The following is a 115,343-nucleotide window of genomic DNA, read 5'->3' on the forward strand; positions in this document are numbered from 1 at the left end:
CGCGCGCGTCGATGGGCTCTCCCTTCCACTGCTCCGGGGGCATGTACGCGGGCGTGCCCATGAGCGAGCCCGTGCGGGTGAGGTCCACCGGCCCGGCGGAGGGCGTGATGCCTTCGGGGAGCGTGTCCGGAGGCAGCGCCAGGGTGCCCTCCGGCAGCCGCGCCAGGCCGAAGTCCGTCACCCGCACGCGGCCCTGGCCGTCCACCAGGACGTTGTCCGGCTTGAAGTCGCGGTGGATGAGGTGCGCCGCGTGAGCCGCCGCCAGCCCCTGGCCCGCCTGCCGGTACGCGGCGAGCACCTCGCGCCACGAGCGCGGTGCCTCCTTCAGCCACTGGCGCAGCGTGCGGCCCTCGACGAACTCCATGGCCATGAAGAGCCGGCCATCCACCGTGCCCACGTCGAACACGGTGATGACCTGCGGATGGGACAGCCGCGCCACCGCCTGCGCCTCGCGCAGCAGCCGCTGCTCCAGCTCCACCGCGCCGTCGCCCTGGAGCGAGCGCACCAGCTTGAGCGCCACCTTGCGGTCGAGCTGCGGATCGTACGCGCTCAGCACCACGCCCATGCCGCCGGAGCCCACCCGGTCGATGACGACGTAGCGGCCCAGCACGGTGCCGCGCTGGAGCTCCGCGTCCTGGACGCGCGGACGGCCCGTGTCGGGGCGCTCCGGAGGCCGCACGTCCGGCAGCGTGGTGGGGTCACTGCCCCGGGCCGCCTCCGCCACCAGCGCGAGGCACGTGGAGCACGCATCCAGGTGCGCCTCCACCGCACGTGCCTCCTCTGCTCCGAGCGAGCGCGAGCAATACGCCAGCAGGGTGTTCTCGTCAGGGCAGTTCATGGCGGGTCCTGGCGCAGCAGGTGACGCACGCTCAGGTCCAGGCCGCTGAGCAGCGACCGGGCCAGGCTGTGCAGGTCCGGGTCCTCGACGTTCAGACGGCGGCGCAGCTCCGCGTGGGTCCGCTCCGCGAGCGTGTCGCGCGCGTCCTTGAGCCAGCGGGTCATGGTGGCGCGGCTCACCCCGTGCACCCGCCCGATGTCCTCCACGCCCACGTTCTGCACCAGGTGCAGCCGCAGGAGGGTGCGCTGGCGCGGCTCCAGCGACGCGAGCGCCGAGGCGATGGCCGCCTCGATGTCCGCGTGGTGCCGGTGCTTGAGCGCCGCGAAGGACGGATCCTCCGCGGGCAGCAGCGTGGGCAGCAGCGCCTCCGAGGGACGCGCGGCGCGCTCGCGCAGCTCGGTCATCGCCAGGCGCAGCGCGACGGTGCGCACCCACGCCTCCAGCGGCCCCCGGCCGTCGTACTCCGCCAGGCGCGGCGGTCCGTCCGCGCGCGGCAACAGCAACCGCTCGCGCAGCCGTTGCAGCGCTTCGTCCACCACGTCCTGCGCGAGCCCCCGTCGGCCCAGGGCCTGACGCGCGGCGGGGACGAGCAGGCGCTCGAAATGGGCGAGCGCCTCGGGCAGTCCCTTCGCGCAGGCACACGCGAGGAACAGGTCCTCCCCGTGGGACACCGGCGCGCCGCCAGAGGCCACCGACCGCGCCGCGAGGTGGGCGAGGAAGTCCTCGCGCGACAGCGCCACGCCAGGCCACGCGGCGCGGGCCCGGAGGTAGCTGGCGTCGGCGTCGGCGGACGGCTCCATGGGGCAGGGGAGTCTAGCCGGAAGCCGCCTACCCGATTCCGAGCTGGCGGCGCACCTCGGCCGCATAGTCGTTCACCTGCTGGACGTACAGGCCGGAGTCGTTCTCCGACGGCGGCGCGTAGCGGTTCACCAGCGCCGTCCAGTCGCCGCTGTCCAGCTCGGTGCGGTAGTGCGTCCCCAGCAGCTTGAAGTACGCCTCGATGCCCTGCTGGAGCGTGGGCCAGCCCGCGAAACTGCCGGCCGCGCCCGGGGACGTGAAGGCTTCGTACGCGCCCTCCTGGCCCACGAACTTGAGGTTGCCCGGGTTGTTGGCGCCGACGGACGCGCCCGCGGTGCCCCACTGCGACTCCTTCCACAGCATCGCGAGCGCCAGGTCGACGGGCACGTCGTACTTCCGGGCCATGCTCAGGATGAACTCGCCCTGACCCGCGAAGCCGGACTCCGCGAGCGACATGGCCCCCGGCGCCAGCCGCACGGACTCCAGCGCCTGGCCCTGCGCGGTGACGTCGTCGGTGGGGGCCAGGCCCGGGGGCGGGTGGACGGCGACGGAGTAGCCACCGTACTGGTGCTCGCCGAGGAAGCGCTGGAGCTCCGCGGGCGTCAGCTCCGTCACGGTGCTGGACGGATCATGCACGATGAAGTTGCCCTCGGGCGTCATGCCCGTGACGGCGATCCAGTGCCCGCCGCTGAAGCTGCCGGAGGTGAACGGCGGCTGCTCGTTCTGGAGCATGACGTGGCTCTCGCCGTTGACGGCGACGAGGTTGCCGGAGGCGAGCTGCTGCTCAATCCAGCCCACATCGGTCCCCGGATTGACCTCCGACGTGAGGCCGTTGCTCGCGGCCATGCGCTGGATGTCCGCGTACCCCACGCCCGCGGACGTGATGCCCACGCCCTGTCCCAGCTGGTTGATGAGCGCGCCGTCGGACATGCCCGTGCCGATGCCGTAGCCCTGGAGGATCATCGCCATCGTGGTGGGGCCGCAGTTGGACTGCTGGTTCCAGTCATCCTCGGTGCCTTCGGAGGACATCTGCTTGATGGACGGCACCGGGTAGCGCTCCCCCGGACGCGCCGGGCCCACCGGACTGCCCGGAGCGCCAGGCCCACCCGTGGACGGCGTCCCCGTCACCGCGCCGGGAGCGGCCGGGAGCTGGAGCGTCGCCCCAGCGATGATCAGGTCCGGGTTCGTCAGGCCGTTGAGCTGGACGATCTGGTTCGCGATGGCCTCCACCGGCCCCGGCACGCCCTGCTGCATCAGGTTCCAGGCGATGTCGCCCACGGTGTCACCCGGCTGGACGGTGTAGGCCGTCGTGGCCGGCGCGCGCTGGGCCATGGCCTCGCGCAGGGCCTCGCCCGCGTTGCCCAGGCGCTGGCGCAGCACGGCCTGCCGCAGGGCATCCCCCAGCTCCTCCCTGGATGGCCCCACGGTGCCACGCCGGAGCGTGTCCGCCGCGCTCTTGAGCTTCGAGCGCAGCACGGCCTCGCGCAGCTCCTCCACCGAAGGGCGGGGCATCGACGGGGTGACGGGCCGCCGCGGGTCGAAACCATCCGTGACGCGATGGGCGCCCGCGGAGGTGTGGGGCGCGCGCGGAGCAGGGTGCGCGACGGGAGCAGGGCGGAAGGAAGCAGGGGAGGAGGGGAGGGAGCGGATGGTCATTTCAAACTCCGGGGCCAGCGTTTGAAATGTTTGTCGATAAAACGCGAATTATTGTTTCGTCGCTCCGGGTCGATTGGGTGAAATGGAAAAGGCCAATGAAGTCAGTATGTTGGAGAAAAATGCAGGCCGAAATGAGCCACTAATCCGGCCCGGTCCGTCTCCCTGTCGGGACGGCTGAAACACTGTCTTGGATTGACGTCTGTCTTTGCCCTGGACCTGCCCGGAAGCCTCCTTCCCGACAGGGCGGCGGGCGGTCATGACGCTTCGCGCTGGCCTCCGGGGGGCGGTCGGGAGGAAGAATGGGGGACGTCGTCTCCCACCGAGAGGTCCTCCGCCATGCGCGTCATCAACTTCAACGCCGGCCCCGCCGGTCTGCCCCTGCCGGCCCTGGAGCAGGCCCGGGATGAGCTGCTCGACTTCCATGGCACCGGCATGTCCGTCATGGAGCACAGCCACCGGGGCAAGGACTACGAGGGCGTCCACGACGAGGCCGTCGCGCTGCTGACGGAGCTGTTGGGCATCCCCGCCACGCACCAGGTGCTGTTCCTCACCGGCGGCGCGTCCCAGCAGTTCGCGCAGGTGCCCATGAACTTCCTCACGCAGGGCGCCTCCGCCGACTACCTGATGACGGGCGTCTGGAGCGAGAAGGCCTTCGACGAGGCGAAGTACTTCGGCTCACCGCGCATCGCCGCGACCACCGTGCAGCCGGACAAGCGCTACCTGCGTGTGCCGAAGCAGGGAGAGCTCCAGCTCGACCCCCAGGCCGCCTATGTGCACCTGACGAGCAACAACACCATCTTCGGCTCGCAATGGCACAGCTTCCCGGACGTGGGCCGGGTGCCGCTGGTGGCGGACATGAGCTCGGACTTCCTCTGGAAGCCCACGGACGTGAGCCGCTTCGCGCTCATCTACGCGGGCGCGCAGAAGAACCTGGGCCCCTCCGGCGTCACGCTCATCATCGCGGCGAAGGACTTCATCGCGAAGGGACGCAAGGACATCCCCAAGTACTTCCGCTACGCGACGCACGCGGAGAACAACTCGCTCTACAACACGCCCCCCACGCTGGCCATCTACCTGGTGCGCAACGTGCTCCAGTGGGCCAAGGGGCTGGGCGGCCTGCCCGCGCTGGAGCGGCGCAACCGCGAGAAGGCGGACGCCCTGTACGGCGCCATCGACCGCAACGCGGGCTTCTACCGGGCCCCGGTGGAGCGCGAGTCCCGTTCAGTGATGAACGTCGTCTTCCACCTTCCCACCGAGGAACTGGATGCGGCCTTTGTGTCCGAGGCGAAGAAGGCCCACATGGTGGGGCTCAAGGGCCACCGCACGGCGGGCGGCATCCGCGTGTCGATGTACAACGCGGTTTCGCCGCAGGACGTCATGACGCTGACGTCCTTCATGGATCATTTCGTGAAGACGCACGGCTAGGCTTGCGTCGAACATCGCGCAGAAACCACCCGGAGGGTTTTTCCATGAAGAAGACGCTGACCGCCGTGCTGCTGTCGCTGACCCTCGCCGCGCCCGTCATGGCCAAGGACATCGCCGGCGTGAAGTACCCGGACACCGCCACCGTCGCCGGCAAGGAGCTGAAGCTCAACGGCGTCGGCCTGCGCAAGAAGGCCATCTTCAAGGTCTATACCGTGGGCCTCTACGTGGAGAACCCCACGCAGGACGCCACCGCGCTGCTCAACGCGGACGAGGTCAAGCGCGTGCGCATGTTCATGAAGCGCGACCTCAAGAAGGACCAGATCACCGAGGCCATCGAGAACGGCTTCAAGAAGAACGCCGGCGCCAACCTGCCCAAGCTCCAGGACCGCCTGAACACCTTCAAGAACGCCATCCCCGCGGAGGTGAAGGAGGGCCAGGAGCTCATCCTCACCTACGTCCCCGGCAAGGGGACCACCGTGCAGACGAGCGACGGCAAGTCCATCGACGTGGAGGGCAAGGACTTCGCGGACGCGCTCTTCTCCGTGTGGCTGGGCAAGGACCCCGTGGACAGCGGCCTCAAGGACGGGATGCTCGGCAAGGACGACTGACGCACCGGTCTGAGCCGTCTTGCTTCGCACGCCCCGGGCGTGTCCCTTCTTCACGCGGAGGGACGCTCCCCGGGGCGTCGTCGTTTCCAGGAAGCGCCATTGCTTCAATGGTGGACAGCGCGGGGCGCCCCTGTCACACGCCCGTGAGTTGCCGCTGGAATGCCCTGGCGCATCCGGCGTTGATGCGCGCCAAAACCGCACCCCACCCCTGTCCGTGCTGGAGAACGCTGTGAAGCGACTGGCCCTGTTCGCCGCCACCTGTGTCCTTGGCGCCGCCTGCAAGACGGCGGAGCCCACCCCCGAGCCGTCCCAGGCCTCCACCCCGGCCCCCGTGGCCAGCGCGGCCCCGTCGGAAGCGGCCACCCCCGCGCCCGCGCCACAGGCCGCCAACGTGCCCATGGCCGAGCGCCCCATGCCCCCCGGCCTGGACGCCGCGGTGATGGACCCGTCCGTGAACCCCTGTGACGACTTCTACCAGTACGCCTGTGGCGGCTGGCTGAAGACCACGGAGATCCCCGCCGAGCGCGCGCGCTGGAGCCGCGGCTTCGAGACGGTGGCCGAGCGCAACCAGGCCGTGCTGCGCGACATCCTCACGAAGGCCGCGGAAGGGCAGGGCGAGGCTTCCGCGGAGGAGAAGAAGCTGGGGGACTACTACGGCGCCTGCATGGACGAGGCGAAGCTGGAGCAGTCGCTGCCCACGCTGCGCACCTACCTGGCGAAGCTCAACGGCCTGAAGAGCCAGGAGGCCGTGGCCAAGGCGGTGGCGTGGCTGCACGCGCGCAACGTGAACGCGCTGTTCCGGGTGACGTCGGATCAGGACCAGAAGGACGCCACGCAGGTCATCGCGGTGGTGGACGCGGCGGGCCTGGGCCTGCCGGACCGCGACTACTACCTCAAGCCCGACGTGAAGATGCGCGAGGCGCGCAACGCCTACCAGGCGCACGTGCAGAAGGTCTTCGAGCTGTTGGGCGACGCGCCCTTCGTCGCCAGCCGCAAGGCCACGGGCATCCTCGCCATCGAGACGCGCCTGGCCACCGCGCGGCTGCCCAAGGACGAGACGCGCGAGCCGGAGAAGGTCTACCACCGGCTGGAGCGCCAGGGCCTGAAGAAGCTGGCCCCCGCCTTCCAGTGGGACACGTACTTCGCGGAGGTGGGGCTGCCCGCCGGTGAAGCGCTCAACGTGACGCAGCCGAAGTTCTTCTCGGAGGTGTCCGGGCTGGTGCGCCAGCAGCGCCCCACCGACATGGGCCCGTACCTCTCCTACCACCTGGTGAAGCGGGTGCAGACGGCGCTGCCCAAGGCGCTGCGCGACGAGTTCTTCCGCTTCGAGTCCACGGTGCTCACCGGCGCGAAGGCGGACCTGGCGCGCTGGAAGAAGTGCGTGGAGGCCACCGACGACGCGCTGCCGCACGCGCTGGCCAAGCCCTTCATCGCGCGCACCTTCGGCGCGGAGGGCAAGGCCACCACCCTGGACATGGTCCAGCAGATTGAACAGTCCTTCGAGCGCAACCTGGACACGCTCTCCTGGATGGACGCGGAGACGAAGGCCCAGGCGCTGGTGAAGGTGAAGAAGATCACCAACAAGATCGGCTACCCGGACCAGTGGCGCAGCTACGAGGGCCTGGACGTGAAGCGCGACTCGTACCTGGACAACCTCCTGGCGGCGGAGGCCTTCGAGCAGGCGCGCCAGCTGCGCAAGGTGGGCCAGCCGGTGGACCGCCAGGAGTGGTTCATGTCGCCGCCCACGGTGAACGCCTACTACAACGCGGCCACCAACGAGATCGTCTTCCCGGCGGGCATCCTCCAGCCGCCGTTCTTCGGGCGGGACGCGTCCGCGGCGGTGAACTTCGGCGCCATGGGCATGGTGGTGGGCCATGAAATCACCCACGGCTTCGACGACGAGGGCCGCCAGTTCGACGCGGACGGCAACCTGCGCACGTGGTGGACCCCGGCGTCGGACAAGGCCTTCCGCGAACGCGTGGCCTGCGTGAAGAACCAGTACGACCAGTACACGGCCGTGGACGACGTGAAGGTGAACGGCAAGCTCACCCTGGGCGAGAACGTCGCGGACCTGGGCGGCCTCAAGCTGGCGTACGCGGCCATGGAGTCCTACCTGGCCAAGTACCCGGACCAGGCGGCGAAGGCGAACGCCTACCGCTTCACCCCGGGGCAGCAGTTCTTCCTCGCGCACGCGCAATCGTGGTGCTCGAAGATTCGTAACGAGGCTGCGCGGCAGCGGGCGCTGACGGATTCGCACTCGCCGGCGTTCCTGCGCGTGAAGGGGCCGGACGTGAACCTGCCGCAGTTCCAGCAGGCCTTCTCCTGCCCCGCGGGGTCGAAGATGGTGGCCCCGGCTGCGAACCGCTGTGAGGTCTGGTAGGCCTTCGGGCCCTACCTGGAGGAGGATGGCATGAGCATCTGTTCGTGGCTGGTGTTGGGCGGTATCGCGGGCTGGCTGGCCAGCATCATCAAGGGCACCAACGCCCGGATGGGGATGTTCGCCAACATCTTCGCCGGCATCGTGGGCGCCATGCTGGGCGGCTGGGTGTTCAGCTTCTTCGGCGGCACCGGCGTGACGGGCTTCAACCTGTACTCGCTGCTGGTGGCCACGGTGGGCGCCGTCATCCTGCTGTCCATCCTGCAAGCCATCCGGAAATAGCGGGCCCTCCCGCGTCGCTGCCTAGAAGAGCGACAGCTGGGGGGAGTGGGAGGGCCGCGCGGGGCGCCGGAAGGTGTCCGGCGCGGCCTCCGTGACGGACGAGGCGCGCATGCCCACCTTGCGCGCCGCCGTCGCGAAGAGCTGGTGGATGGTCTGCGCGTAGAGCCCTTCGCCGCGCATGCGGTGCTTGAAGCGGCCGTCGGTGAGCTCCCCGCCGCGCGTCTCGCGGATGCGGTGCAGCACCCGGTCCGCGCGCAGGGGCAGCTTCGCGCGCAGGCGCTCCTCGAACACGGCCTGCACGGGCCCGGGCAACCGCAGGAGCGTGTAGTGCGCGCGCGTGGCGCCGGCCTCGCGCGCGGACGTGAGCACCCGAGCGATGTCCTCGTCGTTGAGGCCCGGGATGATGGGGGACACGGACACGGCCACGTCGATGCCGGCCTCCGTGAGCTTGCGGATGGTGGCCAGCCTGCGCTTGGGCGTGGCGACCACCGGCTCCATGGCGCGCGCCAGCTCCTCGTTGTGGAAGGGGAGGCTGATGCTCACGGTGAGCCGCGCCTCGCCCGCGAGCCGCTGGAGCACGTCCAGGTCGCGCTCAATCAGCACGCCCTTGGTGATGATGCCCACGGGGTTGCGGTACTCGGCGCAGACCTCCAGGCACTGGCGGGTGAGCCGGAGTGACGCCTCCAGCGGCTGGTAGCAGTCGGTGACGCCGCTGAAGACGACGGTCTCGCCCTTCCACGACGGCCGGTCGAAGGCCTCGCGCAGGAGCTCCGGGGCGTTGGGTTTGACGACGAGGCGGGTCTCGAAGTCGGTGCCCGCGCCGAAGTCCAGGTACTGGTGCGTGGGGCGCGCGTAGCAGTAGGCGCACGCGTGGAGGCAGCCCCGGTACGGGTTGACGCTCCAGGAGAAGCACACGTCCGGGCTGTCGTTGCGCGCGATGATGGAGCGGCTGTGATCCTCCCAGACCTCCAGGCGCGCGGGGGGAATCTCGTCCAGGTACTCCACCGCGGTGCTGGCCCAGGGGTTGGGCGGATTGTCGACGGGACGGGCCTTCACCCTCACAGGGTGTGACTGAAAGCCCGTTCAGTCAAGGCGTCGCTTGTGCCTTTACACCCTTAAGGGCGCGGCCAAAGCTGGCCGGCATGGCGAACTACACGGTCAAGCTGTCCAAGGCGCCCAAGGGGCATGAGATTCCACCGCTGCTCGCGGACCTTGGTGCCTGGGTGAGCAAGCAGCCGCATGGAACCCTGGGCTGGTTCGATGCGCTCGAAGCCGAGCCCATTCCGAAGGAGTGGAACCCGGAGCTGGCGGACCGGCTCCGTCGTGACGCCTTCGCGTTCCTCCATCTTCCAGATGGCTCGCTGCTCGCGCTCGTGAACCCCGGGGCCGGCGCTCCGTGGGCGGTGGCGCTGCTGGGGTCGGAGGGTGAGGCGCGCACGGTCGCGAACAGCCTGGAGGAGTTCCTGCTGCTGTGGTCCCAGGGGGAGACGGATCTCGACGACCTCGATGACGAGGAGGGCGCCTCTGACCGGAAGGCGCTGGCCGCGTGGCTGAAGGCGAAGAAGGTGAAGGCGCCGAAGGCGAAGGCCTTCGACTTCGCGGCCTGGCTGGACGGCGATGCCGTGCTCCCTCCCGCCGCGCCCTCCGTGGCGGCCCACACGTTCACGCCAACGGAGGTGATGAAGAAGCTCGGTCCGAAGGCGCAGCGGCTGGCGTCGGTCCTCGGGCGGCGCGCGGACGACCCCGAGGTCATCGCCTACGTGACCGAAGCGCTGGGCAAGAGGGTGCCCGCGTCCACGAGCGTGAACACCGATTCGGTGAACGTCGAGGCCGCGAAGCACGGCGTGGAGATCGTCTTCACCCACGACATCCTGAACGACGCGTTCCCGCTGGTTCCCAAGACGGCCAAGACGTTCATCCCCTACGTCGCCTCCGCGTGGGTGCGGTCGAAGATTGGCGAGGACGTCCTCGGTGTTCCGTGGAAGGTGAAGACGGAAGCGGAGATCACGAAGCGGCTCGGCGCGCCCACCGGCCGCCGCGCCAGCTTCATGAACGAGGACGAGCCCACCGTCGCCTACTGGGAGTTCGCGCTCGATACCGCGGGGCAGGTGTGGCTCGAGCTGGAGTTCGACGCATCCCTCTCCGTCACCGTCGCCGTGAAGGGCGCGGGCGAGCTGGCGCCGTATCCCGACGTCACGACTGGACTCTTCATCGGCTATGCCGCGACGCGAGGCCTGCTCGACGGCTCGCGCTTCCCGGCGCACCGCGCGTTGCTGGAAGCGGTCGCGGCACGCAAGGCGAAGGGCTCGGAGTTCGTGAAGCAGGCGCTTCCGCGCGGCCTCTGGGACGACCACCTGCGCGATGCGCCGGGCCTCCGTCTGATGGCGTATCGGTGGTTCCACAACATGAACGGCCTGTGGATCACCGCCGACCTCAAGAAGACGTTCGGAAAGCGCGCGGGGGCGTTCGGCCACGACGCGCCGAAGCTCGACGACGACACCTGGGACGCCGTCGACAAGGCGGCGCCGCTGCTCGACAAGCGCTTCGCGGCGTGGCTGGCGAAGTAGCAGGGCAGTCGTTCAGAGCGGGGTGTTCGCGCCGGTGCCGGGGACTCCAGGCTCCGCGGGCAAGGGCAGTCGCTTCGGCGCCAGGTGGTGGCGCTGTTTGAAGTGCTGCCATTGCTGGAGCAGGGGCAGTGCGTCCGGCGCATCGCCACGGGCGCGCAGCAGGGGATCCTGCGTCTGCTCGGACCGGGCCTCGGGCTTCTCTCCGTAGCGCTCGCGCAGCAGGTCGAACGCGCTGGAGGCCCAGTACGGGGGGCGCTCCTCGGCGAGGACGGTCTCCAGGACACGGGCCGCCGTGTCATCCACCTCGGCGCTGATGTGGCCGCGGAGCACCGTCAGCATCATGACCGACGTGCGGTCCAGGGACGGCGCGGTCACGAACGCGCGGGCCAGTTGCTCCCGATGCGAGGGGAACAGGTGCACCGGGGCAGGGCTCCTGGGGTCGTAGAACCAGAGGTCCGCATCGGCCGCGGGCTCCAATCCGTACAAGCCATCCCACCGTGTCGCGGGATGCTCGGCCGCGAGCACCTGCCAGTCCGTGAGCGCCGCCCGCACACCGGCCTCTCCCCGGCCCGCGGCCCGCGCCACGATGGCCTGCTCCTGCGTCACGCGGAATCGCGTCACCGCGCGCCGGTAGGCCTCGAGCTCGTCGGTGCTCTCCGGATAGCGCGTCCCGTACGACAGCGCGACGGTCCGCCAGAGTCCGCCCTCTCGCTTGAGGAACGCGATGACGGCATGGCCGGGCTCGTAATGGGGAGGTGCCGGGCAGATGTAGCTTCCGTTGAAGTAGACCTTGATCTGCTCATCCGGACGCGCCTGCCCGCGCCACACTTCGCGAATGCGCAGGTATGCGACCTCACTGTCATCCCACCGGTCGCGTTCCCGTTTCTCCTCGGGCGACTTCGGCGGAAGCAGCTCCATCACCTTCTCCACGTCCGCCCACACCACGAGTTCCGCCGTCTCCGTCAGCTCCGAGAGCGTCCACGGCGTGATGGGGAAGGCCTCGGCGCGGGGGAGGGGAATGAGCACCCCGGCCAGCAGCAGGGCCAGGAGCAGCCCTGGACGACGTGCGCCACGACGGGACCACGCTGCTGCCTCACGCATGGGGCTCCTCTCGCTTGACCCGGAGAGTCTTCCAGAATCGCGGGGCCCTGGAAATACGAAGGCCGATGGTTCCGGGAAGGAACCATCGGCCTGTGTCTCTTCAGAGCGGCGGAAGGGATTCGAACCCTCGACCCCGAGCTTGGGAAGCACGGCCCCAACACATCCAGGCGTTGTCAGCGATTCACAAGCCCTTACAACTGTTGGGGATTCCGGGCCGGGGTCCGTCCAACCATCCGAGCCGGTAGCAGGGAATCCCAAGGGGTTTGGTGCATCCTTGCTGCAAGGTCCAGCGCATGCGCGGCTCTGCGCGCTGCCGAGCGGGGCGGAGCGCCTGCTCACCGTGCGTGAGGTGGCCTTCTCCGGGGTGTGATGTCCTTCACTCATCTCCAGCGGAGATCAAGCCTCGACAATCCCGTCAATCGAGCCCTGGGTTAACACCCAACCCCTCAACTGTAGCTCAAAACGCTTGGGCCGAACCGCTGTCGCGCCTACTGCATGCCAAAGGCAGTTGTGCAGGATGAAAGAGCGACAACAGTCTAGCTAGGGCGCGACTGTCGCGAGAGGACGATGCGCGACTGCATGTCTCCGCTGCTCCGGCGCGGGCTGCGCTTTGCTAATTCCCTACGAAGAACAATCCTTTGGCGAATATGCCATACACGCTTCACGTCAGCATGGAGAGGCTATGTTTTGAAGTGCATGTACTGTCTCTTCGACCAGGAGGGATGGCTCTTTATTTCCATCAAGTAATAGATCTGCCAAGCTCATCAAGTCTGCATGAACATCACGCTCTGTTGAATGCTGATCGAGCCGGTCAATGTTTTCTGCGTCCAAGGGACGAACGAGACCGAGCCGCTCCGTTCGAACGGCCCGCTCAACATTTAAATAGATTAGTTTAAATTGAAGCGGAGCAATAGAAGAGCGCATTTGAGAAACCGCATCTTTATGTCGGAATCCATCGATAACCAATGGCGCAGAACGGTTCCACGGCGCCAACAGTTCTTCGATGAATCGCTCCCAGCCGATATCGGAGATCGTTGTTTCTCCGAGACGCTGCAGGCGCTCTCTTGTTTGGGGTATTCCCAGTTTCAATGCCTTGTCTCTAATGAGGTCGCCAAATGAAAGAAAAGGTGCGCCGATCTGCTGAGAGAGCCTGCGAGCAAATTCAGTTTTCCCACTGCCAATTCCCCCGGAGACACCAATGACAATGTTTTCCATTTATGGGAACCCCTGTTCGGGCAACTCTATTTTATACTTAGTGTTGTCGTGCTGCGGCGGTTCTTCATTGGAACAGTATTGATTCTCTTCTCTCTCATTGTGCTTGGGAATCGTTGAGTAAGTTCCTTCTGCCAGGCTTCGATTGCGTGACCTTGTGCAGTGTATGGTAGTTGTCCTAGTTTATTGATGTCGGCAGCGGAGTCGACCCGATGCTTGACGACTTTGAAGGGGTATACCTGCAGCGGTACTGTTCGAAGAGGTAGATTTTCATCGATGAACTGAAGGCGATCTACGAATCTCGCAATTTTATCGGAGATGTCGGTGGTGTCTCTTGCCGTAAACGTTGCGTATGCATAGAGATCTATGCCTGTTTCGGTCATCCTCTTGAATATGTCGAACTGTCGCTCAAACAGGTTGGGCTCGGCTTTGGTGTTGAATGAAAAGGAATCCTGGTCGAAGCCCTTAAAACAGCCTACACGACCGTAGTTTTTGAATGTTGCGACAATTTCTTGTTCTGTGGGAGAAAGAAACTTCCAGAAATAGTCGGTGCTTAGATTGTCGTCTGACCATAGGTAGACATCGCCTTCGATGCCCCGATCACGCATCGCCTGCATGGTCCATGGGATCCATTCAGGTGTCAGGTCGGGTTGGCCCCCTGTTAAGTCAATCATGCGAGCTCGATTGGGCTCTGGTTCTTGGAGATATAGGGAAATAAGCTCATCTGCGGATAGCCATGCCGCAGACTCTGAATTGGCTTCAAGGAGCCGAAACGGAACAAAGCAGTACCAGCATCGCCAATTGCATGCGGCATTTTGAAATACTTGCGCGCGAACTTCGCTTTCAATGGGAAGTCCGAGAGCCGCTGCTGCCGGATCGATTGGAAGCGGATTGGCTGGCCAAACGCCGGTCGAAGCTGCTAAGCGCCGAAAGTGGCGAATTCGCCCGAAGCCCTGGCAGTTTGGTGGAACTGTCAAGTCTTGCTCTTGATCGCTTCCCGCTAGACGGGCGATTAAAATACGCTTATCGGTCAGCGATATTGCCTTTTGCCTGAGTCTTTCAGAGTATTCGTCTGTTTTTATTAGGCTTGTCAAGGTGCCTCCGTTTGGATTTTCTTGAGTGGGGGCACCTTAATTGGATGTTCGGCTAGGTCCGGCATTCTGTCTTCTACGTACTTCATTATCAGATCAACGAGATAGTTTTGCTCGGGGTCCGAAAGCTGCTTGGTTGAGTCGATACCATGCCAGTACTCAATGCACTTTCTGCAGCAAGCGGCAACGCTGTGTTGTGCGTAATATAGAATGTTGCCGGAAAAAGGCGTCTGGCGCCCCTCACGCGGGTGTCCAGGCTTTGCGACGGAACCCTGAATTCTTATTTTGGCAGCAGCCTTCAACAGGATGCTTCCTTTTCGAAGGGCATGGTTGATGGCGTATTGATCGAGAGGCCTGTGCCAAAACTCATGCCTAATCAGTTCCTTCTTCATCGACTGGAAAGTGTACTGAGCGTCTGACAGATTTCGCGCCGTCACGCGTGACCACTTAACTAGAGCGGTTCCACAATCACGGCACGGCCCCCCTACGCGGTAGCCGTCCTCTCGTCGTTTCTTTTGTAAAAAACAATGTAACTCGTTCTCGCAGTCGGTTGCGGTGCATGAAATGGCAAGCGGTTTGAGTTTGATAGGGGGCATGGAATCTTAGGTTTCCGAAATGGCGCGCATTAGTAATTCGCGTTCCGTGCGGTCGAGTTGGTTCCAGTCGAGACGCCTGATTAGGAACTCATGTGTTTCCCTCCAAGGGTTCTGGTCTTTGCTTTGTAGGTTTGTTGCCGTCCCCCACCAATTTAGGTTTTGTTGAGAGAGTCGCCAAGCCATGTAGTTGGCGAGTGCGTCAATCGGAACATCATTTCTTTGCGCGACGCGTGGCAGAGCTGTTTTTAGATTTGGGATTGAGCCTTTGGCCTCCCTTACGCATTCGTCGACGAGTTCCTCTGCACGCGAGCCAAGAAGAACATCAGCAGCAAATTGTGTTGCTTCAATTTCTTCTTCCGAGTCTCTTCGATCATAGGGGCTAAGGCCTTGCTCGATGAATGCAAAGTCAAATTCGTCAACCGCTCCTGCGGCGTGGTAGGTCTCGTGGAGTAGGTCGTGAAGCCATCTCGATGTGGATGTGGTTGTTTGCTTTAAGGCAATGGCATTTCTGCCAGCGATGCGCCAGCATGCGGCGTGAAAGCCGCCACTTTCTTGGATTGGAAGTACCGGAATGCCTGAGTTCCAGAGGTAGTTCAGTGTTGATGTTAGATCGATGCGCCCTTGGCTTGACATCACTTCCTTGCGGAAATCGGAGGCAGACCTTGGAATTGTCTTCTGTTTCTGTACGGGAGTTGCCTTGAGGGCTAGTTCGGCGGCAAATCGAACATATGCTGAAAAAAAAGCAGTCTTCTCTTCTGCAGCGTTTGCCGGAAGCTTGAATTGCATGCCCATTGCGCTCGCTGGCAAGGGCAAAGGGGTAGCTCCAGTAAAAATCTCAGTCACTTTCCAGCCGAACATTCTACTGAGGATGCCTGCGGAACGTAGCACGGAGGCATCTCCTTCTTGGTTGATATCCTCTCCTGTGATTCGTCTACTGAGAAAGTCTCTGGCTATTCCTGAGTCTAGTAGCCTCTTCTCAAGGGCCGCCGATGAGACTTCTGTTGAGGGGAGGAAAACTTCTTTGCGAATGTTTAGCCCAAGTGCGCGCACTATTTCTTGAAGCCTGGAGAGGCTGGCGCTTGAGTAGTCAGTCGCCTCGTATCTCTGAATTTGCTGCTCAGAGATCTTGAGTCGTTCTGCAAGCTCACGTTGGGTGAGGCCTGCTGAGATCCGAGCCTCAATCAGGGCGCGAGGGAGTTCCTCTAAAGACGAAAGCTCAAGGACCTTTTTCTTGCCGCTTCGGAGCGCCTCGTAGTCAGCAATTTCTGCACGAAGGTCTTCGAGTTGTCCCTCAAGTGCGTCTCGCTGCGCCTTTAGTAGTTTGGGGTGAAGAGAGGGGTTCGGGGATATTTGTATATCCTTTAGGGATCGTTCGAATTCGGCAGCCTTTGTTTGGGTGATTCGGTACTCTCGTTCATTCTTGATCATGGCTGCCACCTTTCGAGATTTATTGTTATTATTCCTTTCGGAAATCCTTCGCGTGAGTTTTGGAAAAATGTAAGGAAGGGAGAACTGCCACTTGCCGGCGCGGACGCAGGGAAGAGTTCTCCTCCAAAAAGCGCCTTTTGCGAGGCTCTAGGTGAACGCAGGTCTAGAAAGACCGCATCCAATAGGTTGAAGTCGACGCCATTTTCTTCCCAGCAAGCATCGAAGTCCCTGGGGGATTTTTTCGACGTGACAAAACTGCCGTCGATGTAGATGCGTGTGCACCCGGCCATCTTCAGCAACTTCATAGCTTTTTCGAGCCCGCGGAGAAGGCTTCGACGATGCCCGGACCCTCCAAAGCGGATCTTAACTTCTTCCCACTCGGCCTCGTGGATGCCGGCCGGTAGATTTCCGTCTTCGTTGAAATTCGGTATCGCCACGACCCAACAATATTGTTGGGTCGTGACTCACTGCAAGTGCGTTCAGCCGATTTCGCCTTAAAGCTGTAGTCCGAGGGACTGTCCGTTGGTCAGTGGACCAACCAACAGGGAGGGCAGTCGCCAATCTCGTTGGGTCGCTGGCCTGCTTGTCGCCCCTTGGGCCGAACTTAAGTTGCGCGGGCGTGCAGCTTCTAGAACATCTCTGGGAGCATGGTAGCGACGCCCAGGCTGTGGTTCGGCGACACCTCTTCTCCATGGAAGTCGCTGCCGAAGGTGGGCACCAAGTCGAACTCCTCCGCGAGCGCCAGATACTTCTGCCGCAGGCCCGGGTTGTGGTCCTGGCTTAGGACCTTCAGTCTGGCCAGGCCCGCCTGGGCCAGCGCCTTGATCTACACACGCTCCATCTTGGAGGAGCCGGGGTGGGCGAGCGTCGCGGTGCCGCCCGCGTCGCGGATGAGGCGGATGGCCTCCGTGCCCTCCAGCTTGAAGCGCTCTACCCACGCGGCGCGGCCGGTGCCCAGGAACCGGTCGAACGCGGCCTTCATGTCCAGGCACCAGCCCTGGTTCACCAGCACCCGCGCCAAGTGCGGCCGCCCCAGCTGCGCGTCCCCGGGGCCACCTTCCTCCCTCAAGCAGGGGCGGAGCTGGGGCTGAAGGAGGAGAGCCCGCCTTTGCTGCGACGGTGGAGGAGCCGAGGAAGGAGCGCAGACCCCGTTTGGTCTGGGCCGGGCTGCTGCGCAGGACGTTCGCCCTGGATGTGTTCGCGTGCTTGAGGTGTTGAGGCAGGCGGCGGGTGTTGGCGTACGTGAAGGGAGCAGGAGGGGGTGAGAGCGATTCTGGAGCACCTGGGGTTGCCCACGGCGATTGCGCACCTGTCCTCCGCGCGAGGACCACCCCAGAGCGCATGGTGTTGAAGCTCAAGCCGCCACAGCCAGCCAAGAGAGCCAGGCACCTGCCGCGCCTTTCTTGGGAAAGCGGCTGGGCCGGGCAGACGTGTGTCTGCTGGAGATGAAAGGCTTCTGCGCCGACTCGGCGTGCGGCTTATTGGCTCCCCGTCAGTGTCCCTCTCCTCCCGCTCTGCTCCCGCCCGCTACGCCCAAGTGGGCTCCTGTCCTTCCTATGCTCCACGCTCGAATGCGAGCTGCTCGACCGTCGCACTCTTCGCTCGCAGGCAGAGGCCCGATGGCCCTCTTCGAATTCATCGAGGATTAGTACAACCCACACCGGCGGCACTCCGCACTCGACTACGAATCACCCGCCACTACGAAAAGCAGTACCGAGCTGCTGCCTGATGGCGAAAGCCCGGAGCGCTCTGCGGAACCGGGGCAACTTCAGGCCACCTAGCACCCCGTCGGGTGCCGTCAGGTACGCCTGCACCCTCAAGCCGCCCTCCACACTGAGCACAGGCGAAGACGTCTCGCGCGAACGTCCTGCTTGCGCAGTCCGGTTCCATCCAGTTGCTGGACCGCAGCATGTTGAGGCGCCTCTCACTCGGAGATGCGCCCCAGGAGCACGCTGTTTGGGGACTAGCTCGGGCTCAACGCGGCATCGCCCTCTGAACTGCTCTTTCCGGCACCGGACGGTTCCATGAGTCGTCGGGACTTCAAGGCGCAGGCCATCCTCCAGCGGGCCCTGTGGCGGGCCGGCACCGTCAGTGGCTGGAAGCTCATCTGCCGCCGCAAGGGGTGTGGCTACCAGGAGGAGGCGGACGTGGCCGAGGCGACGCGCTGCCCTCGCTGCGCTATGCGCCTCAGGACGAAGCCGCGCCGGTTGCGCTTCCACGACCTGCGCGGCACCTGCGCCTCGTTGCTCATCCAGTCCGTGGCGAGCTCGGCAGCCGTGGCAAGCGTCCTGCGGCACTCGGACCCCAAGCTCACCATGCGGCGCTACGCCCATATGGACCCGGCGGCCTACCTGCGCCAGGATGTCAACAAGCTGTCCTTCGCTCCTGCCTCCTGGCCGCAGCCGCCGGAGGTGCAGTAGGCGCGAGCCGGGGAGGGGAGCGGGTTCGGATTCGCGCCGTTTGCTGCCTCCTTGCTGCAAGGCGGCCCGAGGCCCCGGAAACACGAAGGCCGATGGTTCCGGGAAGGAACCATCGGCCTGTGTCTCATCAGAGCGGCGGAAGGGATTCGAACCCTCGACCCCGAGCTTGGGAAGCTCGTGCTCTACCAACTGAGCTACCACCGCGTGCGACGTGCGAAGCAGGGCCCAAAGTAGGTTCCGGGCCCTGCCTTGTCAACGGGAAGAAGCGTCCGGTGGCTGGCGAACATTTCCGCAGGCGGCGCAGTACCGGGCTTCAGGCGTACGCAGCGGTTTACCGCAGGCCGTGCACGGCGGGCCGTACTGGGCGATGCGGTGGTGCATCACCGCGTTCGGATGGCACCCGACGTAGCCCGTCAGCCGCTCGTAGGCCTGGCTGACGGAAGCGAAACGCGCCTCCATGGTGGGCTCCGTGGAGCGGAACGCCGCGCGGTAGAGGTTCGAGACTTCCTCGAACTCAACCTCGTCCAGCATGGGCATCTCCTGCTGGCATCGCCAACACCAGAGCGGTTTCATCTCTGAAGCCTAGAACGGAATGTTGTCGTCGTCGCCGGGAGGCGGAATGTCGCCCAGGTCGTCAAAACAGGGACGGCACAGGGGCTTGGCCACCGAGGTCTTCTTGGGTTCACCGCAGCCGTGGCAGAACTTCTCGGCGTAGGTCGGATCCCCGTACTTCTTCCAGGAGTTATAGCAGCCACGGCAGAGTGGCCTCTCCATGTTGAAGTCGAGGTCATCGCCACAACGGATGCAGTGCCCTGTGTCGGAGTCATCATTGATGACAACTTGCAGTGGCATGCTTGCTTCCCGAGCCGGTGCAGCGCGGGGCTCGCGCTTGGGCGCTTGAGCCTCGGACGTCTTCACTTGTGGAGCGGAAAGCGAAGGGGCGGCTTGGGCCGTTGGATAGATCTCGTTCTTCAGGAAGGCGTCAACGGAGGCGTACTCGGGGGTACCCGCCGTGAGCCATGTGCCAATCTCAATGCTGTTGTTGAAAGACGACTCCAGGAGATTGAGCGATGTGAGAAGCGCGTATTTCTCCGAGAGGTAGATCTTCGCGTGCAAGTCCTTCAGCACGAGAACCGTCAGCCCCAATTGCCGCAGTTGGGTCAGCGCATCCGAGTCCAGCGGGTCTTCCTTGCCAGTGCTGTAGTCCTTCTCGCGCACTACAAGCGTTACCTTTACGCCCTTGAGCAATGCGGCCTGTAGAGGGCGCACGAGGGTTCGAAGCTTGTCGAACTTGACGTAGGGACTGACTAGGACAATGCGCTGCTCCGCCTCCGTGAGAAGGCGGTGGAGGTGGGACTGATTCTCTGCTGGATTGAGGATGGCAATCCGTTGCTTCTCGGGTACGGCCGCGCTCAACGCGTTCTCCTGGCTGGCTTGCAATGGCAAGCCTAGCAACAGCTGGCATCACGGCGGCAAGAGGGCGTGATGCCAGCTGTTGGAGGGTGCGTTGCTACTCCCCCTCCTCGACTGTCAGCTGGTAGGAGTCCTGGAAGTTCGCCTCGCGGTTCTTCGCGTCGCGGACTTCGAAGACGTAGACGCCGGGCTCGGCGCTGTAGCGGATGGTCTCCGGCTGGTCGCCCTTCGCGCGGTCGGACGTCTGCACCAACGTCAGCTTCCCGTCCGGCTGCAGCCGGTGCAGATACAGCCCCACGTCCACCTTCAGGATGCCCAGCAGCGTCGCGGTCAGCGCCGTGCGCACCGGCCGGTCGGACAGGTCCACCCGGTAGAAGTCCGTGTCCTTCGCCGGATACACCGTGCCCCGCACCGCCTTGCCCAACGTCAGGTCCTGCGCGCGGTCGGACGTGTTGTTGGGCTCGCGCTCCTGGCTGCCGTCGTCCGGCACCGTCGTCACGCTGATGCGGTAGGGCTGGTCCGCATTCTCGAAGTCCTTCACGAACTTGCCGTTCACCTTGCGGAACGACCCCTCCACCCGGAAGTAGCAGGTGCCGCTGCACGCGACGTTGTTGAGCCGCTCCGGCTCCTTCAGCGACCCGTCGTTGGCCTTGAGCAGCACCGTCTCCTTCAGCCCGTCTCCCTGCGGCGGCTCCACCATCGACAGCGTCAAATCCAACCGGTCCACGCCCGACAGCTCCACCTTCGCCAGCACCGGCTCACGCGCGTTCAGCACGTAGTGGTCCACGTCCGACTTCGGCGACAGGAAGCCCTCGCGATAGCCCGCGCCCGTCAGCGGCGTGGCCTTGAGCAATTCGTCGTTGGGCTCCAGCTCCGCGTGCGCCCCCGCCTCCTCCTGGGACACCGTCAGCGTGTACGGCACCTGCGCGTTGTAGGTGCGCCGCTGCGCCTTGCCCGTCCCCGTCCAGCCGCCCTTCACCACCACGTAGACCACCCGGTCCGTGGCCCTCACGCCAATGTTGCGCAAGGCGAGCGGCTCGCCCTCCTTGCCCTGCAGCGTGAACAGCGGCGCCTCCGCGGCGGACAGCACGGAGATCTCCGGCCGCACGCCCTCCACGGCGGACAATTCAATCTTCAGCGCCACCGAGGGCACCTCGGGCTCGGGTGGAAGGCCCGCGTCCACCGCCTGGGCCGCCATCGCACCGCCCAGCTCGCCAATGGGCGCCGTCGGGGCCGCGTTCTCCGGCGGCGGCGCGGGCGGCTCTCCGCCCCCGAACGTGCCCTCCGGAGTGGGGGAGGGCGCCCCGTTGTCGTCGACGACCGGCGTCTCGTCCGGCACGGACGGCGGCGGAACGGCCGCGGGCGTCGAACCCGGCGCCGCTGGCACCGTGCCCGGAGCGGGCGCGCCACTGTCCTGCGCCGCCGGCACGTCCTCCGGCGCGACGGGACCGGCCAGCTCCACCCGGTACCAGTCCTCATCCCCCGAGTGCCCCAGGAACGCCGTCACCGTCTGCCCCAGGGGCAGCGCGGCGGCGTCCACGGCGCGGTCGTTGGGCTCGCGCTCCTCGCCGTCGTTGGGCTGGCGGTACTTCACCTCCAGCGTGTACGCCCCGCCCATGCCCTTGCGCGCGGGCGACACCACCAGCCAGCGCTCCTTCTCCACGTACAGGTTCGGAAGGCGCTCGCCCTTGCCCTCGCCCTCGCTGTTGACGCCCACCAGCCGGTTGCGGTCCTGGTCGTAGACGTCCAGCTTCACGTCCCCGCCGGGCAGGCCCGTCACCGTCACGTCCGCGATGCGCGGGGTGCCCGGGGCCAGCCGGTACCAGTCCTCGTCCAGCTTGTTGGGCTCCGCCGCCAGGCCTCCCGTCACCACGCTGTCGCGAGTGACGGCCAGCGCCTGGTCGGGCCGCTCGTTGGGCTCCTTCTCCGTGAGGGCGGAGGGGCCCGTCTCCACGGCGCCCGCGTCCGGCGCTTCCGCCGGCACGTCCTTCTTGCACGAGGCCACCCCCAGCAGCCCCACGACACAGACCCAGCCCCAACGTCGCATCACGTCTTCCTCCTCGGTCGGTCCGCCTTGTCGGCCTGGGCGTGTCCGGGTGTCAAGCACCCCCAACCCCCGGCGGGCCGCTTTCATCCTCGCCCGCGCGGACGTCGTCTGGAGAACGCCCTGTCCGGCCGTGACGGAAGGGACACACCCGGACTGGAGCCCCGGGGTGGGGACGATCCAAGATGTGCCCCATGCGACGCCTGTCCCTGGCCTCCCTGCTCTTCGTGTCCCCGTCCGTCCTCGCCGCCGCGCCCGCCGCGCCCGGCTATGCCCAGGCGGAGGCCTGGGTGGAGAAGGAGGCGCGCCCGGACCACTACGCCCCCCTCAACCTGCTGGACGGCCGGGACACCACCGCCTGGTGCGCGGAAGGGGAGAAGCCCGCCCACGTCTTCATCGGCTTCAAGGAGCCCGTCACCCTGGACGAGGTGCGCGTCTACACGGGCGACGGCACGTCCCGTGACGCGTTCAAGGCCAACGGCCGCGTGCGCAAGTTCACCCTCACCAGCGTGGACGCGTCCCGCAGCGTCACCGTGCAGGACAAGCGCGGCCTGCAGGCCGTGCCCCTGTCCCAGCCGCTCTTTGGCGCGCGCTTCATCCTGGAGGTGGCGGACCGCTTCCCCGGCGCGAAGGACGACGCCCCGGTGTGCCTCACGGACGTCGTCCTCTACTCGGGCGGCAAGCCCCTCAACGGGCCCGCGCTCGCCACCCGGTACAAGTACGACGCGCGCGTGGCGCCGCTCGTGGGCACCTGGTTCGGCGGCCACGAGGGGGCGCCGGAGCGCTTCCTCTCCTTCTTCTTGGACGGCACCTGGCGCTTCTCCCTGGAGCCCCTGGAGACGCCCGAGCCCACCACCGTCGTCAGCGGCACCTACACCGTGTCCGGCAACCGTGTGACGCTGGACATCCCCAAGAAGGGGAAGGTGACGGCCCGCTTCGAGCGGACCCCGGCCGGCGAGGGGCCGAAGGCGGCCGCCGCGCTGTCGCTGGACGGGACGCTCCCCGAGGAGTGGGGGAGCGATTTCCGCAGCCTGCCGTGACGGCGCCCGGGCCGGCGTGAGGGCCCGGGCCGCAGCCTAGATGGCGGCCTTGGCCTTCTGCTTGCCACTGAAGGCGCGGAAGAACTCGATGATCTTCTTCTCCGCGGCCGCGGTGTCGGTGGCGTCCGCGAACTCCGATTCCAGGAAGATGCCCCCGCACGACTCGCAGGTGTCGAACTGCAGGGGGTGATGCCGGTCGCCTCCGACGTAGCGGACGAGGTCCACCTGGCAGTCGGGGCACTGGCCCGTCAGCGCGTCGGCGTCCATCTTGCCGCCCTGGCCCTCCAGGCCGGGGAGGTTGTTGTGGAGGAGGATCCGGTTCAGATCCGCGACATCAATCCACAAGCCGCCGCACTCTTTACATTCCCGCAACGTCTCGTGATCTCCTTCGAGATCAGTCATTTCGGCGTTGCAACCGGGGCAATTCATGGGGCGGCTCGTTCTCCTGAAGGGGGGAGCACTGGGTGCTCCCGGTGAATGGAGAATGATAGGTCGCACAAAAATTGGGATGCAACCCGTGCCGCCGCTTCTGTTGGCAACGCGCCGTCTACCGGCCCCCTGGGCTCAGGCCGGCGCTCAGGCCGACGCTCAGGCGCGCTCCTTCACGCGGCGGATGTCCGCTCCCAGGCCCCGCAGCTTGCGCTCCAGCCGCTCGTACCCGCGGTCCAGGTGGTAGACGCGGCTGACCTCGGTGTGGCCGTCCGCCCGCAGGCCCGCCAGGATGAGCGACGCGCTGGCGCGCAGGTCGGTGGCCATCACGGGCGCCCCGCTGAGCACCTTGACGCCCTTCACCACCGCCGTGTGCCCCTGGATGGTGATGTCCGCGCCCAGCCGGTGCAGCTCCGGCACGTGCATGAAGCGGTTCTCGAAGATGTTCTCGGAGATGACGGACGTGCCGTGGCTCACCGTCATCAGCGCCATCAACTGCGCCTGCATGTCCGTGGGGAAGCCCGGGTGCTCCGTGGTGGTGATGTTCACCGCCTTGAGGGACCGGGGCGCCTTGCAGCGGATGCCGCCGTCCTCCACCGTGAGGGTGCAGCCCGCCTCGCGCAGCTTGTCCATCACCGCGTCCAGGTGCTCCGGCCGCGCGTGCTTCACCAGCACGTTGCCCCCGCTGATGGCCGCCGCGACGAGCAGCGTGCCCGCCTCAATCCGGTCCGGGAGGATGGCGTGCTCCACCGGGTGGAGGGCCTCCACGCCCTCGATGGTGATGACGGACGTGCCCGCCCCCTCCACCTTCGCGCCCATCTTGTTGAGCACGCGCGCCAGCTCCTCCACCTCCGGCTCGCGCGCGCAGTTCTCCATCACCGTGCGGCCCTTCGCGAGCACCGCCGCCATCATCACGTTCTCCGTGCCGGTGACGGTGATGACGTCGAAGTTCACCATGCCGCCCTTGAGCTGCTTCGCCCGGGCCTCCACGTAGCCTTCGGTCAGGTGGATGTCCGCGCCCAGCGCCTTCAGGCCCTTCAGGTGCTGGTCGATGGGACGCGCGCCAATGGCGCACCCGCCAGGCATGGACACGCGCGCGCGGCCGAAGCGCGCCACCAGCGGCCCCAGCACCAGGACGCTGGCGCGCATGGTCTTCACCAGCTCGTAGGGGGCCTCCGGGGTGATGTCCCCTTCGATGCTGATTTCACACGTGTCCGCCTTCTTGCCGGTGAGCCGCTCGGCCTCGCAGCCCATGGTGCGCAGCACCTCCAGCATCGTGGCCACGTCCGCCAGGTCCGGCACGTTGCGGAAGGTGGTGGTGCCGTCCGCCAGCAGCGCGGAGGCCAGGATGGGCAGCGCCGCGTTCTTCGCGCCGGACACCTCCACCTCGCCGTGCAGCGCGGTGCCACCCTTCAAGACGATCTTGTCCATGGTCTTTCCCGTGCCCTCTTCCGGTGCTGCCGCCGGGCCTCACATCCGTGGCCCTCAGGCCGCGGGCTGTGTCCCGAACGCCATGCGTTCACGCCGCTCCAGGTCCTTCTCCACGCGCGCGTCCGCGTACCCCGCGGCCCGCAGGAGCTCCAGGACGGCGCTGCCCTGGGTCTCCCCCATCTCCAATGCAAGCAGTCCGCCAGGCTCCAGCACCCGCCGGGCGCCCTGAATCACCCGGCGCAGCGCGGCCAGCCCGTCCGGCCCGCCATCCAGCGCCAGCCGGGGCTCGCGCCGCACCTCCGGGGACAGCCCGGCGATGTCGCCCGAGTCGATGTACGGCGGGTTCGACACCACCACCCGGAACGTCTCCCCCGGGGGCAGGGGAGCGAAGAGGTCGCCCTCCAGCACGCTCACGCGTTCCGCCACGCCCAGGGCCTGCGCGTTCTCACGCGCCAGCGCGCACGCGTCCTTGGACAGGTCCGTGGCCAGCACCGTCGCCTGGGGCCGCTCCGCCGCGATGCTGATGGCGATGCAGCCGGAGCCCGTGCACACGTCCAGCACGCGGCTGGGGCCGTCCTTGGGCACCGAGTGCAGCACCGCCTCCACCAGCAGCTCCGTCTCCGGCCGGGGGATGAGCACGCGCGCGTCCACCTTGAACGGGCGGTTGTAGAACTCCTTCGTGCCCGTCAGGTAGTTCGTGGGCTCGCCCGCCATCCTGCGCTCGATGAGCGCCTTGAAGGCGGCCAGCTCGTCCTTGGACAGGGGGCGGTCCAGGTCCACGTACAGGCGCACCCGGCCCGTCTTGAGCACGTGCGCGAGCAGGATTTCCGTCGTGAGCCGCGGGGCGTCCACCCCGCGCTTCTCGAAGTGCCCCGTCGTCCAGGTGAGGATGCGACGGATGGTCCAGACGTCGCTCATGATTCGCTGGGGGGCCGCCCGCCGCCCGTCTGCGCCTTGAGGGCCTCCGCCTGGTAGTGCGTGCGGCAGGCGGTAATCACCTCGTCCACGTTGCCCACCATGATGGCCGGCAGGTTGTGCACGGTGAGGCCGATGCGGTGGTCGGTGAGCCGGTCCTGCGGGAAGTTGTAGGTGCGGATCTTCTCGCTGCGGTCGCCCGTGCCCACCTGGCCGCGGCGCATGGAGTCGCGCTCGTTGCGGATGCGCTCCTGCTCCATGTCATAGAGCTTCGCGCGCAGCATGCGCAGGGCCATGGCGCGGTTCTTCCCCTGGCTCTTCTCCTGCTGGCACTTCACCACGATGCCGGACGGCTTGTGGATGAGGCGCACCGCGGAGTCCGTGGTGTTGACGCTCTGGCCACCGGCGCCCGTGGAGCGCATCACCTGCATCTCGATGTCCGCGGGGTTGATCTGCACGTCCACGTCCTCCGCCTCCGGCATCACCGACACGGTGATGGTGGAGGTGTGGATGCGGCCCTGCGTCTCCGTGGCCGGCACGCGCTGGACCCGGTGCACCCCGGACTCGTACTTCAGGTTGCTGAACACCGCGTCGCCGGACAGCGTCACCGTGGCGTCCTTCACGCCGCCGGCGTTGCCCGCGCTCATGTCCAGGATGTCCGCCTTCCAGCCCCGGCGGTCCGCGTAGCGCAGGTACATCTGCATGACCTCTTCGGCGAAGAGGGCCGCCTCGTCGCCGCCCGCGCCCGCGCGGATCTCCAGGATGACGTTCTTCTCGTCATTGGGGTCCTTGGGCAGCAGGAGGATCTTCAGCGACGCCTCGAACTCCTCGCGCTGCGCCTTCAGGCCGGGCAGGGCCTCCTTGGCGTAGGCCTTCTCGTCGGGGTCGGCGCTGGACAGCCACGCCTCCACCTCGTTGAGGTCCGCCAGCACCTTGCGGTAGCCGCGGAACGTCTCCACGAGCTTCTCCAGTGCGGCGCGCTCCTTGGACACCTTCTGGAGCTTCGCCGTGTCGGCGAGGATATCGGGGTTCGACAGGTCGGCCGTGAGCCGCTCGAAACGGCGCTCGACCTCTTCCAGTTTGTCAATCATGCGTGGTTCCCGGGGCGTCTTGCCCCTTTGGCCGCCCCGTGGCAAGGGCCGAGGGCGTCAAGGAAAACCTTGGCCGTGCGGGCAGTGGCATGTAAGAACGGCCCCCGTCGCCGCCCGGTGCGGCTCGATTCACGCTCAACACGGAGTCCTTCAACATGGCCGCACAGAAGGGAAATCGTTCCAAGAAGAAGCTGAAGAACCGCGCCAAGACCCGCAAGGCGCAGCTCAAGCGCCGCCGCACGCGCTTCAAGCGCGGCCAGCGCAACAACAAGTAGTCCCGGAAGCTACTGCCCCCCTCTCACGCTGGAGGAGGGGGGCGGTGGGCTCCCTGCTCCCCCTGCTTCCGTCGGTTCCAACGCCGGGAGCATCCGCTCCAGCCCCTGCGTCCCCTGCGACGCGGTGCGCAGCAGCGTCATCACCCCTTCGGCCTCGGCACCCGTCACGGGCACCGGCTGGACGGGGAACTCGGGGTAGCGGTCGGTCCTGAGGGGCAGCACGTCACTGGAGAGATAACCCGTGGAGTCGAAGCGCGCCCGCCACAGGACGCTGCGCTTGTCCCGGGGGTTCCAGTTCCCGCCGAACACGAAGTTGCCCAGCGAGTAGAGCACCGGCCTGCCCTGGTACAGCTCCATGGACTGGAGCACGTGCGGGTGGCTGCCCAGCACTCCCGCCGCCCCCGCGTCGATGGCCGCGTGCGCCAGGCGCACCTGGTACGGCTCCGGGGTGGTGTTGCCCTCGATGCCCCAGTGGAAGAAGGGGAGCACCAGGTCCGCCTGCGCCTTCGCCGCGGCGATGTCCTCGCGCAGCATCCGCTCCATCACCTCCACGTCGGAGAAGTGCCCCGCCACGCCCGGCGTGGTGTCCGTGGCGTAGACCGCCTGCGGCTCGATGTTGCGCGTGCCCAGGAAGAAGTAGCCCAGGAACGCGACCTTCAGGCCCCCCACGGTGAGGACCGCCGGACGGCGCGCCTCCGCCAGGGTGCGGCCCGCGCCGAAGAAGGGGATGCGCGCGGCCTCCAGGGAGGTGAGGGTGTCCAGCAGCCCCTGCGCGCCGTAGTCCATCATGTGGTTGTTGGCCAGGCTCACCACGCCCACGCGGCCCGCGGTGAGCACGTTCACCAGCTCCGGCCGCGCGCGGAAGTTGAAGTTCTTGGGCAGCTTCTCCGTGCTGTCCGTGTACGGGCACTCCAGGTTCACGACGAACAGGTCGCCCGAGTCCACGATGGGCATCACCTCGCGGAAGCCGTACGCGAACATCTCCTCGCGCGTCTTCCCCTTGGCCACCTGGTCGTCGAAGTACTCCTCGTAGTGGTAGCCCACCGTCACGTCGCCGCCCACCACCAGCGTCACCGGGCGGGCAGGGGCGGGAGGGGTCGGCTGCCCGGCGGGGTGTCCGGTAGTGGACCCGGCCGGCGTGGCGGACGGGGCCTCGCGCGGCGGGCCTTCCGCTCCGGTGGAGGGCTCCAGTCCCGGGGGCGGCCCCGAGGGCGTCACGGGGCGGGGATGACAGGCGGCGAGCGACAGCAGGAGCAGCAGGGCGGCGTGGCGCATGGGCAAGGGGAAACTCTACCTTGCACGGGGAAACGCGCGACGCGTAGATTGCCGCGCGCCCATGGCCCGGGAAAAGGACAACATCGCTCTGTCCGACGAGCACAACACCCGCGGCATCGAGCTGGCGGATCGCGGCTGGCTGGACGAGGCCATCAAGGAGTTCCGGAAGGCCATCGACCTGGACCCCACGTCGGCGCACGCGCACGACAACCTGGCCACGGTCTACGCGGAGAAGAAGCAGTTCCGCGACGCGCTGGCGGAGTACCTCACCGCGCTCAAGCTGGAGCCGGAGAGCGCCACCGCGCACTACAACCTGGCCTGCTTCCTCTCCACCCACGCCAGTGAGATGGCCGTGGAGGAGTACAAGGAAGCCATCGAGCTGGATCCGGAGTACCCGGACGCCCACCTGAACCTGGGCCTCACGTACGCGGACCAGGGGCGGGTGGAGGAGGCGATGCGCGAGCTGCACTCCGCCATCGAGCTGGACCCGCAGGACGCCTTCCCCCGGCATGAGCTGGCGGCGCTGATGATGGACGAGGGCGACTACCGCTCCTCCATCACCCAGCTGAAGGAAGTGGTGCGGCTGGAGCCGGACAACTTCGAGGCGCAGCTGGACCTGGGCATCTGCTACGCGCAGAAGGGCTTCTACGCGGAAGCGGAGCGTGCCTACGAGCGCGCCCGGGCGCTCAACCCGGACGACCTCCTGCTCAACTACAACCTGGCGGCGCTGTACGCGCTGTGGGGCCGTCCGAAGGACGCCGTCCAGTACCTGCAGAAGGCGCTGGCCGCGGACCGGCAGAAGGTCCTGGGGTGGCTGTCCGCGGACCCCATGTTCGACGTGCTCAAGGGCGATCCGGACTTCGAAGCCCTCTTCTGAGGGAATCACACAATGGAATGGGTTTTCCTGGGGCTGGCGCTGCTGCTGGTCGTCGCGAACGGTTTCTTCGTGGCGACGGAGTTCGCCATCGTGAAGATCCGCGCCACGCGCCTGCAGTCCCTGGTGGACGAGGGCACGCCCGGCGCGGGCATGGCCCTGAAGATGGTGGGCGAGCTGGACGCGTACCTGTCCGCCACCCAGTTCGGCATCACGCTCGCGTCGCTGGGCCTGGGCTGGCTGGGTGAGCCCGCCTTCGAGCACCTGCTGCACCCGGTGATGGAGAAGGTGCTGCCGGAGGCGGTGGCCGCGAAGTACGGCACCACGGCGGCGGGCATCATCGGCTTCAGCATCATCACGTTCCTGCACATCGTGATGGGGGAGCTGGCGCCCAAGAGCGTCGCCATCCAGCGCGCGGAGCAGACGACGCTCGCGGTGGCGCTGCCCATGCGCGCGTTCTACTTCCTCTTCTACCCGGCCATCCGGCTGCTCAACTGGCTGGCGGGGCTGGTGCTCAAGGCGGTGGGCCTGCACTCCGCCAGCGAGACGCACGAGGCCACCAACGAAGAAGAGCTGCGCGTCATCCTGCACAGCTCCGCGCAGGCGGGCGCCATCACCACGGCGCGCGCGGAGCTCCTGGAGCGCGCGCTGGAGATGGCCCAGAAGACGGCGCGGCAGGTGATGGTGCCGCGCAACCAGATGCGCTACCTGGACCTGGAGGAGGCGCTGGACAAGAACGTCATCGACGCGCGTGCGTCCGGGCACACGTGGCTGCCGGTGTGCCGCGGCAACCTCGACGAGGTCGAGGGCGTGGTGAATGTGAAGGACCTGTTCTTCCTCCTGTCGCGCGGCGAATTGCGCAGTCTGTCCCAGGTGCAGCGGCCGGTGCTCTTCATCCCGGAGAACGCCACGCTGGAGCAGCTGCTCGCGGAGTTCCGCCGCCGGCGCCGCCAGATTGCCCTGGTGGTGGACGAGCACGGAGGCACGTCGGGGCTCGTCACCATCGCGGACGTGGTGGCGGAGGTGGTGGGCGACGTGGCGGAGCTGGGCCGGCGCGTGGAGGAGGTCCGCGCGCTCCCCGGCGGCCGCTTCGAGCTGCCCGGCACCGCGCAGCTGGACGACCTGGAAGCCCAGCTGGACGTGAACTTCGACCTCAACGACGACGAGAAGGGCGAGGTCACCACCATCGCCGGCTACCTGATGACGAAGCTGGGCCGGGTGCCGGAGAAGGGCGACAGCCTCAAGCTCGACATGTGGCGCATCCTCGTGGAGGAGGTGGACGGCCCCCGCGTGGTGCGCGTGACGGTGGAGCCGCAGTCGCGCCCCACCGCGGTGCCGAAGGACGGAGCGAGCCGCCCCTCAGAGCCGCCCGCGCCGTCCGGCGAGACGGGGTGAAGGCCTAGCCCTTCGTGGGCTTCACGGCCTTCTTCTTCGCGCCGCCCTGGATGGACGCCGGCTTCACCTTGGCGTTGGGCCGGTCCACCTTGAGCAGCTCCAGGTTCGTCTCTCCGTCCGTGGTCAGCTTCAGGATGCCCACGTCCGGCGCGAACCACATGAAGCTCTCCATGGAGCGGCCCTCCGCGCCGGGGCGGCTGGCGCGGGCCGTGGTGATGTTCTTGATCTTCAGCGCCTTGAAGGTGCCCGCCGCGACGGTGACCTCCTCCTCGCCCACCACCGTGGCCTCCTTGTCGAAGGTCGTGGCGATGATGGGGCGCAGGCCGCCCTTCTTCGCCGGGGGCTGGAGCTTCACCGACAGGCTGTTCTTCCAGGTGCCGCCCATCACCATCACGGACGGCGCCGGCACGGCCGCCCCTTCCGCGTTCACCACCTGCACGTCCATGCCGGACGCGGACAGGAGCGTGCCCTCCAGGCCGCCCAGGCCCGTGCGGACACCGTTGGCGTCGCAGGTGAGGTCCGTCTGGCCGCTGCGCCCCTTGAGGCTCACCGCCAGCGTGGCCTTCACCGTTCCATCCGGAGCGGGGGCGACGTCCTTCGTCGCCAGCACCAGCTCCGACGAGCGGCCGGCCCGGTAGGTCAGCGACAGGCCCTCCTCCATGGGGAACCAGGGGTTCGGACAGGGGGCCGGCGCCGCCGCCGCCACCATGTCAGACCGGGGTGCTACCTGAGACGTCGGGGACGCGCCCACGAGGAGCGACAGGGCAAGCAAGGGCTGAAACGTAGGACGCCTCCAGAAAGATCAAGTGGAAGGTAGGGTGGGTCGGCTGCTTTGCAAGGGTGGTGCGAGGCCTCCGGCGAACCGGCCTGTAGCACTGGACATAGGGTCATGCGTGGCATGGTCACGCTTGATCCGCGGTGGGGTGCGTTGGTACTCCTGCCGAACGCTGCGGAGCCGATTTTCCGGCCTCGCGCGCGTTTTCACCCCGTCACACCGACGGCCGTAGGGAGAACCGCTGGCATGCGAATCAAGCGCCTGGACATCACCGGCTTCAAGTCGTTCATGGAGCGGAGCGTCTTCTCCTTCGACGAGGGCGTCACGGGCGTCGTCGGCCCCAACGGGTGTGGCAAATCCAACGTCGTGGACGCCATCCGCTGGGTGATGGGCGAGCAGAGCGCGAAGAACCTGCGCGGCCGCGGCATGGAAGACGTCATCTTCAACGGCTCGGAGAACAAGCCGCCCCTGTCCATGGCGGAGGTGTCGCTCACCTTCCTCGTGGACGACACGGACACGCTGGCGCCCCAGTACCAGGGCTTCAGCGAAATCACCGTGACGCGCCGCCTCTTCCGCAACGGCGACTCCGAGTACCTCATCAACAAGACCGTCTGCCGCCTGCTGGACATCACGGAGCTGTTCCTCGGCACGGGCGTGGGCACCAAGGCCTACTCCATCATCGAGCAGGGCCGCGTGGGCCTCATCGTCTCCAGCAAGCCGGAGGACCGCCGGCACCTGCTGGAGGAGGCCGCGGGCGTCACCAAGTACAAGGCCCGCCGCAAGGCCGCCGAGCGCAAGATGGAGGCCACCGAGGCCAACCTCCTGCGCGTCAACGACATCACCGGCGAGCTGGAGAAGCGGCTCGACACGCTGTCGCGCCAGGCGAAGAAGGCGGAGAAGTACCGCAAGCTCAAGGCGCGCATGCGGGAGATTGACCTGCACTCGGCCAGCCACCGCTCGCTGGAGCTGATGGCGGAGAAGCGCGTGCTCCAGTCCCGCTTGGAGAACCTGGGCGGCGAGGAGCGCGAGGGCCTGGACAAGGTGAAGGAGCTGGAGGAGGTCATCACCCGGCGCCGCGCGGAGCTGGACGCGGAAGGGGCGGCCCTCCAGCAGTACGCCAGCGAGGTGCACGCGCTGGAGAGCGCCCTGCAGCGCGAGGCGCAGGAGCTGGCGTACGGCCGCCGCGACTTCGAGGAGACCCACACCCGCGTGGAGTCCGCGCAGGCGGAGCTGGACGCGCTGCTCGCGCGGCAGGCGGAAGTGGTGCAGACCATGACGGCCCGCGAGGCGGAGCTGTCGGGCATCGCCGGGTCGTACAAGGAAGACGAAGTGGCCATGGCCGTGGCCCTGGAGGAGCAGCGCCGCGTCTCCGTGCTCCAGACGGAAATCTCCCTGCGCCTGGAGCAGGAGCGGGCGGGGCTGGTCGCCGTGGCCACGCGCCTGGCGAACCACGAGAGCAACCTGGTCAACCTCGCGCGGCAGCGGGCGGACCTGGAGGCCCGCCGCGCGAAGCTGGCCGGTGAGCTGGAGACCCTGCGCGCCCAGGAGCAGGAGCTGGACTCGGTCCGCACCCAGGCCGCGAAGCACGTGGAGGACACGCGCCACCTGGCCTCCGAGCTGGCCGAGCGCCGGGGCCAGGAGGAGGAGGCCCTCACCCGCACGCGCGAGGCCTTCACGGAGAACGAGGTCCAGGTCATCGCGCTGCGCGAGGAGCTGAGCGACAAGCGCAGCCGCCTGGCGTCCCTGGAGGACATCCAGAAGAACTACGACGGCTTCGACCGGGGCGTGCGCGCCGTCATGGTGCGCGCCGCGGAGGCCGCCCGCGAGCAGGGCATCTTCGGCCTGGTGGCGGACGTCCTCACGGTCACCAATGCGCGCTACGAGCGCGCGGTGGAGGCCGCCCTGGGCGAGCGGCTCCAGCACGTCATCGTGGACAGCCGCGAGAAGGGCGTGGAGCTGGTGGAGTACCTGAAGGGCCACGCCGAAGGGCGCGGCACCTTCCTGCCGGTGCCCTCCGGCGAGCAGGCCCGCGCCTTCGTGGAGCCGGACCTCTCGGGCCCGGGCGTCCTGGCGCACGCGCTGAAGGAAGTGTCCTGCGAGCCCGCGCTGGAGCCGGTGCTCAAGCTGCTCCTGGGTGACGTGGTCATCGTCCAGGACCTGGCCTCCGCGCGCGAGTACGCGGAAGCCACCCCCGTGCCCTGCACGCTCGTCACGCTGGAGGGCGAGGTCTTCCGCACCGACGGCTCCATCACCGGCGGTGAGCGCGAGGGCGCGGCGGTGGGCGCGCTCCAGAAGAAGCGCGAAATCGCCGAGCTGGCGGCCGAAGTGGCCCGGGTGGAGGAGCGCTACAACGAGATCCTGACCCGCCACTACACGCTCCAGAAGCAGATGGGGCAGGCGGAGGCCGTCCTCAAGGGCCTGGGCAAGGAGCAGCACGCGGAGGAGGTCAACCTGGCCAGCCAGGAGAAGGACCTCCACAAGGCGAGCGAGGACCTGGCCCGGGTGCGCGAGCGGCTGCGCTCGCTGGAGGGCGAGGCGGGGCAGCTTTCGCAGAGCCACACCGCGCTCTCTAACGAGGAGGAGTCCAGCCGCGGCGAGGTGGCCCACGGCCAGGCGGACCGCGAGGCGCGCGAGGAGCGCGTGCGCCAGTACGCCGGGGAGCTGGAAGGCCTGCGCCAGCGCGCGGACAGCGCGTCCGCGGACCTGATGGGCCTGCGCGTCAAGGTGGCCGCCGGCAGCGAGCGCGGTGAGTCCGCGCGCAAGGAGCTGGAGAGCCTGGTGTCGCAGCGCCGCGACATGGAGGCGCGCGTCAGCCGCCTGCAGGCCACGGTGACGGACGGCCGCGCCAAGGTGGAGGTGCTGCAGGGCCGGCTCGCGGAGCTGGAGTCCACCCGGGAGCAGCGGGCGGAGGAGCACCGCGCCGCCGCGGAGACCCTGGAGTCGCGCCGCGCCGCGCACACCGCCGCCACCACGGAAGTGCGCGAGCAGGACACCGCCTTCCGCGAGCTGCGCGGCCGGCTGGACGAGCTCATGCAGGGCCTGTCCCAGATTACGCTGCGCGAGAAGGAGATTGGCCTGGAGCTGGAGCACCTGGCCGCCGGCATCCGCGAGCGCTACCAGCTGGAGCTGTCCGCGGAGCTGCACAACTACCACCTGCTGGCGCCGCTCTCGCCGGAGGTGGAGAGCGAGCTCAAGGACCTGCGCGCCCAGGTGGAGAAGATGGGGGAGATCAACCTCACCGCCATCGACGAGCACGCGGAGCTGTCCAAGCGCTTCGAGTTCCTCTCCGCCCAGCGTCAGGACCTCCAGGCGTCCATCAGCCAGCTCAAGGAAGCCATCGTCCGCATCGACGCGACGAGCCGCGAGCGCTTCAAGCAGACCTTCGACGTGGTGAACGACAAGTTCCAGGCCATCTTCCCGCGCCTGTTCGGCGGTGGCCGCGCCAGCCTCATCCTGACGCAGGAGGGGCCCAACGGAGAGCCGGGCGTCGAAATCGTCGCCCAGCCGCCGGGCAAGAAGCTCCAGAGCGTCAACCTGCTGTCCGGCGGCGAGAAGGCGCTCACCGCCGTGGCGCTCATCTTCGGCATCTTCCTCATCAAGCCCACCCCCTTCTGCCTCCTGGACGAGGTCGACGCCCCGCTGGATGAGGGCAACGTGGGCCGCTACAACGACATGGTGAAGGAGATGAGCAGCCAGTCGCAGTTCATCCTCATCACCCACAACAAGCGCACCATGGAGATCGCCGACACGCTCTACGGCGTCACCATGGAGGAGCCCGGCATCTCCAAGCTGGTCAGCGTGAAGATGCGCGAGGCCTCCGCGCACAACGACGACAAGGTCCCCGCCGCGTCGTAGGCGCAGCGAAGCCTTGAAAGACGACGGGCGCCCCGGAGAAGTTCCGGAGCGCCCGTTGTCATTTCAGCGGCTCGAAGCTGAAGGGCTTACTTCTTCTTCGTCGGGCCGTAGCTCTTCTTCGGGCAGGCGCCCTGGTCCGCGGCCAGACGCTGCTGGGCGGCGGAGAGGTCCTTCTGGGTGTTGGCCAGGGCCTCCTGGCTGGCGGCCTCCACCGGGGCCCAGTCTTCCTTCTGGGCCTTGAGCTGCTGCACCAGCGTCAGGGTCGTCTGGTCCACCGTCTCCTGCGCCTTGAGCGCGTCCACCCACTTGGTGGCCGAGTCCACCAGCGCCTGGCACTTGGAGGACAGCTCGTCGAAGAGCTTGTAGTCCTTCGTCTTGGTGTACTTCTGCACGACGGCGTCATACGTGTCCGCCGCGTTGGTGCGCGCGCCGAAGGCGATGGCGGACGCGGCGGCCGTCTGGGTGCGCGCCAGCTCCAGCTGGAAGAAGCGCAGCTCCGGCGGCATGCTCGCGGAGGCCTCCACCGGGGCCTGCGAGTTGAAGAACACGAAGCGGAAGGGGAACTTCAGCTCGCCCGTCGTCGTCGCGGGCATCTTCGCGATCTTCGCCTGCAGGCAGGACGCGAGCTGGTCGCCTTCCGTGCTGCCGGAGGGCTTGAAGACGACCTCCGTGGGGTTCGGCTGGCCCTTCACGATGTGGATGTCGGAGCTCAGCACCGGCGGCGTGGAGGCCTTGAAGCCCTCGAAGCAGTCACACCAGCTCTTCTCCGCCAGACGCACCGTGCCGGAGAAGTCCGAGCCCTCGTTGATGCCCATGGTGACGGAGGGGTTGTTCGCGGTGGCGTGGTCGTACGCGTACGTGGCCTCCACGGGCTTGGCATCCGCCGCCAGCGCCGTGGGCTTCACGTGCGTGTCCAGCACCTGCTGGATGCAGGCGGTGCCCGCCGGGGTGAGGTTCTCCCCGGAGATGGCGTGCGTGGCGCCCTGGGCGTTGACGGTCGTCTTCACCGTCACCTTGGTGCTGGCCGCCGGGCCACGGTTGGCCGGGTCCACCAGGCACTCCAGCACGTCCGGACGGACGCTCAGGAGCGCGCCCACGAGGACGCCCTCGTTGGCGGGGGAGGGCAGGGCCTGCTCGTGCGGGAAGCAGGTCGCCAGGTCGAACGGGGGCTGGTTCGTGATGCGCAGCCGCTCTTCCTTGGTCATCTGCTTCTGACCTTCGGCGGGGGCTTCGGTCTTCTGCGTACCGGCACAGGCGGCGGTGAGGATGACGGAGGTGACGGCGAGACGCTTCAGCATGGTGAGGCTTTCTCCCGGTTGGGGTGGTTGGACTGCGCTCGGGCTCACTTCTCCAGGCCCTCGGCGTTCTTGAGGTCCTTGAGGCGGAGCCCGTTCTTCTTCAACAGGCGGTAGAGGCTCTGCATGGACAGGCCGGTGCGCGCTTCCGCGGCCTTCATGTCGAAGGCCACCTCGCGCATCACCTCCGCGAAGTACAGCCGCTCGAAGTCCGCGAGCACCCGGTCCTTCGCTTCGTGGTACGGCATGCCGGTGACGATGGCGGCCACGTTGGTGGCGGGCTCCGTGCCCTCCGCGCGCTTGGGCGCGTGCGCCAGGAAGTCCAGCCAGCTGGTGTTGCCCGTCTCCTGCATCAGCGCGCCGCGCTCCAGCACGTTGCGCAGCTCGCGCACGTTGCCCGGCCAGTCGTAGCCCTCGAAGAGGGCCAGCGTCTGCGGCGTCAGTTCCAGCGCGGCCTTCATGCCGCGCGACAGGGCCTGCGCCAGCGTGGGGATGTCGTCGCGGCGGGTGCGCAGGGGCGGCAGCCGCACGCGCGCCACCGCGAGCCGGAAGTAGAGGTCCGCGCGGAAGCGGCCCTGGCGCACGTCCTCCTCCAGGTTGCGGTGCGTGGAGGCGATGACGCGCACGTCCACCGCCACCGGCTGCCCGTCCAGCGACGGCACCTCGCGCGTCTCCAGCACGCGCAGCAGCTTGCCCTGCACGGACAGGGGCAGCTCGCCCACTTCGTCCAGGAAGAGGGTGCCGCCGCGCGCCGCCTCGAAGATGCCGCGCGCGGCCTTGTCCTCGTTCTCCCCGGCGCGCAGGCCGCCGAACAGCTCGCGCTCCGCCTTCTCCTCGGAGATGAGGTTGCAGTCCACGACCTTGAAGGCGCCGTGGCGGCGCAGCGAGTGCTGGTGCACCGCCCGCGCGGCCAGCTCCTTGCCCGTGCCCGTCTCACCCTCGACGAGCAGGTTCATGTCCTCGCGGGCAATGCGGCGCAGCTCCGTGAAGACCCAGCGCATCTTCTCCGAGCTGCCGACGAGCTGCCCGAAGGACTCCGCGCCGGCGACCTCCACCTCCGTCGCGCGGGAGGCCACCTTCACCGCGAGCTTCGTCTTGCCCAGCTCCACCTTGTCGCCGCTGCTGACGAAGGCCTGGAGGACGCGCCGGCCATCCAGGAACGTGCCGTTGCGGCTGCCGGTGTCGCGCAGCAGCAGCCCCTGCGGCAGCCGCTCCACCTCCAGGTGACGGCGGCTCACCGTCGGGTCGCTCAGCACCAGGTCTCCCGCGGCGTCGGAACCCACGCGCACCAGCCCGTCCCGGGTGGTGACCTTCTTGCCCTTGTCCGGACCGCCCACCACCTCCACCGTCCACTCGTGAAGGGGGACGCGGGTGGCCTGGGCTTCGCGCTCCGCCTGGACGGTTTCGGTGACATCCGGTCTGTCAATCATGGTCACGGACCCCTGGTCGCAACGGGGCGCAGGGGGCACAAACACCCCGCCTCGCCCTCAATCCCGCCTCTTTAGGGGGGACTGCACACAGGGGGCAAGTGGAACAAGTGGACTCGGAAACGTCCGTTGAAGGTGAAGACAGAAGGGGCCCGTCCGCGCCCCTACCGGGAGCGTCGGGCCGGCCTTCCGTGCGGCTTCACGCGTCAGTACTTCGCGGGTGCGTCGCTCGCGGGGAACGACTCCTTGGACTGCTCATCCACCGCGTCGTCGTTGGCGTTGCCGCCCGAGCGCACGCTGGCGTTGGTCTGGCTCTTCACCTCGCGCATCGGCACCTTGCCCTTGCCCGAGGAAGCCGCGCGGCCCGTGCCCGCCTGCGCGTTCATCATGCGCGCGCCCAGCAGGTTCTTGGCGCGCTCGGCCAGGTTGCGCTGCTCGTCCTGCCAGTCGCGGAAGAGCTGCGCCAGCTCCTGGTCCCCCGCGGCCTCCGCGTCGCGCAGGTACTGCTCGCTCACCGACGCGCCCTTCAGCAGGTGATAGAGCGTGCTGATGAGGTCGTGGTGCTCGTCCCGGGTCCCCGTCGTTTCCTGTCCGCCCGCCATGGTGTTCCTCCCGTCAAAGGGGTGAATGCCTTGGCGAAGAAGGTAGGCACGCCGGGCCCGGGTGGCGTCCGGACCCGGGGCCCGGCCGCCTGGCTGCTCAAGCCTGGAGCATCGGGTCCAGCTTGCCCTCGCGGTCGAGCGCGGCCATGTCGGAATAGCCGCCCACGTGCGTGTCCCCGATGAAGATCTGCGGCACGGTGCGCTGACCGTTGCTCATCTCCACCAGCTTCGCGCGGGCGTCGTCGTCCCCGGTGACGTCCACCTCTTCGTAGGCCACGCCCTTGCGCTTGAGCAGGTCCTTCGCCCGCACGCAAAAGCCACAGTAGGTCGTCGTGTAGATCTTCACGGGCTTCATGGATTTCCTCCTGGTCTCTTGATGCCAAACCTAAGGGTCCGTTGCGCGCGAGACCACGGGCCTCCCGCGCGCCTGGCCCCTTGAAACACGACGGCCCCCGGAACCCAGGTGGGCGCCGGAGGCCGTCAAGTCCCGTCCCCCGTGACAGCGGGGAAGGGTGGGGCGACTACATGCCCATGCCGCCCATACCGCCCATGCCACCCATGCCGCCCATGCCACCGCCCGCGGCGCCCTTGTCGTCGTCCGCCTTCGGGCGGTCCGCGACCATGGCCTCCGTGGTGAGCATCAGCGAGGCGACCGACGCCGCGTTCTGCAGCGCGGTGCGGCTCACCTTGGCCGGGTCGATGACGCCCGCGGCCAGCAGGTCCTCGTAGACGCCCGTGGCGGCGTTGAAGCCGAAGGGACCCGTGCCCTCCTTGACCTTGTTCACCACCACGCTGCCCTCCAGGCCGCCGTTGCCGACGATCTGACGCAGGGGCTCCTCGACGGAGCGACGGATGATGTCCACGCCGGACTTCTCACCGTCGGCGACCTTCAGGTTCTCCAGGGCCTTGAGGCAGCGGATGTACGCCACGCCGCCGCCGGGGACGACGCCCTCTTCCACGGCCGCGCGGGTCGCGTTGAGCGCGTCCTCCACGCGGGCCTTCTTCTCCTTCATCTCCGTCTCGGTCGCGGCGCCCACGTTGATGACGGCCACGCCGCCCACGAGCTTCGCGAGGCGCTCCTGGAGCTTCTCACGGTCGTAGTCGCTGGAGGTCTCCTCCACCTGGGCGCGGATCTGCTTCACGCGCGCCTCGATCTCCGTCTGGCTGCCCGCGCCGTCGACGATGGTGGTGTTGTCCTTGTCGATGGTGACGCGCTTGGCGCGGCCCAGGTCCTGGAGCGTCAGCGTGTCCAGCTTGATGCCCAGGTCCTCGGCGATCATCCGGCCGCCGGTGAGGACCGCGATGTCCTCCAGCATGGCCTTGCGGCGGTCGCCGAAGCCCGGCGCCTTCACCGCCGCCACGTTCAGCACGCCGCGGATCTTGTTCACCACCAGGGTGGCCAGGGCCTCGCCCTCCACTTCCTCGGCGATGATCAGCAGGGGCTTCCCGGCGCGCGCCACCTGCTCCAGGATGGGGAGCAGGTCCTTCATCGACGAGATCTTCTTCTCGTGGATGAGGATGAGGGGGTCGTTCAGCACGACCTCCATGCGCTCCGGATCCGTCACGAAGTACGGGGACAGGTAGCCGCGGTCGAACTGCATGCCCTCGACGACGTCCAGGGTGGTGTCCAGGCCCTTGGCCTCTTCCACCGTGATGACGCCCTCCTTGCCGACCTTCTCCATCGCATCCGCGATGATCTGGCCGATGGTGGTGTCACCGTTCGCGGAGATGGTGCCAACCTGCGCGATCTCCTTGTTGCCCTTGGTCGGCTTCGCCAGCGTCTTCAGCTCGGCGATGATGGCCGCGACGGCCTTGTCGATGCCGCGCTTGATGTCCATCGGGTTGTGGCCCGCGGCCACCAGCTTCGCGCCCTCGCGGAAGATGGCCTGCGCCAGCACGGTGGCCGTCGTGGTGCCGTCACCGGCGACGTCGGAGGTCTTGGACGCGACCTCCTTCACCATCTGGGCGCCCATGTTCTCGAACTTGTTCTCCAGCTCGATTTCCTTCGCCACCGTCACGCCGTCCTTCGTGATGGTGGGGGAGCCGAAGCTCTTCTCGATGACGACGTTGCGGCCCTTGGGCCCCAGGGTCACCTTGACCGCGTCGGCCAGGATGTTCACGCCGCGCAGGATGGCGTCACGCGCGCGCACTTCGAAAATGATGTCCTTCGCCATGGTCTGAATCCTCTAGAAGTTGGGAGTGGGAAGACGAACGGCGGGCTTCACTTCTCGATGATGCCCAGCACGTCCTCTTCGCGGAGGATCAGGTGATCCTCGCCGTCCAGCTTGATCTCCGTGCCCGCGTACTTGCTGAAGAGGATGGTGTCGCCGGCCTTGATGTCCATGGCGCGCACCTTGCCGTCCTCCAGCACCTTGCCGTTGCCGACGGCGATGACCTTGCCCTCGAGCGGCTTCTCCTTCGCCGTGTCGGGGATGAAGAGGCCGCCCTTGGTCTTGTTCTCCTCGGCGACGCGCTTGATGATGAGCCGATCCTGCAGGGGACGAATCTTCATGGCTTGCTCCTGTGAATCGCGGCTGCCGGAGGCGGACGGAAGGTCCGGACCGGGACGCCGCAGGGGTGGTTGAAAAGGGCCTGTGGGCCCCGGCGCTGGCACTCGCACCCGCTGAGTGCTAACGCCCAGGCGCGGCGGATAATAACCAGGGACTTCGACGCGTCAAGCGACGTCGGGACATCTGTCCGGATGCCGCTAAACACCCGTCCTGATTGGGCTTTTCGCGAAAACATTCCCGCTGCCCACGCCTGCCCGCAAGGCCGTCCCGGGTGTCCGGCCGTTGGCACTCGGTGTCCCGGAGTGCCAGCGTAAGTACTTGATAAGACTTGAGTCCATTTTGCCTGCCCCCGCGCGGGTGACTACGCTTGTCGGAGCGTGTCCTGGTGGGTCCGGGCGCCGGCCCGGTGGCCTTCCAGGCTTCATCCGGGAGGTGTGCTCGATGAGCGGACTGGTGACGTCCTCTTCCTCGCTGAAGGAGTTCTTCCGGGAACTCCTCTTGGAGGTCGCGGCCCGGCAGCGGGTGGCGCTGGGCGAGTCCACCGAGTTCTATCTGGTGAACCTGCTGGCGGAGTTCGCGGCCACGGACAAGCTGTTCAGCCGTGACGCGGAGGGCCGGCGCGACCACGAACCCCTGGCGGAGCTGTACCACCGCGCGCTGCAGCAGGAGCGCGAGGAGCGGATCCGCACGCTGCGGCGGCTGGGCGACGTGTCGCTCTACAAGGTCGGCTTCTTCTCTGGCGCGCTGCAGCAGGGCATGGTGGGCCCCGACTACTACATCCAGATGGGCGGCGCGGCGTACGGCCAGGTGGCGGAGCTGGTGCCTCCGGGCGGCTTCACCGGCGTGTACCGCGAGCTGTGCGACAAGTTCCGCTCGCTGGTGGAGGTCCTGGAGGAGATCAGCGCGCGGGGGCTCATGAGCGCGGGGCCGGAGGGCGCGCTGCGCGTCTACGAGTCCTGGTCGCGCACGGGCAGCGACCGGCTGGAGCGCGTGCTGGTGGATGCGGGGTGGGTCCCGCGCAAGGGGTCGCTTGCCAACTGACGCCGCGGACTTCCCGCTCGTGGGGAGGCTGCAGGCCCACCTGGAGGCCATCTACGGCTTCCGGTGCGAGGCCCGCGCGGAGGCCTTCGTGGTGGTGGACGCGGAGGTCGCCGCGCTCCTGGGCGGCACCGGGCGCGCGCCGGAGGAGCTGCTGGTGCTGGAGGCCCGCGGCGACCTGGAGGTGGCGCTCTACCTGGACCCTTCCCTGCGCGAGCGCATGGGGCGCTACGCGGGCAGCCCGCTCGCGTCCGTGCTGGAGGGCGACCTGGACGGCTACTGCCAGGTGACCGAGGGCGTCAGCCACTTCCTCTACGTCGCGCACACGGCGCACTACGAGCGCACGGTGTCGCTCTTGGAGCTGGAGGCCCAGGCGGAGGTGGACAAGTTCGTGGTCTGCCTGCTGCACCGCTGGGGCGAGGGCGTGGCCGGGTGGGCGCGGGAGCTGTTGACGCGCCTGTTCGACCGGGTCGCGTACCAGCCGCTGCTGTCCGGGGAGGAGCGCTGGCGCTACGAGGAGGCGAACCGGCTGTCCCGGCGCTTCTGCACGCGGCTCATGCCGCACGTGCTGGACCGGCGGTTGGACCGGCTCCTCGGCGACCTGCGTTATGCGTACCGGCTGGGCGCGGAGGCCAAGCTGCGCCACTTCGCGCACGGCGGTTGAGGGGTCCCGGCCGTCCTCCGCTTCGGGTAGGGTGGGGGCATGCCGCGCGAGGCGTCCTCAGGAGGCATCGTCATCCGCTTCCAGGACGGGGCCTGGGAGGTCGCGGTCATCCGTCCACACGGGCGCCACCTGTGGGCGCTGCCCAAGGGGCACGTGGACCCGGGCGAGTCGCCCGAGCAGACCGCGCGGCGCGAGGTGAAGGAGGAGACGGGGCTGTCCTCGGTGGCGCTGCTCGCGCCGCTGGGGGAGATCCGCTACGTCTACCAGTTCCGCGGACAGCGCATCTTCAAGCGTGTCCACTTCTTCCTCTTCCGCTACGAGGCGGGAGAGCTGGGGCCGCTGCCGGGGCCGCGCGTGGAGGTGGACGAGGTGCGCTGGATGCCGCTCGAGGGGCTGATTCCGGCGCTGGGCTATAAGGGTGAGAAGGCCGTCGCCGGCCGGGCGCTGCGGTGGATGCGCGCCCAGGGCCTGGCGTCCGGGGCTCCTCCCCCCGTGGAGGGGAAGGAGCCGGGGTAGGACGGGAAGGCTACTTCTTGGCTTCCTCGCCCACGTACTTGCCGGACAGCGCCTCGCGCACGTCGCGGTCGAACTTCACGCGCTGGGTGGCGACCTCGCGCAGGGCGAGCACGGGCGGCTTGTTCTTCGAGGTCTCGATGATGGGCCGGGCGCCGGCCATCAGCTGGCGCGCGCGCTTGGCGCCCAGGAGCACCAGCGCGAACCGGTTGTCCACGTAGGGAAGGCAGTCTTCAACGGTAACGCGGGCCATGGAACATCCTTCTTGGCTCTGACCGAGCCGGTGGAAGCCTCTCAACCTAAAGAGCAGGGTCGGATCAGTCAAGGAAGGACGGCGGGCCGGAAGCTCCACCGGGCGTCCGGGCGGGCACTGCCTTCCCACCCGCTCCCCACCCCCGGCGACTGACGGCCAGCGGACGCACTCGCACTCAGGGTGTTGGCTGCCGTACGCTCCCTTCTCAGCCTCCGGAATTTGAGAGCCCCCGGGCCTCAACGGATCCGGAAGGGCGCGTTGTTTTTGCGAGTAGGGAATGGGACTCCAGGGTGGGTCCTCATCACCCCGCGCCGGCGGACTTGTCGGGGCGCGGGCTCGCAGGAGGAGGTTCCGCATGAGGGCAGGAGCGTCCCGCGGTGCCGGCCGTGTCCGGAAGGTGGCGGAGGGGAATGCGTGGGCATGGGAGGGGTGGCCGTGGTGAGTGGGCCGGTGCTCGTCACGGGGCCCACGGGCAACGTGGGTCGGGCGGTGGTGCGCGCGCTCCTGACGGAAGGCGTGGCGGTGCGCGCGGCGGTGAAGTCGCCGGAGCACACGGTGTCGCTGCTCAAGGAGATGGAGGGGGACGTGATGCCGGTGCCGCTGGACTTCCGGCGGCCGGAGACGTTCCTCCCCGCGCTGGAGGGCGTGCGGGGCGTGTTCCTGATGCGGCCGCAGGCGCTGGCCCACGCGGAAGGGACGCTCCACGCGTTCATCGACGCGGCGGCCACGCAGGGCGTGAAGCAGGTGGTGTTCCTGTCCATGGCGGGCGCGGAGAAGCGCGCGTGGGCGCCGCACCACGCGGTGGAGGAGCACCTGAAGCGCTCCACCGTCGGGTGGACGCTGCTGCGCCCGGCGTTCTTCGCGCAGAACCTGGGGGACGCGTACCGCGAGGACATCCGCCAGGACGGCCGGCTCTACATGCCCGCGGGCCACGGGAAGGTGGCCTTCGTGGACGTGCGCGACGTGGGCGAGGTGGCGGCGCGGGCGCTGCTGGACACGTCCCTGCGCAACCGCGCCTTCACGCTCACCGGCCTGGAGGCGGTGACATTCGACGAGGTGGCGTCGGTGCTGTCGGAGGTGCTGGGCCGGCCCATCCGCTACGTGCCCGCGTCGGTGCCCGGCTACGTGCGCCACCTGCACCAGCGCAGGCTGTCGTGGGACCAGCTGGGCATGCAGACGCTGATGCACGTGGGGCTGCGCTTCGGGAAGGCGGAGCAGGTGGACCCCACGCTCACCAACCTCTTGGGCCGTCCCACGCGCACGGTGCGCCAGTACATCGAGGACCACGCGCCGCTGTGGCGCTGACGGACGCTTACGCGTACCAGAGCGCCCAGGCGATGAGCACGACCTGGAGCGGCAGCCGCGCCCAGAGCAGGGCGCGGGGAATCTTGCGGAACTGCTCCGGGTGCTGGGCCATGTAGATGTTCGCGGGGAACACCGCCACGAACAGCGCGACGAGTCCCCAGGCCGCGAGCCGCGTGGTGGCGGGCACCAGCAGGAAGATGCCCAGCACCACCTCCGCCACGCCGCTCAAGAGCACCAGCTCCCGGGGCCGGGGCAGGTACGGCGGCATGATGCGCATGTACATGCGGGGCTTGAGGAAGTGGTTCACCCCCGCGGCGACCATGAACAGCGCGAGCACGTACTGCAGGATGGTTTTCACGTCCATGGGAGCCTACTTCGCGGCGAACGCCTCGCTGACGATGGCGCGCGCCTCCTGGACGATGGTGTCCAGGTGCGTCTGGTCGCGGAAGCTCTCCGCGTAGATTTTGTACACGTCCTCCGTGCCGGACGGCCGCGCGGCGAACCAGCCGTTCTCCGTCGTCACCTTGAGGCCGCCCAGGTCCGCGTTGTTGCCCGGCGCGCGCGTGAGGCGCTGCGTGATGGGCTCGCCCGCCAGTGACGTGGCCTTCACCGCCTCCGGCGACAGCTTCTTCAGCGCGGCCTTCTGCGCGGACGTGGCCGGCTGGTCGATGCGCGTGTACAGCGGCGCGCCGAACTTCCTGGCCAGGTCCTGGTAGTGCTCGCCCGGGTCCTTGCCGGTGCGCGCCAGGATTTCCGCCGCGAGCAGGTCCAGGATGATGCCGTCCTTGTCGGTGGTCCACACGGTGCCGTCCTTGCGCAGGAAGGACGCGCCCGCGCTCTCCTCGCCGCCGAAGCCCAGCGAGCCGTCCAGGAGCCCGTCCACGAACCACTTGAAGCCCACCGGCACCTCCACCACGCGGCGGCCCAGGTCCTTGCCCACGCGGTCGATGAGGCTGCTGCTCACCAGCGTCTTGCCCACCGCCGCGTCCGCCTTCCAGCCCGGCCGGTTGCGGAAGAGGTAGCTGATGCAGACGGCGAGGTAGTGGTTCGGGTTCATCAGCCCCTGGCTGCGGGTGACGATGCCGTGGCGGTCGGAGTCCGTGTCGTTGCCGAACGCGAGCGCGTACTGGTCCTTGAGCTTCACCAGGTTCGCCATCGCGTACGGCGACGAGCAGTCCATGCGGATCTTCCCGTCGTGGTCCGCGGGCATGAAGCCGAACGTGGGGTCCAGGGTGGGGTTCACCACCGTGAGGTCCAGGCCGTACTTCTGGGCGAGCGGCGCCCAGTAGTGCAGGTTGGAGCCGCCCAGCGGATCCGCGCCCAGCTTCAGCTTCGCGCCCCGGATGACGTCCAGGTCCACCACGTTCGTCAGGTCCGCGACGTACGGGGTGATGAAGTCGTATGGCTTCACCATGGCGCTCGCGCGCGCCCGCTCGTAGGGGATGCGCTGGACGGCCTTGTTGCCGGAGGCCATCAGCTCGTTGGCGCGCTTCTCCACCAGCGCGGTGACGTTCGTGTCGGCGGGGCCGCCGTTGGGCGGATTGTACTTGATGCCGCCGTCCTCCGGCGGGTTGTGGGACGGGGTGATGACGATGCCGTCCGCGAGCCCGCTCGTGCGGCCCCGGTTGTACGTGAGGATGGCGTGGGAGATGACCGGTGTGGGCGTGGCGCCGTCCGAGTAGCGGACCTCCACGCCGTGCGCGGCCAGCACCTCCAGCGTGGAGCGCTGGGCGGGCTCGGAGAGGGCGTGCGTGTCCATGCCCAGGAAGAGCGGGCCGTCATAGCCCTGCTGCTTGCGGTACTCGCACAGGGCCTGCGCCACCGCGAGGATGTGCGCCTCGTTGAAGCTGCGGCGCGCGGCGCTCCCCCGGTGACCGGAGGTGCCGAAGGCCACGCGCTGCTCGGCCACGGACGCGTCGGGCGTGTCGTCGTAGTACTGCGCGCGCAGCGTGTCGGGGTTGATCAGCAGGTCGCGCGAAAGGGGCTTGCCAGCGGAAGGGTGTGCCATGACGGGGCCACCCTAGCCGCGCGCGCTTTCCAATGGGGAGTCAAAGCCACATCCCCTGTCCGGCGCCGCACCCGGCCTGGCGCGCTTCCGTCCAGTAGCGGGCGGGAGCGCGTGTCGTGAAGTCGTCAGCGCGCCACGGCGACGGACGCGGCGGCGGAGGAGGGCGGCGCGGCCTCCGGCGCGGGGGGCTCGTCCTCCTGGGGTTGGGCGGCGTACTCCGGCAGGAACATCAGCAGCACCAGCGCGGGGATGGCCGCCGCGGCGGTGAAGGCGAAGAACGTGGGCCAGCCCATCCACGTGGCCAGGTAGCCGGACACGGAGCCGATGAGCCGGTTGGCGATGGTGCCCAGCGCGGACAAGAGCGCGTACTGCGTGGCGCTGAAGCTCTTGTGGCACAGCGACATGACGAAGGCCGCGAACGCCGTGACGCCCAGGCCCGTGCAGACGTTGTCCACGGCGATGGTGCCCGCGAGCATCAGGTCGTTCTTGCCCACCAGCGCCAGGGCCATGAACGCCAGGTTGGTGAGGCCCTGCGCGGCGCCGAAGATGAACAGCGCGCGGCGCATGCTGAGCTTCACCATCATCACGCCGCCCAACAGGCCGCCCGCGATGGTGGCCACCATGCCCAGCGTCTTGCTGAGCGCGCCAATCTCCGTGTTGGAGAAGCCCAGCTCGATGTAGAAGGGCGTCACCATGCTGGCGGCGATGGCGTCCCCCAGCTTGTAGAGCACCAGGAACGCGAGCACCCCCAGCGCGTACTTGCGGCGGAAGTAGTCCACGAAGGGCCGCACCACCGCGTCCGCCAGGTTGCGCGGAGGCCGCACGCTCTGCGGCTCCGGGGCCAGCAGCGTCGCCACCACGCCCACGGACATGAGCAGGCCCATCACGTAGTACGTCTGGGACCAGCCCAGGTGGTCCGACAGGATGAACGCGAGCCCGCCCGCGACGAGCATGCCCATCCGGTAGCCGGTGACGTACATCGAGTTGCCCAGCCCGCGCTCCTCCACCGGGAGGATGTCCGTGCGCCACGCGTCCGCGACGATGTCCTGGCTGGCGGACAGGAACGTCACCACCACGGCCATGCAGGCCATGTGCAGGGGCGCGTCCTTCGGGTTCACCAGCCCCATGGCGGAGATGGCGCCCATCAGCAGCACCTGCGTGAGCAGCATCCAGCCGCGCCGCCGGCCCAGGAAGGGCAGGGTGTAGCGGTCCATGAGCGGCGCCCACAGCACCTTGAAGGTGTAGGGCAGCGCCACCAGGCTGAAGATGCCAATCGTCTTGAGGTTGACCCCCTCGTTCTTCATCCACGCGGACAGCGTGACGCCGGTCAGCCACAGGGGGAGGCCGGACGCGAAGCCGACGGCCATCAGGAGCCAGATACGCCGGCTCTTCAAGACGGTGAGAAGCGAGGAGTTGGGCATGGGGGCGCGGGAAGACAGCCGCCAGCATAGAGAATCCACCCCGCGCGTCACCTTCCGAAGGCCGGGGACTGTCCGCCCGGCTGCTGTCCGGGCCTGAGCCCGGGCGGCCTCTTCGGGGCTACGGGTTCAGCGCCGACACGTCCGGGCAGCTGCTCCGGTCGCCCTCGGTGGGGTTGATGAAGTCCCAGTTGCGCTGCATGAAGGTGATGCGTGTCCGCGCGTCCCAGCACTCCGTGTACTGCGCGCCCTTCGCGTCCCCCTCCAGGATGTTGAGCACCAGCACGCCCCGGCCATCCGGCGTCCAGCGCGCCACGATGTCCAGCGTCTCCAGGAGCCCGCCGGGAATCAGGTCCTCGCCGGGCAGCCGGAACGCCATCTCGCCCAGCCCTTCCGGCGTCTGACGCGACGCATAGCGCGTGAGGGGCAGCGTGGCTCCCGCGCCGGTGAAGAGCAGCTCCACGCGCGTGGGCAGCGCCTTCGTCTGGTAGCCGATGTCCAGCCGGTCCAGCGCGGTCGCGTCGCCCGTCTCGAAGCCGTGGGCGCGGGCCTCCTTGAGGTCCAGCGCGAGCGTGCCCTCGCCCTTGCGGATGCCTCCGTCCGCCAGGAAGGTGCCGGGCAGGTAGGTCCACCACCCGCTGTCGCCGCTGCCCTTGATCCGGTACTGGAGGAGATAGGCGAAGTCGACGCCCCGGCGCTCCATCACGAAGCGCACCTCGTTGCCCGGGTGGTTGTCGGCGGGGAAGGGACCCCAGATGCGGCGGTCGGTTTCGCGCGTGGTGGGCGCGGCCTTGCGGAAGCGCTCCAGCAGGGAGAGCAGGCGGTCCACGCTGGTGTTGAACCGCGTGCCCGCGGTGTAGGCCTGTTGCGCGAGCTCCGACCTGCCTCCCAGCACCTGCGACGCGCCCAGCCGCTGGGTGCGCGTGCCCAGGTCCTGGCCAGAGCGGGCGGAGGCCGGCAGCTTCGCGGCCAGGTCCTCGCGCTCGGGCAGGGCGTTCTGGAACTCCAGGTCGTCGTTGGAGAAGTCGCCGCCGCATGCGACCGCGAGGAGGCAGGGAAGGGCCAGGGCTAGGTTTCGCATCACGTGGTCCCTCATGGCTCGTACGTGAGGAGCGCGGCCAGCTCCCAGAACCCCAGGGAGCGCTGCGCGTCGACGGTGTATTGGAGGTACTGCAGGCGGGTGCGCGCGGTGAGGTTCAGGCGGCGCGTGAGCTGGAAGCGCGCGCCGGTCGCCAGGCCCGGCGACACCATGGCGAAGCGCTGATCCGCGAACGCCCCGTCGTCGAACTTGCGGCCCATGATGAGGTACGCGACGCGCACGCCCACGAACGGGGAGACGCGGCCCATGGGCCACCCGGCGGTGAGGCTGGTGCCCACGTTCACCACGGAGTAGCGGTACGCCGGCCCCGCCAGCGTGGGCAGGGAGAGCACTCCGTTCGTGCCGCCCACCGCCGCGTCGAAGCCCCAGACCCAGTCGCGGCGGAAGTAGTCGTGCAGCTCCGCCTCCGCGCCGAACAGGGGCACGGAGAGGAAGAGGGACTGGCGCGTCTGGGGGTCGAAGAAGGACTGGAAGCCGCCGGTGAGCCCGAAGGTCCAGAAGGCGCCCTTGTCCAGCACGGCGCCCTTCACCGGGTCGTCGGAGAAGGGCGCGTCCTTGAAGCGCGGCTCCTGCAGGATGGTCGTGCGTCCGCGAGCGACCTCCACCTCGCCGATGCGCAGCCGGTCGCTGAGGCGGCGCTTCACGCGGTAGGTGCCGGGGGCCAGGGCCACGCGGCGCTCGGTGTCCGCGGCCTTGTCCAGCTCCGCCACCACGCTGCCGCTGGGGTCCACGAAGTAGTAGGCGCCCGCGGGAGCGTTGCCGGGGACGACGAGGCCTTCGGCGGCCGCGCGCAGGTCGGTGAGGACCAGGTCGCCGTTGCCCGCCAGGTCGTAGCTGAAGGTCGGGTGCTGGGGGCCTGCGCTGCTGTCGGCGGTGTCCGCGACGGTGCGGGCGTAGGCGTGCGAATACGCCTCGAAGAGCGTCACGCGTCCGTCGCCGCTGCGGTCCGCGTCGCCGAGCAGTCCGCTGGCCAGGTGGTGGGAGAAGTAGCTGCCGCCCAGCGCGTCCGATTCCTGCGAGTCCTCGTCCGCGGCGCTGGAGGTGAGGATGACGACGCCCCGGGCATCGCGGGCCGCGCCGGACTCCACGTCGAAGGCCGGGGCCTTGCGGGCGCCCTTGCTGCGGGTGAGCGCGCCGGAGCGGCAGGAGTCGAGGATGGCGATGCGGATGTCCACGGGCGCGTCGGCCAGCCGGCGCTTGAGCGCGTCGAAGCCGAGCTGCGAGGTGCCCAGCCGCAGCGCGCCGTCCTTCGCGTGGCCGGAGTAGTAGACGAACAGCGCGGTCCGCTCACCGCGAGCCTGGGCCGCGCGGGCCCGCTGCTCCAGGTCCGACAGTGCGACGAGGAAGTCCTTTGCGTCGTCATCCAGGAGGAGCTTCGCGTCGGCCGGAGCCACGCCGCCCAGCCGCGTGAGCAGGTCGTGCATCTTGCGCGCATCATCGCGCGCGTAGCTCAAGGGTCGCGTGTCCGCGCCACCCGTGTCATTGCCCGCGATGAGCGCGAAGCGGTGCAGCGTGTCCGCGCGCGCGGCGGTGGATGCCAGAAGTAGCGCGGGAATCGACGCCCGCATCGCCTTGGCCCATGCATGCCTGAGTCCTGCCATCGCGCGGGCGTCTGATGCCGTAGTCGCGGAGGCGCTCGATGACGCAGGCATCGCCGCAGCCCATGCGGGCCTGCTTTCTGCCGTCGCGCGGGCTCCTGCTGTCTGCGTCGACGGAACGCGCCATGACACCAGCATCGCCCTGGTCCATGCCGCCGCGTGCGTGCTTGCTGCCTGCGTCGACGAAACACTCCATGACGCTCGCGAAGCGAGGAGCCGCAGGAACGCGTCCCGCGCCCAGGCAGCCAAGGGAGCAAGCCGCGCTCGCAGTGTCACGGGGCCGTCGCTCATGGCTTCAGGAGGATCCACTGCGTCTGCGCGCCCGCCACGTCCAGCGGCGCCATTCGCGTCACGTCACGCCCCGCGGCATCGAAAGCCCTCCGGGCCGCGTCGCTCAGCGCGTCCATCGACACGGGTGCGTCCGTCAGCACCAGCACCACGCGCTCCGCTCCCGCGCCGGTGAACTCCACGCTCTCCGGCAGCCAGTGCGTTCCCACGCCCGGCTCCACCGCGAGGCTGTCTCCGGCCTCCGGATACAGCGGCGTCACCTCTCCCTGGGCATCCACCGACAGCGCGGCCACGTAGCGGTACGCGTCCGCCGTGTAACCCAGCCGCACGCGCTCACCGGGCTGAAGCGCTTCCGGTGCCTCCGGGCTCGCCACCCGCTGCGGATCCGCACCCCCACCGATTCGCAACTCCGCGGCCGCGCCGCCCTTGAGGCGATTACCCGTCACGGAAGGCCGGACCGGATCCGTCGTTCCCTGGTTCTCCAGCAGCGGCCGCACCAGCACCAGCAGCACCACGGACGCCGCCACCGCCATCAGCGGCCGGACCCACCGCGTCCGCGTCTCCGGTTCCGCGGCGGCCTTCACCTGCCTCGCGCGGGCCCGCTCCACGCCAGCCTCGAAGCGCTCGAAGGGCACCTCCGCCTCGAAGGCGGCCTGCGCTTCCACGAACGACCGGAGCGTCGCGCCACACGCCTCGCACGCCTCCGCATGCTCCCGGGCGCGGGTGGCCTCCGGGGCGGGCAGCTCGCCGGCGTGCAGGCGGCGCAATGTCCAGCTCGACTCGTGCGCGCTCATCGGACGCTCAGCTCCTCTCCACCCAGCTCCGCGAATTGCTCCAGCCGCTTCCTCACCGTGGGCACCGAACGCCCCAGCACCGCGGCCACCTCTTCCAGGGTCATCCCGTCCACGTGGTAGTGGATGGCCGCCGCCTGCGTCTCCGCGTCCACCCGGGCCAGCAGCTTGCGCACCAGGTCGCGCGTCTCCATCGTCTCCGCCCCGCCATGGCCTTCCGGGCGGGCCGCCTCGTCCCGCGCGAACCACTTGCGCCACGCCGCCCCTTCCGAGCGCAGTTGGTTGAGGCAGTGGTGCGTGGCGATCTTCATCAACCACGTGAGCGGGGACGCCTCCGCCCGGAACGAGTCCCCGTGCACGAGCACCCGGGCGAAGACGTCGTGCATCGCGTCCTCCGCCCGGCTCGCGTCCTTCAGCAGGTAGCGGCAGCGCTCACGCACGCTGCCGCCGTACTTCACGTACAGCTCGCGCAGGACGGCCCGCCGGTCCTCGTTGGAACGGGAAGGCACCACCTTCAGGGCCAGCGGGGTCGGTCCGGTCACGCGAGGCGCAATCCTACCGCGACCCGGCTCACAGCGACGAGTACACCGCCGCCGTGAACCCGCCGCAGGCGGCCTCCGCCTCGCCGTAGCCCACGCGCGGGTCCAGGCTGACGCGGAAGTAGGTGCTGAGGAAGTTGGTGTCCCAGCACTCGTTCAGCGTGGCCTCTCCCACCAGGTCGCCCCCCGTCACCCGGATGTCCGAGCGGCCCGCCCCCGTCGCCGTCCAGCGGCTCTTGATGGACAGCCGCTCCAGCTTCGCGCGCAGCGGGTTGTCCTTGTCGATGTCCTCGTCCGTCGCGAACTCGAACTCGCCGCCCGCCGTCGCGGACGCCTTGTAGTGGTAGGTCCCGTCCACGCGCTTGTTGGCGTCCTTGTCGTCACGCACCTGGTGGAAGTCCGCGTCCACCGTGGCCTCCGCGCCGGCGCTCGGGCGCGCGTAGCGGATCTCCACCGTGCCCACGTTGTCGTCCGCGTCCGGCAGCGTGTGCGCCGCGTCCCAGTCGATGAACAGCTCGCCGGAGCCATAGCCCTTCACGCGCTCGCCGTCCGCGTCCACCGCCACCTGCTGCGAGCCGGACAGGACCGCGCGGAAGGCGCTGTCCTCCTCCGTCTTCGCCTTGCCCTCCAGCACCCAGGAGAACGACGCCTCCCCGGACTTCGTCACCGTCAGCCGCCACGACGTGGGGCTCAGCGCCTCCGTGCTCGGGCCCCACACCGCCTTGTTCTCCTCCAGCGTCGTCGGCGGGTACTTGGTGATCCGCTCGATGAGGTTGAGCACCCACAGCGTGCCGCCGTTCACCGCCACCGTGGCGTTCACCGTGGCCTGGTAGTACTCGGCCTTCTGCCCCTGGCCGTACTGCGCGGTGGGGCCTGCCGCCGTCAGGCCCTGGCCGTCCTGCTTCGGGGCCTTCACCTGCGTCATCTCCTTGGAGGGCAGGCCGTCGCGGAACGTGTCCGCGTCGTTGCCCTGGGGGTCACTGCAACCGGCGAACAGGAGGGAGGCACACAGCAGGCTCTTGCGCAGCATGGTCGGATGTCCTTTCAGGGCCCGTCATGCGGGCCGTGCGGCAGGGATTCGCTCCCATGGACACCGGCCGGGCGAAAAACAGAAAAAGGGCTCGCTGGCGGTTCAAAACCCCAACGAAACCAGCCCTTTGGAGGTTGGCTGCCTGCTCTCCGGGCGCTCGCGCCCGCTTGCCCGACGGTTGAAATGGGCCATCCCTACCTTTCGCCCATGGAAAAACGACACCCGAACCATCCCGGGGAGATGGGTACGGACGCCACGCTGGCCGAGCGGGAGCGTGAGCCGGACGAGATCAACGCCCGCGCCAGAGCCGTCGGTCTGCTTCATGAGGCCGGGGTGCCGTTCGTGGTGGGCGGGGCGTATGCCTACGCCACCTATACCGGCATCTACCGCGACACCAAGGACCTGGACCTGTTCCCGCGCAAGCCGGACGCCATCCGCGCCCTGGAGGTGCTGGAGAAGGATGGCTGGCGCACGGAACGCCCGGACGAGGTCTGGCTCTACAAGGCCTACAAGGGCGACTACTTCGTCGACTTCATCTTCTCCTCCGGCAACGGCGTGGCGACGGTGGACGACGAGTGGTTCACCAACGCCAAGAAGGCCACCATCTTCGGCTACGAGTGCCTCATCGCGCCGGCCGAGGAGATGATCTGGTCCAAGGCCTTCGTCACCGAGCGCGAGCGCTATGACGGCGCGGACATCAACCACCTCATCCTCAAGGCGGGGCGGGAGATGGACTGGGACCGCATCCTCCGGCGCTTCGACCGCTACTGGGAGGTGCTGCTCAGCCACCTGATGATGTTCCGCTTCGCGTACCCCAGTGAGCGCGACATCGTGCCCAACTACGTGATGACGGAGCTGATGAGCCGCACGCTCCAGACCGTGCGCGACGGCAGTTGGGACGAAAAGCTGTGCCGGGGCAACCTCGTGTCCAAGGTGAACTACCACGTGGACATCCACCACTGGGGCTTTGGGGACGGCAGGGCGTGGGACGAACAGGACAGACCCGAGGGGGGGACGACCCGTGGCGCGAGATCCGAGCTCGAAGATTCGGCTGGCAGCGGTCGGTGACCTGCACTGCCGGGATGATCAGCACGGCCGGTTCCGTCAGCTCATCAAGCAGGTGAACGCCCAGGCGGACCTCCTGCTGCTGTGCGGTGACCTGACGGACCGCGGGATGGCGGAGGAGGGCAAGGTGCTGGCGGAGGAGCTCTCCGCCTTGCGCGTCCCGTGCGCCGCGGTGCTGGGCAACCACGACTACGAGCACGGGCAGGTGAAGGACATCTGCTCGGAGCTCTCCAAGGTCGGGGTGCACATCCTCGACGGGGACCACTTCATCTTCGAGAAGACGCTCGGCGTCGCGGGGGTGAAGGGCTTCGGCGGCGGCTTCGGCAACGCGACGTTGCAGGCGTTCGGCGAGGGCCAGACGAAGTCCTTCGTGCAGGAGGCCGTCACGGAGTCGCTCAAGCTGGAGGCGGCGCTCAGCCACCTGGACACGCCCAAGAAGGTCGTGATCATGCACTACGCCCCCATCCCGGAGACGCTGGAGGGGGAGAACATCGAGATCCGCCCCTTCCTGGGGACGAGCCGCCTGTCGATGCCCATTGATCACTACGGCGCCGAGTACGTCTTCCACGGCCACGCGCACCACGGCGCGCGCGAGGGCAAGACGAAGAGCGGTATCCCGGTGTTCAACGTCGCGATGCCGCTGCTCACCAAGTTCACACCCGAGCAGCGCTTCGCCCTGCTCGAGGTGTAGCGCGCCTCAGGGCGCCGGAGCCCCGCCGTCCGGCGCCTCCATCAGGTCCGCGGCGCGAGTGGGCAGGTCCGCCACCGCGCCCATGGACACCTCCACCAGGTCCGGCCCGGAGCCCCGCGCGTAGAGCCGGTCCTCCGTGTCCGGAACGGCGTCGCCCAGCCACAGCCGCGCCAGCTCACGTCCGTCCGCGTCGCGAAGCACGACGCCCCGGGACGCGTCGCTGATGCCGTAGCGCTCCCACCGCTTCACCTTCGCCTCACCGAACGCGGCGGCCTTCAGCGCCTCCAGCCGGCCCAGGAGCTTCACCACGCGGAAGTGCAGGGCGCGTCCACCGTCGGGGCCCTCCACCTGCCACGCCTCGCCGTTCCCCTCGCCGCGCGTCACCGCCACGGGGGCGGCCTTGCCGCCGGGATGGAACTCCAGGCGCCGCACGGCGTCGCGCGGGAACGACAGCACGCGCCGGTCCTTCAGCTCCTGCACGCCCACGTCCAGCGTCTTCAACGCGCGGGCATCCACCTCCGCCAGCGTGGCACGGCCGCCTTGTTCACGAAGCGCATGGATGACGGGCGCGCCATCGCGAGTCACCTGCGCCAGCCGCACGCGGATGGGCTCACCGGAAGCGGGGACGAAGCGCGCGTCCACGACGGGCGTGTCCAGGCCCAGGGCCTTCCGGGTGGCGGCGGTATCCTGGGGGAAGGACAGGGCCTGCTGTCCCGCGAGCTCCTTGAGCAGGTCCGCCAGCCGGCCAGCGTTCGCGCGGGTCTGCTCCGGCTTCTCCATCCGCCACGACTTGCCGTCCCCCTCACGCGTCAGCACGTACGCGTGGTCCTTCGCTGTGACCTCGATGGACTGGAGCGTCGCGAGGTCCAGCGGCCCCAGGAACTCCTTGGCGCGCAGCTCGAAGGGGCCCTTGTCCAGTGAGTACCGCACGGCGCCATCCGCCGCGTACACGGTCGCATCGCCTTCGCGGCGCACGTAGACGGAGCCGTCGAAGGGGTTCTCGTCGCCACCGGCCAGCGTCACCGTGCGCTGGCGGGACGGATCCTCCGCACCCTCGCCATTCGCGTCCGGCAGGTAGGCCTTCGCGGTCACGGTGAACTGCGGGGACGCGAGGCCGTACTTCTTCAGGTCCGCGTCCGACGGCGAAGCGTTCACGGTGGCCTTGAACTTCGCCGAGGTGAGCTGCTGCACCAGGGCCTCTACCGCGTACGGATCCGCCTTCGCCTCCACGGGCGAGACAAGCCGCCAGCCCTCCGGCGTCCGCTCCAGCTCCGTGGTGGCACCGCGAGCCTTCACCGTCAGGTGCGTGAAGACGGGCGCGGCATCAGGGGCCGCACCACGTCGCGCCTCCGCGGGCTCCGTCGCGAAGATCTTCGGTGGCGGTGGTGGCTTCTCCGCGTCGCGCGAGCATCCCACCGTCAACACGCCCAGCAACACGCAGGTGGAAGTCCTCACCGGTTCCTCCGAGACAGCCAGACCGCGAGCCCCACGCCCAGCAGCGACAGCGGGAAGAGGTCGGTGGACACGAAGCGCAGGGTCCGCATCTGGTCCTCGCTCAGCTCCAGGGTGGACGTCTCCCGGTCGGGGGGACGCAGGGTGATCTTCTCCACCTGAAGGGATGCCCAGCCCAGGGCGTTCATCACCAGGTTGCGGTTGGCCTCGTAGCGCCAGTTCGGATCCAGCAGCAGCTCCGACTCGCCCACCGCCACCAGCCGTGCCTCGTCGAAGCGCTTGTGCTCCGCCGCGCGTGTGTCCCGGGACGCGGAGGCCACGAGCGTGAGCTGTCCCATCTTCTCGCCGCTGGACGGGGTGGTGTCCTCCAGCGGGCGCGACTCCACCCACGCATACGGAGAGCTGAACAGCACAGGCTCCACCGTCACGCCCGGCAGCAGGAAGCCCTCGCGGATCAGCGTGAAGCTGCGCGCCGTGGGCAGCTGCACGTTGAACCCGCGCTCCTGCAACGGGCGCGTGATGGCGTGCTTGCCGTAGAAGTTCGACACGAGGACGAACGGGTTGCCCGAGTTGAACTTCGGATCCGCCGCCACGCCTTCGTCCACCTGCACGCCGTAGTCCGCGAGGAACAGGCCCAGCCCGTCATCGGTGTTCGCGTCGGTGAAGTACAGCAGCCGGCCCCCTTCACCCAGATAGGTGCGCAGCGCCGCCACCTCCGGCGCCGAGTAGTCCTGCTTCGCCCCGGCGATGATCACCAGCCCCGCGTCGCGAGGCACCTCCTCGCGGCCCAGGAGGTTGAGCGGTTCGGGGCGGTAGCCCTCGCGCTGCAGCTGGCGGCGGAGCTCGGTCAGCCCGTCACCACCGGGAGGTGGCTCCAGCGGCCACTCGCCGTGCCCTTCGAGGAAGTAGACCTTCTGCGCGCCCGTCGCGCTCAACTGGATCAGCGCGTTCGTCAGCTCCTGCTCCGCGGGGAGGGGCAGGGTGGTGTGGGGCGCGGCATCGCCCTCGCCGCGCGAGACGACGACCAGCGTCTGGCCTTCCTTGAGCTGGTACTTCGCGGTCAGCGACGGCTCGCGGCGCGGATCCACGAAGGCGTAGTCGAACACCTCCGGCGCGGCCTCGTGGTAGCGCCGGAACAGCTCTTCCAGCTCGCCATAGGACGCGTGCGTGGGCGGAACGAGTGCCAGTACATGGGCCTTCTCCTTCAGCCCCGCCAGTGTCTGCACCGTCTGCGGCGCGAGTGAGAAGATGCGCTCCCGTGTCAGGTCCCACCGCTGGTTCTTGCGGAACGCGAGGACGTTGAGCGCCACCAGCGCGCCCAGCACCCCCAGCGTGGTGAGCACGGAGGACGCGAGGAACCTGCCCGTGCGGCGCGTTCCCTCGCGTCCCAGCTCCCTCCGGTGCGTGACGACATAGGCCGCGAGCATCGCCGCGCCCAGCACCGCCTTGCCTCCCGCGAGCGCCACGCTGCCGGAGGTGAGGAACAGCGTGAAGGGGCTGGAGAGGAGGAGCAGCAGGCCGAAGGCCCCCAGCACCCGGGTGACGTGGGTCGCTCTCATGGTCACGCGTAGCGCTGCGCTTCCACCGCGCGGTGGGTGAGCAGCAGCGAGAACAGGATGACGGACGCGAAGAACACCAGCGCCTGCGCCTCCAGGACGCCCTGGATCATCCCCTGCAACTGGGTGTCGAAGGACAGGTAGGACAGGAACGAGCGCAGCGGCTCCGCGGTGGACTGGGCCACGCCGCGCAGGAGCATCCACGGCAGCAGCACGGTGAAGGTGAGGAACGCCGCCAGCACCTGGCTCTCCGTGAGCGCGGAGATGAACAGCCCCACCGCCATGCAGGTCGCGCCCCACAGCAGCACCGCGCCGTAGCCCAGCAGCACCGTGGGCCACTCCAGCGCGGAGCCGGACGGCCCCGAGCCCACCACCGACAGCACCACCGGGAACACCAGCGTCAGCCCCAGCGTGACGAAGATGAGCCCCAGCCCGCCCAGGTACTTGCCCAGCACGATGTCCACCGGACGCACCGGCGTCGTGAGCAGCAGCGCGAACGTCTTCTGCCGCTTCTCCTCCGCGAACAGCCGCATGGACAGGAAGGGCGCGACGAAGAGCGTGATGATCAGCACCACGCCCCACAGCTGCACCACCACGCCGTCGGTGAGGTTGCGGTAGACGACGGAGTCCGGAGGCAGCCGGCTCCAGCCGTGCTCCCGCGCCAGGGACTGCACCTGCTGGAACTGCTCCAGCAGGCTGACGAAGAAGAACGACGAGAGCGCCGCCATCGCGGTGATGGCGGCGTAGGCCCACGGGGTGGTGAAGGCGACGGCCAGCTCCTTGCGGGCGATGGCCAGGGCGGTGCGCATGCGCTGGGGGTTCCTGTTCAGGCGGCGGTCAGCTTGATGAAGACTTCTTCCAGCGACGCGTGCTCGGCCTGGCCATGGGACTTCGCCAGCTGGTCGATGGCGTCATGGGCCACCACGCGGCCCTGGTGGAGGATGAGCACCTTCTGGCACGTCACCGTGACCTCCGGGAGGATGTGCGTGGAGAGCAGCACCGTGTGCCGGCCCGCGAGGCCGCGGATCAACGCGCGCAGGTCCGCGCGCTGCGCGGGATCCAGGCCTTCCGTGGGCTCGTCCAGGATGAGCACCGGCGGCGAACCGATGAGCGCCTGCGCGATGCCCACGCGCTGCTGGTAGCCCTTGGACAGGTTCTGGAGCACGCGGCCCATCACGTCGTCCACGCCCGTGAGCCCCGCGACCCGCGCCACCTCCGCCTTCACCGCGCGGCCGGGCACCTGCTTGAGCGCGGCGACGAACGCCAGGTAGCCGTGCACCGTCAGCTCCGGGTACAGCGGCGGCGTCTCCGGCAGGTAGCCGATGCGCCGTTTGACCTCCATCGGGTGCGTGGACACGTCGAAGCCCGCCACCTTCACGCTGCCCTCGGACGGCGGGAGGAAGCCGGTGAGCACCTTCATCGTCGTGGACTTGCCCGCGCCGTTGGGGCCCAGGAAGCCCAGCAGCTCTCCCTCACCCACCGTGAAGGACAGGTCCTCGATGGCCACGCGATCGCGATAGCGCCGGGTGAGGTTGCGCACCTCGATGATGGGCTTCTCGGTGATTGGCATGCGCGGGGGCGAACTCTACACTGCCCCGGAAGCGAGGCGTGGATGCCAATCGTGGTGCAGAAGTACGGCGGCTCATCGGTCGCTGACGCGGAGAAGCTCGGCAAGGTCGCGCGCCGCGTGAAAGAGAAGCGGGACGCGGGCTATCAGGTCGTCGTCGTCGTGAGCGCCATGGGCGACACCACGGATGACCTGCTGTCGCTGGCCAAGAGCGTGTCCCAGGATCCGCCCCGGCGTGAGCTGGACATGCTCCTCACCTGCGGCGAGCGCATCTCCATGGCGCTCTTGTCCATGGCGCTCCAGGAGCAGGGCGTGCCGGCCATCAGCTTCACCGGCAGCCAGAGCGGCATCATCACCAACGACGCGCACGCCCAGGCGCGCATCGTGGAGGTGCGCCCCTACCGCATCCAGGACGAGCTGGCGCACGGCAAGGTCGTCATCGTCGCGGGCTACCAGGGCGTCTCCTACAAGAAGGAAGTCACCACGCTGGGGCGCGGCGGCTCGGACACCACGGCCGTCGCGCTGGCTGCGGCGCTGGATGCCGAAGCGTGTGAAATCTACTCCGACGTGGACGGCGTCTTCAGCGCGGATCCGCGCGTGGTGCCGGACGCGCGCAAGCTGGAGTCCCTGAGCTACGACGAGATGCAGGAGCTGGCGAGCGCCGGCGCCAAGGTGCTCAACGCCCAGGCGGTGGAGTGGGCCAAGGCGCGCGGCATCACCATCCTCGCGCGCACCGCGCACGGCCAGGGCACCGGCACCAGCGTGCAGGAGCTCGCCGTGCCCACCGACAGCCGCGTGAAGGGCGTGACGGCGGACGCGGAGATGGCCGTGCTCGTCACCCAGGCCAGCGTGCCCCTCCAGGAGCTGCTGGAGTTCCTGGACGCCCGCGCCGTGCGGGGCCGTACGCTCGCCCATGACGGGCTGCCGGGCGCGCCGGGGCGCACGTACCTGGCGGTGCCGCTCGCGGACATCCACGGTCCGGAAGCGCTCCAGCGCGAGCTGGCCACGCGCTTCGGCGCGGGGGTGGAGTGGCAGGCCGGCTGGGGCACCGTCACCTGCGTGGGCGTGGGCCTCAACGCGGACTGGGTGCCGCTGCGCAAGGCGTTGTCCGCGGCCGAAGCCCTGTCCGCCCGGGTGCATGCCGTGAGCACCTCGCCGCTGCAGGTGACCCTCCTGGTGGACAAGGCCCACCTCAAGACCCTCACTGCCCGTCTGCATCGCGAACTGCTCGGTAGCTGACACGCCCTTCGAGCGCACAACCTTCGTTGATCCGAACACTTGCGGGCTGCCCCTGGGGCGGAGCGGTCTCCGTTTGTCGAACTTCCGTTCCCAAGCGGGGCAGGGCGCTTCCCTCTACAGAGTCGATGCCTACCCTCCGCCCCTGAACACCTTGGAGGGTTGGGCATGGGACAGGGGCGTCGCTGGCTGGGACTGGGGGTGGTGCTGGCGCTCCTGGTGACGGGGGCCTCGGGCTGCAAGGACTCCGGTCCGGCCCCTGGCACGCCGCCTCCTGGCGACCGCCATGATGATCCGCCCCTGAACAACGACGACGCGGGCGTCGCCGGCCCGGACGGCGGCATCATCGTCCCCGAGTACGACGCGGGCACTCCGGAAGAGGAGCCGGACGCGGGCACGCTGCCCGACGGCGGCAGCGCGCTGCCCGCGCGAGACCCGGACGCCGTCTACAAGGAGAACCAGAAGAAGGGCACCACGGCCTGGCGCATCGACAAGAACGCCAACAGCCGGGAGATTGAAGGCTACGCCCTCAAGGCCACCCTGAAGCAGGGCGAGTCGCTGCGCGTGGCGGTGTCCCTGTCCGAAGCACGCAAGTTCAGCTGGTACGTCTACCGCCTGGGCTACTACGGCGGCGCCGGTGCCCGCGAGGTCGCTCGGGGCGGTCCGGTGCAGGGCACGCGGCAGGCGGACTGTCCGGCGGATCCGACGACGGGGATCATCGCCTGTAACTGGTCGCCCACGCTGGAGATCCCCATCGGCGAGGACTGGGTGCGCGGCGTGTACGTGGTGAAGCTCGTGCGCGACGACCGGCCTTCGCGCTACGTGCCGTTCTACGTGCGTGACGAGAACCCGCGCTCGGAGGTCGCGGTGCTCATCCCCACCTCGAACTGGGCGGCCTACAACACCTGGGGCGGCACCAGCCTCTACGATGATCAGAAGGGCGTGATGAAGGCGCAGGGCGTCGCACGCGCCTTCCAGTCCTCCTACGACCGGCCCTTCTACCGGGGCCAGGGCTCCGGGCACCTGATGACGGACGACTTGAGCCTGGTGACGTGGCTGGAGTCGCAGGACCTGGACGTGGGCTACTTCACCGACGAGGACATGGACGAAAGCTACGACTTCCTGCGTGGCGCCAAGGTCTTCTTCATGTCCGGCCACGACGAGTACTGGTCCTCGAAGCAGCGCGACCACGCGGACCGCGCCCTGTCGGAAGGGCGTTCCATCATCAACCTGGGCGCGAACAACGCCTACTGGCAGGTGCGCTTCGAGCCCTCGGCGGACGGCCGGCCGCGCCGCGTGGTCACCTGTTACAAGGGTGCACCGCAGGACCCGTACAAGGATCAGCGCAAGACGGCGAAGTTCCGCGACCTGCCCGCGCCCCGCCCGGAGAACGCGCTCCTGGGCGTGCAGTTCGCCTCGCGCTGGCACCAGTGGCCCTTCCCGACGGTCATCACGAACCCGGACCACTGGGTCTTCAACGGCACGGGCCTGAAGGCCGGTGACACGCTGTGGATGGCCAACGGCTACGAGGTGGATCAGCTGGTGTCCAACGGCAAGCAGCCCGCCAACATCGACGTGCTCGCGGAGTCCCCCTCGCTGTCGCTCCAGGGCGGCTTCGGCTTCGCGCACATGGTCGTGCGCAAGCAGGGGGACGCGTACGTCTTCTCCTCGGGCGGCATCGACTTCGTGCAGAAGCTGGCCGGGGTGGGGGACCGCGTGGCGGATCCGCGCGTGGGCCGCATGGTGGCCAACGTGCTCTACAAGGCGCTGGGCCGGAAGCTGCCGGGTGACCTCGTGAAGTTCCAGCCTCCGGCCGCTTCGTCGCCGGTGGGACCGTTCGCGGAGTCCGTGACGACGGTGGCAGGACAGCCCGGCAAGCGCTGCCGCTCGGACGCCAAGGTGGCGGCGGACGAGCTGGGCGCGCCGCTCGCGGTCGCCGTGCTGCCGGACGGCGGCTGGGCGGTGGTGGACTCGCTGGGCAACAGCGTGAAGCGCGTGTCCCCGGACGGGAAGGTCCGCACGGTGCTCACCAACCTCGTGGGCCCCATGGGCATCGCCGCGGACGCGCTGGGCAACCTCTACGTGTCCGACACCGAGAACGCGCTCATCCGCCGCATCACCCCGGACGGCAAGTCGGAGGTCTTCGCGGGCACCTCGTGGGGCTACCAGGACGGCCCCGCGCTGGCCGCGGCCTTCAACCAGCCGGCGGGCCTGTCCTTCACGCCGGATGGCACCGCGCTGCTCGTGGCGGACCTGAACAACAGCGTCATCCGCCGCATCGACATGGTGACGCCCGGCAACCCGGTGACGACGCTCCAGGGGGACTGGCTCTACCGCCCCTCCGCAGTGGTGCAGGCGGCGGATGGCACCGTCTACGTCGTGGAGAGCGGCATGGCGCGCGTGGTGCGCGTGCGCGACGGCGTCACCACCGTGATGGCGGGCTCCACGCCCGGCTACCGCGACGGCGACCCGAAGGAGGGCCAGATGCTGCCGTACCTGGGCCTGGCGCTGCTGCCGGACGGCTCGCTCGCCATCTCCGACCCGGGCAACTACCGCGTGCGCCGGCTCGTCTTCGACGCGTCCGGCGAGCCGCTGAAGCTGACCACGCTCGCGGGCAGCGGCCGCTATGGCGCGGAGGACGGCCCGGGCCGGGACGCGCAACTGGTGCTGCCCGCCGGGCTCGCGGTGGGGCCGGACGGCACGCTCTACGTCGCGGACGCAGGCAACTCGCTGGTGCGCGCCATCAAGCGCTGATCAGCGGCCCGGGTTGCGCATGCCGCCCAGCGGCGGCGGCGCGTCCATCTCCTGCCGCGTGCGCCGCCGGTCCGGGGTGTCGCGCGGCAGCTCCACGAAGGTGCACATCTCGCAGAGCCGGCTGTAGATGCGCTCGCCCACGCGCTCGCGCAGCAGCTCCGCGTCCTTCATGGCGGAGCGGGCGTCGTCCGTGGTGCGGTAGCCCGAGGGCGCGCTGCTCCGGGCGCCCTTGCGCTCCGGCTCCAGCGAGTAGTTCGTCGCGAAGAGCGTCGTGCGCCCCGCGTTGTAGCGCCGGGCGATGAGCTCATCGAGCGTCTCCATCTCGAAGGGGCTGCCGCGCCCCTTGCCCAGCTCGTCGATGGCGAGCACCTCCACCTCCGACAAGGGCCCGATGATCTCCCCGCCGCTCTTGCCGTCCTGGAAGCCGCGCCGGATGGTCGCGTAGAGGAGGGAGATTTCGACGTAGCGGGACTTCACGCCCATCTCCAGCACCAGGTGCCCGAGCGTCGCCGCGAGCAGGTGCGTCTTGCCCGTGCCCACCGGCCCGCTCAGCACGAAGCCCTTGTTGGTCGCGCCCTTCACGTACTGGTGGGCGAAGTGCATGGCCACGCCGCGGCCCCGGTCCTGCGCTTCGTTGAAGGGGCGGTAGTTATCGAACGACGCGTGCGCCATGACGCCCGGCATCTGCACGTCGTTGTAGAGCGCCACCCGCGTGCGCCGCAGCGTGCACACGCACGGCTCCAGCACGTCATACGTCCGCGCGCCCATCTTCGCGCTGAAGGTGCCTTCCTTCTGCACCAGGATGTGCCCGCGCCCACCGCACACCGGGCAGTCCGCCGAGCACGTACACACCCGCGCCGACGCAAGCTCTCCGCGCCGCTCGATGAGGTACGTCCGCCCGCCGCACAGCCCACACGCTTCGCCGTTCGCCTTGGCAGCCATCGTGCCCAGCCCATAACACCGTCACCCACGGCCGTCAGCCCACTGACCGGCCGTTCAGGCGTGAGGCGGAAGGAAAACCTCTCAGGTTTCCTTCATGTCCAGCCGCCGTCTGACGGCCGCCTGCAGCCGGAAGCGCCGGGCGACACGCCGCGCGCGGGCCGTCATCAACTGCTGTTCACCGGTGCGCGCATCGCGCCACACCGTGCGTCGCTCCGCGAAGGGAAGGGCGCGCAACAACGCCATCAGCGCCCACGCCTCCTGTTGATCCATCGCCGCGGGCTCGCGCGGCACGCACGCGAGCACCGTGTCCAGCAGCCGGTGCACGCGCGGCGCGAGTGTGGCTTCACGCTCCGTCAGGGCCCGCAGCGCCGCGCACAGCCGCGCGTGCCGGACCTCTTCCCACGAGCGGGCAGGGCGCTTCTTCGAAGAGGCGGGGCGCGCCTCCTCGCCCTGGCCCGCGGACAGGTCGCGGTACTTGCGGATCTCCGTCTCCACCTGACGCCGGCACGCGCGCAGCGAGCGCAGCACCGGCTCACCGGGCCGCGCGTCCCACAGCGCCTTCTCCGCCGAGCGGGAGATGCCCCGCGCCACGACCTCGAAGGGCACGCCTTCCTGCGCCCACGCGGTGACGAGCTCGGTGTCCAGCGCGGACAACATCAGGCCCGCGCCACGCACCGCGAGGAAGTAGTCCTGCACCAGTTCTTCGAAGCTGGCGCTCTCCGGCAGAAGGCTCATGATCCGACAACCACTCCAGGCAGTGCGACCAGGCGAACAGCCGCCAGCTTCCCATACCCGTTGGGGCGCCCGGTGCAACCTTCCTGTCGCTGTCTGGAGCGCGCTCGCGGCACAGCGGAATTGAAGTTTTCCCGCCTGCTATCCAACGGACCGGACGTCCGTCCGTCCAAGTTGACCCGCCTTGCGGAAACCGCGCATAGTACGGGTCCCCTCATGGAAATTCCCGAAGATTCCCGGACACTTGCCAAGCAAGCAGGCATCCAGGGACGCCGGTTCCCCGCTCCTAGGAAGACCATGCGCCGCTCGTTACTCGTTTGCCTCGTTCTCCTGACTTCCATGGCTTCGGCCCAGGAGAAGAAAGCACTGCGCGACGCTGACCTGGGCAAGAAGTCCACGACCACCGTGGACAAGTCCCTCGCTGGCGACATCACGCGCCCGAAGGAAGCCCAGCAGGCCGCTCCCGCGCTTCAATATGATCAGTTCCGCCTGGGCGTGGAGGTGCAGGTCGCCTCCAAGCGCCGCGAGCAGATCGAATCGCTGAAGAAGATCATCTCGCTGTCTCCTGATCAGAAGGAGGCCCCCAGCCTGTTGTTCCGCCTGGGCGAGCTCTACTGGGAGGAGTCGAAGTTCTTCTTCTTCGAAGCCAACCGGAAGGACGACGAGCTCATCGTCGCCATGAACCGCAACGACGCCGCGGGCCAGCAGAAGGCCAAGGCGGAGAAGGCGGAGCTGATGGCGAAGGTGAAGGAGAACGGCAAGTACGCCGTCGAGCAGTACACGAAGATCGTCCAGGAGTACCCGAAGTTCGAGCGCACGGACGAAGTGCTCTTCTTCCTCGGCCAGTACCTGATGGAGGACGGCCAGGACAAGAAGGCGCTCGTCGCGTTCAAGCGCCTGGTGGAGAAGTACCCGCAGTCCAAGTACATCCCGGACGCGTACTTCGCGTTCGGCGAGTACTACTTCAACAACTCCAAGGGCAAGCGCCCGGAGCTGGAGAAGGCGCTCGCGGCCTACAAGAAGGCCGCCGAGTACCCGGAGAACCAGGTCTACGCCTTCGCCCTCTACAAGCAGGGCTGGTGCTACTTCAACATGGGCGAGTACGAGTCCGCGAAGGACAAGTACAAGACCGTGGTCCTCTACGGTGAGCTGGCGGGCGCCGGCGCCGTGGAGAAGGACGGCAAGGCCAAGGCGAAGGGCTCGCTGGTGCGTGAAGCGCGCAACGACTACGTGCGCGCGTTCGCCCGCGAGGGTGACGTCACGCAGGCCCGCGCGGACTTCGGCAAGGTCGCCACCAATCCGGAAGACCGCTTCGGGATGATGAAGCAGCTCGCCAACCTGTACTACGGCGACGGCAAGGACCGCGAAGCGGCCATCACCTTCAACGCGCTGATCAAGGAGAAGCCGCTGTCTCCGGAGGCCCCCGGCTTCCAGGGCAAGATCGTCGACTGCATCCTGCGCATGGGCAACAAGGAGCGCACCGTGGCCCAGGTGCGCCGGCTCGTGAAGATCATGAAGGACGTCGAGTCCTCCGGCGTCATCAAGGACGACAAGGACAAGAAGGCGCTCGCGGAGGCGAAGGAGCTGTCCGAGCGCACGCTCTCCAACCTCGCCGTCACCTGGCACAACGAGGGCAAGAAGACGCGCAGCGAGGAGACCTTCAAGTACGCGGACGCCGTGTACAGCGACTACCTCACGCTCTTCCCGGAGAACCCCAAGGCGTACGACCTGCGCTTCTTCTGGGCGGAGCTCCTCAACGACAACCTCCAGAACTTCGACAAGGCCGCCGCCAACTACACGCTGGTCGTCCTCCAGGACGCCAAGGTGCTGGAGGCCAAGGACGACAAGGGCAAGCCCAAGCCGGGCAAGCCGGGCAAGTGGCTGACCAACGCCTCCTACAACGCCGTGCTCGCCTACGACGAAGTCGTGAAGGCCGCCGAGGCGCGCGGCGAGGCGAAGTCCGAGTCCGCTGGTACGGACATCCAGAAGAAGATCGCCATCCCCACGCTGAAGAAGTCGCTGCTCGACGCGTGCGAGCGCTACCTCAAGTACGTCCCCAAGGGCGACAAGCGCGTGGAGATCGCCTTCAAGGCGGCGAACATCTACTACCGCCACAACCACTTCGACGAGGCGGTGCTGCGCTTCTCCGAAATCGCGCTCGGCTACCCCGAGTACAAGTTCGAGGACGGTCAGCGCGCCGCGGAAATCGCCGCCAACCTCATCCTCGACTCGTACAACCTGCTGGGCGACTTCGCGAAGGTCAACGAGTGGGCCCGCCGCTTCTACGCCAACGACAAGCTGGCCACCGGCAAGTTCCGCGACGACCTGGCGAAGCTCATCGAGCAGTCGTCGTTCAAGCTGGTCAGCCAGCTGGAGGAGAAGAAGGAGTTCTCCAAGGCGGCCGAGGCGTACCTGAACTTCGTCCACGACTTCCCGCAGACGGAGATCGCGGACCTGGCGCTCTACAACGCGTCCGTCGACTACTACAAGGCGAAGAGCCTGGATAAGGCCATCGAGGTCCGCAAGCGCCTGTTCGCGGAGTACCCCCGGTCCAAGTACGTGCCGGACTCCATCTACGCGAACGCGGAGGCGCTGGAGGCCATCGGTGACTTCGAGGAGGCCGCGGGCACCTACGAGCTCTACGTGAAGGGCTACGAGCGCAACCTGAACGAGAAGGGCGGCGCTCCGGCGGCGAAGGCCAAGGCGAAGAGCAAGGCCAAGGGCAAGGCGAAGCAGGCCTCCAACGACGCCGGCCCCGCGAAGCCCGCGGTGGTGCAGAAGTGGGACGAGTCCAAGGCGCAGATCGCCCTGTTCAACGCGGCCACCTACCGCGAGGGCCTGGGCCAGCTGAAGGCCGCGCTCAAGAACCGCGAGCACTACATCGAGCTGTGGCCCAAGTCGAAGGACGCCGAGGCCGCCTTCCTGTCCGTCGTGGACCTGTACGTGAAGCAGGGCGCGTACATGAAGGCCATCAAGCTCCTGGAGGAGTACGAGCGCGACAACATGCGCTCGCAGAGCAAGTTCCTCATGGCCGAGGGCCGCATCGTCGACATCTACACGAAGATGAAGAAGACCAACGACGTGCGCCGCATGAACAAGCGCATCTTCGAGTACTTCGACCAGCTGCCCCGCCGTCAGCAGACCGCGCTGGAGAAGCCCGCGCTGGCCGCCGCCGCGCAGGCGAACCTGCTGGCCATCGAGCCGGACTGGAACGAGTTCCGCCGCCTGAAGCTGTACTGGGGCGTGCCGCCGTCGCCCGAGCGCTTCAAGGGCTCGCTGGCCGACAAGGGCCGCGCGCTGGAGGTGGTGCAGAAGAAGTACGTGCAGACCGTGGCGCTGGGCGCCCCGGAGCCGGCCATCTGCGCGCTGCAGCGCATTGGCCTCGCGTATGACCACATGGCGGAGCTCGTCGTGAACGCGCCCATGCCGCGCGGTCTGGACGAGGAGTCGCAGCAGGCCCTGCGTGACGAGTTCGCCAACCAGGCCCAGCCGCTCAAGGACAAGGCCACGGAGGCCTTCTCCGGCGCGGTGGCCAAGAGCCGCGAGCTGGGCGTGTTCAACGACTGCGCCGCGGCGAGCCTGAAGATCCTCCGCACCACCTACGCCCCGGACCGCTACCCGGAGGTGCTGGAGGAGAAGCTCGCGCTGAAGAACAAGGAGTTCGTGCTGGGTGGAGACCTGCTGGCCGCCGTGCAGGACATCCCGCCGCCGGTCACCAAGGTGGAGCCGGAGAAGCAGGCCAAGAGCGAGGCGCTCAACGAGGACCTGTCCGCGCTGACGAACGCGCTTCGTCAGCAGACCGAGTCCGAGGTCGCCAAGCCCGCCGCCGCGTCCAAGGACGGCGCCCCCAAGAAGACCGTTGATGATCAGGAGCCGGAGGACTTCCTCTAATGAATCGCCGCATGCACCCGTTCCGCCCCCTCCTGCTGGCCACGCTGGCGCTGACCGCCGTCGGCTGCTCCACCACGCAGACCAACACCCCGGCGCCTGTCGCCAAGCCCGTGGCCGCCCCCACGGGCCCGGTGTCCATCTCCAACCGCGCCATGCTGCTGTTCGATGACGCGGTGAAGTCCTTCGACGCGCAGAAGAAGGCCAAGGCCTTCGACTACCCGTCGCTGGAGCGCAAGTTCAGGGCCGCCCTGGAGGCGGACCAGAACCTCGCGGAGGCCGAGTACAACCTGGGCGTCATCGCCGAGCGCATGGGCAAGCCCGACGAGGCGAAGGCCCGCTACGCGGCGGCGCTCACCAAGAAGCCGTCCCTGCGGCAGGCGTCCGACAACCTGGCCATCATGAAGCAGAACGGTGGCGACGTGGCCGGCGCGGTGGCGCTCTACCAGGACGTGCTCACGCGCTACCCGGATGACGCGGGCTCGCGCGCGCGCCTCGCGGAGATCTACCGGCAGAACAACGACCACGACAAGGCGATGGAGCTGTCTCGCGCCGCGCTCATGCGCGACCCGATGAACACCAACGCCCTCAAGGTGATGATCCGCAGCTACCTGGACCGCAAGCAGCTGGCCATGGCCAAGCTCGTCGCGCTGCGCGCGGTGAAGCTGGACAACACGGATCCGGAGCTGCACCAGTCCGTGGGCCTCATCCTCCTGAAGGAGGGCGACACGGAGGGCGCGCGCCTGCAGTTCAAGAGCGCCCTGGAGGCGAAGGCGGACTACGTGCCCGCGCACGTGGAGCTGGCCCAGCTGGCGCTCAACGCCGAGGACTTCCCCGGCGCGGAGGAGCACCTGCGCCGCATCCTGCAGTCCGACGGCAAGAACGCCGCCGCGCACGTGGACCTGGGCATCGCGCTCAAGGGCCAGGGCCAGTACGACAAGGCCATGCAGGAGTACGACGAGGCGGAGAAGCTCAACCCGGACCTGGGCGCCACGTACCTCAACCGCGGCATCATCCTGCACAAGGTGAAGGACGCCCCCGAGCGCGCGGTGGAGCTCTACAAGAAGTACGTCGCCCTGGCGGGCGGCGAGGTCGCGCTCAACGCCGAATCCCCCGTCTTCGGCCTCATGCGCGAGGCGGAGAGCATCGTGCAGGCCAAGCGCGAGGCGAAGGCCGCGGAGGACCAGGCCAAGCAGATGGAGGCCCTCCAGGCCCAGCAGCAGGCCGCGATGAAGGCGGAGGAGGCCAAGCAGAAGGGCCAGACGCCGCCGCCTCCTCCTGGCGCCGCGACGCCCGTGTCCGGCACCGGCACCGCCCCGCAGGCCACGCCGGCCTCCGCGACGGGCGCGCAGCAGCCGGCCGCGACCCCCGCCGCGGGGAAGCAGGCAGAGCCTGCCCAGAAGAATGCAGCCCCGGTGGACTCCGACGAGCCGACCGACGACCTGCTGTGATGTGGGAGACGCCCGCCAGTGGCTTCACGCTGGCGGCGCGGCTCGGGAAGATGCGAACCTTGTGAGCCCCTCGCTTTCCAGGGCGGGGGCCCACCATGCGGAAACACCAGTGGGCCTTGGGAAGGCCCCACGTGGAGGCAGGATGCGGAAGTGGCTGATGCTGTGCGTGACGTTGTCGGTGGCCCCGGCCTTCGCCCAGGACGAGGGCGGCAAGGCGCAGGGTGAGGGTGGCGGCGCCAAGATGCAGAAGACGACCAGCGTCGACTTCGAGGACGACACCATCGAGGGTGACCTCACGAAGCCGGATGGCGAGTACGTCGAGGCGCGCAAGACCGTGAAGCACTCCAACCTCATCCGCATCCGCGAAGACTTCGAGGACAAGGTGATGCAGTCCGTGGGCGAGCTGTAATCCCCCCTCCACGAACTGAAATCCGGCGGCGGGAACCTTCCGCCGGCACCGTTGTCCAAGAAGCGCAAAGCCCTACCGGGAGCCCCCCATGGCCGTACCCCTGACACTCAAGGTCTTCAAGGGCGACACACTGGTCGCCTCCAAGGACTACGAGCGCGACATCATCAAGATTGGCCGTCTGTCCTCCGCGCACCTGTGCCTGGAGGATGACAAGGTCAGCCGCATCCACTCCGTCATCGAAGTGGCCGCCGACGGCTCCATGTCCATCATCGACATGGGCAGCGTCGAGGGCACCTACGTCAACGGCAAGCGCGTCAACAAGGGGCAGGTCTCCTTCGGTGACGAGGTCCGCGTGGGCGGCACCACCATCCGTCTGGAGAACCCGGCCGCTGTCGCCGCGGTGAACCTGGCCGCCGCCGTCGCGCAGGCGGACGCGCCCACGGACAAGAACCCCACCATCGCGCCCGTGGCCCCCGCCGCCGCCATCGCGCAGGCCGTCGCCGCTCCGGCGCCCGCCGCCGCTCCGGTGGCCGCGCCCGTCGCGCCGCCCGCGCCCGCCGCCGCGCTGGACGCGTCCGTCGCGCCCACGCAGAAGAACGCCGTGGCGCCCGCCCGCGCTCCCAAGGCGAAGGCCGTGCCCGTGGAGGACGACGCGCACGAGGAGCAGGACGCCGCGCCGCGCGTGCGCACCGTGAAGAAGACGAAGTCCAACGGCCCGCAGGGCGTGTCGCTGCGCCTGCTCTGGGGCGACCAGCGCGTGGGCGAGTTCTTCGTGCCCCCCGGCGCGAAGAAGGGCTTCACGGTCGGCACCGCCAAGGGCGTGGACTTCGTGATGGGTGACGCCAAGCTGGGCGCCCCCTCCTTCGAGGTGCTGCGCACCGACGGCCAGTCCTTCAGCGTGCGCTTCGCGCGCAAGATGAAGGGCGAGCTCACCCGCAAGGGCGAGACGCTGGACCTGGAAGCGGTGATGGAGTCCGGCAAGGCCTCCCAGGACGGCGATGCGTACGCGCTGAACCTGGAGGCGGACGACTTCGTCTGGGTGGACCTGGGCGGCCTCACGCTGGAGGCGCAGTTCCAGCCGGTGCCCAAGCGCGTCGCCGTGCCCATCGGCGAGAACATCGACTACACGGCGCTCAACATCTTCCTGGTGATGTTCTTCATCGGGACCGCGTTCGTCATCCACTCCATGAACCAGAGTGGGGAAGGGGACGAGTACGCGGATGAGCTCGCGGGCAACGACGCGCGCATCGCGAAGCTGATCATCAAGCCTCCGGAGACCCAGAAGAACAAGTTCCTGGAGAAGCTGAACCAGCAGAAGGAGAAGAAGTCGGGCGAGATGGCCCAGAAGTCCCGCGGCGACGAGGGCCAGATGGGCAAGAAGGACGCGCCCAAGTCCAACAACCGCACCGCCCCCAAGGGCGACCCGAACAAGAAGGACGAGGCGCGCGCCCTCACCGCGAAGATCTTCGGCGGCGGCAAGGGCGGCATCTCCACCATCTTCGGCAAGGCGGGCCTGGGCGGCGAGCTCAAGAGCGCCATGGGCAACATGTTCGGCGCCAAGGCGGGCGACGCGGGCGGCTTCGGCGGCCTGGGCCTGCGCGGCAGCGGCGGTGGCGGCGGCGGCACCGGTGACAGCATCGGCATCGGCGGCATCGGCACCAAGGGCCGTGGCGGCGGCAGCGGCAGCTACGGCACCGGCGTGGGCACGCTCGGCGGCAAGCAGAGCGTGGACGTGGGCATCACCTCGTCGGATCCGGAGGTCATGGGCTCGCTGGACAAGGAGCTCATCCGCCAGGTCATCCAGCGCAACCGCGGGCAGATCCGCTACTGCTACGAGAGCCTGCTCAACCGCTTCCCCAAGCTGGGCGGCAAGGTGTCCGTGAAGTTCGTCATCAGCGCCAACGGCTCGGTGGCCACGTCCAACGTCGCGCAGTCCACGGCGGGCAACTCGGACCTGGAGACCTGTGTGGCGGGCCGCGTGCGCACCTGGAAGTTCCCGGAGCCCAAGGGTGGAGGCTCCGTGATCGTCACCTACCCGTTCATCTTCAAGCAGGCCGGTGACTGACGTAGAATCAACACATCCGTAATCGCCGCGGGCGGTCCTGGAGACAGGGCTGCCCGCTTCTTCAATTCACCCCTCCCGTCCCCGCGGGAGGCCTGCCCCCCACCAGGCCGCCTTCCATGCAGAAACTTGCTCCTCTTGCCCTGAGCGCCGCCCTCTTTCTTCCCGCGATCGCGGGCGCCCAGGACACCCCCAGCGCCGGTTCCAACGCGATGAAGGACCGGCCCGCGGTGACCTTCAACGAGGTCGAGCGCGGTGTGTACTTCGGCGTGTACGGCGGTCCCTCGTGGATCACCAACCCGCCCGCGGACTCCGGCCCGCGGCCCTTCTCCTCCGGCCAGATGGCCCAGGTGGAGCTGGGCGTGGACCTGGGAGAGCGCCTGTCCCTGGGCGTCTTCTTCATGGGCTCCGCCAACCGCGCGGGCACCGAATACGTCGGCTACTCGCAGGGCGCCGCCTCCGGTGACTTCACCATGCTGGTGCCTGGCGCCGTGGCGCGCGCCCGTCTGGTGGGCTTCGCCGACAGCCAGGAGGTCAAGCGGACGTGGATCTACGCCCGTGTCGGCGTGGGCTACGCGATGTTCTCTCCCAAGAAGCTCCTCCCGGATTCCGACATTCTTGTGTTTGCCGGGCCCGGAGTGGAGTACTACACGCGGCTGCGCCACTTCTCGGTGGGGCTGGAGGTCGTGGGGAACTACCTCGCCTCCAAGGGCGCCTTCGGGTTCGCGGTGGCGCCCAACATTCGCTACGCGTTCTAGCGGGAGATTCACGTGGCTCAGGAGAATGGAAGCGGTGGATCGCGTCCGGGTGGACGCGGTCCGAACGGGGGCGCGCCGGGCCAGGGGCCCCGTCGTGACGGACCGGGAGGCTTCGGCGGTCGTGGCGGTCCTGGTGGTCCTGGCGGCGGCCGGGGTGAAGGGCGCGGCCGAGGTGAAGGCCGTGGCCGTGATCGCGACGCGGGCCCTGTCGGCCCGGGCCAGCGCGTCATCGCCGAGCTGAGCGTCCTGGAGAAGGCGCTCTCCAAGAACGACTTCGGGGCGGAGAAGGGTCCGCTGGAGGCCATCGTCCGCTCGCTGCGGCCCATGAACCTCAAGTCGCTGGACGACCTGGACCTCAACACGCGTGGCCGCCTCATCACCACGCTCCTGCGCGTCCAGCGTCAGCCGAAGCCGGCCCTGCCGGAAGCGGGCGCTGAGGGCGCGGCACCGGAGGCTGGCGCCTCCACGGAAGCCGCTCCCGCCGAGGCTCCGGCCGCGGAAGGCGCGGCCGAGGGTGCCACGCCGGCCGAAGGGGGCGCGCCCGCCGAGGCGGCTCCCGCGGCTCCGGCCGTGGATCCCGCCAAGGAGAAGCACGCGGCCTGGGTGGACGTGATGGCGCTGGTGGGCCGTGTCTGGCGGGCCGCGGGTGACGCGGACCGTTCGCAGGCGGCCTTCGCGCTGAGCGGCCGCGAGCCGACGCCGGAGCCCGCGGCCCCGGCCCGTGAGGAGCGCGCCGAGCGTCCTCCGCGCGGTGACCGTCCGGAGCGTGGCGAGCGCGGCGAGCGTCCGCCCCGTGGGGACCGTCCTCCGCGCGGCGAGCGTCCGGAGCGCGGCGCGGCCGGTGAGCGGCGCGAGCGTCCGCCCCGGGGCGAGCGTCCGGAGCGTGGCGAGCGTCCTCCGCGCGGTGAGCGCCCCGAGCGCGCGCCGATGCCGGAGCTGACGGGCGACTGGAAGGAGCAGGCGACCCAGCTGGAAGGCATGGGCCGCACGCGCGACGCCGCGCGCCTGCACGAGCGCAACAACAGCTTCGCGGACGCCACCCGCCTGTTCGAGGCGGGCGGTGACCTGAAGAGCGCGCTGCGCACGGCGCTGTCCGGCCAGGACAACGACGCGGCCCGCCGCCTCGTGGGCACGCTGCCCGCGGATCAGATCGGCCCGACGCTGGAGAAGGCGGGCGCGTACGAGCTGCTCATGGAGCACTACGTCGCCAAGGCCGACTTCGAGAACGTCGCCCGCCTGTACGAGCGCGCGCGGCAGTTCGACCAGGCGGCCCTCGCGTACGAGCGCGCGAACAAGCTGACCCTGGCGCGCAAGGCGTACGAGCGCGCCCGCGACATGGCCAGCGCCAACCGCATCCGGGGCATGGAGGTGAAGGCCCTGGTGGAGCGCGGCGACCGGCTGGGCGCGGCGACCCTGCTGGTGGCGGTGGGCCAGCGGCGCGAGGCGGTGGAGGTGCTGAGCCCCCTGCCTCCTCCGAAGGCGTTCCACTTCATGCAGCGGCTCACCCTGGAGGACGAGGCCAAGGAACTCGCGCAGCGCGAGCTGGCCCGCGCCGAACAGGAGCAGAAGCCGGCCGGCCGCGCCCGGTGGCTGGAGCTCCTGGGTGACACGGCCGCCGCCGCGGAGACGTGGACGCAGGCGGGCCGCAAGGACAAGGCGCTGCCCCTCTACGAGAAGCTCGGTGGGGAACACCTGCCCCGCGCCGCGCAGATCGCGGAGGAGCTGCAGCAGCGTGACAAGGCCATCGCCCTGTACACGCAGCTCAACGACACCGCGGGCGTGGAGCGCGCGAAGGCCCTCCCCGAGGCCCCCGCGACGCCTCCCGCCGGCAGCACGCCGGACGCCGGTGACGACGCGGATTCCGCGGCGTCTCCGGCGGAAAATGCTTCCTCGGCTGGCGAGCAAGAAAGCCAATAATTCCCGTCGGTTGACGGGTTTTGCATGATTGCCCGGGGGCGCCCGTGGCCGGTACACTCCGGCCGCTGGCGCCCTCGTTTCATTCCCCCTTTGGCCAACGAGCATCATGGAACAGCCTTCCGCCCCTGCGCGTCCCACGCTGCGTGTGACCGACGACCGCTCCTTCGTTGAAACCGAAGCGGCCCTGGAGAAGACGGGTCGTGTCGAGGAGCTGATCCGCCTGTACGAAGGGCGCTCGCGGGACGTTCCCACGGAGGAGGCAGCGCGCCTCTTGTGCCGCGCGGCGGAGCTGGCCCACGAGCGTCAGCGCAACGTGTCGCGCGCGGAGGACCTGCTCAAGCGCGCGCTGCTCGTCGCGAAGGACCCGATGCCCGCGCTGCGCGGGCTCAAGCGGCTGCATGAGATCCGCCAGGATTCGTCGTCGCTGGTGGACGTGCTGGAGCGGCTGGGCGCCGCGACGCAGGGCGAGGAGAGCGCGGCCCACTACCTAAAGGCCGCGGACCTCTACGAGCAGAAGCTCTTCCGGCGCGACCGCGCGGTGCTGTGCCTGCAGCGCGCCGCGCGGGTGAAGCCGGACCGCGCGACGTTCCGGCGCGTGCGCCAGCTGCTGCTCTCCGAGGAGCGCTTCCAGCCCGCCTTCGAGGCGCTGCAGCGTGAGCGCGCCGCGATGGGCGACGCGGGCATGGCGGAGGAGTACGCCGCGCTCGCGGAGCGGCTGGTGGACGACCCCACCGAGCACGTGCTGGCGCAGCAGGTGCTGGACGTGGCGCGGGAGCTGGATCCGCAGAACGCGCGCGCGGACAAGGCCGCCCGCGCGATGCAGCGCTTCGAGCAGGTGTGGCGCGACAAGGTGCGCATGCTGCGCGGCATGTCGCTGGAGGAGCGCGACCGCAAGAGCGCCGCGCGCCTGTCGCTGCTCGTGGCGAAGCTGTTCGCCTGGTACGACCCTGGCTCCGCCGCCAAGGTGAAGGAGGCGCTGGACCGCTGCTTCCTCCTGTGGCCGGGCATGCCGGAAGCGCTGACGCTCATCGAGCGGATGGCGGGGCGCGCGGGCGACTACGGCCCGGCCATCACCCAGCTTGAGGCGATGGCGGGCGAGGCGCGCGACCGCACGGCGCAGGTGGACCTGTGGCTGCGCGTGGGCACGCTCAAGCTGGGCCGGATGAACGACGCGGCCGGTGCGCTGGCCGCCTTCGAGAAGGCCGTGGCGGCGGATGCGTCGCGCGCGGACGCGGCCAGCCTGGCCGCGGAGCTGATGCTGGGCCAGGAGCGGTACGCGGACGCGGTGGCCACGCTGGAGCGCTACCTGGGCACGGTGAAGGACCGCGCGCAGCAGGCCAGCCTGCGCCTGCGCCTGGCGGACCTGTGCATGCAGCAGCTGAAGGACGCGGACGCGGCGCGCGCGCACCTGGAGGCGGCGCTCAAGCTGGAGCCCACCAACGCGCTCGCGGCCTTCCAGCTGTCCCGCCTGCTGGCGGAGGACGAGAAGCTGGATGAAGTCCTGCCGCTGCTGGAGCTGGCCATGCTCGCCCCGCGTCCGCGCGCGGAGCGCGTGGCGTTCTGCGAAGCGCTTGCGCTGATGTTCGAGGAGCAGGAGAACGCGCGCGGCGCCTTCGAGGTGCTGGCGCGCGCGCTGGAGCTGGAGCCGGGCCGGCCGCTGCTGCTCAACACGGTGGTGGAGCACGCGGAGAAGGCCAACGCGCAGCCGGCGCTGGCCCATGCGCTGTTGCGCGCGGCGCAGGGGGCGACGCCTCCGGCCGTGGCGGTGGCGCTGTGGCGGCACCTGGCGCAGCTGCTCCAGGGCCCGCTGGCGGACCCCGTGAGGGCGGAGGCCGCGTGGCGCGAGGTGCTCTCACGCGTGCCGGGTGACTCCGTGGCGAGCGAGGCGGTGAAGTCGCTGCAGGCGGCCGCGGCGCTGGCGGATGATCCGAAGACGCGGCTGGAGACGGACATCGCGCGTCGCGAGGCCTCCGGTGCCTCGCCCGTGGAGCTGGAGCCGTTCGTGCGCCAGTGGGTGCAGCTGGCGCCCGAGGACACCCAGGCGGTGCAGCGGCTCCAGGCGCTGTGCGTGGCGCTGTCGAAGTTCGACGAGGCGGCGACGCTGGCGGGGAAGCTGGCGCAGCTCTCGGAGTCCCAGCTCGAGCGCAACGAGTGGACCGCGCGGCAGGCGAAGCTGTACGCGGAGCGGCTCAACCGTCAGGAGGACGCGGCGGACCTGTTCCTCGCGCTGCTGGCGGAGAACGTGTCCACGGGCGTGGTGGTGGGCGGTCTGGAGCGGCTGGCGGCCGGAGGCGTGCGCACGGCGGCGCTGACGGAGGCCCTGGCGAACCACTACGGCCGCACGGGTGACCACCAGCGGCAGGTGGCGGCGCTCCAGCAGCAGCTGGACTCCACGACGGACGCGGCCACGCGCAAGCGGCTGCTGACGGTGCTGGCCAGCATCCACGAGAAGCAGCTCGCGGACAGCCGCGCCGCCTTCGACACGCGGCTGCGCATGGTGCGCGAGGAGCCGAAGGACGAGGCGGGACGCGCGGAGACGGCGCGTCTGGCGCGCGACCTGTCCGCGCACGCGGAGCTGGGCCGGGTGCTGCGCACGCTCGCCACGGAGTCCGAGGACCCCATCCTCGCGGTGCAGCTGCTCTCCGAGGCGTCGGTGCTGGCGGAGGAGGGCGGCATGGCGGCGGAGGCCATCACGGCGCTGGAGGCCGCGCTGTCGCGCTCGCCCGAGTCGCCGCAGGTGCTCCAGCGCCTCGTGCGCCTGTACGGGCGCGCGGGCCGCTCCGCGGACGCGGAGACGCTGCTGCGCAAGCGCATCCACGCCACGCGCGGGCCGGAGCGGTTGGAGCTGCTCCTGCGGCTCGTGGACCTGAACGTGGAGCTGGGCCGTCCGCAGCAGGCGGCCGAAGCGCTCCAGGCCGCCATCACGCACGGCGGCGAGGAAGGCCGGCACCTGCCGCGCCTCGCGGAGCTCTACGAGAAGGCCGGCATGCAGCGCGAGCTGGGGGACACCCTGGCGCGGATGATCGGCCTGGCGGAGACGGCCGGTGACGCCGACCACGTGTCGCGGCTGAAGCTGCGCCGCGCGCAGTTGCTGCAGGGCTCGCAGGACGGCAGCGCGGAGGCGGTGCAGAGCTACGCGGACCTCCTGCGGCAGCGTCCGTCGGATCCGGACGCGCTCTCGGCGCTGGAAGCGATGCTGGCCTCGGGCCCGTCGCGCGAGGCGGCGGCGCGCGCGCTGATCCCCGCGTACGAGCGCACGAAGGAACACCGCAAGCTCGTGGCGACGCTGGACGTGCTCGCGGAAGTGGCCCGCGACGACACCGGCCGCGTGCAGGCGCTGCGCCACGCGGCGCAGGTCCACCTGGCGCACCTGCGGCAGCCGGAGCTGGCGTTCGCGTCGCTCGCGCGCGCGATGCGTCTGGCCCCCGCTGACGGTGGGCTCCGGGCCGCCGCGCGTCAGGCGGCGGAGGACGCGGACTCGCTCGACAGCTTCGCGGAGATCCTCTCCGAGCTGACGGAAGAGGGCGACGTGGGCCCCGCGCGCGGAGCGCTGCTGCGCGAGCTGGCGGAGGTGCAGGAGAAGAAGCTCGACGACCGGCCGGGAGCGGTGAAGGCCCTGCGCGCGTTGCTGGAGCTGGAGCCGGGCAACATCGACAGCCTGCGGGCGCTGCAGCGCCTGCACCGCGCGGGTGAGGAGTGGGCGGCGCTGGCGGAGGTGCTGGAGAAGCTGGCGGCGGCCATCCAGGAGCCGGCGGATCAGCTCGTGTGCCTGCGTGAGGCCGCGCTGCTGCACGAGGCGAAGCTCACGGACAAGGAGAGCGCGGCGTCCGCGTGGCGCGCCATCGCGGAGCGCGATCCGGCGCAGCGCGAGGCCGCCACCGCGTTGGACCGCCTCTACACGGACCTCAACCGTCCCAAGGACCTGGCGTGGACGCTGGCGCTGCGGCGCAACCAGGAGGGCCAGAGCCCGCAGGGGCGTGAGGTGTCCTTCCGCCTGGCGGAGCTGCTGCGCACGGTGCTGGACGACGCCAACGCGGCGCTCGGCCTCTACAAGCGCATCCTCACCGAGGACCCCGGCCACCCTGGCGCACGGGCCGCGCTGGAGGCCTGGGTGAAGGCGGCGGTGCCCACGAGCGGCGCGGCGCTGGAGGTGCTGGACAAGGTGCTCGCGCAGGTGGGCGACCATGCCCGCCGCGTGGCGCTGCGCGAGACGCGGATGGAGTCCGCGCTCACGGTGGAGAAGATCATCCTCGCCGGGGAGATCCGCCGCATCTACGAGCGCGACATGCAGCAGCCGTCGCTCGCGTTCATGGCGGCGGTGAAGGCGTTCGCCAACGACCTGGACCGCGAGGGCGTGCGTCCGGACCTGGAGCGGCTGGCCCGCGAGACGGGCAGCCACGAGGTGCTGGCGGAGATCTACGAGAGCGCCGCCGTGGACCTCACCGCCGGGGATCCGGCGATGCTGGACCTGCTGCGCCGCGCGGCGGAGCTGCGTGAGGGCCTGGATCAGCCCGAGGAGGCCACGCGCCTCTGGAAGAACCTGCTGGCGGACGCGCCGCAGGACCGTCAGGCGCTGGAGGCGCTGTCCCGGCTCTACGAGAAGGGCCAGAACGCCAAGAGCCTGTCGGAGGTCTACGCCCGCCAGGCGCAGCTCTCCACCGACCCGGAGGCGCGGCTGGGGCTCTTGCTCAAGGCCGGCGAGGCCTACGCGAGCGCGGGCGAGGACGCGAAGGCCATCGAGGTGCTGCGCTCCGCGCTGGCGATCCGCAAGGTGCCGGAAGGGCTGCTCGCGCTCGACAAGCTGTACGCCAAGACGCGCCACTTCGTGGAGCAGGCGGACGTGCTGGATCAGCTCGCGGAGCTCGCGCCGGACGAGCCCGGCCGCCGCGCGTACCTGCTGCGCCGCGCGCAGTTGCTGGAGAAGGAGGTTGGCCCCACCGAGGCGCTGCCGGTGTACCGCCGGCTGCTGGAGCTGTCGCCGGGCGATGGCCAGGTGGTGGCGGGCCTGGAGCGCCTGCTCGCGCACGACGGTCCCCGCCTGGAGGCGGCGCGGCTGCTGGAGCCCGTCTACCGCGGCCTCAACGACACGCGGAAGCTGGTGGACGTGCTGGAGGTGCTGCTGCCGGGCGTTCCGCCGGAGCAGCGCCTGGAGCGGCTGCAGGAGATCGCCGTCCTGCGCGAGGGCCTGGGCCAGACGTCGCTGGCCTTCGTCGCGCGCCTGCGCGCGTTCAACGAGCTGCCCGCGGAAGCCGGCGTGCGCGACGAGCTGGAACGGCTCGCGGCGGACTCGGGCTCCTTCGAGGAGGTGGCGGCGGCCTACGAGGACCAACTGGAGCGCGACCCCGCGGAGCCCCTGGCGGGCGACCTGTGGCGGCGCCTGGCGGCCATCTACGACAACCGCCTGAAGCGCTACGACCTGGCAGTGCGCGCGCTGGAGCAGGTGAGCCGGCGCGACCCGATGAACAAGCCGGTGCTGGAGGCCATCGCCCGCGTGCACCGCCGCACGGGCGCGCACCGCGAGCTGGCGCTCGTCATGCGCCGGCAGGTGGCCGCGGAGACGAATGCGTCCTCGCAGATCAACCTGCTCTTCGAGCTGGCGCACCTGGCCGAGGAGACGCTGGCGGACAAGTCGCTGGCGGCGCAGGCGTACCGCGAGGTGCTGGATCGCCGGCCGGAGAACGCCAACGCGCTGAAGCTGCTGGGCCGCGTGCTCGCGGACATGGAGCGCTGGGCGGAGCTCGCGCAGCACGTCGAGCGTGAGATCCAGATGGCGGACGCGCGCGATGCGCAGGAAGAGGCGTCCGACCTCCGCGTGCGCCTGGGCCGGCTGAAGGTGTCCCGCCTGGATGATCCGCGCGGCGCGCTGGAGCTGTACAAGCTGGTGCTCGCGCGGCGCGCGGGCCACCCGGGCGCGGTGGGCGCGCTGGAGGAACTGGCGCGTTCGGAGAGCCCGCTGCGTGGCGCGGCGGCGAGCGCCCTGGAGCCCATCTTCGCGTCCGTGGGCAACCACCTGAAGCAGGTGGAGATGCTGGAGTCGCGCGCCTCCGCGGAGGCCGTGCCGCAGGAGCGGGCCGCGCTCTTGCGTCGCATCGCGGAGATCTACGCAAGCTCGCTGGAGAACGCGGAGATGGCGTTCCTCACCGCCACGCGCGCGCTGCGCGAGCTGCCAGAGGACCCGCGCTCGCTGGAGCTGTGCGTCGCGCTGGTGGACAAGGCGGAGGCTCCGGAGGAGCTGTGCTCGGTGCTGGCGGAGGTGGCCCCCAAGGCCAGCGACGCGGCCCGCGCGGAGCTGTACCGTGCGCTCGCCCGCATGCAGGTGGACCTGGGTGAGCCTGCGGAGGCGCTCCAGTCGTGGAAGCGCGTGCTGGAGCTCAAGCCCACGGACAACGAGGCGCTGGACGGCACCGCGCGGCTCGTCGCCTCGCAGGGCCGTCCCACGGAGCTGCTGGAGGTGCTGCGCCGTCAGCTCGCGCTGTCGGAGGAGCCGGCGCGTCGCGCGGCGGTGCTCCACCAGATTGGCGTGCTGCAGGAGGAGCAGCTCAAGGACGCGCTGGGCGCACTGGCCACGTTCCGGCGGCTGCTGGAGCTGCAGCCGGACGACGCGGTCGCGCTCGCGCGGATGGATGCGCTCTGCCAGAAGCAGGAGCGCTGGCCGGAGCTCGCGGACGTCCTCGCGCGGCGCATCGCGCTGATGCCGCCGGAGGAGGGGCTGGAGCTGAAGTTCCGCCTCGCGACGGTGCGCGAGTCCAAGCTGCTGGACAAGGCGGGCGCGCTGTCGCTGTACGGCGAGGTGCTGTCCGTGCAGCCCAACCATCCGGGCGCGGTGGGCCGCATGGAAGCCATCGTGGCGCGCGAGCCGCAGAACCTGCTCGCGGTGGAGACGCTGCTGCGCGCCTTCCGCGCGAGCGGTGACGTCACGCGGCTGGCGCAGTTGATTGAAACCCGCGTGGGCGTGTCGCCGGACGCCGTCGAGCGCAAGCAGCTGCTCGGCGAGCTGGCCACGCTGCGCGAGACGCAGGGCGAGGGCGAGCTGGCCTTCCTCGCGCTCTACCGCGGCTTCAAGGAGGACCCGAACGACAGCGAGGTCCGCCGCCGCCTGGAGAACGCCACCGACGTCGCGGGCAGCTACGACGAACTCGTGGTGCTCTACGAGGAGGCCCTGCCGCGCATCGCCGAGGCCGCCGACGCGGCCCAGGTGTGCCTCAAGCTGGGACAGGTGCTGGAGACGCGCCTGCGCGATCCGGACCGCGCGGTATCCTACTTCGAGCGTGCGCGCACGCTGCACGCGTCCGTACAGCAGGCGTCGCTCGTCGCGCTGGACCGCCTCTACCTGCACCTGGAGGCGTGGCCGGAGCTGGCCGGCGTGCTGGAGGCGCTGGCCACCGGCGCGGCGACGCCGGCGGACAAGATCGGCTTCCTCTTCCGCCTGGGGCAGCTCTACCAGGAGCGGATGGACAGCCCGGACCGCGCCGCGAGCGCCTACGAGGCCATCCTCGCGCTGGAGCCGGAGCACCTCGCCTCGGCGCGCCTCCTGGAGGGCATCTACGAGGGCGCGGGCGCGTCCGAGAAGCTCTACGCCATCCTGAAGCTCCAGGCGGACAAGGTCTCCGGCAGCGAGCGGGACCGCGTCCTGGGCAAGATGGCGCAGGTGTCGGCGGAAGGCCTGTCGGACCTGGGCCGCTCCATCGACCTGTACCGCGAGCTGCTGGCGAAGAACCCGCGCAACGAGCAGGTCTTCTCCGCGCTGGAGTCGCTGTACGAGCGCGCGGGCCGTCCTCAGGAACTGCGCGAGCTGCTCGAGGGCCGCCTGGCCATCACGCTGGATCCGCGTGAGGTGGTGCGCCTCAACGAGCGGCTGGGCCGCGTCGTGTACCGCCTGCTCAAGCAGCCGGAAGCGGCGGTGCCGTACTTCAAGGCCGCGCTGGACCGCGACGCACGCCACCGCGGCGTGCTGGACACGCTGCGCGAGCTGTACGACGAGACGGGCCAGCGCGAGGAACTGGTCGGCGTGCTGCGCCGCCTCATCCCGCTGCAGGAAAGCAGCGACGGCGTGAAGGCGCTGCGTCTGCGCATGGCGGAAGTGCTCGCGGGCATGGGCCGGCGCGAAGAGTCGCTGGACGCGGCCCGCCGCGCGCTGGAGGTGGAGCCCCACGCCGTCTCCGACCTGGAGCGCGTCTACGCGCTGTCCGTGTCGCTGCGCGCGTGGAACGACGCCGTGCGCGCCCTGGAGCTCAAGGTCCAGGTGCACCTGGCGGCCGAAGAGCGCGACCCGGCCGTGGCCGCGTACTTCGCCGTCGCGGAGCTGTGGGAAGGGCAGGGCGGCAAGCCGGAGCTGTCCGCCGGTGCGCTGGAGAAGGTGCTGGAGCTCGACCCCGCCAACCGCACCGCCTACGAGCGCGTGTGCACGCTGTATCGCACGCACAACGACTGGCGCGCGTACGCCACGGTGATGGACCGCTACATGCCCCACCTCGTCACCGACGAGGAGAAGATGGCGGCGCTGCGGGAGATCGCCCGGGTACAGGAAGAGCGTCTGGGCCAGAAGGACGTGGCCTTCCTGGCGCTCTGCCGCGCGCTGCAGTTGGACGCGGCCGAGGACGCGCTGCGCGAAGAGGTGGAGCGCCTCGCGGACGAGACGGGCAGCCACGAGGAACTGGCGGCGGTCTACGAGGAGGTCGCGGACGAGCTGCCCCGTGGCCCGCTCGCGGAGCGCATCTATGCCACGCTCGCGCGCATCCACGACTCGCGGCTGGATGATCCGCAGGCCGCGGAGGCCGCGTTCCGGAAGATTCTGGAGTTCGACCCCACCAACGCCACCGCGCTGGACGGGCTGGCGGCGGTCTTCCAGCGGCGCGGCCGCGACCGCGAGTACGTCGTCGCGCTGGAGCAGAAGCTGGAGGCGGCGGGCTCCATCGAGGCGCGCAAGGGCATCCTCAAGGAGATCGCCCGCGTCTGGGACGAGACGCTGGACGACCCGACCGAAGCGGCCAGCGCCCTGTTGCGCGCGCTGGAGCTGGAGCCGGACCTGGAGACGCTCGGCGTCCTCACGAACCTCTACCGCCGCGGGAACGCGTTCCGCGACGTGGCCACCACGCTGCTCCGGGCCCGCGACCTCGCGGCGTCCAACGAGGAGCGCGCGCGCATCCAGGTGGAGGTGGCGACCGTCTACGAGCGCGACCTCAAGGACGACGAGTCCGCGGTCTCCGCGTTCCGCATGGCGCTGGAGTTCGACCCCTACAACCGCGAGGCGCTGGAGTCGCTGGAGCGGCTGCACACGCGGTTGGATCAGCCGGCGGACCTGCTCGCCATCTACGAGCGGATGCTGGAGCTGTCCCAGGACTACCGCGAGAAGGTCCGCGTCCTCTTCCGCAGCGCGACCATCTGGGAGGACACGTACCAGAACCCCGCCAACGCGGACGCGTGCGTGGAGGGCGTGCTCTCCATCGACCCGCAGAACGTGCCGGCCATTAAGTCCCTCATCCGCCTGCGCCGCGCGCAGTCCCGGTGGGAGGACCTCATCCTCGCGTACGAGCGGCAGCTCGCGCTCGCCACCAGCCCGCAGGAGCAGGCGGAGCTGTACGTGGAGATCGGCAACGTCCAGTACCAGAACCTCAAGGCCGTGGACCGCGCGGTGAACAGCTACCACGCGGCGCTCGCCACGGACCCCGAGTCCCGTCCCGCGCTGCACGCCCTGGGCAAGCTCTACGAGCGCAGCGGCAACTGGCCCTTCGCGCTGGAGATGCTGCAGAAGGAAGCGCAGGTCGTGGGCAGCGACCCGGCGGCGGTGGAGCTGTGGCACCGCCTGGGGAAGATCAACGAGGACATGCTCGCGGACATGGCGAGCGCGCGGACCGCGTACCAGCAGGCACTGGCCATCGACCCGGGCCACCTGCCCACCATCCGAGCCCTCAAGGGCATCCAGGAGCAGGAGCAGGACTGGAGCGGCTACGAGCAGACGCTGCTGCAGGAGGCGCAGCAGACGGATGATCCGGCCGCCAAGGGCAAGGCCCTGCTGGACGTCGCGCGCTACCACGCGGAGACGCGCGAGGACCGCGAGACGGCGACGCCCTACTGGGAGGAGACGCTCAAGCACATCCCGGACAGCCTGGAGGCGGCGCGCCCGCTGGCGGACGTCTACATCGCGCGCGAGGACTGGGCGTCCGCGGAGCGGATGCTGGACATCGTCACGCGCAAGATGGCGGAGAAGGCCATGGCGGAGAAGGACGCCGCCATCGCGCAGGACCTCTGCCGCCAGCTCTACCGGCTGGGCTACGTGACGGAGAAGCTGGGCCGCCGCGACAAGGCCCTGTCCTCGTACGAGAAGGCCTACGGCCTGGACGCCACGTACCTGCCCGCGCTCGAGGGCTACGGCAACCTGCTGGTGCAGGCGAAGCGGTACGAGGACGCGCTCAAGGTCTTCCAGACCATCCTCATCCACCACCGCGAGGAGCTGACGGACCTGGAGGTCGTGGAGGTCTACTGGCAGTTGGGTGACGTGCACGCCGCCCTCGGCCAGACGGACCGCGCGCAGAACCACTTCGAGAAGGCGCTCGCCATCGACCCGCAGCACGAGCAGACGCTGCGCGCGCTGATCACGCTGATGGACAAGGCGGGCAACTACGACAAGTCCGCGGAGCTGCGCCAGGAGCTCGTCAACAGCCTGGAGGGCGAGGCCAAGGTCAAGGTCTACCTGGAGCTGGGCCGCATCGCGCGCGACGAACTGCACGACCCGTACATGGCCATCGACGCGTTCACCGGCGCCCTCAAGGCGCAGCCGGACGCGCCGGAGGTGATGGACGCGCTCTACCGCCTGCTGCGTGAGACGCGTCAGGGCCAGAAGGCCGCGGACGTGCTGGGCCGCATGCTGGCGCTGCCCGCGCTCGCCCTGGAGCCGCACAAGGCCAAGCGCGTGTGGTTCGCGCTCGGAGAGATCCGCCGCGACGAGCTGAAGGACGTGGAGGGCGCGGCACAGGCCTTCAACGCCGCGCTCGACCTGGACCACCGCTTCGTGGAGGCCTTCAGCGCGCTGGAGGCGATGCTCGGTGGCGCGCGCCAGTGGAAGACGCTGGAGGAGAACTACACGCGCATGCTCGCGCGTCTGCCCAAGACGCCGGACACGCACCCGGCGCGCATGACGCTGTGGCGCGCGCTGGGCGACCTGTACCTCCAGGTGCTCAAGCACCCGGAGGGCGCAGTGGCCGCCTACGGCGTCGCGGCGAAGGGCCTGCCGGACGACGCGTCCATCCAGGAGACGTTCGCGGAAGTCGCCGGCCAGATGCCGGGCCGCGAGGAAGAGGCCATCGTGGCGCTGCGCCGCGCGCTGCCGAACACGGAGAACCCGCGCAAGGTGGTGGGCCACCTGGTGCGGCTGTCCGCGGTGCGCAAGGACTACGACGCCGCGTGGCTCGCCGCGCAGGCGGTGTCGGGCCTCCTGGGCGAGGCGGGCGAGGACGAGCAGGAGATCCTCACCAAGCTGGGGCCCTACGCGAAGAAGAAGGAGCTGGCGCAGCGTCCGCTGACGGACCGGCTGTGGCAGACCGCGCTCTTCCACCCGAAGGTGCGCGGACCGCTGTCGGAGCTCTTGGGCCTGCTCTTCGAGAAGGCCGGCCACCTGTACGCGGTGCCCTTCCCGCAGTACCAGCTGGTGCCCAAGCGCCACCGCATCGACGTGGCGACCGCGCAGGAGTACCACGTCAACCACTACCGCTACGTCGCGCGGCTCTTCGGCATGGAGGCGGTGGAGCTGTACTCGCCCTTCCTCGTGGCCACGCGCGAGCGGCTGGCGAAGCGCTCCAACGAGCCGGCCCCCGAGCCGCTCGTGAACGTGGACCTGCTCCAGACGCATCCCGCGTGCGTGCGTGTGGGCGGCAAGTACTTCGCGGAGCAGGGCCAGAAGGAGGTGTACTACCTCCTGGGCCGGACGCTGGCCCTCGCCCGCGCGGAGCTGGCGTTCAGCCAGCGCGTGGCGCCCGAGCGGCTGGAGGCCGTGGTGCAGGCGGCGCTCAGCCTGGTGGTGGGCAACGTGCGCTACACGGTGGATCCGCGGCTGGTGGACGTGGAGCGGCAGCTGCTCCAGAAGAGCCTGAGCGAGCCGGACCGGGCCGCCCTGGCGAAGGTCGCGAGGGCCTACCTGCCCACGGCGACGCCGCAGGATGTGCGCACGTGGCTGGAGGGCGCGGAGCTCACCGCGTCGCGCGCGGGCCTCTTCGCCGCGGGCGAGCTGGAGCCCGTGCGTCGCATGGTGCAGGGCGAGACGGGATCCGCGTTCCGCGTCGCCCCGCGCACCAAGCTGCGGGAGTTGCTGGTGTTCGCGACCTCCGAGGACCTGCACGAGCTGCGTGTGGCCGTTGGCACACACGTGGAAGTCCAGGTGCGAAAGTAGGGCCCTCAGACCTCAGCGAGGGTTCACGCGTTGAAAGCAGGCGGGCGTTCAAGGCAGGTGTCCTTGATCTCCGCCGGTGGGCACTTCTACGATTCCGACGGGATTTCGCCCGTCATTTTCGAGGCTTACGGGAACGATGCGTTTCGTCTGCGACAGCTGCCGCGCGCAGTACATGATCAGCGACGACAAGGTTGGCCCGAAAGGGGTCAAGCTGCGTTGCAAGAAGTGCGGTCACACCATCCTGGTGAGGCCCGCCGGTGCATCGGCGGCGAAGGAGGGCGGGGCGGAGGCCACCGCGGCCACGGAGGCCAAGAGCAGCGCGGATGCGAACGCGCCACGCATCGTGGAGTCGTCCGGCACGGGACTTCCCGCCACGCTGGGCACGCCGCCGGAAGGCGGCCTCTTCACGGACGTGGAAGAGGATGAGATTGGCGCGGTCTTCGACCAGGTCCTGAGCACGGGCTCGCAGAAGCTCAAGGCCGCGGAGGCGGAAGCGGAGGCCAAGGCCGCGAAGGCGGAGGCCGTGCGCAAGCTCGCCGAGGCCGAGGCCGCCGAGCCGACCGCGGAGGAGAAGGCCGCCGCCGCGTCGCACGAGTGGTACGTCGCCATCGACGAGAAGCAGGTCGGCCCCTGGACGGTGGAGAAGGTGAAGGACGCCTGGGACCGCGGCGAGGTGGGCCCGGACAACCTCTGCTGGCGCTCGGGCTTCAGCGACTGGATTCCCCTGTCGGAGACGGCGGAGCTGGCGTCGGTGCTGGCGCCGCGCCCGGCCAAGCCGGTCATCGTCGCGCCCGCGCCGGTGTCCACGTCGTCGCCCACGATTCCCGCCGGTCCGGTGGAGTCCGCCTTCAGCGCGGGCGCCTCCCGTCCGGGCGTGGGTGGGGGTTCGACCGCGCCGGATGAGCCGGTGGGCTGGAAGCCCTCCGCCGCGAGCGTGCTGGCCTCGCTGGTGAAGGAGGAGAACGACGCCCTCAGCAAGCCGCCGCCGCGTCCGGCGCCGTCGCTGGATCGCGAGCCTTTGTCGCAGTCGCGCCTCCTGGACGTGCCGGTGCCGCCGCCGGAGCCGGTGTCCTCGCCGGCGATGCCGGGGGCCATGATGGCTCCCGCGCCGGGAATGGCCGCGCCCCAGGCCTACGCGCCGCAGCCGCAGCCGGGCTATGCGCCGCAGCCGCCGGTGCCGCAGTACGCGCCGCAGCAGCCGGTGGCGTACCCGCCGCAGCAGGCGCAGATGCCCTATGGGCAGCAGCCGCAGGGCTATCCGCCTCCGGGGTATCCGGCGGCCTATCCGCCGCCCGCGGCGGCACCCACGGGCGGCAAGGGCCGCACGGGGATGATGGTCGCGGTGACGGCGGGCGTGCTCGTGATGGCGGGCGCGGCGGTCGTCTTCGTCGCGCGCGGCAACTCGTCCGAGCGTCCCGTGGAGGCACCGGTCCAGGTCGCTGCCGCGCCGACGCCCAAGACCGAGCTGCCGCCCATGCCGCCGCCTCCCGCGGCGGTGCAGACGCCTCCCGCGGCGGTCCAGCCCGCTGCGGCGCCGACCGCGCCTGCCACGACGCCCGCTGCGGGCACCGCTGCCGCCGGAACGCCCCCCGCCGCTGGCACCCAGCCCGCGGCCGGTGGAACGCCTCCGCCGGCCGTGGCGACGGCTCCGGCCGCCACGCCCACGCCGCCTCCGCCCGCGGCTGAGGTGAAGCCCGCCAGCACGACGCCCAACATGGGGACAGCGGTGGCGCGGGTGGACTCGCGCAACCATCGCAAGACGGGCTCCAGCGGGAGCCGTGGCTCGCAGCGCGATGAGGACGAGGGTGACGCCATCACGGTGTCGAAGCCCTCCTCCACGTCTTCGTCCTCCGCGTCGAACTCTGGCGGCGGGGATGATGACTTCGACGAGCTGTTCGGCACGAAGAAGCCGACGGCCACGAAGCCCGCGACCAAGACGACCGCGACGGCGTACATCCCGCCCGAGCCGGGTGGCGGCACGCCGGAGCGCCTGCAGCAGTCGGACATCATGCAGGTGGTGCTGAACAACAAGCCCGCCATCGTGAAGTGCGTGAACGAGCAGAAGCAGAAGGACCCGTCGCTCAGCGGCAAGCTGGTGATGCGCTGGACGGTGCAGCCGAGCGGCAAGACGACCTCGGTGTCGTGCCGCACGGATGAGTTCCGCTCGAGCTACATGGCCACGTGCATCACCGGGCTCATCAAGAGCTGGTCGTTCCCGAAGCACCAGAAGCAGGGCGACCCCATCGACTTCCCCTTCACGTTCTGACGTCCAGCACCGACATCGCCGTCATATGTGACGGCGATGTCGGTGTGACGTGCGCCGGGATTGTGCGCTTTCGTGAACGGTGAATTTCCCCGTGTGGGAGTCGTAGGAAGGTCGGTCGACACTCGTTGACACGTCTGGAGTGAGAGGACTAAAGCCCGCTCGACTTCAAACCCGGTGTCTGGAGTCAGGTGGCCGGAGACACCGGGCGACGTAACCAATCCAGGAGGAAGTTCCGAATGCAGCTGCGCAAGATGATGGTGATGCTCGCCGCTTTGAGCTCGATGAGCCTGGCGCTGACCGCCTGTGGCGATGACGCGACGACGGCCGAGACGTGTACCTCGGACACCGACTGCTCCTCCGGTTTCTGCAACACGGCCGCGGGCGTGTGCATGGACACCTGCGAGAGCGGCTCTGACTGCCCCGACACGGAGAAGAACTGCGCCCCGCTGGCCGGTTCGGCGAACACGGCGAAGGTCTGCCAGTGCCAGACCAACCAGCTGTGCAACGAGGACGACTCCACCAGCCTGGTCTGCGGCACCGTGTCCAAGCGCTGCGAGGAGCCCGGCTCCACCCCCGCGGGCTGCACCAAGGACGCTGACTGCGCCGCTGGCAACACCTGCAACACGACCACGGGCCAGTGCAGCCCGGCGGCGACGACCTGCACGGGTGAGGGCAAGGCCACCTGCGCGTACGGCTCGGCCTGCTACAGCGGGACCTGCTCGGCGCCCCCGGCCCCGACCTGCGAGAACTACCAGAACTTCAGCAACAAGGCCGCGCTGGGCACCACGGGCCCGATCATCTTCAAGGTCGCGACCGGCACCGCCACCACGGACACGGCCTTCTGCGGCAACACCTCGACCAAGCGCGTGAAGATCACTGTCTCCGCGTACTCCGACACGGCCTGGCCCGCGACGTCCGCCGGCCTGAACGGGTTCCTCTACGTCCTGGTGAACGGGAGCACGCAGTCGCCGTCGATCAGCTCTTCCGCTGGCAACTACACGGTCTCGGGGAACCGCGCGGACATCGTCGTCAACATCTGCGTGCTGCCTTCGTCCAACACGACCTCGCTGGGCTACTACTTCACGGGTGGCAACTTCGCCTGCCACCAGGCCAACTACTAAGGCCTGGATGACGGGTCCCTGACGTATCCAGAGGACTCGGTCCACCCATGTCATTGGAGCCCCGCCCAGGAATCACGGGGCGGGGCTCTTCGTTTCTTTCACCGCCAAGGAACCTGGGGCTTCGGTGAGGCCTCCAGGGGGCGGGAATGTCCCATGAATTTCAGTCAGTCCTTCTTCGTCTTGTCAGGTGCGCGCACGGGCGTTCCGGCGACTTCAAAAGGAGACTCCATGCAGTCCACGAAGCTGATGCGGATGTTCACCCTGGGCCTGGTTCTCGCTTCTCCTGTTGCCTTCGCGGCAGACACCACGACCCAGCTGGCCTGTCCGGAAGGCACCAAGCAGGCCGGCTCCAAGGCGGATGGCCTTTTCTGCCGTAAGCCGGAACTGGCCGGAGGAAACCTTGTCGCGCACGGCCCCTACCGTTCGTTCCACGCGAATGGAAAGAAGGCGGCTGTGGGCCAGTACCTGAACGGTCACAAGACCGGAACCTGGGTCTTCTTCGACGAGGCTGGCAACCAGTACGACCAGATTGAGTTCCGTGAGAGCAACTACCACGGCACCCGGACGCTCTCCTTCGCGAGCGGCAAGCCCCACTTCGTCGAGCACTACCAGAACGGCTTGAAGGACGGTGTGTTTCAGGAACTGAGCGAGGACGGCAAGGTCGTCCGCGAGAGCCGCTTCGAGAAGGGCAAGGAAGTCGCCGCCAAGTAGGCAGGCGGACGTGGTCAGGAGGGCCCCAGCCTGCTTCCCAGGCCGGGGCCCTTCGTATTGCGGGGCTTTCCCTTGGGGCTCCAGCCGGATAGGAACAACGCTGTGAAGGCCCCCTCTCTTGTTCCAGTCCTCTCCGCTGTCCCTGTCTGCACGGTGCCGCAGATGGGATTGCGTGAACTTGAGCGCATCCGGCTCATCCTGAGAGGTGGATCGGTCATCGACTGGCGGCGGATGCACTTCCAGACACGGGACGAGGTGGACCGTTTCCTGCGCCTCTGTCAGCTGGACGTGTCACGGCCCTACGACGATGCCTGGGCCCGCACGGTGCTGGCCGACGCGGTGGAGTACCTGCGCAAGACCTTCGACTACCGGGTCGCGGACGCCGTGGCTCAGCCGGAAGAGCTCCATGACCTCTTCCTTTTCGCATCCGGGGCCAAGGGACTTGCCCGCTATCGGCGGATCGCTTGCATCGTGCTGAAGGTCATGCACGTCATCCAGCACATTGAAGGGCGTGACCTGCTGTTCCGCCTCGCGGCTTCGGAAGCGGAGCTGGCGGAGATGGTCACGGAGAAGGTACTGGGCGTCGCCCGTGAGATGAAGGAGATGGGGCTGCCCATCGTGGAGTTCGCTCACTCCATCAAGACGCGGGACTCCCTGGTCACCAAGCTGATCGCGAAGAAGGAGACCGTCGCGGCACAGGTGTACGACCGCACGCGGTTCCGGGTCATCACCCGCAAGCGGGAGGACCTGCTACCGGTCCTCTACTTCCTGACGCAGCGCCTGTTCCCCTTCAACTTCGTCGTCCCGGGGCAGACGGAGAACACGCTGCTGCCGTTCAAGGGCCTGCTGGAGGAGAATCCTCACTTCGAGCAGTTCATCCCTCAGCTCCACCTGGACAGGGACTTCGAGGACCGCGAGGACCGGACGGGGAACACCTTCTCTGGAAGCTCCTATCGGGTCCTCAACTTCGTCGTGGACCTCCCGCTGCGGATGGATCCCTACCTGCCTCCGCCTGAAAGTGACACCCGCCCCAGGAAGGGGCGGGTCACCTTCGCGCTCGTTGAGTTCCAGATCGCGGACGAGGAGACGGCCAAGCTCAATGAGCTCGGAGACAATGCTCACGAAAGCTACAAGCGCCGACAGAAGCGACGAGTCCTCAATCGCCTGAGCAGAGGACTCGTCGTACCAAAGCGTCAGGGCTAGGCTGTCAGCGCAGCGTAGCGGGATCCCCTACAGGTACTTCCGACGCTGTGACGCACACCTCGCTGCCGCCAACAAAGAAGAATCCGGCGGTATAGCTTGTTGTTCCATCCGGGAGACAGAGGTTCACGTCGAAGGTGACGTTCTTGCGGTCGCTTGTTGTAGTGATGCGCTGAAGGGCCGATGCGTTGATTTCAACTCCGTCGGGGCTGACGAAATAGAACCGACCGGAAAAACCTTCAGTCGAAGTCGGCAAATCTGCGGCTGGAGCGTAGACCTTGAGCCGGAAGGTGACACGCTTCGGTGCGTATGTACTACAGAAGGTAGTGTCTTGCGCAAACCTGACTACCTTGGCGTCGTAGATGACTGGGCCGGTTGATGTGCTGGGATCCCAAGTCGTGCCGTGATTTGAGAAGTTGTCACAGACGGCAGCCGGGACCGCCGAACATTGGCTGGGGATTGACGCGCAGTACTCCCCGTAGCTGCAAGTCGTGGGTTGGCTTGCGGATCTGGAGCACGGCTCTCCGATTGTTGCTTCTTGAAATCGGATGTCTCTGTCCTTTGAAGGCGTATCCTCCGATGAATGGGGGCCGCAGGCTGACATCACGAGAAACGCAGAAAAGATGAGTGCTTGAGTCCAGCAGTTGTGGCTCTTCATGGATGTTTATGTTTTCTGCGATGTTGTGAAGTTAAGGGTACTCGTAGGTGACCCACAGCGTGGCCAGTACAGGGTTGTCATAGGAGTCTGAATAGACCTGATCCTTGACCTGGTCGGCATTGTTGGGCGCTTCGAACCGCAGTCGGTACTGGGTCCGCTTGTTTCGAAGATTGCGATTTCCCCAGTCCTGGATAGTCCATGCCGTGACGTCGAAATCGCCTCGAAGTGGCTTGTCGGACAAGGAAACAACAGCAGCCGGAGCCAGCGCGACTGCATTGTAGTCAGCCTTGGTCGCCGGATTTGAGTCGCCGAATGAGAGTTCAATGATGTCTCCAACGTCTACCGGCTCAAGCAGAAGGGCGCCGAACTTGGAGAACGGGTCCCCGATGATCATGCTGACGGGCCACTTCAGCCGGGACGAAATAACTCGGGTCAGATCTTCGGGAAGGACGTCAAGTTGGAAGCCAAAGAAGAGCCGATCGATATTGGCTCCGCTGTCGTCGCCTACCCAGGCATTGTTGTAGAAGTTCGTTTGACGGAAGTAGCTCGGAGCGCTCAGGGAGCCGCTGGTTCCGGGATCAAAGTTGATAATTGCTGTGTTGAGCCGGATCGTCCGGAAGTTTTTTGATGTGTCGGTAGACAGTGTATTCCCTGCGGTGTCCCGCGCGGTGTTGGCGACGCGCCACGCGACGCTGACGCCATGGGCAAATTCACTATTGGAGCTGAAGCTCACTTCCGTGCTTGTTGCGTTCCAGGAGAATTCTCCTGGTGTGAATCCGGACGGAGTTGTGAAGGAAATGGCAGCCTCCGTGGAGGCCTTGTCCATGGGCTCCGAGAAGGTCACCTTGACGGTTGGCTTGCGCTCAATCCCGATGCTGCCGTGAGTCGGAGTGGTCGAGAGAATTGATGGTGGTGTCGTATCCGGCTGCGTGCCTGTGGTGGTGAAGCTGAACGAGTCAACGCCCCCCAGGGAATTTCCCGCCAGATCCACCCCCTGAATCGTCACGGTGTAGGTGGTGTCCTCCGCGAGGCTGGATTCCGGTTTGATGGTGACTTGGGTGTGCCCTTCCTCCCAGATTGGGGCTGCCAGCGCCGCAGGGGGAGAAAAGGAAACCTGCAGCGAAGCCGTCTGCACCGGCTCGGAGAAGGTAAGCAGGAACGCTGAGTCCGTGGGCACGCGGGTGCTTCCACTCGCCGGTGCGGTGGTCAGCAACTGGGGGGCTTGCTGATCGGCGACGCCCGCGTCCTGGAATGTCCCTGCATCCGTGGTCGTGCTCGGCACAGGGTCTTCGAACGGCGGAATCTCCACGCATGCGGCGAGCAACGCGAAGAGGACGAGCAGACTGCATCGGCGATGGAATCGGGGATTGGACATGGGGGCGTGTTCTGCAAGGTCGGGTCCGTTCGGTCCCGAGGGAGAACACTGCCACGGGTGTCCCGGGAACAGGACGGGCGTCCTTCTCGCGAGGCTCCGGATACACGTCTGCCCGCCGCCCCTGGCTTCAGGTGGGGACGCGCGGGCAGGGGGACCGCGAAGGCCTCGGGCTACTTCTTCTTGCGGTTCTTCTTCTTGTTCTCCTTCTCCTTCTTGCGCCGCTCCTTGATGGCGTCGCGGTCGTCCGGCTTGCTCACGGACGGGGGCGCGTAGCCCATCAGGCGGGCCTTGGCCATCGCGGCCTGGCCCATGGGCGGCGTGTAGCCCGGGGCGATCTGCGGCAGCTGCATGGGCATGCCGCCCATGCCACCGCCCATCGCGGACATGGCCTTCTCCAGCGCCTTCGGGTCCTTCCCGAACATGCTGCCCAGGTCCATGTTCTTCATCTGGCCCAGCTGCCCCAGCTGCTTGAAGCCCGGGATGCGGCCCAGCAGGCCCGGGTTCTGGCCGATGGTGCCCATCACCTGCTGCATCATCCCGAACTTCTGCAGGAGTTCGCGCACCTCCTCCGGCTTGCGGCCGCTGCCCTTGGAGATGCGGTTGATGCGGCTGGCGTTGATGATGTCCGGACGCAGGCGCTCCTTCTGCGTCATCGAGTCGTACATCGCCTCGATCTTCGTGAGCTCCTTCTCGTCCGGGTTCAGGTGCTCGGTGAGGTCGCCGAAGAGGGGGAACTTCTCCAGCAGGTCCTTCAGCGGGCCCATCTTGCGGACCATGCGGATCTGCTCGACGAAGTCCTTCATCGAGAACTGGCCGGAGAGCAGCTTGCGCGCGTCGTCCTCGGCCTTCTTCTCGTCGACGACCTTCTCGAAGTCCTTCATCAGGCCGACGATGTCGCCGAAGCCCAGGATGCGGCCCGCGAGGCCCTCCGGACGGAACTCCTCCAGCTTGTCCATCGACTCGCCCATGCCGAGGAACTTGATGGGCTTGCCCGTCACTTCCTTGATGGACAGCGCCGCGCCGCCGCGCGCGTCACCGTCCAGCTTCGTCAGGATGAAGCCGTCCAGCGTGAGGCGCCGGTCGAACTCGGCCGCGGTGCGCACCGAGTCCTGGCCGATCATCGCGTCGCACACGAGCAGGATGGTGTCCGGCTGCACGTTGGACTTGATGGACTCCAGCTCCGTCATCAGCGTCTCGTCGATGGCGAGCCGGCCCGCCGTGTCGATGAGCACCACGTCGCACTTCTGCTCGCGCGCGGCGGCGTAGCCCCGCTTCGCCAGCTCGGGCGGCTGCACGCCGGGCTCGTGGTAGACGGGGACCTTCAGCCGCTCGCCCAGGACCTTGAGCTGATCCACGGCGGCCGGGCGGTAGATGTCCGCGGCCACGAGCAGGGGCTTGCGCCCTTCCGCGAGGAGCCGGCTGGCGAGCTTGCCCGTGGTCGTCGTCTTACCGGAGCCCTGGAGGCCCACCATCATGATGCCGGACAGCTGACCCTTGGGCTTCAGGTGGAGGCTGGTGTCCACCGGGCCCATCAGGCCCTCCAGCTCGTCGTGGCAGATCTTGATGAAGTGGTCCATCGCGCTGACCTTGCGCTTCTGGCCCCCTGCGTCCGTGACGGACGTCTGCACGACTTCGCCCACGGCCTTCTCGCGGACGCGGGCGACGAACTTCTTCACCACGTCGAAGGCGACGTCGGCCTCCAGCAGGGAGACGCGGATGTCGCGCAGCGACTCGTCCACCAGCTCGGGGGTGAGTTCGCTCTTGCCGGCGAGGCGGTTCTTGGCGGCCCGGAAGCCCTTGGTGACGGTCTCAAGCATGGGGGGCGCTTTATAACAGCGTCCCGCCGGATGCGACGTCCTCGGAAGCCCCGGCCGTCCAGCAGTGGAGGAATCGAGGGGCTTTCCCCACCACCTGGAGGGCCTCCCACCCCTCCCGGGCTCAGCCCTGGGCCGCCGTCCAGGGCCCGGAGGCGGCCTCCGCCCCGCCGTCGGGCTCGGGAAGGCCGTCCGGGTGCCCGAGCGCCGTGCACAGCGCCTTCAGGACCACGCGGGCCTTGAGGAGCATCTCGTCCAGCTCGGCCGCCGGGTCCGAGAGCGCCACGATGGCCCCTCCCGCGCCGATGCTCACCTCGCCGGGGCGGACCACCGCCGTGCGGATGACGACGTTCAGGTCCGCCGCGCCGGTGGCGGAGAGGTACCCGATGGCGCCCGAGTACACCCCACGGGCCTCCCCCTCCAGCCGGTCGATGAGCTCCATCGTGCGCTCCTTGGGGGCGCCCGTCATGGAGCCTCCCGGGAAGGCGGCGCGCACCGCGTCCACGGCGGTGAGCCCCTCGCGCAGGTGGCCGCGGATGGTGCTCACCAGTTGATGCACCGTGGCGTACGTCTCCACGTGCATGAGCCGGGGGACGTGGACCGAACCCACCTCGCACACGCGCCCGAGGTCGTTGCGCACGAGGTCCACGATCATCAGGTTCTCCGCCCGGTCCTTCTCCTGGGAGCCCAGCTGCCGGCGGAGGCGTTCGTCCTCGTCCGGGGTGGCGCCGCGGCGCAGGGTGCCCTTGATGGGCTTCGATTCGACCCAGCGCTCGGCGTCCACGCGCAGGAAGCGTTCGGGAGAAGAACAGGCGATGCCCAGCGGGCCCATCCGGAGGTACGCGGCGTAGGGCGCCGGGTTCAACCGGCGGAGGCTGCGGTACAGGGCCAGTGGGTCGACGCGGGCCTGGGCGAGGAGCTTGTTGGTGAGGCAGACCTCGTATGTCTCGCCCTCGCGGAGCTGCTCCAGGCAGTGCTGGATGTCCGCCAGGTAGGTCGCGCGGTCCCTGGCGAGTCGGACGGGGAAGGGGGCTTCAGGGGCCGGAGTGAGGGGCGCCAGGGGCGGGAGGGCGCGCAGGACGGCTTCGGTCGAGTCGAACCAGTCCTGGACCTGGGCCGCCTCGTGCTCGGGCGCGAGCGCCACGAGATACACCGTGCGTTCGAGGTGATCCCAGGCCAGCAGCCGGTCCGCGAGGACGAGGCTGGCGTCTGGATCCGGTGAGGGATGCGGGGCGCTCGCGCCGCAGTCGTGCTTCAGCTCGTACCCGAGGTAGCCCACGAAGCCGCCCTGGAAGTCGAAGGGGAGGCTCGTGGAGGGTGTTCGCAGCCGTGTCAGTTCCTGCTGGAGGAACTCGAACAGCTCCGTGGGGTGCTCCTCCGTTCGCTGGCTCCGGCTCACGGTGAGTCTGCGTGGGTTCACCTGGTAGTGGATGACGGCGCTGTGGGGGCCGGTCGCGTCCCCCATGAAGGAGAAGCGTGACAGGCCGGCTTCGACGCGGCTGCTGTCCAGCCAGAAGGCGTGGTCCTGACCTTCGTGGAGCGTGACGAAAGCCTGCTCCGGATCGACGTCGAGCCGCAGCTTCCGGTGGTGGACCCGGAAGGTCTCGGGCGACGGGGCGGGCCTCGGAGGCGGTCCGCTCCTGGGAGACGCAGGCCTCGGACGGTGGTGCTCGCGGCTCAGGCGGACGAAGTTGGCGAGGAGCTGGCGGCCGTGGGTGGTGGCGATGGACTCCGGATGGAACTGCACGCCCCAGCGGGGGAGGGAGGCGTGGCGCAGGGCCATGAGGACGCCGTCGGGGGTCCACGCGGTCTCCACCAGCTCCTCGGGCAGTGGCCGGGAGAGGCACAGGGAGTGGTAGCGCACCACCGGGAAGTCCTGCGGCAGGCCCTGGAAGAGGTCTGTCCCCGAGTGGCGCACGGGGCTCAGGCGTCCGTGCATGACCTCCGGTGCGTGCTGGATCCGTGCGCCGTGGATGTGGCCCATGCCCTGATGGCCCAGGCACACGCCGAGGATGGGGACGTCCGCTTCGAGGAGCGCATCCCGGCAGACGCCGAAGTCCGCCGGATGGTCGGGACGGCCGGGACCGGGGGAGAGGACGATGTTGTCGAACGCGAGCTCACGCAGCTCGTGCCACGACCGCTCGTCGTTGCGCACGACGAGGGGCTCGGTCCCGCCGACCTCCGCCAGCAGCTGGAAGAGGTTGAACGTGAACGAGTCGTGGTTGTCGATGATGAGCGTCCGCTGCCGCACGGCGCGCACCTTACCCTTCGGAGGCGCCTCTCCGGGCCGTTTCGAGCCCGGCTGCTTGGCGGCCAAAGGATGAAGGTGCGGGATGCGCGGGTGCCTCGCATGCGCTGCGGGGTCTGCTATCTTTCCTTCCATCGCACGAGTGGCGGAACTGGCAGACGCAGCGGACTTAAAATCCGCTGACTCGCAAGGGTCGTCCGGGTTCGAGCCCCGGCTCGTGCAATGGTCATCCTGGCGCGGTGTCTGTCTTTCGCTCAGACGGCCAGGGCTTTTCGCCGCTATCCTTGTCACCATGACCGGACCGCGAGCGAAGACCTGTGCGACGTGCGGGCGCGTCATCGCGGCGCATGCTGTCTACTACCGCTTCAGTCTGGTGCTGGAAGGGGAGCAGGACATCCTCGACCCTTCGGATGACCTGTCTGGCAATTCCTCGGAGGCGCTGGCGGAGCTGGTCCGGCGTTTAGACGAAGGCTCCGCGGATCCGAGTGAGCTGGAGGCACAGGTGCACTGGGAGCGCTCCGGTGTCGTCTGCTCCGAATGCCGCTCCGTGGCGATGCGATTGCTGCGCACCGCCACGGAGGACTCGGGACCGCATTGAGGGTCAGTGGATCCGGATCGTGTACTTGCCCAGATGGTGCTTGAGGACCTCCTGCTGCGCCTTCGCGGCTTCCTCCAGGGCGTAGATGCGGCCGATCTCCAGGTGGAACGGGCCGGCTTCGATCAGCGCGTTCATGCGCTTCATGACGTCCGCTCCGGGAATGCCGTCGTAGGCCTTCGCCTGGATGCCCTCGGGAACCTTCGGCGCGGGCTCCACTCCGTGCGGCCAGGCGATGCGCCCCTCCTTCTTCACGTGCTGGAGCACCTTCTCCGCGGCGTCACCGCTCGCCAGCACCAGCGCCGCGTCGAAGCCGTCTGGCGCGAACTCACGGCAGACCTTGTCGAAGTCCCCCTTGCGGCCATCCACGACCGCATCCGCGCCCACCCTCCGGGCCAACTCCACCCCGTCCTCTCCCGAGGCAACCGCCAGCACGTTCGCTCCCATGCGCTTCGCGAACTGCACCGCCATGTGGCCGATGCCTCCGTTCGCTCCGAAGATGATCAGGCGTTGCCCTGCCTTGAGCTGGAGGTGATCCTCCAGTCCCTCCAGCGCGGTGATGCCGTCCGCCGCGAGCACCGCCGCCTGCTCCACCTTCAGCCCCTTGGGGATCCGCGACGCCTGGTCTTTCTTCACGGCGACGTACTCCGCGTAGAACCCTCCCTTGGCGCTCATGAACGCGGAGCCGTAGACCTGGTCGCCCACCTTGAGATCCTTCACGTTCTTGCCCACGGCGACAATCTCTCCCGCGCCGTCAGCTCCGGGCACATAGGGGAAGCGCGGGGCGGCCGGGAGCAGTTCGGCCAGCTTGCCCTCTCGCTCCAGCCAATCCCAGGCACCGATCCCCGCGACCGCTACACGGACGAGGACTTCATCGTCTCCGCAGGTGGGCACGGAGACGGTCTTGATGCCCAGGACCTCTGGACCGCCGAAGCGGTCGAGCGCCGCGGCCTTCATCTTGTCGGGAATGGTTGCTGGCATGCTGTGACTCCTTCACGGGGAATGCCTGTCCTCCGAGACGATGCGCACTCCGCGTCTCACGACCAGCGTCCACGGTGCTCCAGGGCGCCTATCCCCTCCCTCGTGAATCGGGCATCCTGACGGCTCCAGGGTTCACGGGGGAACCATGCACTCAGGCAAGGAAGCCATCGTCCTCATCCATGGCTCGGACTCCAAGCAGCGCGACTCCGGCCGGGAACTCCTGACCGAGGGTCTGCTCAAGGTTCCCGAAGACGTGGTCGTGACCCAGCAGGGGCCCATCACCATCCAGGGCGCCAGCGGCCTCCAGCTCCAGGTGACCCGGCATGAGGACCGCTCCACGCGGTCCCTGGATGTCTATGAAGCGTTCTGGGCGGACCTCATCCCGTCGCTCACCCGGATGGGGCTCAAGGACCGGGTGCTGGGGGGACTGGAGCTGCTGGCCTACTGGCTCTTCTCCGGCGTCTGGAAGGGCTTCCGCCAGCGCAAGGTGCTGACGACCAGCATCGTCAGCGGCCTCGTCCTCCTGCTGTTCTGGTACACGAGCACGCTGATCCTGTTCTTCTCCGCCCTGAAGCAGGACCCGACGTTCCCGGCGATGGCGCTGCCGGACACCACCGTGCGCTCCGCGAACTCGATGCTGCGGCACCTGGCCGACGTCGTCGCGCCCGCTGCCTCGACGCTGGGCTCCTGGAAGGGGTGGGTGCTGCTGTCGCTCCTCATGGGGGCGCTCCCCGTCCACCGGGCCGTGGACGTCGCGAACCTCGTCCATCGCTACCTGACCGACAAGCTCATGCGAAACGGCGTCGTGGGCCTGCGCACGGACCTGCGGCACCGGGTCCATGCCACGCTCCGGGCGGTCGTCGAGAGCGGTGCGTACTCCCGCGTCACGGTGGTGGCCCACAGCTTCGGTGCCGCGATGGCGGTGGACGTCCTCGCGGACTTCCGCTCCAGCTCCAGCACCGCCATCCGGCTCGTCACCCTGGGCGGGCCCCTGGAGTTGCTCGCGCGCCGGGCGGAGTGGTTCGAGAAGGAGATCCAGCGCTGCGCCGACAATGGACAGCTCATCCAGTGGATCGACTTCCATTCAGACGAGGACTGGTTCTGCACGAAGACGCCCTTCCGCGCGGATGACACGCGGCTCATCCACCGCCCCATCCAGCAGAAGGCCTCCCTGGGCGCCCGGATGTCGGGCGAGACGCACAATCGCTACCTCGGGGACGCGCGGGTGCTCCAGGCGCTGCTGGAGCCCATGCCCGCGCCCGCTTCGGAAGCGCCCGCGGCGGCGCCCGTCAGTCCAAGAGCTGCATGAGGTCCGCGCGCGTGAGGGCGGCGCCTCCCGTGGCGCCTCCGAGCGCGGCCTCGAAGAGGGCCCGCTTCTTCTCCTGGAGCAGGAGGATCTTCTCCTCCACCGTGCCCTGGGACACCATCCGGTAGACCATCACCGGCCGCTGCTGCCCGATGCGGTGCGCGCGGTCCGCCGCCTGTGCCTCCACCGACGGGTTCCACCACGGATCCACCAGGAAGACGTGGTCCGCCGCCGTGAGGTTGAGCCCCGTCGCGCCCGCCTTCAACGAGATGAGCATGACGGGCGCTCCCTTCTCGTCCTGGAAGGACGTCGCCACCGCGCCTCGGTTCGCCGTGCTGCCGTCCAGGCGGATGAACCCGATGTCCGCTTCGTTCAGCGCGGGCTCGATGAGGTCCAACATCGACGTCCACTGCGAGAACACCAGCGCCTTGTGACCGTCCGCCACCGCCGTGCCGAGCGCCTCCACCAGCGCCTGCACCTTCGAGGACGTCCGCGCCTGCTGCCCCGGCACCAGCGCCGGGTGACAGGCCGCCTGCCTCAGCCGGAGCAGCGCCTCCAGCGCCTTCATCACGCTGCCGCCCTCCTCGAGCTGCGACACCACCTCCTCGCGGGTCGCGGCGTGGACCGCGTCGTAGACGGCGCGCTCCTGCTCGGTGAGGGTGACGTGCCGCACGGCCTCCGTGCGCGGCGGCAGCTCCGGCGCCACGTCGCGCTTGAGCCTGCGCAGCACGAAGGGCCGGATGCGCGCGCGCAATGCCTCCGCGGCGCCCTTCTGGTTCTCCGACACCGGCCGGGCCCAGCGCTCCTCGAACGCCTTGCGCCCGCCCAGCAGGCCCCGGTTGGTGAAGTGCATCAGGCTCCACAGCTCCTCGAGCCGGTTCTCGATGGGCGTGCCGCTGAGCGCGATGCGGAAGCCCGCGTCCAGCTCGTACGCGGCTCGCGCCACCTGGCTGTCCGGGTTCTTGATGGCCTGGGCCTCGTCCAGCACCACCGTGTCCCACGTCTTCGACGCGAGGATGGCCGCGTCCAGGCGCAGGAGCGCGTACGTGGTGAGCGTCACGTCCGCGGACTCGTCCAGCGTGCGCCCCACGCCGTGGTAGACGGACACCTTCAGCGATGGGCGGAAGCGCTTCACCTCCGCCTCCCAGTTGGGCAGCACGCTCGTGGGTGCCACGACCAGCGTGCCCCGGCCCAGCGTGCAGATGGTCTGCAGCGTCTTGCCCAGACCCATGTCGTCCGCGAGCACGCCGCCCAGCCCCGCCTGGCGCAGGAAGGTGAGCCAGCTCACGCCCTGCAGCTGATACGGGCGTAGCGTCGCGGTGAGGTCCCTGGGGAGCTGGGGCTCGGGCAGCTTCTCGAAGCCCTGCACCAGGGGCGCGAGCCGCTCCATGACGGGCGGGGCGGGGTGCTCCAGCGCCTCGCACAGGCCGGTGAGCTGGGGGATGGCGTGGTTCGCGAGCCGGCCGTCCCGCTCGCGCGCGGCCAGCAGGTCCGTCACGCGCTGGCCGTGGGCCTTCAGCCAGCCGGTGGGCAGGGGCGCCCAGCCTCCGCCCTCCAGGGGCACCAGCCCCAGGCCTTCCTCCCAGGCCCGCATCACCGCGCCCGCGTCCACGGTGCGCTTCTCACCCGGGCCCAGGCCCTCCACCTGGAAGTCGAGCGAGAAGCCCACGCGCGGCACGCCCGCGTCGGTGGTGGCCGTGTCCAGCGTGAGCAGCGGCTTGAGCTTCACGTCGGGGCTGACCACGCCCGCGGCGTTGCCCGTGAGGCCTCCGCGCCACTTGCGCAGCTTGTCCGCGAGCTGCACGGCCTCCTTGCCGTGGACCGTCACGCGGCGGCCGGGCGACATGTTCAGCTCGTCGCGGAGCTGGTGGATGAGCTTCGTCTCCGTGGGCTCGTCGCGCACGGGCGCGGCGCCCTGGAGGTACACCAGGCGCCCGTTGTCGATGCGCGCGGTGGGCGGGGAGCCGTACACCAGCGTGGGCAGCACCGAGAGCCCCGTGTCCAGCTTGTCGAGCTCCAGCGAGATGCGCGGCTTGAGCGTCCGGTCGATGGGCGGCAGCCGCCGGCTCTTCACGTCCACCGGCATGCGCCGCGCGAAGTCCGGCAGCACCTTGCCCGTCAGGTCCGCCAGCTGCTCCGGGGAGAAGACGCGCTCCTGGGGCAGGTTCTCCAGCCGCGTGCCCGTGAGGGTCTGCTCGCCCAGGCGGCAGAGCGCTCCGGCGGCCAGCGCGACGCCGGGGCTCACCAGCTCGTTGATGCGCGGATCCTTCTCCACCTTGAGCACGGTCTGCTCGCCCCGGTCGTCCACGGTGACGCGGGGGAGGAGCGGCTCGCTGGAGACGGAGACGAACGCTCCGTCGAACATGACCGTGCGCGCCTTCTCCAGCACGTGCAGCAGGGCGTCCAGCTTGCTCTGCGGCAGCGCGCCCCGCGTGGGCTGCGCGAGCAGCTTGTCCGCGAGCAGGTCGCACGGGTCCACGTGGATGCGCGCGGCCTCCACCGGGTTCTGGAGCACGGACGCCAGGCTCCGGGCCAGCAGCCGCGCGGTGTTGTCCGGCCGGACCACCAGCCGCTCCAACTGGAGGCCGCCGTCCACGCGCTTGAAGCGGTACACCAGCCGCTCCGGCTTCGGCGCGGCGCCAGGGCGCGCGGCCGTGGAGGCAGGGCCCGGGCGGGCAGGGGATGCCGCCGCCGTGGCCTTCCGGCCCTCCGCCTGCCGCAGGACGATGGCCGCGGCGATGACGTGCTCACACGGGTCCACCTTCCCCCGGCAGTCGCACTCCCAGATTTCGTCCTCGGGGTAGAGGGTGGTGGTGAGCGGGGTGGGGCGGCCGGGGATGCGGACGCGGAGGACGACCTCCTCCTCGTCCACGGACTGCACCGACACGACCCCCGCGCGCGACAGGGCCTGTCCGGCGGACCACGTGGCCGGGCCTGACTCTTCCCGGATGGCTTCGAGCAGTTCCGCGAGCGCCGACATACGAAGGCTGTCCCTAGCCCCGTGCAGGGCCTGGCGCAAGCAACGGGGCGCGTCGCTGTGACACCCCGGGACACACGCTCCGGCGCTTCTGTAGCAGGCCGCGCTACAGCCCCCAGGACAGGCGTGTCACCTGGGACGGCGCCCTCCTGGGAGGGCCTCGAGATCCTGGAACATGGCGTGGCAGGTGCATGAGGTACGGCCGGCAGTGTCCCCCCGACAGTCGAGGTCCCACCTGCACCTGAGACGTTCAACCTCAAGACGGCGGACGGCAAGGCCCTCACCGGCGACACCGTCGAGTTCATCGAGGAGATTGGCGACGGCGCCTACCCGTACCGCCACTTCTCCGGCATCGACGTGAACGCCAGCGCCACGGACTTCCTCGTCACGGGCGAGTCCTTCGGCCAGGAGAAGTAGGCCGCACCTCCACCGGGCGGCAGGCTCCTGCTTCCCGCCCGGTGGTCTGTTTGTCTGTCTTTGTCTTCCCGTCGAGGAGTCGTGACGATGCGCGTGCCCTGGTCCCTCGCTGGCATCTCCGCCGGAGCGCTGCTCATCGGCGCCGCGTGGGCCACCGTCGTCCGCCGCCCCGAACCCCTGGTACTGGGCGCGCTGCCCCCGGTGGTCCTGCCGAACGTGGAGCAGTCCGGCGGCGCCACCACGGTGGCGGACACCGGCCGCAACGCCTTCGGCCGCGCGCCCATGAACATGCCGCGCTCGCGCTGGCCGGACTTCTACGCGGGCAAGGGTGTCTTCGACCGCGACTGGAGCGATTCGCGCCTGAGCCCCGCCGTGGCCGGCCCCTTCTTCAGCGCCACCGGCTGCATGACCTGCCACGTGAAGGACGGCCGGGGCCAGCCTCCCTCCAGCCCCACGGAGGCGCCCGTCTCGCTGGCGTTCCAGCTGAGCGCGCCCGACGGCGCCGGCCCCCATCCGCTGTACGGCATGCAACTGGACGCGCACGCCGTGGAGGGCCAGGTCCCCGAGGGCCACGTCCGCGTCGACTTCGAGGAGACGCGCGGCACGTTCGCCACCGGCGAGCCGTACTCCCTGGTGCGCCCGCGCTACCAGTTCCAGGGGCTGGTGCACGGCCCCCTGGGGGACGGCGCCACCTTCTCCGCCCGCGTGTCGCCCGTGAACTTCGGCCTGGGCCTGCTGGAGGCCCTGCCCGAGGCCGCGCTGCTGGCCCGCGCGGACCCCGAGGACCGCGACCACGACGGCATCTCCGGCCGGGCGAACCAGGTGCTCGACGTGGAGACGGGGGAGACGCGCCTGGGCCGCTTCGGGTGGAAGGCCAACCAGCCCACGCTGCGCCAGCAGGTGGCGCACGCGCTCGTCGCCGACATGGGCGTCACGACGACGCTCTACCGCCAGGAGCAGGGCCGGGACGCTCCGGGCGAGCCGGAGGTGTCCCAGGACGACCTGGACCTGCTGATGATCTACATGCGCCTGCTCGCCGTGCCCAAGCGGCGCGACTGGGAGGCATCCGAGGTCCAGCGCGGCCACGCCGTGTTCCGCGCCATCGGCTGCGCGGCCTGCCACGTCGACACGCCCCAGGAGACAGGGCCGGTGGAGGGCTTCGATGAGGTGTCCCGGCAGGTCATCTACCCCTACTCGGATCTGCTCCTGCACGACCTGGGCGAGGGGCTGGCGGACGGGCGTCCGGATGGGCTGGCCACGGGCAATGAGTGGCGCACGCCGCCCTTGTGGGGCGTCGGGCTGGTGGAGTCCGTCAACCGGCACACGCGCTTCCTGCATGACGGCCGTGCTCGCTCCCTGGAGGAGGCCGTCCTCTGGCACGGAGGCGAGGCCGCCCCCGCGCAGGGACGCTACGTGCGGCTGCCCCGGGAGGACCGGGCCGCGCTGCTCGCCTTCCTGAAGTCGCTCTGAGGCACGGGCGGGGCGCCCTCCTGTCCGGACGGCGGCCAGGAGGACCGTCGCCTGGAGGGGGCTTCCGCCCTCGGAGGCCACGGAACGGTGGACGGCCCGGGCCCTTGGGCTACCCTGCGGGCCCCCTTCATGCAGCCCTCAGCCCCCACCCCCGACGCTGTCCCCGACGTCCCGCTCGCGGTCGACCTGGACGGCACGCTGGTGCGCACGGACACGCTGCACGAGAACCTGCTCGTGCTCCTCAAGCACGCGCCGTGGTTGCTGCTGCTGGTGCCGCTGTGGGTGCTGAAGGGCAAGGCCTTCTTCAAGGCGGAGGTGGCCCGCCGCGCGCGGCTGGACGTCACGTCGCTGCCCTACAACGCGGAGCTGCTGGCCTTCCTGCGCGAGGAGCATGCGCGGGGGCGGCGGCTGGTGCTGGCCACGGCCGCGGACCGCGGCATCGCTGACGCGGTGGCCTCCCACCTGGGCCTCTTCGACACGGTGGTCGCCAGCGAGGCCGGGGTGAACCTCTCCGGCGCGCGGAAGCTCGCGCGGCTGCGCGAGGTGCTGGGCACCTTCGACTACGCGGGCAACGACGCGGTGGACCTCCCGCTGTGGCGCGAGTGCCGGCAGGTCATCGTGGTGCATGCGACCGCGGGGGTGCTGCGCCAGGCCCACGGGCTGGGCCGCCCCGTGCACCGCGTCTTCGCGCTTCCTCCGGGCGGGGTGCGCCCCTGGGTGAAGGCGCTGCGGGTGCACCAGTGGGCGAAGAACGCGCTCGTCTTCGTGCCCGTGCTGGCCGCGCACAAGGCCACCCAGGGCGGCATGGGCCCGCGCGCGGTGCTGGCGTTCCTCGCCTTCAGCCTCTGTGCCTCCAGCGTGTATGTCATCAATGACCTGCTGGACCTGGCGTCGGACCGGCGGCACCCGTCCAAGTCCCGGCGGCCCTTCGCGTCCGGGGCCCTGCCGGTGCGCGCGGGCGTGGTGCTGGCGCCGCTGCTCCTGGCGGGCGCCGCGGCGCTCGCGCTGACGACGCTGCCCCTGTCGTTCTCCGCGCTCCTGGCCGCGTACTTCGTCCTGACGCTGGCGTACTCGCTGCGGCTCAAGCAGGTGGTGATGCTGGACGTGCTGGTGCTCGCGGGCCTCTACACCGTGCGCATCTTCGGCGGCGCGCTGGCGGTGGGCGTGCCCACGTCCAGCTGGCTGCTCATGTTCAGCATGTTCCTCTTCCTGTCGCTGGCCCTGCTCAAGCGGCTGAGCGAGGTGCGGCGGCTGCGCGAGTCCAACGAGGCGTCCGCGCACGGGCGAGGCTACCTGGCGCAGGACTACGAGCAGCTCGCGAGCCTGGGCGCGGCGGCGGGGCAGGTGTCCGTGCTGGTGCTGGCGCTGTACATCACCAGCAAGGAGGTGACGGCGCTGTATGCCCATCCGGAGCGGCTGTGGCTCCTGTGCCCGGTGATGCTGTACTGGGTGGGCCGCATCTGGGTGCTGGCACACCGCGGGCTCGTGAACGAGGACCCGCTCGTCTTCGCGCTGCGCGACCGGGTCAGCTACGTCGTGGGCGCGGTCGCGGCGCTGGTGCTGTGGGTGGCGACGTGACGGGAGCATGGCGATGAGCACGTCGGATTCCTGGGGCCGCTTCCCCCGCGTGGAACAACAGACGCGCGCGCTCGTGTGGCGCTCGGACGCGCTGCCCCGGGTGGACGGGCCGGTGCTGCCCCATGGCCTGGGCCGCAGCTACGGCGACTCCTGTCTCAACGACGGGGGCACGGTGCTGCTCACGGCGGGCCTGGACCGGCTCATCGACTTCGACCCGACGACGGGCGTGGTGCGCTGCGAGGCCGGTGTGTCCCTGGACACGCTGCTGCGGCTGGCCGTGCCGCGCGGCTGGTTCCTGCCGGTGACGCCGGGCACGAAGTTCGTCACGGTGGGCGGTGCCATCGCCAACGACGTGCACGGCAAGAACCACCACCGGGCCGGGACGTTCGGCCGGCACGTGCGCCGCTTCGAGCTGGTGCGCTCGGACGGCAGCCGCCGGATGTGCTCGCCCGTGGAGAACGCGGACTGGTTCGGCGCGACCATTGGTGGCCTGGGGCTCACGGGGCTCGTCACCTGGGCGGAGGTGCAGCTGACGCCCATCCGCAACCCCTTCGTGGTGCAGGAAACCGTCCCGTTCGACAACCTGGACGGCTTCATGCGCGTGTCCGCCGAGTCCGAGGCGGACCACGACTTCACCATGTCCTGGGTGGACTGCCTGGCGCGCGGCCGCAAGCTCGGGCGCGGCCTGTTCTACCGGGGCAACTTCGCGCCCACGCAGTTCGACCGGCTGCCCCTGGCGAAGAGCCACCTGTCGCATGGCAGCGGGCTCGCGGTGCCCATGGACCTGCCGGGCTTCTGTCTCAACCGGCTGTCGGTCTCCGCCTTCAACTTCCTGTACTACCACCGGGAGCGGACCAGGCCGTCCCCCCGGCTCGTGCACTACGACCCGTTCTTCTACCCGCTCGACAGCGTTTACGGCTGGAACCGCATCTACGGCCGCAAGGGCTTCCTCCAGTTCCAGTGCGTGGTGCCGCATGCCACCGCGCGTGACGCGCTGAAGGAACTGCTGGAGCGCAGCGCCCGGGGCGGACTGCCCAGCTTCCTGTCCGTGCTCAAGACGTTCGGCGACCTGCCGTCGCCCGGGTGGATGTCCTTTCCGCGCCCGGGCTACACGCTGGCCCTGGACTTCGCCAACCGGGGCGAGAAGACGTGGCGGCTGGTGGAGGAGCTGGACCGCGTGACACGTGAAGCGGGCGGCGCGGTGTATCCGGCCAAGGACGCGCGCATGAGCCCGGAGAGCTTCGCGGCGTACTTCCCCCAGCGCGAGCGGTTCGCCGCGTACATCGACCCTGCCTTCTCCTCCTCCTTCTGGCGCCGGGTGAACCCGGTGCCGCTGCCCCTGCCCTCGCTGGAGGGACGCCAGGTCTCCATCCCATGAAGAAAGTCATCGTCCTTGGCGCCACGAGCGCCATTGCCCAGGCCACGGTGCGGCTGCTCGCCGCGCGCGGGGCCGCGCTGTACCTGGTGGGCCGCAACGCCGCGAACCTGGAGGCGGTGGCCCGGGACGCGTCCACGCGCGGCGCGCCGAAGGTGGAGTTCCGGGCGCTGGACCTGAACGACTGTGAAGCGCACGCGAGCCTCGTGGAGCGGGCGTGGCAGGCGCTGGGCGGGCTGGACGGGGCGGTGCTGGCGCATGGCGTGCTGGGCGACCAGGCGGAGAGCCAGCGCTCCTGGGCCGCGACGGAGCTGGTGCTGCGCACGAACTTCCTCTCCGCCGCGTCGCTCCTGACGGAGCTGGCCAACCGCTTCGAGGCGCAGAAGGCCGGCACGCTGGTGGTCATTTCGTCAGTGGCGGGAGACCGGGGCCGGCAGAGCAACTACGTGTACGGCGCGTCCAAGGGCGCGCTGACCGTGTTCCTCCAGGGCCTGCGCAACCGGCTGGCGAAGTCCGGCGTGGCGGTGGTGACGGTGAAGCCCGGCTTCGTGGACACGCCGATGACGGCCCACGTGCCGAAGAACAAGCTCTTCGCCTCACCGGAGCAGGTGGCGCGCGGCCTGCTGAAGGCCGCGGATGGGCGCAAGAACGAGGTCTACGTGCCCGGCTTCTGGGCGCTCATCATGCTCATCATCCGCAGCATCCCGGAGCCGGTGTTCAAGCGGCTGAAGCTCTAGGCGTCTGTCATTGAGCCGGTTCCACTCCGTGCCTGGAAGACAGACACGGAGTGGACGCGGGTTTCAGCTGCCGGTGTCCTCCTGCTTCGGGACGGCGGACAGCGCCTTGCGCAGGTGCTCGACGACGGGCCCGAGGTGCGGGTCCTGCATCAGGGCGTGGTGGCCCCCCGGGACGGTGTGCACGTCCAGGCCGCCGCGGATGAGGGGCTCCCAGCCGCGATGTGCCGGGATCGCGGCGGGGGCTTCGCCGGCGCTCAGGAGCAGGGCGGTGCCGTCGTACGGCCGGGGCACGTACTTCTCCTGGGCGAAGAGGTTGGCGCGGAAGACGTTGAAGAGGGCACGCAGCTGTGCGGGGCCGGAGTGCGCGTCGAGGATGCGCGCCCGGAGTCCTTCCTCCAGCAGGTGGGCCAGCATGGCTTCCTCACTGCCCTGGGCCAGGACGTCGTCGGAGACGGAGAGCGTCTGACCGAAGGCGTTGGCCGTGGCATGGGCGAAGGCGAGCTTCGCCCGGGTTCCCGCGTCGAAGTGTACGGCGTCCTGAGCGGGCTTCGTCAGGCTGGGGACGTAGGTGTCGATGAGGGCGAGCACGTCCACGGCCTCGCCGGCTTCGCGCAGCCGCTGGGCCATTTCGTAGGCGACGAGTCCACCCAGGGACCAGCCTCCGAGCCGGTAGGGGCCGTGAGGCTGCACGGTGCGGATGGCCTCAATGTAGAGGGTGGCCATCTCCTCGATGGACTCCGCGACGGCGCGTCCGTCGAGGCCGCGCGACTGGAGGCCGTAGACAGGCAGAGAGGGGCCGAGGCGGTTCGCCAGCTCCAGGTAGGCGAGGACGTTGCCGCCACCCGGGTGGACGAGGAAGAGAGGCCGCTGGCCGGGCTCCCCGCGCTCCATCGGGACGAGGGGTGTCCAGGCCTGCGAGTCATCGCGGAGCACCTGGGCGAGCTGCTCGACGGTGGGCTGCTGGAAGAGGACGGAGAGGGGGAGCGTCCGGCCCAGGCGCTCGCGGACAGCGGCGACCACGCGCACGGCGAGCAGTGAGTGGCCGCCAAGTTCGAAGAAGCTGGTGCGGACGCCGACGGAGCGGACACCGAGGACGTCCTGCCAGATGCGCGCGAGCTGCATCTCGAGGGCATCACGGGGCGCGACGAAGTCCCGGGCCTCGACGGCGTGGGCGTCGGGTTCGGGCAGGGCCTTGCGGTCCACCTTGCCGTTGGCGTTGAGGGGCAGGGCCTCCAGCACCATCAGGACTGACGGCACCATGTACTCGGGCAGCCGCTGCTTGAGGTGGACCTTGAGCGCGTCGCAGTCCACCGCGTGGCCGTCGCGCGCGGTGACGTAACCGATGAGGCGCTTGTCGGTGTCCGAGCCCCGAGCCACGACGACAGCCTCGTTGACGCCCGTGAATGCACGCAGCGCCGCTTCGATTTCACCCAGCTCGATGCGGAAGCCACGCACCTTCACCTGGAAGTCGACGCGACCGAGGAAGTCGAGCGTGCCGTCCTCACGCCAGCGGGCCTTGTCGCCCGTGCGGTAGAGGCGTTCGCCAGGACTGGTGGCAAAGGGGTGCGGAACGAAGCGCTCCGCGGTCAGGTCCGGGCGGTTGAGGTAGCCCCAGGCCAGGCCCTGGCCACCGACGTACACCTCACCCGCGACGCCCACGGGCACGGGGTGCAGACGCGCGTCGAGCACGTAGACGGTGGAGTTGGAAAGCGGGCGGCCAATGGGCACCGCGCCCTCCACCACCGAGTCGCGGTGCATGGTGAAGGTCGCGGAGAAGGTGGTGTTCTCCGTGGGGCCGTAGCCGTTGATGAAGGTGGTGCCTTCGGGGATGCGCGAGAGGTGCTCTCGCACGCGCGCGGCGGGCAGCACGTCGCCACCAGCAAGCACCTGACGCACGCCTGCAAGGGCTTCGCCCTGGTGCAGGGCCATATGCTCGAAGAGGGCGGCGGTGAGCCAGAGTGACGTCACGCGGTGGTGACGCAGCTGCGCGGCCAGCTCCTCCAGCGAGAGAGCGTGAGGCGGAGCGAGGACGAGCTTCGCGCCATGCAGCAGCGCGCCCCAGATTTCGAGCGTGGACGCGTCGAAGGCGACGGGGGCGAACTGGAGCCAGACCTCGTCCGGCCCGAAGCGCATGAACGAGTTGCCGAGCACCAGCCGGGTGATGCCCCGGTGGGGCACGGAGACGCCCTTGGGGCGGCCTGTGCTGCCCGAGGTGAACATGACGTAGGCCAGCGCCTCGCCATCCACACGGACATCGGGCGCATGCGTGGGCAGCGCGGCGATGACGTCGCGCTGCGCATCCAGCCAGACGCGGGTACCGGAGGCAGGCAGCAGCAAGGCGAAGGGCTGGTGAGTCAGCGTTACGCTGACGTCGGCGTCCTCCAGCAACGTCGCGATGCGCTCCACGGGAGCGTTGCGGTCCACGGAGACGAAGGCCGCGCCTACCTTGAGGATGGCGAGCAGCGCGGTCACCATTTCGAACGAACGCTCGACGGCGAGGCCGACGCGTGCACCCGGGACGACGCCCAGCGAGCCCAGGTGATGGGCCAGCTGGTTCGCGCGTGCATCCAGTTGCGCATACGTCAGCGAAGCGTCTCCCAGCACCATCGCGACGGCATGAGGCGTGCGCAGGGCCTGCTGTGCGAAGTGGACATGGACGGGGATGTCCGTCGGGCTGACGGCAACCGTGTCGTTCCACTCCACGAGGATGCGCTGGCGTTCCACTCCCGTCAGCAACTGCACCTCGGTCATGGCCTGTTCAGGCTTCGCGGCGACGGCCTCCAGCAGCGTGCGCAGGTGGCCCGCCATCCGCTCGATGGTGCTCCGCTTGAAGAGGGCGGTGCTGTACTCGAGCGTGCTGAGCAGGCCTTCAGTGCCTTCGGTGAAGAAGACACTCACGTCGAACTTCGACGTCGAGTGGGTTGCCTCCAGGCCTCGCAGTCGGAGGTCCGGCAGGCGCACGTCCTCGGTGGGCACGTTCTGGAGCGCCAGCAGCGTCTGGAAGAGAGGCGTGTGGCTGAGGCTGCGAGTGGGCTGCAAGGCTTCCACCAGCTTCTCGAAGGGCACATCCTGGTGCTCATAGGCTTCCAGCACCGTGGCGCGTACCTGCTGGAGGAGTGTCCGGAAGGACTGGTCCTCGTCCACCTTCGCGCGCAGAACGAGCGTGTTGACGAAGAAGCCGATGAGGCCTTCCGTCTCCGCGCGGGTGCGCCCGGCGATAGGCGAGCCCACGCTGACGTCGTCCTGGCCCGTGTAGCGCGCCATGAGTCCCTGCCAGGCGGCCAGTAGCACCATGAAGAGCGAGCCACCTTCCCGGTGAGCCAGGCCGCGCAGGGCCTCCGTCAGCTCACGCGACAGGGGGAAGCTGAAGGTGGCACCCGCGGTGCTCCGGACAGCGGGACGAGGGAAGTCGGTCGGCAGCTCCAGCACAGCAGGCGCGCCGGAGAGCTTCGTTTCCCACCAGGCCACTTCCTGCCGCAGCGTCTCGCCGGAAAGCGTGCGGCGCTGCCAGTCGGCGTAGTCCGCGTACTGCACGGAAAGGGCAGGAAGGGGTGTCGGCTGCCCGGCGGAGACGGCCGAGTAGAGGGCCGTGATTTCCCGCACCAGGACGCCCAGCGACCAGCCGTCGGAGACGATGTGGTGCATCGTGACGACGAGGACGTGGTCGGTTTCGCCCAGCTTGAAGAGCAGCGAGCGGAGGAGGGGGCCCGTGCGCAGGTCGAAGGGCCGGCGCATCTCCGCTTCCATGCGGGCCCGCGTCTCGGACTCGCGCTGCGCTTCAGGCACGTCCGAGAGGTCCACGATGGCCAGGGGCTGGTGGCTGTCAGGATGGATGACCTGGACCGGCGTCCCCTCCACCTGGGCGAAGGTGGTGCGCAGGGCGTCGTGGCGGCGCACGACTTCCTGCAGGGCACGCTCCAGCATGTCGGCGCGCAGGTGGCCCTCCAGCCGGACTGCGACGGGCACGTTGTAGAGCGAGCTGCCCGGCTCAAGCTGATCGATGAGCCACAGCCGCTGCTGGGCGAAGGACAACGGCAGCGGGCCGTCATGCGAGACGCGGGTG

At 69.0% G+C, this 115,343-nt stretch carries 82 protein-coding genes, 2 tRNA genes and 1 pseudogene (2 of these 85 running past the window's edge); 36 read left to right on the plus strand and 49 right to left on the minus strand.

Annotation, left to right across the window (positions count from 1 at the left end; genetic code table 11):
* The 3 genes in view from JYK02_RS06835 to JYK02_RS06845 are tightly spaced (at most 28 nt apart) and all read right to left on the minus strand, a layout consistent with a single transcriptional unit that may run on beyond the window.
* On the minus strand, positions 1–838 hold the 5' end (the start) of the coding sequence (locus JYK02_RS06835; RefSeq protein WP_207049879.1) for a serine/threonine-protein kinase. The gene continues 2,150 nt to the left of window position 1, outside the view; only the first 838 of its 2,988 coding nucleotides appear in the window; its start codon is at positions 836–838; its stop codon lies off the left edge, out of view.
* Positions 835–1,638, minus strand: coding sequence for a sigma-70 family RNA polymerase sigma factor (locus tag JYK02_RS06840; protein WP_207049887.1), 804 nt, complete (start codon positions 1,636–1,638; stop codon positions 835–837). The genes JYK02_RS06835 and JYK02_RS06840 overlap by 4 nt, the downstream gene beginning before the upstream one ends.
* A 28-nt stretch (positions 1,639–1,666) precedes the next feature.
* Positions 1,667–3,292, minus strand: a complete 1,626-nt coding sequence (locus JYK02_RS06845; RefSeq protein WP_207049896.1) for a C39 family peptidase — start codon at positions 3,290–3,292, stop codon at positions 1,667–1,669.
* Between the two features lie 336 nt (positions 3,293–3,628).
* On the opposite strand from JYK02_RS06845, the gene serC reads away from it, so the two are divergent.
* The 4 genes from serC to JYK02_RS06865 all read left to right on the plus strand — a co-directional run bounded on the left by serC (position 3,629) and on the right by JYK02_RS06865 (position 7,984).
* Positions 3,629–4,717: a 3-phosphoserine/phosphohydroxythreonine transaminase gene (serC, locus tag JYK02_RS06850; RefSeq protein WP_207049898.1), complete on the plus strand. Its 1,089-nt coding sequence runs from the start codon at positions 3,629–3,631 to the stop codon at positions 4,715–4,717.
* 44 nt (positions 4,718–4,761) lie between these two features.
* Complete coding sequence (locus JYK02_RS06855) at positions 4,762–5,325, plus strand: chalcone isomerase family protein (RefSeq protein WP_207049899.1); 564 nt, start codon at positions 4,762–4,764, stop codon at positions 5,323–5,325.
* A 229-nt stretch (positions 5,326–5,554) separates the two neighbouring features.
* Complete coding sequence (locus tag JYK02_RS06860) at positions 5,555–7,705, plus strand: M13 family metallopeptidase (RefSeq protein ID WP_347402443.1); 2,151 nt, start codon at positions 5,555–5,557, stop codon at positions 7,703–7,705.
* A 30-nt stretch (positions 7,706–7,735) separates the two neighbouring features.
* Positions 7,736–7,984, plus strand: coding sequence for a GlsB/YeaQ/YmgE family stress response membrane protein (locus tag JYK02_RS06865; RefSeq protein WP_207049901.1), 249 nt, complete (start codon positions 7,736–7,738; stop codon positions 7,982–7,984).
* Between the two features lie 21 nt (positions 7,985–8,005).
* Here JYK02_RS06865 and JYK02_RS06870 read toward each other — a convergent pair whose 3' ends face one another.
* A complete protein-coding gene (locus JYK02_RS06870) occupies positions 8,006–9,040 on the minus strand; it encodes a PA0069 family radical SAM protein (protein WP_207049903.1) in 1,035 nt (344 codons plus the stop codon).
* 86 nt (positions 9,041–9,126) lie between these two features.
* Between JYK02_RS06870 and JYK02_RS06875 the strand changes: the two genes are divergently transcribed.
* A complete protein-coding gene (locus JYK02_RS06875) occupies positions 9,127–10,551 on the plus strand; it encodes a hypothetical protein (RefSeq protein ID WP_207049905.1) in 1,425 nt (474 codons plus the stop codon).
* A 12-nt stretch (positions 10,552–10,563) separates the two neighbouring features.
* Here the strand turns inward: JYK02_RS06875 and JYK02_RS06880 are convergent, their stop codons facing one another.
* From JYK02_RS06880 to JYK02_RS06910, 7 genes and pseudogenes are all read right to left on the minus strand, one after another.
* Positions 10,564–11,652: a hypothetical protein gene (locus tag JYK02_RS06880; protein ID WP_207049907.1), complete on the minus strand. Its 1,089-nt coding sequence runs from the start codon at positions 11,650–11,652 to the stop codon at positions 10,564–10,566.
* 666 nt (positions 11,653–12,318) lie between these two features.
* A complete protein-coding gene (locus tag JYK02_RS06885; RefSeq protein WP_207049909.1) occupies positions 12,319–12,867 on the minus strand; it encodes an AAA family ATPase in 549 nt (182 codons plus the stop codon).
* Positions 12,868–12,893: 26 nt separating this feature from the next.
* Positions 12,894–13,958, minus strand: coding sequence for a hypothetical protein (locus tag JYK02_RS06890; RefSeq protein WP_207049917.1), 1,065 nt, complete (start codon positions 13,956–13,958; stop codon positions 12,894–12,896).
* Positions 13,955–14,551, minus strand: a complete 597-nt coding sequence (locus JYK02_RS06895; protein WP_277991302.1) for a DUF4186 family protein — start codon at positions 14,549–14,551, stop codon at positions 13,955–13,957. The genes JYK02_RS06890 and JYK02_RS06895 overlap by 4 nt, the downstream gene beginning before the upstream one ends.
* A gap of 6 nt (positions 14,552–14,557) precedes the next feature.
* Complete coding sequence (locus JYK02_RS06900; RefSeq protein ID WP_207049927.1) at positions 14,558–15,979, minus strand: helix-turn-helix domain-containing protein; 1,422 nt, start codon at positions 15,977–15,979, stop codon at positions 14,558–14,560.
* Entirely contained in the window at positions 15,976–16,416 is a 441-nt protein-coding gene (locus JYK02_RS06905) for a DUF6932 family protein (protein ID WP_207049929.1), read from the minus strand. Before JYK02_RS06905 ends, JYK02_RS06900 begins: the two co-directional genes overlap by 4 nt.
* A 191-nt stretch (positions 16,417–16,607) precedes the next feature.
* Positions 16,608–17,027 (minus strand): annotated as a pseudogene (locus JYK02_RS06910) (PHP domain-containing protein); the annotation flags it as partial.
* A gap of 976 nt (positions 17,028–18,003) precedes the next feature.
* Here JYK02_RS06910 and JYK02_RS06915 point away from each other — a divergent pair.
* Complete coding sequence (locus tag JYK02_RS06915) at positions 18,004–18,399, plus strand: tyrosine-type recombinase/integrase (RefSeq protein WP_207049937.1); 396 nt, start codon at positions 18,004–18,006, stop codon at positions 18,397–18,399.
* Positions 18,400–18,530: 131 nt separating this feature from the next.
* On the opposite strand, the gene JYK02_RS06920 is transcribed toward JYK02_RS06915, so the two are convergent.
* From JYK02_RS06920 to JYK02_RS06935, 4 genes are all read right to left on the minus strand, one after another.
* Positions 18,531–18,603, minus strand: a tRNA-Gly gene (locus tag JYK02_RS06920).
* Positions 18,604–18,651: 48 nt separating this feature from the next.
* Entirely contained in the window at positions 18,652–18,930 is a 279-nt protein-coding gene (locus JYK02_RS06925) for a hypothetical protein (RefSeq protein WP_207049939.1), read from the minus strand.
* Between the two features lie 51 nt (positions 18,931–18,981).
* The gene (locus JYK02_RS06930) at positions 18,982–19,815 is read right to left on the minus strand and encodes a phospholipase D family protein (RefSeq protein ID WP_207049940.1); all 834 of its coding nucleotides are present in this window, start codon (positions 19,813–19,815) and stop codon (positions 18,982–18,984) included.
* A gap of 94 nt (positions 19,816–19,909) precedes the next feature.
* Positions 19,910–21,859 (minus strand): ABC transporter substrate-binding protein, encoded by a 1,950-nt coding sequence (locus JYK02_RS06935; protein ID WP_207050592.1) that lies wholly within the window; start codon positions 21,857–21,859, stop codon positions 19,910–19,912.
* A gap of 191 nt (positions 21,860–22,050) precedes the next feature.
* On the opposite strand from JYK02_RS06935, the gene JYK02_RS06940 reads away from it, so the two are divergent.
* Positions 22,051–22,896 carry a discoidin domain-containing protein gene (locus JYK02_RS06940; RefSeq protein ID WP_242588477.1) on the plus strand — a complete coding sequence of 282 codons (846 nt, stop codon included), beginning with the start codon at positions 22,051–22,053 and terminating at the stop codon, positions 22,894–22,896.
* 36 nt (positions 22,897–22,932) lie between these two features.
* Here the strand turns inward: JYK02_RS06940 and JYK02_RS06945 are convergent, their stop codons facing one another.
* The 5 genes from JYK02_RS06945 to JYK02_RS06965 all read right to left on the minus strand — a co-directional run bounded on the left by JYK02_RS06945 (position 22,933) and on the right by JYK02_RS06965 (position 28,312).
* Positions 22,933–23,325, minus strand: coding sequence for a zf-TFIIB domain-containing protein (locus JYK02_RS06945; RefSeq protein ID WP_207049944.1), 393 nt, complete (start codon positions 23,323–23,325; stop codon positions 22,933–22,935).
* A gap of 159 nt (positions 23,326–23,484) precedes the next feature.
* Entirely contained in the window at positions 23,485–24,756 is a 1,272-nt protein-coding gene (murA, locus tag JYK02_RS06950; protein ID WP_207049952.1) for a UDP-N-acetylglucosamine 1-carboxyvinyltransferase, read from the minus strand.
* A gap of 54 nt (positions 24,757–24,810) precedes the next feature.
* Positions 24,811–25,677, minus strand: a complete 867-nt coding sequence (prmC, locus tag JYK02_RS06955; protein ID WP_207050593.1) for a peptide chain release factor N(5)-glutamine methyltransferase — start codon at positions 25,675–25,677, stop codon at positions 24,811–24,813.
* Positions 25,671–26,762, minus strand: a complete 1,092-nt coding sequence (gene prfA / locus JYK02_RS06960) for a peptide chain release factor 1 (protein WP_207049954.1) — start codon at positions 26,760–26,762, stop codon at positions 25,671–25,673. The genes prmC and prfA overlap by 7 nt, the downstream gene beginning before the upstream one ends.
* Positions 26,763–27,046: 284 nt before the next feature.
* Positions 27,047–28,312, minus strand: a complete 1,266-nt coding sequence (locus JYK02_RS06965; protein WP_207049965.1) for a CapA family protein — start codon at positions 28,310–28,312, stop codon at positions 27,047–27,049.
* A gap of 61 nt (positions 28,313–28,373) precedes the next feature.
* On the opposite strand from JYK02_RS06965, the gene JYK02_RS06970 reads away from it, so the two are divergent.
* Both JYK02_RS06970 and JYK02_RS06975 read left to right on the plus strand, forming a co-directional pair.
* Positions 28,374–29,189, plus strand: a complete 816-nt coding sequence (locus JYK02_RS06970; protein WP_207049966.1) for a tetratricopeptide repeat protein — start codon at positions 28,374–28,376, stop codon at positions 29,187–29,189.
* A 12-nt stretch (positions 29,190–29,201) separates the two neighbouring features.
* Positions 29,202–30,581, plus strand: coding sequence for a hemolysin family protein (locus JYK02_RS06975; protein ID WP_207049968.1), 1,380 nt, complete (start codon positions 29,202–29,204; stop codon positions 30,579–30,581).
* 4 nt (positions 30,582–30,585) lie between these two features.
* Here the strand turns inward: JYK02_RS06975 and JYK02_RS06980 are convergent, their stop codons facing one another.
* Positions 30,586–31,290: a TapB family protein gene (locus tag JYK02_RS06980; RefSeq protein WP_207049970.1), complete on the minus strand. Its 705-nt coding sequence runs from the start codon at positions 31,288–31,290 to the stop codon at positions 30,586–30,588.
* A gap of 312 nt (positions 31,291–31,602) precedes the next feature.
* On the opposite strand from JYK02_RS06980, the gene smc reads away from it, so the two are divergent.
* On the plus strand, positions 31,603–35,211 hold the full coding sequence (gene smc, locus JYK02_RS06985; RefSeq protein ID WP_207049980.1) for a chromosome segregation protein SMC: 3,609 nt from the start codon (positions 31,603–31,605) through the stop codon (positions 35,209–35,211).
* A gap of 86 nt (positions 35,212–35,297) precedes the next feature.
* On the opposite strand, the gene JYK02_RS06990 is transcribed toward smc, so the two are convergent.
* The 6 genes from JYK02_RS06990 to groES form a co-directional block, all read right to left on the minus strand.
* The gene (locus JYK02_RS06990) at positions 35,298–36,509 is read right to left on the minus strand and encodes a hypothetical protein (protein WP_207049989.1); all 1,212 of its coding nucleotides are present in this window, start codon (positions 36,507–36,509) and stop codon (positions 35,298–35,300) included.
* Between the two features lie 44 nt (positions 36,510–36,553).
* The gene (locus JYK02_RS06995; RefSeq protein ID WP_207049998.1) at positions 36,554–37,936 is read right to left on the minus strand and encodes a sigma 54-interacting transcriptional regulator; all 1,383 of its coding nucleotides are present in this window, start codon (positions 37,934–37,936) and stop codon (positions 36,554–36,556) included.
* A 203-nt stretch (positions 37,937–38,139) separates the two neighbouring features.
* A complete protein-coding gene (locus tag JYK02_RS07000) occupies positions 38,140–38,535 on the minus strand; it encodes a hypothetical protein (RefSeq protein ID WP_207050000.1) in 396 nt (131 codons plus the stop codon).
* Positions 38,536–38,632: 97 nt separating this feature from the next.
* Entirely contained in the window at positions 38,633–38,890 is a 258-nt protein-coding gene (grxC, locus tag JYK02_RS07005; RefSeq protein ID WP_206798033.1) for a glutaredoxin 3, read from the minus strand.
* 166 nt (positions 38,891–39,056) lie between these two features.
* Positions 39,057–40,709, minus strand: a complete 1,653-nt coding sequence (gene groL / locus JYK02_RS07010) for a chaperonin GroEL (protein WP_207050019.1) — start codon at positions 40,707–40,709, stop codon at positions 39,057–39,059.
* Between the two features lie 47 nt (positions 40,710–40,756).
* Positions 40,757–41,047, minus strand: a complete 291-nt coding sequence (gene groES, locus JYK02_RS07015) for a co-chaperone GroES (protein ID WP_014395362.1) — start codon at positions 41,045–41,047, stop codon at positions 40,757–40,759.
* A gap of 439 nt (positions 41,048–41,486) precedes the next feature.
* Here groES and JYK02_RS07020 point away from each other — a divergent pair, with 439 nt between their 5' ends.
* Genes JYK02_RS07020 through JYK02_RS07030 form a run of 3 tightly spaced genes read left to right on the plus strand, consistent with a single transcriptional unit; the run spans position 41,487 to position 43,263 of the window.
* Positions 41,487–42,086, plus strand: coding sequence for a hypothetical protein (locus JYK02_RS07020; protein WP_120527950.1), 600 nt, complete (start codon positions 41,487–41,489; stop codon positions 42,084–42,086).
* Positions 42,046–42,747: a hypothetical protein gene (locus JYK02_RS07025; RefSeq protein WP_207050021.1), complete on the plus strand. Its 702-nt coding sequence runs from the start codon at positions 42,046–42,048 to the stop codon at positions 42,745–42,747. The genes JYK02_RS07020 and JYK02_RS07025 overlap by 41 nt, the downstream gene beginning before the upstream one ends.
* Positions 42,748–42,786: 39 nt before the next feature.
* On the plus strand, positions 42,787–43,263 hold the full coding sequence (locus JYK02_RS07030; protein WP_207050022.1) for an NUDIX hydrolase: 477 nt from the start codon (positions 42,787–42,789) through the stop codon (positions 43,261–43,263).
* Between the two features lie 10 nt (positions 43,264–43,273).
* Here the strand turns inward: JYK02_RS07030 and rpoZ are convergent, their stop codons facing one another.
* Complete coding sequence (gene rpoZ, locus JYK02_RS07035) at positions 43,274–43,513, minus strand: DNA-directed RNA polymerase subunit omega (protein WP_014395366.1); 240 nt, start codon at positions 43,511–43,513, stop codon at positions 43,274–43,276.
* Between the two features lie 420 nt (positions 43,514–43,933).
* Between rpoZ and JYK02_RS07040 the strand changes: the two genes are divergently transcribed.
* Positions 43,934–44,818, plus strand: coding sequence for an SDR family oxidoreductase (locus tag JYK02_RS07040; protein ID WP_207050025.1), 885 nt, complete (start codon positions 43,934–43,936; stop codon positions 44,816–44,818).
* A gap of 7 nt (positions 44,819–44,825) precedes the next feature.
* Here JYK02_RS07040 and JYK02_RS07045 read toward each other — a convergent pair whose 3' ends face one another.
* The 8 genes from JYK02_RS07045 to JYK02_RS07080 all read right to left on the minus strand — a co-directional run bounded on the left by JYK02_RS07045 (position 44,826) and on the right by JYK02_RS07080 (position 53,589).
* On the minus strand, positions 44,826–45,182 hold the full coding sequence (locus tag JYK02_RS07045; protein ID WP_207050028.1) for a DoxX family protein: 357 nt from the start codon (positions 45,180–45,182) through the stop codon (positions 44,826–44,828).
* A gap of 6 nt (positions 45,183–45,188) precedes the next feature.
* Positions 45,189–46,826, minus strand: coding sequence for a phosphoglucomutase (alpha-D-glucose-1,6-bisphosphate-dependent) (pgm, locus tag JYK02_RS07050; RefSeq protein ID WP_207050037.1), 1,638 nt, complete (start codon positions 46,824–46,826; stop codon positions 45,189–45,191).
* A 125-nt stretch (positions 46,827–46,951) separates the two neighbouring features.
* Positions 46,952–48,220 (minus strand): AmpG family muropeptide MFS transporter, encoded by a 1,269-nt coding sequence (locus JYK02_RS07055; protein ID WP_242588479.1) that lies wholly within the window; start codon positions 48,218–48,220, stop codon positions 46,952–46,954.
* Between the two features lie 145 nt (positions 48,221–48,365).
* Positions 48,366–49,325: a hypothetical protein gene (locus JYK02_RS07060; protein WP_207050040.1), complete on the minus strand. Its 960-nt coding sequence runs from the start codon at positions 49,323–49,325 to the stop codon at positions 48,366–48,368.
* Positions 49,326–49,336: 11 nt separating this feature from the next.
* Positions 49,337–50,911 (minus strand): caspase family protein, encoded by a 1,575-nt coding sequence (locus tag JYK02_RS07065; protein ID WP_242588480.1) that lies wholly within the window; start codon positions 50,909–50,911, stop codon positions 49,337–49,339.
* Between the two features lie 317 nt (positions 50,912–51,228).
* Positions 51,229–52,023, minus strand: coding sequence for a DUF4384 domain-containing protein (locus JYK02_RS07070; protein WP_207050050.1), 795 nt, complete (start codon positions 52,021–52,023; stop codon positions 51,229–51,231).
* A complete protein-coding gene (locus tag JYK02_RS07075) occupies positions 52,020–52,562 on the minus strand; it encodes an RNA polymerase sigma factor (RefSeq protein WP_347402444.1) in 543 nt (180 codons plus the stop codon). The genes JYK02_RS07070 and JYK02_RS07075 overlap by 4 nt, the downstream gene beginning before the upstream one ends.
* A gap of 28 nt (positions 52,563–52,590) precedes the next feature.
* Complete coding sequence (locus JYK02_RS07080; protein WP_207050052.1) at positions 52,591–53,589, minus strand: hypothetical protein; 999 nt, start codon at positions 53,587–53,589, stop codon at positions 52,591–52,593.
* 240 nt (positions 53,590–53,829) lie between these two features.
* On the opposite strand from JYK02_RS07080, the gene JYK02_RS07085 reads away from it, so the two are divergent.
* A complete protein-coding gene (locus JYK02_RS07085) occupies positions 53,830–54,657 on the plus strand; it encodes a nucleotidyltransferase (protein WP_207050062.1) in 828 nt (275 codons plus the stop codon).
* Positions 54,641–55,345: a metallophosphoesterase family protein gene (locus JYK02_RS07090; RefSeq protein ID WP_207050595.1), complete on the plus strand. Its 705-nt coding sequence runs from the start codon at positions 54,641–54,643 to the stop codon at positions 55,343–55,345. The genes JYK02_RS07085 and JYK02_RS07090 overlap by 17 nt, the downstream gene beginning before the upstream one ends.
* Before the next feature lie 6 nt (positions 55,346–55,351).
* Here the strand turns inward: JYK02_RS07090 and JYK02_RS07095 are convergent, their stop codons facing one another.
* From JYK02_RS07095 to JYK02_RS07110, 4 genes are read right to left on the minus strand one after another with little or no spacing between them, the layout of a single operon-like run.
* Positions 55,352–56,800, minus strand: a complete 1,449-nt coding sequence (locus JYK02_RS07095; protein WP_207050064.1) for a DUF4340 domain-containing protein — start codon at positions 56,798–56,800, stop codon at positions 55,352–55,354.
* Positions 56,797–58,356, minus strand: coding sequence for a GldG family protein (locus JYK02_RS07100; protein ID WP_207050066.1), 1,560 nt, complete (start codon positions 58,354–58,356; stop codon positions 56,797–56,799). Before JYK02_RS07100 ends, JYK02_RS07095 begins: the two co-directional genes overlap by 4 nt.
* A 2-nt stretch (positions 58,357–58,358) precedes the next feature.
* Positions 58,359–59,162 carry an ABC transporter permease gene (locus tag JYK02_RS07105; protein WP_207050068.1) on the minus strand — a complete coding sequence of 268 codons (804 nt, stop codon included), beginning with the start codon at positions 59,160–59,162 and terminating at the stop codon, positions 58,359–58,361.
* Positions 59,163–59,179: 17 nt separating this feature from the next.
* Entirely contained in the window at positions 59,180–59,923 is a 744-nt protein-coding gene (locus JYK02_RS07110) for an ABC transporter ATP-binding protein (protein ID WP_207050070.1), read from the minus strand.
* A 42-nt stretch (positions 59,924–59,965) separates the two neighbouring features.
* On the opposite strand from JYK02_RS07110, the gene JYK02_RS07115 reads away from it, so the two are divergent.
* Both JYK02_RS07115 and JYK02_RS07120 read left to right on the plus strand, forming a co-directional pair.
* Positions 59,966–61,159, plus strand: coding sequence for an aspartate kinase (locus JYK02_RS07115; RefSeq protein WP_207050072.1), 1,194 nt, complete (start codon positions 59,966–59,968; stop codon positions 61,157–61,159).
* Between the two features lie 165 nt (positions 61,160–61,324).
* Positions 61,325–63,910: a N,N-dimethylformamidase beta subunit family domain-containing protein gene (locus tag JYK02_RS07120; RefSeq protein ID WP_207050074.1), complete on the plus strand. Its 2,586-nt coding sequence runs from the start codon at positions 61,325–61,327 to the stop codon at positions 63,908–63,910.
* On the opposite strand, the gene JYK02_RS07125 is transcribed toward JYK02_RS07120, so the two are convergent.
* Positions 63,911–64,852 (minus strand): ATP-binding protein, encoded by a 942-nt coding sequence (locus tag JYK02_RS07125; RefSeq protein ID WP_207050082.1) that lies wholly within the window; start codon positions 64,850–64,852, stop codon positions 63,911–63,913. It lies immediately after the preceding gene.
* 81 nt (positions 64,853–64,933) lie between these two features.
* A complete protein-coding gene (locus JYK02_RS07130; RefSeq protein ID WP_207050083.1) occupies positions 64,934–65,587 on the minus strand; it encodes a hypothetical protein in 654 nt (217 codons plus the stop codon).
* A 294-nt stretch (positions 65,588–65,881) separates the two neighbouring features.
* On the opposite strand from JYK02_RS07130, the gene JYK02_RS07135 reads away from it, so the two are divergent.
* The 11 genes from JYK02_RS07135 to JYK02_RS07185 all read left to right on the plus strand — a co-directional run bounded on the left by JYK02_RS07135 (position 65,882) and on the right by JYK02_RS07185 (position 93,752).
* Positions 65,882–69,475 (plus strand): tetratricopeptide repeat protein, encoded by a 3,594-nt coding sequence (locus JYK02_RS07135; protein ID WP_207050085.1) that lies wholly within the window; start codon positions 65,882–65,884, stop codon positions 69,473–69,475.
* Positions 69,475–70,923 (plus strand): adventurous gliding motility TPR repeat lipoprotein GltE, encoded by a 1,449-nt coding sequence (gltE, locus tag JYK02_RS07140; RefSeq protein ID WP_207050093.1) that lies wholly within the window; start codon positions 69,475–69,477, stop codon positions 70,921–70,923. The genes JYK02_RS07135 and gltE overlap by 1 nt, the downstream gene beginning before the upstream one ends.
* A gap of 142 nt (positions 70,924–71,065) precedes the next feature.
* Positions 71,066–71,332, plus strand: a complete 267-nt coding sequence (cglF, locus tag JYK02_RS07145) for an adventurous gliding motility protein CglF (RefSeq protein WP_207050095.1) — start codon at positions 71,066–71,068, stop codon at positions 71,330–71,332.
* 88 nt (positions 71,333–71,420) lie between these two features.
* The gene (gltG, locus tag JYK02_RS07150) at positions 71,421–73,397 is read left to right on the plus strand and encodes an adventurous gliding motility protein GltG (protein WP_207050104.1); all 1,977 of its coding nucleotides are present in this window, start codon (positions 71,421–71,423) and stop codon (positions 73,395–73,397) included.
* Between the two features lie 116 nt (positions 73,398–73,513).
* Positions 73,514–74,152 (plus strand): adventurous gliding motility protein CglE, encoded by a 639-nt coding sequence (gene cglE / locus JYK02_RS07155; RefSeq protein ID WP_207050113.1) that lies wholly within the window; start codon positions 73,514–73,516, stop codon positions 74,150–74,152.
* 12 nt (positions 74,153–74,164) lie between these two features.
* Positions 74,165–76,069, plus strand: coding sequence for a DEAD/DEAH box helicase (locus tag JYK02_RS07160; protein ID WP_207050121.1), 1,905 nt, complete (start codon positions 74,165–74,167; stop codon positions 76,067–76,069).
* A gap of 106 nt (positions 76,070–76,175) precedes the next feature.
* Positions 76,176–88,451 carry a tetratricopeptide repeat protein gene (locus tag JYK02_RS07165; RefSeq protein WP_207050130.1) on the plus strand — a complete coding sequence of 4,092 codons (12,276 nt, stop codon included), beginning with the start codon at positions 76,176–76,178 and terminating at the stop codon, positions 88,449–88,451.
* Between the two features lie 136 nt (positions 88,452–88,587).
* A complete protein-coding gene (gene gltJ / locus JYK02_RS07170) occupies positions 88,588–90,717 on the plus strand; it encodes an adventurous gliding motility protein GltJ (protein ID WP_207050138.1) in 2,130 nt (709 codons plus the stop codon).
* A gap of 236 nt (positions 90,718–90,953) precedes the next feature.
* Positions 90,954–91,838, plus strand: a complete 885-nt coding sequence (locus JYK02_RS07175; RefSeq protein ID WP_207050140.1) for a hypothetical protein — start codon at positions 90,954–90,956, stop codon at positions 91,836–91,838.
* Positions 91,839–91,991: 153 nt separating this feature from the next.
* Entirely contained in the window at positions 91,992–92,549 is a 558-nt protein-coding gene (locus JYK02_RS07180) for a toxin-antitoxin system YwqK family antitoxin (RefSeq protein ID WP_207050148.1), read from the plus strand.
* Between the two features lie 102 nt (positions 92,550–92,651).
* Positions 92,652–93,752 carry a TIGR04552 family protein gene (locus JYK02_RS07185; RefSeq protein ID WP_207050150.1) on the plus strand — a complete coding sequence of 367 codons (1,101 nt, stop codon included), beginning with the start codon at positions 92,652–92,654 and terminating at the stop codon, positions 93,750–93,752.
* Between the two features lie 4 nt (positions 93,753–93,756).
* Here JYK02_RS07185 and JYK02_RS07190 read toward each other — a convergent pair whose 3' ends face one another.
* The 4 genes from JYK02_RS07190 to pabB form a co-directional block, all read right to left on the minus strand.
* Entirely contained in the window at positions 93,757–94,407 is a 651-nt protein-coding gene (locus JYK02_RS07190; protein WP_207050151.1) for a hypothetical protein, read from the minus strand.
* A gap of 31 nt (positions 94,408–94,438) precedes the next feature.
* Positions 94,439–95,782, minus strand: a complete 1,344-nt coding sequence (locus JYK02_RS07195) for an Ig-like domain-containing protein (protein ID WP_207050153.1) — start codon at positions 95,780–95,782, stop codon at positions 94,439–94,441.
* A 170-nt stretch (positions 95,783–95,952) separates the two neighbouring features.
* Positions 95,953–97,599, minus strand: a complete 1,647-nt coding sequence (gene ffh / locus JYK02_RS07200) for a signal recognition particle protein (RefSeq protein ID WP_207050155.1) — start codon at positions 97,597–97,599, stop codon at positions 95,953–95,955.
* Positions 97,600–97,720: 121 nt separating this feature from the next.
* Positions 97,721–99,856: an aminodeoxychorismate synthase component I gene (pabB, locus tag JYK02_RS07205; RefSeq protein ID WP_207050162.1), complete on the minus strand. Its 2,136-nt coding sequence runs from the start codon at positions 99,854–99,856 to the stop codon at positions 97,721–97,723.
* A 124-nt stretch (positions 99,857–99,980) separates the two neighbouring features.
* Between pabB and JYK02_RS07210 the strand changes: the two genes are divergently transcribed.
* Both JYK02_RS07210 and JYK02_RS07215 read left to right on the plus strand, forming a co-directional pair.
* Positions 99,981–100,066: transfer RNA gene (locus JYK02_RS07210), tRNA-Leu, on the plus strand.
* 70 nt (positions 100,067–100,136) lie between these two features.
* On the plus strand, positions 100,137–100,442 hold the full coding sequence (locus tag JYK02_RS07215) for a hypothetical protein (RefSeq protein ID WP_207050163.1): 306 nt from the start codon (positions 100,137–100,139) through the stop codon (positions 100,440–100,442).
* A gap of 3 nt (positions 100,443–100,445) precedes the next feature.
* Here JYK02_RS07215 and JYK02_RS07220 read toward each other — a convergent pair whose 3' ends face one another.
* Entirely contained in the window at positions 100,446–101,420 is a 975-nt protein-coding gene (locus JYK02_RS07220; protein ID WP_207050164.1) for an NADP-dependent oxidoreductase, read from the minus strand.
* A gap of 145 nt (positions 101,421–101,565) precedes the next feature.
* On the opposite strand from JYK02_RS07220, the gene JYK02_RS07225 reads away from it, so the two are divergent.
* Positions 101,566–102,729, plus strand: a complete 1,164-nt coding sequence (locus JYK02_RS07225) for a lipase family protein (protein ID WP_207050165.1) — start codon at positions 101,566–101,568, stop codon at positions 102,727–102,729.
* On the opposite strand, the gene JYK02_RS07230 is transcribed toward JYK02_RS07225, so the two are convergent.
* On the minus strand, positions 102,710–105,706 hold the full coding sequence (locus tag JYK02_RS07230) for a DEAD/DEAH box helicase (RefSeq protein ID WP_207050166.1): 2,997 nt from the start codon (positions 105,704–105,706) through the stop codon (positions 102,710–102,712). The genes JYK02_RS07225 and JYK02_RS07230 overlap by 20 nt on opposite strands.
* Positions 105,707–106,207: 501 nt before the next feature.
* Between JYK02_RS07230 and JYK02_RS07235 the strand changes: the two genes are divergently transcribed.
* The 4 genes from JYK02_RS07235 (at position 106,208) to JYK02_RS07250 (ending at position 111,280) form a co-directional block, all read left to right on the plus strand.
* Positions 106,208–107,590, plus strand: coding sequence for a di-heme oxidoredictase family protein (locus tag JYK02_RS07235; protein ID WP_207050167.1), 1,383 nt, complete (start codon positions 106,208–106,210; stop codon positions 107,588–107,590).
* A gap of 129 nt (positions 107,591–107,719) precedes the next feature.
* Positions 107,720–109,168 carry a UbiA family prenyltransferase gene (locus JYK02_RS07240; protein WP_207050168.1) on the plus strand — a complete coding sequence of 483 codons (1,449 nt, stop codon included), beginning with the start codon at positions 107,720–107,722 and terminating at the stop codon, positions 109,166–109,168.
* 13 nt (positions 109,169–109,181) lie between these two features.
* On the plus strand, positions 109,182–110,546 hold the full coding sequence (locus tag JYK02_RS07245) for an FAD-binding oxidoreductase (RefSeq protein ID WP_207050169.1): 1,365 nt from the start codon (positions 109,182–109,184) through the stop codon (positions 110,544–110,546).
* Positions 110,543–111,280: an SDR family oxidoreductase gene (locus tag JYK02_RS07250; protein ID WP_207050170.1), complete on the plus strand. Its 738-nt coding sequence runs from the start codon at positions 110,543–110,545 to the stop codon at positions 111,278–111,280. The genes JYK02_RS07245 and JYK02_RS07250 overlap by 4 nt, the downstream gene beginning before the upstream one ends.
* A 63-nt stretch (positions 111,281–111,343) precedes the next feature.
* On the opposite strand, the gene JYK02_RS07255 is transcribed toward JYK02_RS07250, so the two are convergent.
* Positions 111,344–115,343 carry the end of a non-ribosomal peptide synthetase gene (locus JYK02_RS07255; protein ID WP_207050171.1) on the minus strand. Its footprint extends 25,349 nt past the window's final position, so the window shows 4,000 of its 29,349 coding nt (coding positions 25,350–29,349); its start codon lies off the right edge, out of view — the gene reads right to left on this strand; the stop codon is at positions 111,344–111,346.

The sequence above is a fragment of the Corallococcus macrosporus genome, from assembly GCF_017302985.1.
GTDB classification, from domain to species: Bacteria; Myxococcota; Myxococcia; order Myxococcales; family Myxococcaceae; genus Corallococcus; species Corallococcus macrosporus_A.

Coding starts and splice junctions, on each gene's coding strand:
- JYK02_RS07190 (WP_207050151.1), bottom strand. CDS start 94,407: ATGAAGAGCCACAACTGCTGGACTCAAGCACTCATCTTTTCTGCGTTT.
- JYK02_RS07245 (WP_207050169.1), top strand. CDS start 109,182: ATGAGCACGTCGGATTCCTGGGGCCGCTTCCCCCGCGTGGAACAACAG.
- pgm (WP_207050037.1), bottom strand. CDS start 46,826: ATGGCACACCCTTCCGCTGGCAAGCCCCTTTCGCGCGACCTGCTGATC.
- grxC (WP_206798033.1), bottom strand. CDS start 38,890: ATGAAGCCCGTGAAGATCTACACGACGACCTACTGTGGCTTTTGCGTG.
- gltG (WP_207050104.1), top strand. CDS start 71,421: ATGGCCGTACCCCTGACACTCAAGGTCTTCAAGGGCGACACACTGGTC.
- JYK02_RS07025 (WP_207050021.1), top strand. CDS start 42,046: ATGCGGGGTGGGTCCCGCGCAAGGGGTCGCTTGCCAACTGACGCCGCG.
- JYK02_RS06965 (WP_207049965.1), bottom strand. CDS start 28,312: ATGCGCCACGCCGCCCTGCTGCTCCTGCTGTCGCTCGCCGCCTGTCAT.
- ffh (WP_207050155.1), bottom strand. CDS start 97,599: ATGCTTGAGACCGTCACCAAGGGCTTCCGGGCCGCCAAGAACCGCCTC.
- gltE (WP_207050093.1), top strand. CDS start 69,475: ATGAATCGCCGCATGCACCCGTTCCGCCCCCTCCTGCTGGCCACGCTG.
- JYK02_RS06990 (WP_207049989.1), bottom strand. CDS start 36,509: ATGCTGAAGCGTCTCGCCGTCACCTCCGTCATCCTCACCGCCGCCTGT.
- JYK02_RS06915 (WP_207049937.1), top strand. CDS start 18,004: ATGAGTCGTCGGGACTTCAAGGCGCAGGCCATCCTCCAGCGGGCCCTG.
- JYK02_RS07020 (WP_120527950.1), top strand. CDS start 41,487: ATGAGCGGACTGGTGACGTCCTCTTCCTCGCTGAAGGAGTTCTTCCGG.
- JYK02_RS07220 (WP_207050164.1), bottom strand. CDS start 101,420: ATGCCAGCAACCATTCCCGACAAGATGAAGGCCGCGGCGCTCGACCGC.
- JYK02_RS07225 (WP_207050165.1), top strand. CDS start 101,566: ATGCACTCAGGCAAGGAAGCCATCGTCCTCATCCATGGCTCGGACTCC.
- JYK02_RS07165 (WP_207050130.1), top strand. CDS start 76,176: ATGGAACAGCCTTCCGCCCCTGCGCGTCCCACGCTGCGTGTGACCGAC.
- cglF (WP_207050095.1), top strand. CDS start 71,066: ATGCGGAAGTGGCTGATGCTGTGCGTGACGTTGTCGGTGGCCCCGGCC.
- JYK02_RS07135 (WP_207050085.1), top strand. CDS start 65,882: ATGCGCCGCTCGTTACTCGTTTGCCTCGTTCTCCTGACTTCCATGGCT.
- JYK02_RS06885 (WP_207049909.1), bottom strand. CDS start 12,867: ATGGAAAACATTGTCATTGGTGTCTCCGGGGGAATTGGCAGTGGGAAA.
- JYK02_RS07240 (WP_207050168.1), top strand. CDS start 107,720: ATGCAGCCCTCAGCCCCCACCCCCGACGCTGTCCCCGACGTCCCGCTC.
- JYK02_RS06845 (WP_207049896.1), bottom strand. CDS start 3,292: ATGACCATCCGCTCCCTCCCCTCCTCCCCTGCTTCCTTCCGCCCTGCT.
- JYK02_RS07030 (WP_207050022.1), top strand. CDS start 42,787: ATGCCGCGCGAGGCGTCCTCAGGAGGCATCGTCATCCGCTTCCAGGAC.
- JYK02_RS07070 (WP_207050050.1), bottom strand. CDS start 52,023: ATGAGCGCGCACGAGTCGAGCTGGACATTGCGCCGCCTGCACGCCGGC.
- cglE (WP_207050113.1), top strand. CDS start 73,514: ATGCAGAAACTTGCTCCTCTTGCCCTGAGCGCCGCCCTCTTTCTTCCC.
- JYK02_RS06865 (WP_207049901.1), top strand. CDS start 7,736: ATGAGCATCTGTTCGTGGCTGGTGTTGGGCGGTATCGCGGGCTGGCTG.
- JYK02_RS07105 (WP_207050068.1), bottom strand. CDS start 59,162: ATGCGCACCGCCCTGGCCATCGCCCGCAAGGAGCTGGCCGTCGCCTTC.
- JYK02_RS06855 (WP_207049899.1), top strand. CDS start 4,762: ATGAAGAAGACGCTGACCGCCGTGCTGCTGTCGCTGACCCTCGCCGCG.
- JYK02_RS07195 (WP_207050153.1), bottom strand. CDS start 95,782: ATGTCCAATCCCCGATTCCATCGCCGATGCAGTCTGCTCGTCCTCTTC.
- JYK02_RS07175 (WP_207050140.1), top strand. CDS start 90,954: ATGCAGCTGCGCAAGATGATGGTGATGCTCGCCGCTTTGAGCTCGATG.
- prfA (WP_207049954.1), bottom strand. CDS start 26,762: ATGATTGACAAACTGGAAGAGGTCGAGCGCCGTTTCGAGCGGCTCACG.
- JYK02_RS07180 (WP_207050148.1), top strand. CDS start 91,992: ATGAATTTCAGTCAGTCCTTCTTCGTCTTGTCAGGTGCGCGCACGGGC.
- JYK02_RS06895 (WP_277991302.1), bottom strand. CDS start 14,551: ATGCCCCCTATCAAACTCAAACCGCTTGCCATTTCATGCACCGCAACC.
- JYK02_RS07100 (WP_207050066.1), bottom strand. CDS start 58,356: ATGAGAGCGACCCACGTCACCCGGGTGCTGGGGGCCTTCGGCCTGCTG.
- JYK02_RS07040 (WP_207050025.1), top strand. CDS start 43,934: ATGGGAGGGGTGGCCGTGGTGAGTGGGCCGGTGCTCGTCACGGGGCCC.
- JYK02_RS07110 (WP_207050070.1), bottom strand. CDS start 59,923: ATGCCAATCACCGAGAAGCCCATCATCGAGGTGCGCAACCTCACCCGG.
- JYK02_RS06970 (WP_207049966.1), top strand. CDS start 28,374: ATGGCCCGGGAAAAGGACAACATCGCTCTGTCCGACGAGCACAACACC.
- JYK02_RS07000 (WP_207050000.1), bottom strand. CDS start 38,535: ATGGCGGGCGGACAGGAAACGACGGGGACCCGGGACGAGCACCACGAC.
- groES (WP_014395362.1), bottom strand. CDS start 41,047: ATGAAGATTCGTCCCCTGCAGGATCGGCTCATCATCAAGCGCGTCGCC.
- JYK02_RS07235 (WP_207050167.1), top strand. CDS start 106,208: ATGCGCGTGCCCTGGTCCCTCGCTGGCATCTCCGCCGGAGCGCTGCTC.
- JYK02_RS06995 (WP_207049998.1), bottom strand. CDS start 37,936: ATGATTGACAGACCGGATGTCACCGAAACCGTCCAGGCGGAGCGCGAA.
- JYK02_RS07045 (WP_207050028.1), bottom strand. CDS start 45,182: ATGGACGTGAAAACCATCCTGCAGTACGTGCTCGCGCTGTTCATGGTC.
- JYK02_RS07115 (WP_207050072.1), top strand. CDS start 59,966: ATGCCAATCGTGGTGCAGAAGTACGGCGGCTCATCGGTCGCTGACGCG.
- JYK02_RS06840 (WP_207049887.1), bottom strand. CDS start 1,638: ATGGAGCCGTCCGCCGACGCCGACGCCAGCTACCTCCGGGCCCGCGCC.
- serC (WP_207049898.1), top strand. CDS start 3,629: ATGCGCGTCATCAACTTCAACGCCGGCCCCGCCGGTCTGCCCCTGCCG.
- JYK02_RS07130 (WP_207050083.1), bottom strand. CDS start 65,587: ATGAGCCTTCTGCCGGAGAGCGCCAGCTTCGAAGAACTGGTGCAGGAC.
- JYK02_RS06980 (WP_207049970.1), bottom strand. CDS start 31,290: ATGGTGGCGGCGGCGGCGCCGGCCCCCTGTCCGAACCCCTGGTTCCCC.
- JYK02_RS07215 (WP_207050163.1), top strand. CDS start 100,137: ATGACCGGACCGCGAGCGAAGACCTGTGCGACGTGCGGGCGCGTCATC.
- JYK02_RS06900 (WP_207049927.1), bottom strand. CDS start 15,979: ATGATCAAGAATGAACGAGAGTACCGAATCACCCAAACAAAGGCTGCC.
- groL (WP_207050019.1), bottom strand. CDS start 40,709: ATGGCGAAGGACATCATTTTCGAAGTGCGCGCGCGTGACGCCATCCTG.
- JYK02_RS06875 (WP_207049905.1), top strand. CDS start 9,127: ATGGCGAACTACACGGTCAAGCTGTCCAAGGCGCCCAAGGGGCATGAG.
- gltJ (WP_207050138.1), top strand. CDS start 88,588: ATGCGTTTCGTCTGCGACAGCTGCCGCGCGCAGTACATGATCAGCGAC.
- JYK02_RS07085 (WP_207050062.1), top strand. CDS start 53,830: ATGGGTACGGACGCCACGCTGGCCGAGCGGGAGCGTGAGCCGGACGAG.
- JYK02_RS06945 (WP_207049944.1), bottom strand. CDS start 23,325: ATGAATTGCCCCGGTTGCAACGCCGAAATGACTGATCTCGAAGGAGAT.
- JYK02_RS06925 (WP_207049939.1), bottom strand. CDS start 18,930: ATGCTGGACGAGGTTGAGTTCGAGGAAGTCTCGAACCTCTACCGCGCG.
- rpoZ (WP_014395366.1), bottom strand. CDS start 43,513: ATGGCCCGCGTTACCGTTGAAGACTGCCTTCCCTACGTGGACAACCGG.
- JYK02_RS06935 (WP_207050592.1), bottom strand. CDS start 21,859: ATGCGACGTTGGGGCTGGGTCTGTGTCGTGGGGCTGCTGGGGGTGGCC.
- JYK02_RS06975 (WP_207049968.1), top strand. CDS start 29,202: ATGGAATGGGTTTTCCTGGGGCTGGCGCTGCTGCTGGTCGTCGCGAAC.
- JYK02_RS07250 (WP_207050170.1), top strand. CDS start 110,543: ATGAAGAAAGTCATCGTCCTTGGCGCCACGAGCGCCATTGCCCAGGCC.
- JYK02_RS07120 (WP_207050074.1), top strand. CDS start 61,325: ATGGGACAGGGGCGTCGCTGGCTGGGACTGGGGGTGGTGCTGGCGCTC.
- JYK02_RS06880 (WP_207049907.1), bottom strand. CDS start 11,652: ATGCGTGAGGCAGCAGCGTGGTCCCGTCGTGGCGCACGTCGTCCAGGG.
- smc (WP_207049980.1), top strand. CDS start 31,603: ATGCGAATCAAGCGCCTGGACATCACCGGCTTCAAGTCGTTCATGGAG.
- JYK02_RS07125 (WP_207050082.1), bottom strand. CDS start 64,852: ATGGCTGCCAAGGCGAACGGCGAAGCGTGTGGGCTGTGCGGCGGGCGG.
- murA (WP_207049952.1), bottom strand. CDS start 24,756: ATGGACAAGATCGTCTTGAAGGGTGGCACCGCGCTGCACGGCGAGGTG.
- JYK02_RS07065 (WP_242588480.1), bottom strand. CDS start 50,911: ATGCGGGCGTCGATTCCCGCGCTACTTCTGGCATCCACCGCCGCGCGC.
- JYK02_RS07060 (WP_207050040.1), bottom strand. CDS start 49,325: ATGCGAAACCTAGCCCTGGCCCTTCCCTGCCTCCTCGCGGTCGCATGC.
- JYK02_RS07230 (WP_207050166.1), bottom strand. CDS start 105,706: ATGTCGGCGCTCGCGGAACTGCTCGAAGCCATCCGGGAAGAGTCAGGC.
- JYK02_RS06940 (WP_242588477.1), top strand. CDS start 22,051: ATGCGACGCCTGTCCCTGGCCTCCCTGCTCTTCGTGTCCCCGTCCGTC.
- JYK02_RS07080 (WP_207050052.1), bottom strand. CDS start 53,589: ATGCTGCGCAAGAGCCTGCTGTGTGCCTCCCTCCTGTTCGCCGGTTGC.